Source organism: Bradyrhizobium sp. T-12 (assembly GCF_058314695.1).
The window spans coordinates 615,557-727,592 of record NZ_CM177756.1; the positions used below are offsets into that span (position 1 = coordinate 615,557).

The 112,036-nt window shown below is 62.2% G+C and carries 112 protein-coding genes and 1 tRNA gene (1 of these 113 only partly in view); 53 read left to right on the forward strand and 60 right to left on the reverse strand.

The annotated features are described in order from the left end of the window. Positions 1–333 carry the 3' portion of a hypothetical protein gene (locus tag AC0WRY_RS02910; RefSeq protein ID WP_491122628.1) on the forward strand. The gene continues 972 nt to the left of window position 1, outside the view, so 333 of the gene's 1,305 nt are visible here — the last part of the coding sequence; its start codon lies beyond the left edge, outside the window; its stop codon occupies positions 331–333. Further along, positions 330–1,595 (forward strand): LysM peptidoglycan-binding domain-containing protein, encoded by a 1,266-nt coding sequence (locus tag AC0WRY_RS02915; protein WP_491122629.1) that lies wholly within the window; start codon positions 330–332, stop codon positions 1,593–1,595. Before AC0WRY_RS02910 ends, AC0WRY_RS02915 begins: the two co-directional genes overlap by 4 nt. Before the next feature lie 778 nt (positions 1,596–2,373). Here AC0WRY_RS02915 and AC0WRY_RS02920 read toward each other — a convergent pair. Then, a complete protein-coding gene (locus AC0WRY_RS02920) occupies positions 2,374–2,853 on the reverse strand; it encodes a hypothetical protein (protein ID WP_491122630.1) in 480 nt (159 codons plus the stop codon). A 383-nt stretch (positions 2,854–3,236) separates the two neighbouring features. Between AC0WRY_RS02920 and AC0WRY_RS02925 the strand changes: the two genes are divergently transcribed. The 5 genes from AC0WRY_RS02925 (at position 3,237) to AC0WRY_RS02945 (ending at position 9,613) form a co-directional block, all read left to right on the forward strand. Beyond that, positions 3,237–3,395, forward strand: a complete 159-nt coding sequence (locus AC0WRY_RS02925) for a hypothetical protein (RefSeq protein ID WP_491122631.1) — start codon at positions 3,237–3,239, stop codon at positions 3,393–3,395. Positions 3,396–3,743: 348 nt separating this feature from the next. Then, complete coding sequence (locus AC0WRY_RS02930; RefSeq protein WP_491122632.1) at positions 3,744–4,265, forward strand: hypothetical protein; 522 nt, start codon at positions 3,744–3,746, stop codon at positions 4,263–4,265. 218 nt (positions 4,266–4,483) lie between these two features. Beyond that, positions 4,484–5,149 carry a hypothetical protein gene (locus AC0WRY_RS02935; protein WP_491122633.1) on the forward strand — a complete coding sequence of 222 codons (666 nt, stop codon included), beginning with the start codon at positions 4,484–4,486 and terminating at the stop codon, positions 5,147–5,149. 126 nt (positions 5,150–5,275) lie between these two features. Continuing rightward, the gene (locus tag AC0WRY_RS02940) at positions 5,276–8,185 is read left to right on the forward strand and encodes a hypothetical protein (RefSeq protein ID WP_491122634.1); all 2,910 of its coding nucleotides are present in this window, start codon (positions 5,276–5,278) and stop codon (positions 8,183–8,185) included. A gap of 198 nt (positions 8,186–8,383) precedes the next feature. Continuing rightward, a complete protein-coding gene (locus AC0WRY_RS02945) occupies positions 8,384–9,613 on the forward strand; it encodes an ABC transporter substrate-binding protein (RefSeq protein WP_491122635.1) in 1,230 nt (409 codons plus the stop codon). Positions 9,614–9,642: 29 nt separating this feature from the next. On the opposite strand, the gene AC0WRY_RS02950 is transcribed toward AC0WRY_RS02945, so the two are convergent. The 6 genes from AC0WRY_RS02950 to AC0WRY_RS02975 all read right to left on the reverse strand — a co-directional run bounded on the left by AC0WRY_RS02950 (position 9,643) and on the right by AC0WRY_RS02975 (position 12,282). Next, the gene (locus AC0WRY_RS02950; protein WP_491122636.1) at positions 9,643–10,038 is read right to left on the reverse strand and encodes a hypothetical protein; all 396 of its coding nucleotides are present in this window, start codon (positions 10,036–10,038) and stop codon (positions 9,643–9,645) included. A gap of 253 nt (positions 10,039–10,291) precedes the next feature. Next, positions 10,292–10,468 (reverse strand): DUF3606 domain-containing protein, encoded by a 177-nt coding sequence (locus AC0WRY_RS02955; RefSeq protein WP_491122637.1) that lies wholly within the window; start codon positions 10,466–10,468, stop codon positions 10,292–10,294. After that, positions 10,458–10,619 carry a hypothetical protein gene (locus AC0WRY_RS02960; RefSeq protein WP_491122638.1) on the reverse strand — a complete coding sequence of 54 codons (162 nt, stop codon included), beginning with the start codon at positions 10,617–10,619 and terminating at the stop codon, positions 10,458–10,460. The genes AC0WRY_RS02955 and AC0WRY_RS02960 overlap by 11 nt, the downstream gene beginning before the upstream one ends. Before the next feature lie 33 nt (positions 10,620–10,652). Next, a complete protein-coding gene (gene ligD / locus AC0WRY_RS02965) occupies positions 10,653–11,543 on the reverse strand; it encodes a non-homologous end-joining DNA ligase (protein ID WP_491122639.1) in 891 nt (296 codons plus the stop codon). Between the two features lie 254 nt (positions 11,544–11,797). Further along, complete coding sequence (locus tag AC0WRY_RS02970) at positions 11,798–12,028, reverse strand: hypothetical protein (RefSeq protein WP_491122640.1); 231 nt, start codon at positions 12,026–12,028, stop codon at positions 11,798–11,800. Then, on the reverse strand, positions 12,028–12,282 hold the full coding sequence (locus AC0WRY_RS02975) for a hypothetical protein (protein ID WP_491122641.1): 255 nt from the start codon (positions 12,280–12,282) through the stop codon (positions 12,028–12,030). Before AC0WRY_RS02975 ends, AC0WRY_RS02970 begins: the two co-directional genes overlap by 1 nt. 329 nt (positions 12,283–12,611) lie before the next feature. Between AC0WRY_RS02975 and AC0WRY_RS02980 the strand changes: the two genes are divergently transcribed. Next, a complete protein-coding gene (locus AC0WRY_RS02980) occupies positions 12,612–12,998 on the forward strand; it encodes a cupin domain-containing protein (RefSeq protein ID WP_491122642.1) in 387 nt (128 codons plus the stop codon). A 181-nt stretch (positions 12,999–13,179) separates the two neighbouring features. Next, a complete protein-coding gene (locus tag AC0WRY_RS02985) occupies positions 13,180–13,263 on the forward strand; it encodes a hypothetical protein (protein ID WP_491123540.1) in 84 nt (27 codons plus the stop codon). Positions 13,264–13,398: 135 nt separating this feature from the next. On the opposite strand, the gene AC0WRY_RS02990 is transcribed toward AC0WRY_RS02985, so the two are convergent. From AC0WRY_RS02990 to AC0WRY_RS03000, 3 genes are all read right to left on the reverse strand, one after another. Next, positions 13,399–13,905 (reverse strand): hypothetical protein, encoded by a 507-nt coding sequence (locus tag AC0WRY_RS02990; protein ID WP_491122643.1) that lies wholly within the window; start codon positions 13,903–13,905, stop codon positions 13,399–13,401. An 83-nt stretch (positions 13,906–13,988) separates the two neighbouring features. Next, a complete protein-coding gene (locus tag AC0WRY_RS02995; protein WP_491122644.1) occupies positions 13,989–14,237 on the reverse strand; it encodes a hypothetical protein in 249 nt (82 codons plus the stop codon). Positions 14,238–15,387: 1,150 nt separating this feature from the next. Then, positions 15,388–16,422 carry a hypothetical protein gene (locus AC0WRY_RS03000; RefSeq protein ID WP_491122645.1) on the reverse strand — a complete coding sequence of 345 codons (1,035 nt, stop codon included), beginning with the start codon at positions 16,420–16,422 and terminating at the stop codon, positions 15,388–15,390. A gap of 235 nt (positions 16,423–16,657) precedes the next feature. On the opposite strand from AC0WRY_RS03000, the gene AC0WRY_RS03005 reads away from it, so the two are divergent. From AC0WRY_RS03005 to drt3b, 3 genes are all read left to right on the forward strand, one after another. Further along, a complete protein-coding gene (locus AC0WRY_RS03005) occupies positions 16,658–17,092 on the forward strand; it encodes a DUF6641 family protein (protein WP_491122646.1) in 435 nt (144 codons plus the stop codon). 114 nt (positions 17,093–17,206) lie between these two features. Next, positions 17,207–18,466, forward strand: a complete 1,260-nt coding sequence (drt3a, locus tag AC0WRY_RS03010) for an antiviral reverse transcriptase Drt3a (protein WP_491122647.1) — start codon at positions 17,207–17,209, stop codon at positions 18,464–18,466. Further along, positions 18,459–20,399 carry an antiviral reverse transcriptase Drt3b gene (gene drt3b / locus AC0WRY_RS03015; RefSeq protein WP_491122648.1) on the forward strand — a complete coding sequence of 647 codons (1,941 nt, stop codon included), beginning with the start codon at positions 18,459–18,461 and terminating at the stop codon, positions 20,397–20,399. Before drt3a ends, drt3b begins: the two co-directional genes overlap by 8 nt. Positions 20,400–20,951: 552 nt before the next feature. Here drt3b and AC0WRY_RS03020 read toward each other — a convergent pair. Further along, complete coding sequence (locus AC0WRY_RS03020; RefSeq protein WP_491122631.1) at positions 20,952–21,110, reverse strand: hypothetical protein; 159 nt, start codon at positions 21,108–21,110, stop codon at positions 20,952–20,954. Between the two features lie 383 nt (positions 21,111–21,493). Here AC0WRY_RS03020 and AC0WRY_RS03025 point away from each other — a divergent pair, with 383 nt between their 5' ends. Both AC0WRY_RS03025 and AC0WRY_RS03030 read left to right on the forward strand, forming a co-directional pair. Then, positions 21,494–21,973, forward strand: a complete 480-nt coding sequence (locus AC0WRY_RS03025; protein ID WP_491122630.1) for a hypothetical protein — start codon at positions 21,494–21,496, stop codon at positions 21,971–21,973. Positions 21,974–22,710: 737 nt separating this feature from the next. After that, entirely contained in the window at positions 22,711–24,237 is a 1,527-nt protein-coding gene (locus tag AC0WRY_RS03030; RefSeq protein WP_491122649.1) for a sensor histidine kinase, read from the forward strand. Here the strand turns inward: AC0WRY_RS03030 and AC0WRY_RS03035 are convergent. Together AC0WRY_RS03035 and AC0WRY_RS03040 are read right to left on the reverse strand one after the other, a co-directional pair. After that, the gene (locus tag AC0WRY_RS03035) at positions 24,188–24,595 is read right to left on the reverse strand and encodes a response regulator (protein WP_491122650.1); all 408 of its coding nucleotides are present in this window, start codon (positions 24,593–24,595) and stop codon (positions 24,188–24,190) included. The two genes, AC0WRY_RS03030 and AC0WRY_RS03035, sit on opposite strands and share 50 nt — an antisense overlap. A gap of 161 nt (positions 24,596–24,756) precedes the next feature. After that, positions 24,757–24,888, reverse strand: coding sequence for a hypothetical protein (locus AC0WRY_RS03040; RefSeq protein WP_491122651.1), 132 nt, complete (start codon positions 24,886–24,888; stop codon positions 24,757–24,759). Positions 24,889–24,956: 68 nt separating this feature from the next. Here AC0WRY_RS03040 and AC0WRY_RS03045 point away from each other — a divergent pair, with 68 nt between their 5' ends. Next, positions 24,957–25,361, forward strand: a complete 405-nt coding sequence (locus tag AC0WRY_RS03045; RefSeq protein ID WP_491122652.1) for a DUF6006 family protein — start codon at positions 24,957–24,959, stop codon at positions 25,359–25,361. A 249-nt stretch (positions 25,362–25,610) separates the two neighbouring features. On the opposite strand, the gene AC0WRY_RS03050 is transcribed toward AC0WRY_RS03045, so the two are convergent. From AC0WRY_RS03050 to AC0WRY_RS03065, 4 genes are all read right to left on the reverse strand, one after another. Then, positions 25,611–26,108 (reverse strand): hypothetical protein, encoded by a 498-nt coding sequence (locus AC0WRY_RS03050; RefSeq protein ID WP_491122653.1) that lies wholly within the window; start codon positions 26,106–26,108, stop codon positions 25,611–25,613. Between the two features lie 5 nt (positions 26,109–26,113). Further along, positions 26,114–26,776, reverse strand: coding sequence for a hypothetical protein (locus tag AC0WRY_RS03055; RefSeq protein ID WP_491122654.1), 663 nt, complete (start codon positions 26,774–26,776; stop codon positions 26,114–26,116). A 16-nt stretch (positions 26,777–26,792) separates the two neighbouring features. Beyond that, positions 26,793–27,896 carry a tetratricopeptide repeat protein gene (locus tag AC0WRY_RS03060; RefSeq protein WP_491122655.1) on the reverse strand — a complete coding sequence of 368 codons (1,104 nt, stop codon included), beginning with the start codon at positions 27,894–27,896 and terminating at the stop codon, positions 26,793–26,795. A gap of 185 nt (positions 27,897–28,081) precedes the next feature. Further along, a complete protein-coding gene (locus AC0WRY_RS03065) occupies positions 28,082–28,525 on the reverse strand; it encodes a MarR family winged helix-turn-helix transcriptional regulator (protein ID WP_194405604.1) in 444 nt (147 codons plus the stop codon). 179 nt (positions 28,526–28,704) lie between these two features. Here AC0WRY_RS03065 and AC0WRY_RS03070 point away from each other — a divergent pair, with 179 nt between their 5' ends. The 7 genes from AC0WRY_RS03070 to AC0WRY_RS03100 all read left to right on the forward strand — a co-directional run bounded on the left by AC0WRY_RS03070 (position 28,705) and on the right by AC0WRY_RS03100 (position 36,199). Further along, positions 28,705–29,889 carry a substrate-binding domain-containing protein gene (locus AC0WRY_RS03070; protein WP_483071715.1) on the forward strand — a complete coding sequence of 395 codons (1,185 nt, stop codon included), beginning with the start codon at positions 28,705–28,707 and terminating at the stop codon, positions 29,887–29,889. Between the two features lie 152 nt (positions 29,890–30,041). Next, entirely contained in the window at positions 30,042–31,556 is a 1,515-nt protein-coding gene (locus tag AC0WRY_RS03075; RefSeq protein ID WP_491122656.1) for an amidase, read from the forward strand. A 36-nt stretch (positions 31,557–31,592) separates the two neighbouring features. Then, entirely contained in the window at positions 31,593–32,450 is an 858-nt protein-coding gene (locus AC0WRY_RS03080) for a branched-chain amino acid ABC transporter permease (protein ID WP_128919114.1), read from the forward strand. Between the two features lie 2 nt (positions 32,451–32,452). Continuing rightward, positions 32,453–33,670, forward strand: a complete 1,218-nt coding sequence (locus AC0WRY_RS03085; RefSeq protein WP_194405607.1) for a substrate-binding protein — start codon at positions 32,453–32,455, stop codon at positions 33,668–33,670. 19 nt (positions 33,671–33,689) lie between these two features. Further along, positions 33,690–34,784, forward strand: coding sequence for a branched-chain amino acid ABC transporter permease (locus tag AC0WRY_RS03090; protein ID WP_194405608.1), 1,095 nt, complete (start codon positions 33,690–33,692; stop codon positions 34,782–34,784). Further along, positions 34,774–35,505, forward strand: a complete 732-nt coding sequence (locus AC0WRY_RS03095) for an ABC transporter ATP-binding protein (protein WP_194405609.1) — start codon at positions 34,774–34,776, stop codon at positions 35,503–35,505. Before AC0WRY_RS03090 ends, AC0WRY_RS03095 begins: the two co-directional genes overlap by 11 nt. Beyond that, positions 35,498–36,199 carry a branched-chain amino acid ABC transporter ATP-binding protein gene (locus tag AC0WRY_RS03100; RefSeq protein ID WP_194405610.1) on the forward strand — a complete coding sequence of 234 codons (702 nt, stop codon included), beginning with the start codon at positions 35,498–35,500 and terminating at the stop codon, positions 36,197–36,199. The genes AC0WRY_RS03095 and AC0WRY_RS03100 overlap by 8 nt, the downstream gene beginning before the upstream one ends. 22 nt (positions 36,200–36,221) lie before the next feature. Here the strand turns inward: AC0WRY_RS03100 and AC0WRY_RS03105 are convergent, their stop codons facing one another. From AC0WRY_RS03105 to AC0WRY_RS03160, 12 genes are all read right to left on the reverse strand, one after another. Further along, positions 36,222–36,710 carry a hypothetical protein gene (locus tag AC0WRY_RS03105; RefSeq protein ID WP_194405611.1) on the reverse strand — a complete coding sequence of 163 codons (489 nt, stop codon included), beginning with the start codon at positions 36,708–36,710 and terminating at the stop codon, positions 36,222–36,224. Between the two features lie 53 nt (positions 36,711–36,763). After that, positions 36,764–37,498, reverse strand: coding sequence for a hypothetical protein (locus tag AC0WRY_RS03110; protein ID WP_194405612.1), 735 nt, complete (start codon positions 37,496–37,498; stop codon positions 36,764–36,766). A 13-nt stretch (positions 37,499–37,511) separates the two neighbouring features. Further along, entirely contained in the window at positions 37,512–38,612 is a 1,101-nt protein-coding gene (locus AC0WRY_RS03115) for a tetratricopeptide repeat protein (protein WP_194405613.1), read from the reverse strand. Positions 38,613–38,638: 26 nt separating this feature from the next. Further along, positions 38,639–38,971 (reverse strand): hypothetical protein, encoded by a 333-nt coding sequence (locus AC0WRY_RS03120; RefSeq protein ID WP_194405614.1) that lies wholly within the window; start codon positions 38,969–38,971, stop codon positions 38,639–38,641. Between the two features lie 281 nt (positions 38,972–39,252). After that, entirely contained in the window at positions 39,253–39,597 is a 345-nt protein-coding gene (locus AC0WRY_RS03125; protein WP_194405615.1) for a hypothetical protein, read from the reverse strand. Next, the gene (locus AC0WRY_RS03130) at positions 39,588–40,364 is read right to left on the reverse strand and encodes a hypothetical protein (protein ID WP_491122657.1); all 777 of its coding nucleotides are present in this window, start codon (positions 40,362–40,364) and stop codon (positions 39,588–39,590) included. Before AC0WRY_RS03130 ends, AC0WRY_RS03125 begins: the two co-directional genes overlap by 10 nt. Before the next feature lie 2 nt (positions 40,365–40,366). Continuing rightward, positions 40,367–40,702, reverse strand: a complete 336-nt coding sequence (locus AC0WRY_RS03135) for a hypothetical protein (RefSeq protein ID WP_194405617.1) — start codon at positions 40,700–40,702, stop codon at positions 40,367–40,369. Further along, entirely contained in the window at positions 40,702–40,944 is a 243-nt protein-coding gene (locus AC0WRY_RS03140) for a hypothetical protein (RefSeq protein WP_194405618.1), read from the reverse strand. The genes AC0WRY_RS03135 and AC0WRY_RS03140 overlap by 1 nt, the downstream gene beginning before the upstream one ends. A 212-nt stretch (positions 40,945–41,156) precedes the next feature. After that, the gene (locus AC0WRY_RS03145; protein WP_246776404.1) at positions 41,157–42,734 is read right to left on the reverse strand and encodes a L,D-transpeptidase family protein; all 1,578 of its coding nucleotides are present in this window, start codon (positions 42,732–42,734) and stop codon (positions 41,157–41,159) included. Positions 42,735–43,202: 468 nt separating this feature from the next. After that, complete coding sequence (locus AC0WRY_RS03150) at positions 43,203–44,165, reverse strand: acetyl-CoA carboxylase carboxyltransferase subunit alpha (protein WP_194405619.1); 963 nt, start codon at positions 44,163–44,165, stop codon at positions 43,203–43,205. 182 nt (positions 44,166–44,347) lie between these two features. Then, positions 44,348–45,304: a site-specific tyrosine recombinase XerD gene (gene xerD, locus AC0WRY_RS03155; RefSeq protein ID WP_194405620.1), complete on the reverse strand. Its 957-nt coding sequence runs from the start codon at positions 45,302–45,304 to the stop codon at positions 44,348–44,350. A 17-nt stretch (positions 45,305–45,321) separates the two neighbouring features. After that, the gene (locus tag AC0WRY_RS03160) at positions 45,322–45,468 is read right to left on the reverse strand and encodes a hypothetical protein (RefSeq protein WP_014439243.1); all 147 of its coding nucleotides are present in this window, start codon (positions 45,466–45,468) and stop codon (positions 45,322–45,324) included. A 187-nt stretch (positions 45,469–45,655) separates the two neighbouring features. Between AC0WRY_RS03160 and AC0WRY_RS03165 the strand changes: the two genes are divergently transcribed. The 3 genes from AC0WRY_RS03165 to AC0WRY_RS03175 all read left to right on the forward strand — a co-directional run bounded on the left by AC0WRY_RS03165 (position 45,656) and on the right by AC0WRY_RS03175 (position 48,817). Further along, positions 45,656–46,279: a shikimate kinase gene (locus AC0WRY_RS03165; RefSeq protein WP_194405621.1), complete on the forward strand. Its 624-nt coding sequence runs from the start codon at positions 45,656–45,658 to the stop codon at positions 46,277–46,279. Beyond that, the gene (aroB, locus tag AC0WRY_RS03170; RefSeq protein WP_194405622.1) at positions 46,276–47,424 is read left to right on the forward strand and encodes a 3-dehydroquinate synthase; all 1,149 of its coding nucleotides are present in this window, start codon (positions 46,276–46,278) and stop codon (positions 47,422–47,424) included. The genes AC0WRY_RS03165 and aroB overlap by 4 nt, the downstream gene beginning before the upstream one ends. 88 nt (positions 47,425–47,512) lie before the next feature. Continuing rightward, the gene (locus tag AC0WRY_RS03175) at positions 47,513–48,817 is read left to right on the forward strand and encodes an HlyC/CorC family transporter (RefSeq protein WP_194405623.1); all 1,305 of its coding nucleotides are present in this window, start codon (positions 47,513–47,515) and stop codon (positions 48,815–48,817) included. Between the two features lie 30 nt (positions 48,818–48,847). On the opposite strand, the gene AC0WRY_RS03180 is transcribed toward AC0WRY_RS03175, so the two are convergent. Beyond that, a complete protein-coding gene (locus tag AC0WRY_RS03180) occupies positions 48,848–49,117 on the reverse strand; it encodes a BolA family protein (RefSeq protein WP_194405624.1) in 270 nt (89 codons plus the stop codon). Positions 49,118–49,223: 106 nt separating this feature from the next. Here AC0WRY_RS03180 and AC0WRY_RS03185 point away from each other — a divergent pair, with 106 nt between their 5' ends. After that, a complete protein-coding gene (locus AC0WRY_RS03185) occupies positions 49,224–49,856 on the forward strand; it encodes a J domain-containing protein (RefSeq protein ID WP_194405625.1) in 633 nt (210 codons plus the stop codon). Between the two features lie 184 nt (positions 49,857–50,040). On the opposite strand, the gene AC0WRY_RS03190 is transcribed toward AC0WRY_RS03185, so the two are convergent. Further along, entirely contained in the window at positions 50,041–51,132 is a 1,092-nt protein-coding gene (locus AC0WRY_RS03190; protein WP_194405626.1) for a citrate synthase/methylcitrate synthase, read from the reverse strand. A gap of 82 nt (positions 51,133–51,214) precedes the next feature. On the opposite strand from AC0WRY_RS03190, the gene AC0WRY_RS03195 reads away from it, so the two are divergent. Continuing rightward, positions 51,215–52,444 carry a citrate/2-methylcitrate synthase gene (locus AC0WRY_RS03195; RefSeq protein ID WP_194405627.1) on the forward strand — a complete coding sequence of 410 codons (1,230 nt, stop codon included), beginning with the start codon at positions 51,215–51,217 and terminating at the stop codon, positions 52,442–52,444. Between the two features lie 16 nt (positions 52,445–52,460). Here AC0WRY_RS03195 and AC0WRY_RS03200 read toward each other — a convergent pair whose 3' ends face one another. Further along, positions 52,461–53,333, reverse strand: coding sequence for a LysR family transcriptional regulator (locus AC0WRY_RS03200; RefSeq protein ID WP_371746374.1), 873 nt, complete (start codon positions 53,331–53,333; stop codon positions 52,461–52,463). Positions 53,334–53,354: 21 nt separating this feature from the next. Next, positions 53,355–54,014 (reverse strand): DedA family protein, encoded by a 660-nt coding sequence (locus tag AC0WRY_RS03205; protein WP_194405629.1) that lies wholly within the window; start codon positions 54,012–54,014, stop codon positions 53,355–53,357. 294 nt (positions 54,015–54,308) lie between these two features. Between AC0WRY_RS03205 and cobS the strand changes: the two genes are divergently transcribed. The 5 genes from cobS to AC0WRY_RS03230 all read left to right on the forward strand — a co-directional run bounded on the left by cobS (position 54,309) and on the right by AC0WRY_RS03230 (position 60,241). Next, positions 54,309–55,307 carry a cobaltochelatase subunit CobS gene (cobS, locus tag AC0WRY_RS03210; protein ID WP_028139017.1) on the forward strand — a complete coding sequence of 333 codons (999 nt, stop codon included), beginning with the start codon at positions 54,309–54,311 and terminating at the stop codon, positions 55,305–55,307. A 52-nt stretch (positions 55,308–55,359) separates the two neighbouring features. Then, positions 55,360–57,261 carry a cobaltochelatase subunit CobT gene (cobT, locus tag AC0WRY_RS03215; protein WP_194405630.1) on the forward strand — a complete coding sequence of 634 codons (1,902 nt, stop codon included), beginning with the start codon at positions 55,360–55,362 and terminating at the stop codon, positions 57,259–57,261. Next, the gene (locus AC0WRY_RS03220; RefSeq protein WP_491122658.1) at positions 57,258–58,352 is read left to right on the forward strand and encodes an esterase-like activity of phytase family protein; all 1,095 of its coding nucleotides are present in this window, start codon (positions 57,258–57,260) and stop codon (positions 58,350–58,352) included. Before cobT ends, AC0WRY_RS03220 begins: the two co-directional genes overlap by 4 nt. A gap of 132 nt (positions 58,353–58,484) precedes the next feature. Next, complete coding sequence (locus AC0WRY_RS03225) at positions 58,485–59,597, forward strand: NADH:flavin oxidoreductase/NADH oxidase (protein ID WP_491122659.1); 1,113 nt, start codon at positions 58,485–58,487, stop codon at positions 59,595–59,597. 236 nt (positions 59,598–59,833) lie between these two features. After that, positions 59,834–60,241 (forward strand): hypothetical protein, encoded by a 408-nt coding sequence (locus tag AC0WRY_RS03230; RefSeq protein ID WP_194405633.1) that lies wholly within the window; start codon positions 59,834–59,836, stop codon positions 60,239–60,241. 227 nt (positions 60,242–60,468) lie between these two features. On the opposite strand, the gene AC0WRY_RS03235 is transcribed toward AC0WRY_RS03230, so the two are convergent. The 7 genes from AC0WRY_RS03235 to rpmB form a co-directional block, all read right to left on the reverse strand. Continuing rightward, a complete protein-coding gene (locus AC0WRY_RS03235) occupies positions 60,469–60,720 on the reverse strand; it encodes a PilZ domain-containing protein (protein ID WP_491122660.1) in 252 nt (83 codons plus the stop codon). A gap of 412 nt (positions 60,721–61,132) precedes the next feature. Next, positions 61,133–62,467: a T6SS phospholipase effector Tle1-like catalytic domain-containing protein gene (locus AC0WRY_RS03240; protein WP_491122661.1), complete on the reverse strand. Its 1,335-nt coding sequence runs from the start codon at positions 62,465–62,467 to the stop codon at positions 61,133–61,135. 170 nt (positions 62,468–62,637) lie between these two features. Then, a complete protein-coding gene (locus AC0WRY_RS03245; protein WP_491122662.1) occupies positions 62,638–63,885 on the reverse strand; it encodes a hypothetical protein in 1,248 nt (415 codons plus the stop codon). 69 nt (positions 63,886–63,954) lie between these two features. Continuing rightward, positions 63,955–64,437 (reverse strand): hypothetical protein, encoded by a 483-nt coding sequence (locus AC0WRY_RS03250; protein ID WP_491122663.1) that lies wholly within the window; start codon positions 64,435–64,437, stop codon positions 63,955–63,957. Continuing rightward, a complete protein-coding gene (locus AC0WRY_RS03255) occupies positions 64,427–65,866 on the reverse strand; it encodes a Z1 domain-containing protein (protein WP_491122664.1) in 1,440 nt (479 codons plus the stop codon). The genes AC0WRY_RS03250 and AC0WRY_RS03255 overlap by 11 nt, the downstream gene beginning before the upstream one ends. Next, positions 65,842–66,255 (reverse strand): DEAD/DEAH box helicase family protein, encoded by a 414-nt coding sequence (locus AC0WRY_RS03260; protein WP_491122665.1) that lies wholly within the window; start codon positions 66,253–66,255, stop codon positions 65,842–65,844. The genes AC0WRY_RS03255 and AC0WRY_RS03260 overlap by 25 nt, the downstream gene beginning before the upstream one ends. A gap of 198 nt (positions 66,256–66,453) precedes the next feature. Next, complete coding sequence (gene rpmB, locus AC0WRY_RS03265) at positions 66,454–66,765, reverse strand: 50S ribosomal protein L28 (protein WP_194405642.1); 312 nt, start codon at positions 66,763–66,765, stop codon at positions 66,454–66,456. Between the two features lie 496 nt (positions 66,766–67,261). Here rpmB and AC0WRY_RS03270 point away from each other — a divergent pair, with 496 nt between their 5' ends. The 5 genes from AC0WRY_RS03270 to AC0WRY_RS03290 all read left to right on the forward strand — a co-directional run bounded on the left by AC0WRY_RS03270 (position 67,262) and on the right by AC0WRY_RS03290 (position 74,162). Continuing rightward, positions 67,262–68,125 carry a DUF3108 domain-containing protein gene (locus tag AC0WRY_RS03270; RefSeq protein WP_491122666.1) on the forward strand — a complete coding sequence of 288 codons (864 nt, stop codon included), beginning with the start codon at positions 67,262–67,264 and terminating at the stop codon, positions 68,123–68,125. Positions 68,126–68,811: 686 nt separating this feature from the next. Further along, positions 68,812–72,246, forward strand: coding sequence for a helicase-related protein (locus AC0WRY_RS03275; protein ID WP_491122667.1), 3,435 nt, complete (start codon positions 68,812–68,814; stop codon positions 72,244–72,246). A gap of 51 nt (positions 72,247–72,297) precedes the next feature. Next, positions 72,298–72,522, forward strand: a complete 225-nt coding sequence (locus AC0WRY_RS03280; protein WP_246776407.1) for a S4 domain-containing protein — start codon at positions 72,298–72,300, stop codon at positions 72,520–72,522. A gap of 132 nt (positions 72,523–72,654) precedes the next feature. Next, positions 72,655–72,993 (forward strand): ferredoxin FdxA, encoded by a 339-nt coding sequence (fdxA, locus tag AC0WRY_RS03285; RefSeq protein ID WP_063198086.1) that lies wholly within the window; start codon positions 72,655–72,657, stop codon positions 72,991–72,993. Between the two features lie 344 nt (positions 72,994–73,337). Further along, positions 73,338–74,162, forward strand: coding sequence for a CarD family transcriptional regulator (locus tag AC0WRY_RS03290; RefSeq protein ID WP_194405644.1), 825 nt, complete (start codon positions 73,338–73,340; stop codon positions 74,160–74,162). Between the two features lie 205 nt (positions 74,163–74,367). Here AC0WRY_RS03290 and AC0WRY_RS03295 read toward each other — a convergent pair whose 3' ends face one another. From AC0WRY_RS03295 to cyoA, 7 genes are read right to left on the reverse strand one after another with little or no spacing between them, the layout of a single operon-like run. Then, positions 74,368–74,901, reverse strand: coding sequence for a response regulator transcription factor (locus tag AC0WRY_RS03295; RefSeq protein WP_194405645.1), 534 nt, complete (start codon positions 74,899–74,901; stop codon positions 74,368–74,370). Then, positions 74,898–76,295 (reverse strand): ATP-binding protein, encoded by a 1,398-nt coding sequence (locus AC0WRY_RS03300; protein WP_194405646.1) that lies wholly within the window; start codon positions 76,293–76,295, stop codon positions 74,898–74,900. Before AC0WRY_RS03300 ends, AC0WRY_RS03295 begins: the two co-directional genes overlap by 4 nt. After that, positions 76,267–77,130 carry an SURF1 family protein gene (locus AC0WRY_RS03305; RefSeq protein WP_194405647.1) on the reverse strand — a complete coding sequence of 288 codons (864 nt, stop codon included), beginning with the start codon at positions 77,128–77,130 and terminating at the stop codon, positions 76,267–76,269. The genes AC0WRY_RS03300 and AC0WRY_RS03305 overlap by 29 nt, the downstream gene beginning before the upstream one ends. After that, positions 77,127–77,507, reverse strand: a complete 381-nt coding sequence (gene cyoD, locus AC0WRY_RS03310; protein ID WP_194405648.1) for a cytochrome o ubiquinol oxidase subunit IV — start codon at positions 77,505–77,507, stop codon at positions 77,127–77,129. Before cyoD ends, AC0WRY_RS03305 begins: the two co-directional genes overlap by 4 nt. Further along, positions 77,504–78,133, reverse strand: a complete 630-nt coding sequence (gene cyoC / locus AC0WRY_RS03315; RefSeq protein ID WP_194405649.1) for a cytochrome o ubiquinol oxidase subunit III — start codon at positions 78,131–78,133, stop codon at positions 77,504–77,506. The genes cyoD and cyoC overlap by 4 nt, the downstream gene beginning before the upstream one ends. After that, complete coding sequence (cyoB, locus tag AC0WRY_RS03320) at positions 78,134–80,131, reverse strand: cytochrome o ubiquinol oxidase subunit I (RefSeq protein WP_194405650.1); 1,998 nt, start codon at positions 80,129–80,131, stop codon at positions 78,134–78,136. It abuts the gene before it with no gap. Between the two features lie 25 nt (positions 80,132–80,156). Next, a complete protein-coding gene (gene cyoA / locus AC0WRY_RS03325; protein ID WP_194405651.1) occupies positions 80,157–81,317 on the reverse strand; it encodes a ubiquinol oxidase subunit II in 1,161 nt (386 codons plus the stop codon). Between the two features lie 180 nt (positions 81,318–81,497). On the opposite strand from cyoA, the gene AC0WRY_RS03330 reads away from it, so the two are divergent. After that, entirely contained in the window at positions 81,498–82,826 is a 1,329-nt protein-coding gene (locus AC0WRY_RS03330; RefSeq protein WP_194405652.1) for an MFS transporter, read from the forward strand. A gap of 53 nt (positions 82,827–82,879) precedes the next feature. Here the strand turns inward: AC0WRY_RS03330 and AC0WRY_RS03335 are convergent, their stop codons facing one another. Both AC0WRY_RS03335 and AC0WRY_RS03340 read right to left on the reverse strand, forming a co-directional pair. After that, positions 82,880–84,370, reverse strand: a complete 1,491-nt coding sequence (locus AC0WRY_RS03335; protein WP_194408149.1) for a M48 family metalloprotease — start codon at positions 84,368–84,370, stop codon at positions 82,880–82,882. Between the two features lie 35 nt (positions 84,371–84,405). Beyond that, on the reverse strand, positions 84,406–85,176 hold the full coding sequence (locus AC0WRY_RS03340; RefSeq protein ID WP_194405653.1) for a thermonuclease family protein: 771 nt from the start codon (positions 85,174–85,176) through the stop codon (positions 84,406–84,408). A gap of 361 nt (positions 85,177–85,537) precedes the next feature. On the opposite strand from AC0WRY_RS03340, the gene AC0WRY_RS03345 reads away from it, so the two are divergent. The 4 genes from AC0WRY_RS03345 to AC0WRY_RS03360 all read left to right on the forward strand — a co-directional run bounded on the left by AC0WRY_RS03345 (position 85,538) and on the right by AC0WRY_RS03360 (position 90,690). Continuing rightward, positions 85,538–86,743: an ABC transporter substrate-binding protein gene (locus AC0WRY_RS03345; protein ID WP_194405654.1), complete on the forward strand. Its 1,206-nt coding sequence runs from the start codon at positions 85,538–85,540 to the stop codon at positions 86,741–86,743. Between the two features lie 193 nt (positions 86,744–86,936). After that, the gene (locus AC0WRY_RS03350; protein ID WP_194405655.1) at positions 86,937–87,725 is read left to right on the forward strand and encodes an enoyl-CoA hydratase; all 789 of its coding nucleotides are present in this window, start codon (positions 86,937–86,939) and stop codon (positions 87,723–87,725) included. 2 nt (positions 87,726–87,727) lie between these two features. Continuing rightward, entirely contained in the window at positions 87,728–88,477 is a 750-nt protein-coding gene (locus tag AC0WRY_RS03355; protein ID WP_194405656.1) for a VOC family protein, read from the forward strand. A gap of 98 nt (positions 88,478–88,575) precedes the next feature. Then, complete coding sequence (locus AC0WRY_RS03360; RefSeq protein WP_194405657.1) at positions 88,576–90,690, forward strand: acetate--CoA ligase family protein; 2,115 nt, start codon at positions 88,576–88,578, stop codon at positions 90,688–90,690. 186 nt (positions 90,691–90,876) lie between these two features. Here AC0WRY_RS03360 and AC0WRY_RS03365 read toward each other — a convergent pair whose 3' ends face one another. The 3 genes from AC0WRY_RS03365 to AC0WRY_RS03375 are packed head-to-tail and all read right to left on the reverse strand — an operon-like array spanning position 90,877 to position 93,946. Next, on the reverse strand, positions 90,877–91,689 hold the full coding sequence (locus AC0WRY_RS03365) for an enoyl-CoA hydratase/isomerase family protein (protein WP_194405658.1): 813 nt from the start codon (positions 91,687–91,689) through the stop codon (positions 90,877–90,879). 15 nt (positions 91,690–91,704) lie between these two features. Then, entirely contained in the window at positions 91,705–92,865 is a 1,161-nt protein-coding gene (locus AC0WRY_RS03370) for an acyl-CoA dehydrogenase family protein (protein WP_194405659.1), read from the reverse strand. A 16-nt stretch (positions 92,866–92,881) separates the two neighbouring features. After that, the gene (locus tag AC0WRY_RS03375; RefSeq protein WP_194405660.1) at positions 92,882–93,946 is read right to left on the reverse strand and encodes an acyl-CoA dehydrogenase family protein; all 1,065 of its coding nucleotides are present in this window, start codon (positions 93,944–93,946) and stop codon (positions 92,882–92,884) included. A 239-nt stretch (positions 93,947–94,185) separates the two neighbouring features. Here AC0WRY_RS03375 and AC0WRY_RS03380 point away from each other — a divergent pair, with 239 nt between their 5' ends. Continuing rightward, positions 94,186–94,971, forward strand: coding sequence for an SDR family NAD(P)-dependent oxidoreductase (locus AC0WRY_RS03380; protein WP_194405661.1), 786 nt, complete (start codon positions 94,186–94,188; stop codon positions 94,969–94,971). A gap of 55 nt (positions 94,972–95,026) precedes the next feature. Here the strand turns inward: AC0WRY_RS03380 and AC0WRY_RS03385 are convergent, their stop codons facing one another. Beyond that, the gene (locus AC0WRY_RS03385) at positions 95,027–95,299 is read right to left on the reverse strand and encodes a GlsB/YeaQ/YmgE family stress response membrane protein (RefSeq protein WP_083636342.1); all 273 of its coding nucleotides are present in this window, start codon (positions 95,297–95,299) and stop codon (positions 95,027–95,029) included. A 42-nt stretch (positions 95,300–95,341) separates the two neighbouring features. Further along, a complete protein-coding gene (locus AC0WRY_RS03390) occupies positions 95,342–95,914 on the reverse strand; it encodes a YidB family protein (protein WP_491122668.1) in 573 nt (190 codons plus the stop codon). Between the two features lie 160 nt (positions 95,915–96,074). Between AC0WRY_RS03390 and AC0WRY_RS03395 the strand changes: the two genes are divergently transcribed. Both AC0WRY_RS03395 and AC0WRY_RS03400 read left to right on the forward strand, forming a co-directional pair. Then, positions 96,075–97,076, forward strand: coding sequence for a 2-dehydropantoate 2-reductase (locus tag AC0WRY_RS03395; protein ID WP_194405663.1), 1,002 nt, complete (start codon positions 96,075–96,077; stop codon positions 97,074–97,076). 24 nt (positions 97,077–97,100) lie between these two features. Further along, entirely contained in the window at positions 97,101–97,304 is a 204-nt protein-coding gene (locus AC0WRY_RS03400; protein WP_194405664.1) for a hypothetical protein, read from the forward strand. 93 nt (positions 97,305–97,397) lie between these two features. On the opposite strand, the gene AC0WRY_RS03405 is transcribed toward AC0WRY_RS03400, so the two are convergent. Beyond that, entirely contained in the window at positions 97,398–98,024 is a 627-nt protein-coding gene (locus AC0WRY_RS03405) for a hypothetical protein (RefSeq protein ID WP_194405665.1), read from the reverse strand. A gap of 263 nt (positions 98,025–98,287) precedes the next feature. Here AC0WRY_RS03405 and AC0WRY_RS03410 point away from each other — a divergent pair, with 263 nt between their 5' ends. The 7 genes from AC0WRY_RS03410 to AC0WRY_RS03440 all read left to right on the forward strand — a co-directional run bounded on the left by AC0WRY_RS03410 (position 98,288) and on the right by AC0WRY_RS03440 (position 106,534). Further along, positions 98,288–99,805 (forward strand): AMP-binding protein, encoded by a 1,518-nt coding sequence (locus AC0WRY_RS03410; RefSeq protein WP_194405666.1) that lies wholly within the window; start codon positions 98,288–98,290, stop codon positions 99,803–99,805. A gap of 21 nt (positions 99,806–99,826) precedes the next feature. Further along, a complete protein-coding gene (locus tag AC0WRY_RS03415; protein WP_194405667.1) occupies positions 99,827–100,465 on the forward strand; it encodes an RraA family protein in 639 nt (212 codons plus the stop codon). 27 nt (positions 100,466–100,492) lie between these two features. Next, the gene (locus AC0WRY_RS03420; protein WP_194405668.1) at positions 100,493–100,864 is read left to right on the forward strand and encodes a dimethylsulfonioproprionate lyase family protein; all 372 of its coding nucleotides are present in this window, start codon (positions 100,493–100,495) and stop codon (positions 100,862–100,864) included. 48 nt (positions 100,865–100,912) lie between these two features. After that, positions 100,913–101,869, forward strand: coding sequence for a tripartite tricarboxylate transporter substrate-binding protein (locus AC0WRY_RS03425; RefSeq protein ID WP_194405669.1), 957 nt, complete (start codon positions 100,913–100,915; stop codon positions 101,867–101,869). A 104-nt stretch (positions 101,870–101,973) separates the two neighbouring features. Beyond that, positions 101,974–102,050, forward strand: a tRNA-Arg gene (locus tag AC0WRY_RS03430). A gap of 539 nt (positions 102,051–102,589) precedes the next feature. Further along, a complete protein-coding gene (locus tag AC0WRY_RS03435; protein WP_194405670.1) occupies positions 102,590–105,106 on the forward strand; it encodes an Ig-like domain-containing protein in 2,517 nt (838 codons plus the stop codon). 288 nt (positions 105,107–105,394) lie between these two features. Beyond that, on the forward strand, positions 105,395–106,534 hold the full coding sequence (locus AC0WRY_RS03440) for an amidohydrolase/deacetylase family metallohydrolase (protein ID WP_194405671.1): 1,140 nt from the start codon (positions 105,395–105,397) through the stop codon (positions 106,532–106,534). Between the two features lie 20 nt (positions 106,535–106,554). Here AC0WRY_RS03440 and AC0WRY_RS03445 read toward each other — a convergent pair whose 3' ends face one another. From AC0WRY_RS03445 to AC0WRY_RS03460, 4 genes are all read right to left on the reverse strand, one after another. Next, on the reverse strand, positions 106,555–108,165 hold the full coding sequence (locus tag AC0WRY_RS03445) for an ABC transporter substrate-binding protein (protein ID WP_491122669.1): 1,611 nt from the start codon (positions 108,163–108,165) through the stop codon (positions 106,555–106,557). 165 nt (positions 108,166–108,330) lie between these two features. Further along, positions 108,331–108,882, reverse strand: a complete 552-nt coding sequence (locus AC0WRY_RS03450; protein ID WP_246776408.1) for a TlpA disulfide reductase family protein — start codon at positions 108,880–108,882, stop codon at positions 108,331–108,333. 46 nt (positions 108,883–108,928) lie between these two features. Beyond that, positions 108,929–109,390 (reverse strand): DsrE family protein, encoded by a 462-nt coding sequence (locus tag AC0WRY_RS03455; RefSeq protein ID WP_194405674.1) that lies wholly within the window; start codon positions 109,388–109,390, stop codon positions 108,929–108,931. Between the two features lie 16 nt (positions 109,391–109,406). Beyond that, a complete protein-coding gene (locus tag AC0WRY_RS03460; protein ID WP_491122670.1) occupies positions 109,407–109,835 on the reverse strand; it encodes a DoxX family protein in 429 nt (142 codons plus the stop codon). 103 nt (positions 109,836–109,938) lie between these two features. Here AC0WRY_RS03460 and AC0WRY_RS03465 point away from each other — a divergent pair, with 103 nt between their 5' ends. Further along, positions 109,939–110,823, forward strand: coding sequence for a LysR family transcriptional regulator (locus AC0WRY_RS03465; RefSeq protein ID WP_491122671.1), 885 nt, complete (start codon positions 109,939–109,941; stop codon positions 110,821–110,823). A 37-nt stretch (positions 110,824–110,860) separates the two neighbouring features. Here the strand turns inward: AC0WRY_RS03465 and AC0WRY_RS03470 are convergent, their stop codons facing one another. After that, positions 110,861–112,006, reverse strand: coding sequence for an acyl-CoA dehydrogenase family protein (locus tag AC0WRY_RS03470; protein ID WP_194405677.1), 1,146 nt, complete (start codon positions 112,004–112,006; stop codon positions 110,861–110,863). Between the last annotated feature and the right edge of the window lie 30 nt (positions 112,007–112,036).

The following is a 112,036-nucleotide window of genomic DNA, read 5'->3' on the forward strand; positions in this document are numbered from 1 at the left end:
GAGGGCGACCATCTGCTTAATGTAGGGGCTGGTTGTTTTGTGCGTACGAAGCAGTTGATTTCAAATCCAGACCTTAAGACGCGCCTCACCTTGCGGGCGACGGTAAGAGGTGCCCCGTCAGCCTGGAACAAAGGATTAGCAACGACCGTCGGACAGCCAACGACTCTTTTCTCTGACAGAGAATTCGCACCGTCCATCGATTTCGAAGGCCCGGGTAGTGACTCGCTAAATCGCCATCACGGGGGAGATATCTATTCTATAACCTCTATCTCGGCCAAGACGCTCGTCCTGTCGACCAGCAAGGGGTGCATGAGCGGAGATTTCAAGAAATGATCCGTCATGTTGCGCTCCTATCTTGCTTTATAGCTCTTGGCACAGGCGATGCATTCGCAGATGAAGAACTGCGGGTTCACGATCCGTTCGTAACTTCAACCTCTCACGACAACATGCGGGAGTGCGATCCAGAGCTCACTGCCTCGGATCTCGATAATCTGACTAAAGTCAGAGATTATTACTATGAGATCACTCCTGCGGAGGGAGGAGATGGAAGTGACAGTGGACCCGACGTCAATATTCAAAGGACAATGGTCTTCGACATACCTGAGATTAGTCTGGCGAGTATCGGAGGCATGCTTGCGCAAGGCGAGCGGGACTCATGTGAGTTTCACCTCCGCTTTATGGATCCAGCCATGAGCTTCTTAAGCCCAACCAGGTTTGTCGTGCAGTACCATATGCACGCAAGTTTTTGGGAATGCGGTTCATTCCTCGGCATTTCGTACAAAATCGACAAAGGAACGGCAGATGCGGATAGCAAAATCGTCTACCGCCTTAATCCGGATCTTCAGGTGGTGATCGAAAGCCAAGACACATTCAATGTTCATATCGAGACGAGCCTCTTTGTCGATATTCTTTCGATAGCAATAGGGCCGATGGGAATACCTATGAAGGAGCTCTTCAAAGATGCTATGGAAAGAGGAGTTGTTAATCAACTGAATCGCTTCAACCTAACGGTTGGCGCGCCGTCATCCAATCCAAAATTCATGGCGTTGACGTCCGGCAATATATCGATTCAAGCTTATCTGAAGAGGCTTGACCTAATGCACGCTCCCGCTTGGGAGCTGACGACTAGTCCGACAAACTCAGGCTTTAAACCGATCTCATCCACCCTGACCCAATTCGCCCTAGTTCAATCTGCCGTTTTGCCCTCTTATGACGGTCCATTCGCATACCAAATCAGGCGCGGCGAGATAATGTTTATCCGCGATCTAGCTAAACCGAAGCCGAGAATGCACGTCGTAGCTCGTGGCGAAAGTCTCTGGAAAATCGCGAACCAATACTATCCTGATCCACATGCTTTCTTGGTCCTTGAGCAAACCAACAGATTGAGAAACAAGCGACTAAAGATCGGCCAAACAATCATTGCGCCGTTGCTGTATGAAACCTGCAAGGAAGAGGCCGCTGGAAATCTGGTTTTGCCGGGCGACACGATTTATGCCCTGCGAAAACGATACGGTGCCTCTTTCAACCCGAAGGCTAAAGATTACAAGTCCAGACAGCTGTCTCTAATCTATCCGTACGAGAGAGTACTGCACTGATAGCTCGGCCCTGTGTTCTAATTGGAACAGCAGACGTCGGCCGAACTGCACGGCGGTCTCCTCGACCGTCGTCTTTAATGATCGGGTAACGTATTTCCCGGGTGAAAGTCGCAGGCGGGCGTAGTAGGTGCCATTGCGCCGAAAAATCGTAAGCCGGCCATCCTCAAGATAGCGAGCGCCGTCCATTCATGGTGCCCCTGAAGTTTGGCAAGCACCGCAAAGGGACGAAATGCTTTCAAGTGTTAGACGGTCGAAAATTTACAGCGAGTGATTTGCCCGTCTAACCCATTGTTTTTGCTCGCTAGGCATACCGCCCGTGGCAGTGCTTGTAATGCCACGGTTGTACAATCTTAACGAGCATTGTCGAGCGTTTTCAAAGTGGTATTCAAATCCCGATTTTCCCGGAATTGCCTTGTCAATTTTTTGTCGAGAACTCTGCCTTTTCTCCTGTGCATCGTGGGCGCCCAATGCGTCCCAACTCTCCCAGAGTCTCTGATACGTTTCGGGTTTGCCCCAGTGTCTCGGACCCCGCAGCTAGCTCAAACGCATCGTCGGGGCTCGTCTTGGGCTGCGGGATAGCTGTAGCGTTTTGGGGTGTTGAGAGCGACCGAAGTTTCACCGGGGAAATTGGTGGGTTGCGGGATGCGCGGTGTGAGACGTCGCCGACAAAGGCAAGCTGCTCTACGAGACACCACCGAAGTAGGGTGAAGCAGCAGCGGACTGCGATGAACCGCACCGGTGAGCGGCGAGATCACCGGTGCGGAATCAGAACGGCAATCTACTGCTTTTCGTAGACCCCAACGCTGCTAATCGGCTGACCGTTGGGACCAACGCCTACGGTCGAAACAGTAAAGGTCTTTCCGTCAGCCGATATCTCGTTGGTGCCAGTTTGAACGGGTTTATCAGCTTTAGAGCGGACCCACTTCACGTGGTGATCATCGACGAGCGTGTATGTCGTCGCATCAAACAAGGGATTGCCTGTCGTAGGGTGAGGCTTCCCATCGTAGATGTGCATGAAGACGATTTTGGAAGCCTGCCCCTGTGCATCGACAGTTTCCGCAGTATTTTGGAGATCTTGCCCGGCCCGCTGGAAGTTGAGCGTTTGACTCTTCGGTGGCGGACCAGGAGTAAACGTCGATTTTTCGAGGTTAAGCTTCCAGGTCCCTATCAGAAGATCGCTCTGCGAGAGACCGGCCTGTGATAGCGCCGTAGCGATTACAGCGGAAAGACCGAGAACAAGGATGTTGCGGCGATTCATGCTGTTCCTCCTTAGGTGTTTATCATCTTTCCTCTTTGGCTTGTGCTCTGCGATGAGATGGTCGCCTGCAAAAATGAGTGGCAGGGCAACTCTAGTCTAGACCAAGTTACACGATGGAGCTGCAGCTTTTGCGAATCGATATAGCCTCCTGAAATGATGCGCTGCGGGAGCCATCGAAACCATATGGCAGGTGCCATGAAGCGATCCCGAAACAGAAAGGGCGCAGCCTTCATCGGGTCGAGAGGGGAGCCCGTACCATGTGGACCAACATCAACGCACTCTACGAAGAGTACTGCCAGGCCAGGCTGGATGAGATGCTGCGGGTCGATGGCGTGAAGTAGGGTGTCGACCGCCCTGGCCATCAGGGCAAATGGGAGGGTGACATGATTGCATTGGCTGCCCGCATTTTCCCCAAGGCATCTGTCGAGGCGATTGCCGACTTTGAAGCGTTGCTGTCGATCTCTCTGTTCTGCTTCGGCGGCCTGCTCCTATCAGTGAGCATTATCATTGCCGATAAATACATTCCAGGCGAGTGGTTCTAACGCTGCCGCTGACTCCCGGCTTGGTGCATAGAGCTTCGCCAAGCGGCAAGCCGCTTGAAACCCCATCAGATTTATTGGTTGATTGTTGACGCTGACGTGGACCGCTGACCTGCGCCCTATAAGTGCACGTTTAAGTGCCTTCATAAGCCACCAGGACTTATACCTATTAGTACCGAAGCTTATGGCTGCAGGTACCTTGTAGAGCGCTGGAATCAGGTAAACCGAACCACAGAAGTCCAGGACCGCAGGTCCTGAAGCCCCGAGCCGTAGGCGAAAAGGGGCTTGCGTTTGACATCTTGGCACCTCGAAACGACAATCAAATCTTTATTAGGCGCAAAAGCGAACTGAATGAAAAACGCAGCCAGATCGAAGATAGACCTCGCCCTTGATGCGCATATGAAAGAGCTCGAATGCTTTTTCCTTCGGCCTCGACCAGCTCCTGAGCTTTCGGTCAATGAAACCCAGGAATTACAACTGCCATTCGACATTGACGCTTCCATACCCCGTCGACGGGGCCGCCCTTTTTCTTGGCGGAGCAGAAATGAACGGACGTTTCAGTCGTGCGAAGCCTTCGTCTTCGTCGCTGGTGAAATGCGCATTTTTAAACAGCGGAACGGCTTAAAGCAGGCCCCGAAAAAAGTTCGAGAAAAATTCATCGAGTTTGCCAAGCGTAAGGAGATGTTCCCGAAGGCGGATGTTCAGCTGATAGAGGATCATTTGAAGAAGGATCAGCGCATCTTTGCCACCTACTTTGCAGCCTCTAAAGAGCCCACTTTTTTTCAGCTCGTCCGACATGAATACGATGATGGTAGCGTAGCCAACATCATAGTCGGTACTCCCGCGATCGAAAGGTTGAGACTCTGCACGTAAAGGCAGGTCTGCTTGCCGGTCCTTATCTCAGCATTGCATTCCTAGCAAGTCGTTGATTTTAAGAGATATCTTTTTTGATTTAAGCCACCTGCTTTCGTGCAGGGTCAGCTCTAAAAAAGCTCCAGGTCGAGTGACTTGGGAGCTAAACCGGGCCCTTCCAATCGTCATTCCTCCGCCGACGTTTAATCAATCCGTACTCGGCCTGGTGGAGTATTCTGATGCTGTCTACCGCACTAACTGAGACTACTCGGCCCAAACCGGGACCGAGCAACGCCGCTCCTGACCTGAAAGGTATCGCTGAAACAATCAAGGAGAACTGGCGCAAATCCGTCGAGGGTATTCTCAAGCTGACGAAAGAGTGCGCTAAGGCAAGGAACCAGCTGACCGAGTCTCAGAAGAAGGAACTGTATAAGCTTCTCCCATTCAATGAGAGCATGTTCAGCAAGCTTGCGTCCATTGGGGACGATCTTAGGCTACGAAATTATCAAGATCTCCTCCCTGCGAGCATCTCGACTTTGTACGAATTGAGCCAGCTTCCCGATGAGCGGTTCGAGTCGGTCTTGAAAGAGGGACTGCTCAAACCTGATCTCAAGCGGCAGGAACTTACCAACTGGAAAGCGAACAAAGCGCCTTTAGCTCCCTCGCAGGCGGCCTCGGTGGAAGGGTCCTTGACGCCTTCGCCGGTGAAGTTCGAAGTCCGGCTGCCGCCGGTGCTGATCTGTCTTTATTCGGAGGCGCCCATCCCAGAGGAGCAGCGACCCATGGTCAAAGCCGCTGCAATCGAGCTTGCGGATCAGCTCGGTATGAAGGTCACAACTCTCTACGGCGCAACGGTGGACGACTTGAAATATCAGTGGAGGAAACCGAAGCCGACGCCGACCTAAGACGGCGGCTGGTAAGGCGGGAATCCGCTCGGAATTGCCACCTTAAGATGTATATACTTCCGCTTCTCGTTCCGCCTGCTTTAGTCGCAGTTATAGCAGGCGGGACGCCGATTGGGATCATGCTCAATGCTCACGCCTGCAAATACGACCGCTGACCTTTGGCAACTGCCGCTGAGCAAAGAAGTAAGGCGTCGGCTCGCCTCTATAAACGATTCAAGGCAACGGTATCCCAACCAGAAGATGGCGCTTGCCGAGCGTCTCTTGTCTTGTGCTCTTGATGCCAAGAGGAGCCTTTATGTGCCCCTTGGTTCTCATCCTTATCTGCTTGCAAGGCTCACTGAAGATTTTGGCTCGGTCCCTGATAGCCTTAGGGCCGATGAAGGTACGCCGCTGTGCTTCTTCGGAAACCCCCTGTTGCTGCCGCAGGGTTGGGAGAGCAAGGACTTTGACATCGACAAGGTGGAAAGGCCGATCCTACGGGCGACCAACGCAGGCTTTGCGGTCGTGACCATCGAGCACGACTGTAAGGAACGGCACCACTTCGAGCACATTTGCGATTGGGTCAAACCCGGTGGACCATTCAAGGCTGTCGATAAAGAGCTGCAAAAATATCGGGACTACTCGGGCTATAGCGTCGTCTTTTCTGGGAGCCGATCGCTGCACTTCCATTTCGTGTTCAGCACGACCCATCTTACGGGGGCGCCCCATGACCACTCCAGCTTTGAGCGCTGGGAAAGCCGCCACGTCCACGCTGCAATCATGTCCAATGCCTACCAAATCTATTGGAGCGCAGTCGCCGAACTGACGGACCGTCTACTCACATCGCCTATACCGGCTGACAAGAGTGGACAGACATACATCCAACTAAAGAGGATGCCTTGGGGCATACGCAAGCTCGATGAAGGTTCGAGCATACTGGGCTTGCCCGCTGGCACCCTCGTGCCGCAACTTGTTCTCGACGAAAAGCTCCGCAACAGGCGCTCGTCGAAGGGCAGCGGCGCCTTCCTGGTGTCACCCGATTTTTCCGCATCCGATTATATAAAAGCTCGGAAGCATCGTGTTGCTGGTCGGAGCGGAACGGGCGACGTTTCCGCAGGTCCTGAGATGATCGAGCTGTTCGCTGAGATGTGCCAAGCTGAATGGAAGACGCCGTTCCCTAAACCGACTTCGATGGTCATGAAGCATGGAGAATGGGTCATCCACTTCCGAAACCATGAGGCTGACATCAACCCATCGACGGTCGCAAGGGGCGACCATGCGGCCCTGCTGTTGCAAGGACGAAGTGCCCCGCAAGAGATATTCAGGCTTCCAAACGAACTGACAGCCAATGAGATCGGCGATCACATGGCTAGACGATTCGGACTCGTTCCTAACGTGCCTGTGCCCTCCATCGGAACGGTTGGGAGCGCCGTTCCGTACTTCGAGCGACTAAAACTCCAGTCCGGCAAAACATTCAAGGAAACGTACGAGGACTCGGCAACTCGCACGTTCCCGCATATTTCGTCGTGTCCAATCCCCGAGCTGCAAGGGATCTATCGCCAGAAGCTCTGGCGCTACCTCAACAATGCCATGTTCTTCAAAGGCGACATGATCTGCACTTCTGGGGAAGGTATCGGAAAGACCACTGCGCTATTCAACATCGTGCAACATGCGGCATTAGACACCGCCATAGATAACGACGACCCAAAAGTGCGCTTCTACGTGTTCGCATTCAGGAGCAAAGTACAGGCCGAAGAGAAGGCTAAGGAGTATGCCAACGACAGTCGAAGGGCGTTCGTCCTCAAGACATTTTGGACCTACTATGAACAAGCGTGCGAACGATGCGGCGTCGTTTCGTTACGAGACGATTTCGTTGAGCGAGGAGATGTTCTTTCAGTTCTACGACAGTTGGCTGACCTGCAGCCTCAAGTGTACCGAGAGCTAGAGCGTGTCCGTAAAGAGCTGTGGCTGGCAGGCGATGGCACGTCGCTTTTCACAGGAACGACGGTTCTTTTTACGACCCACGCCACAGTTACCTCGTGGTACCGCACGCACCTGAATCGGATTTGGCATCACCCCAGGTTTGATCCGGGGATGGACACCGATGGGCTAAATGAACTTCGGGCAGAGGTCCTCTTCGAGAAAGTGGTATTCGATGAACCCGAGTGGGACGACTTTGCGCAAATCATTTCTGACGACATGTACCGGCACCTTTCTGATCAAAATTCCTGGAGTTGGCAGAAGCTTTCAGTCCGAGAGCGTAAGGAGCGCTTCCACGAGTTGAAGAAGCTTCCAGCATTCTCAGGGATTAGTTTTGACGACTACAGCGAACTTCGCTTCCTTAAATTGAATACCTTCGAGGGGGTGAAGGTTGATTATGCCGCACAGCCGTTTGGCAAGGAGAACAGCAACAAGGCGATCTATATCAGCCAGAATGATAAGACATACTACTTCGTTCCAAAGCGCTGGCCGAAGGCAGACATGACCAGGTGGGTCTTCTTGACGACGGAGAGCTTTACGACAGAGGCAATAGTGGCGCTGTACAAGTCGAAGCTGAAACGTCCGCTATTGCGTCTGGCACTCGACAACCTGCCGGGCGTGTATCCGGTTGACGTTCCGATCGTGAAAAACAAGCATGCCAACGCCCAAGACATTCAGAAGCTGCGAAATGAAATCCTAGCAAGCAACGCACAGAACATCGTGATTGCAGATAGGCTCGACAATACGAAAGAAGAGAGGGCCAGAACTTTTCAGGGCATGAAGGGATATAACGGCTGGTCCGAGAACAACGTGTTTATCGTGCTGACGCATCTCCACCCAGAGGTTTACGGCCGATTGAATGCAGTTGGGCAATGGCTGCAGATGGATGAAACAATCGCCAAATACTATGCGGCCCAGGTTTCACAAGCGGTTGGGCGGAACACCGGATTTCGAAAGCGACCAGGGACTCAAACCGTCGTGGTGGCAACCGCAAGGCTTCTTCGTCTCATCCAGACCAAGCTGGCTCGATTTGCACCGAGGGTGCGCCCTCAGCTAACGACTGAGAAGCACTGGTAGCCTTACGGTTTCTCTCAGCTGCAGCCGCACAATCGAAATGCTTGTTCCCATTCCAGTAGATGGAATTTGTGCGATGCGCTCCCTCAGGAGCTAAGCAGACAGAGCGCTAGCACCATTGATGAAGCCGTGCATACTCGGGAGGTCCGGCAGATAAGTCATTAGAAGACAAAAGAGCCGGTGCTTTTGGGAGGACAAGGAATGCGAAGTGACTTCGTCAAGTTCGCCTATTCGACCGTCGTAACAGCGGCAACGTTTCTCGCCTTAGCCGCTACCGCAAATGCTCAGAAGAAGTACGATCCCGGTGCGAGCGACACTGAGATCAAGGTGGGCAACATCATGCCGTACTCAGGTCCGGCGTCAGCTTATGCCACCATCGGCAAAACGGAAGCGGCTTACTTCAACAAGATCAACTCTGAAGGCGGCATCAACGGCCGCAAGATCAACTTTATCTCCTATGACGACACCTACAGCCCACCAAAGACGGTGGAGCAGGCTCGCAAGCTGGTGGAGAGCGACGAAGTGCTGCTGATCTTTAACCCGCTTGGCACCCCCGGCAACACTGCGATCCAGAAGTATATGAACTCCAAGAAGGTGCCCCAGCTGTTCGTCTCGACCGGCGCTGCCAAGTGGAACGACCCCAAGAACTTCCCTTGGACAATGGGCTGGCAGCCTAGCTATCAGGTCGAGGCTCGCATCTACGGCAAGTACATCCTTCAGAACTTTCCAGGCAAAACGATCGGGGTCCTTTACCAGAATGATGACTTTGGCAAAGATTACGTCATCGGTCTGAAGGATGGGCTCGGTGATCAAGCCGGTAAGCTCATTGTCGTGGAGGCGCCGTACGAGACGAGTTCGCCGACCGTGGATTCCCAGGTTGTCCAGATCAAAGGTGCAAACCCAGACATTTTCGTAAACATAGCGACGCCAAAATTCGCTGCGCAGGCCATCAAAAAGATTGCTGAAATGAACTGGCATCCAGTCCAGTTCTTGACGAACGTGTCTGGCTCGATAGGAGGCGTCATCAAACCTGCCGGTTACGAGGCGAGCCAGGGCATCTTATCTACTGCGTACCTGAAGGATCCCAAGGATGCTGATTGGAAGAACGACCCTGCCATGAACGAGTGGCGAGCGTTCATGACGAAGTGGTATCCCGAAGGTGATCTGGATGATTCTGCGACCGTGTTTGGCTACGGGGTTGCCAAGGGTTTGGAGCAGGTGCTTCGGCAGTGCGGCGACAACCTCACACGTGAAAACGTAATGAAGCAGGCAGCCAATCTGGACTTTGAGATCGGCATCTATTTGCCAGGCACTCGGATCAAGACGGGCCCGAACGATTTCGCTCCCATCGAACAGCTCCAAATGATGCGCTTCAAAGGGGAGAGCTGGGAGCGTTTCGGGCCGGTAATGAGCGGCGAGAAAGGCTCCTAAGTCGTCGCGACGCGGCTCGCATGGCTCCTCTATGTAAGAGCGATGCGGGCCGCTTTCAGTCTTATCCTCGGCAAGGCGCCTCGCCATCCATTCTCTTTTGCCAGCTCTCGGAGCTTCGTCAGCAGAAGCCGGCGGGCCTGATTACTCACGATATGCAACGAGCCTTGACGTCCAGCGATCGTGAGCTCTTCATCGTTTATTCTCTTGACACGATATTCGGCACAGCTGCAGCGATGATAGAGCGAATATCGGATGTCGATAAGCTCATCGAAGCTAGTTGGGATATTCTTACTGAGCCAAAGGATGATGTCTTGGTCGGGGGTAAAACTTCGCGGCTGACCGCGGCGCTTGAATTTCACATTCCTCGACGCCTCGGAAGCGAGCGCGGGTTCATCTAAGAACGGGCCTGCTGTAATATGTCTCATTAGAGTCTCCATTGCGGCGGGATGCCGCTTACAGAGACTATTTATCGGTACAAGTTTAACGCTGCCCAGATGGGGCCGTTACTCTGACGTCCGCATCACAGTAAACCGGTGTTGCATCGCTCCAAACCTTTGCCGATGGCTTGCAATGTGCCGCGTCTGGCAGCCAGTTCTCTGCAAACCTTGATACAGTGCTAAAGACGAAGAAAAAGCGCGGGCCCTGCTCCGAAGATCGCAGGCATACCGCGCTCCTCGGTTACGCCGCCAATTCTTTGCGAACAGCGGCGGCCGAATTGCCTACCTTGTCGACAGCCTTTTGCAGCTCGTCTTTGGAGACGCCAAGCTGCTTGGTCCAATACTTGACCTCGAAATCTTCATGCATGTTGATCTTGCTACGGTCGCGCTGGTCCCGTTTGGTGAGACTATCGTTCATTTTCCTGCTCCATCGCCTGTACAAGCCGCTCATCGTCGAGAACGGCCAGCAGGTCATTAATTGTGCTTTCGGCGTCCCTCGGCCCAGGCTCGACATAGCGAGCCAGGATGGCCTGGGCTTCTTTTACCGCTCGGGTTACGCGATCCGGCATGCCGGTACTCCACTCACAGGTGGAAAAACGCCGCTAGGAACGCCGCGTTCCTTTGCTAAGCCCCTTGAATGAGCTGGCCCGCAGCAGGCCTTCGGAGGTGATGTCCCGGTATTCGATGTCGGCGTAGAACGTTGGCTCGACCCAGGTGGCCTTCGGTTTCCTGACGGGTTTGGTGAGCTTCTGCTTCGGGCTGACGACGGTATCGAGAGCCTTGCGGATCTCAGCCGACTTTGTCCGGCTCCAACCTGTCCCGACCTTACCCATATAGCGCAGCTCTTTCCCCTCCTGCTTGCCGAGGTAGAGCGCGGCAACGCCGGACGGGTCCTTGACGAAACCAACGACGGGGAATTTTTCGCGCTGCACCGTCTTGATCTTCTGCCAGGCTTCCACCCGATCCGACCGGTACGGCGCATCTACTCGCTTCGAGACAATGCCCTCGTAGTTGAGCTTACTCGCCGCCTCGAACAACGCCCGACCGTCACCTTCATGGTGCTCGCTGTAGAAAATCGGTGCTTCCAGCCCGTTTTCTTCTATCAGCTGCTTCAGCAGCTCCTTACGGGCAAGCTGCGAATGTTTGCGGAGGTCTACGCCGTTCAACCACAGGAGATCGAAGGCGAAGAAGACGAGGCGCTCCTGGTCGCCTCTGCCGAGCTCCGCTTGGAGTTCCGAGAAATTGGTGCGCTCTTCGTGGATGACGACCACCTCACCATCGACAATGGCTTGCCCTTCGATGGCGAATGCGCCGGCAATGACCGAGAACCTGTTGACCCAGTTATGGCCATTCCTGGTGAAAGCCTTCCGGCTGTCGCCGTCGATGTGGAGCTGGACGCGGTAGCCGTCGTATTTAACCTCGTGAATCCACTGAGCACCCGAAGGGGCTTTCATTTTCAGGGTCGCAAGCTGGGGGCTGATAAAGCCCGGCATGGAAGCTAGTGGCTTCTTGGCCGGTGTTTCGGTACGCTTTACCACTAACGCAACTCACAAAAAGTCTGCCGTCAGGTGAGCCCAATGGCGGACAGTTTACCTACCTTCTTCGAACGTCTCCAACCACGGAGCTGGTGTGGCGTTCCCAGGCGTTCTCTCATACAACCGCAATCGCGATTCCAGGTTGTATTTTAAACGTCAACGAGAACGGCTCCCGAACGACTAGGGAACAAGGGTTCTTTAGAGCCAAGCCCTCAATACTGAGGCCTCGTCAACAGCTCTGGCAGCCGCGAGATCGCCTTGGCAATCCGCCTCGCCTCTTCCCGCCGCATATGATTATCCGCGTATTGAAAGTTTCGCGAGTGCAGGTCTTCACGATGCGAGACCGCGCAGATGAAGAAGCCGGATGCATCGAACACGCGGAAGCAATGGTCGTCGCTTTCTTCGACAGTCCACGGCGCGGGAAATCGCCGAAGGTTATCCATTACATCCTTCGGTTTGCCGGAGTGCCCCGGATCGGTTTGCCGGAGGCATAGGTCGGACCTTCTTTTGCCGCCCGCACCTGCCGGTCTCGCTCGGCGCAGAGATCGTCAATCTTGCTCAGCATCCGCTGAAGCAGGGTCTCAGCCGAGGCGGTCGATAGCCCCGCCCGTTGAAGCTGGAGGATTTCCTTGCGCTGACGGCTTACCTGCGAGCGCATGCGCTCGATTTCCGAGCGGAGATGTTCGAGTGTGGGCATGGCCAACCTGGATTTACTCTAATAGAACGAACCGCGAACACAGAGTCAAGTCTTATAGCCAGCCAAGGGAATGAGCAGGTGCTTCCAGGCCCTGTCTGCGGCTCTTAGCTGAGCCTCGAGTTGCCGATTCAGCAACTACAACGTCGATGGTGCCATCGCCTCTACGACCGCCTGGGATCGCACTCAAGCGGTCCGCCCAGTGCGCCGTGCATTCACGCCTAAGTGTGATGCGCCCCCCTACTGCATTGCAAAACCAATAAACATTGAGCTCATAGGTTTCGGGCCTAATCTAGTGCCTGCCAAATTGCTGATCCAACGGGGAGACCACTATGAAGTTCTTAGTCGGAATTCTTTTCGCATCACTTTTCACGTTTGCAGCAAACGCTCAAGACTCGCCGTTTCGCAAGGAACTGAAGCGAGCAGATTTGACCGGCACAAATATGGAGGTCGTCACGAGTATTTCCGAGATTAAGCCTGGCGACACTTCAACGCTCCACATCCACCACGGAGAGGAGTCCTTTTATGTCTTAGAGGGTGGCACCATTGAACTTCCGGACGGCAAACAAGTACCCTTTGCAACCGGCATGGCTGCCGTAAACGTGCGGGGCGTTCCTCACGGAGCATTCAAGGTAATCGGTGATAAGACAGTGAAGCTGCTGACGGTGCACATAGTTGATAAGGGCAAGCCGCTCTACGACAAGCCGCCTTCCAAATAGGAATCTGTAACAGAAGGTTGCCGGCTTTTTGGCGACCGCTACCCTCGCTGATGCCGCGACGTCACGAAAGCGCTCCTAGTCTAATTGAGCCAAATCACCCTTCGGGCTTGCCCGAGTTTTGCAGTGACCCCGGGGGTTAACCCTTGAGCTTGGCGGCATAGTACTCGCAAGAGGTTCCAAGGTGGGTGTATTCGGAGGTGAACGCGACACTCGACCCGTCGTAATGTTTGAGTTTCCGTCCATGGAGGCCACTCATGCATGGTGAGGCTTACCCGAATACGTTCCTGTGAGGAAATTGTGTGAAGGACTCGCAACGACCAATGCCTGGGCGTTCCCGGGCAGCTAGGTCGTGGTCTTGCATTTAACGCATCAAATGCATTCAGACCGAGCCTGGCCGGGGTTATTGGTTCAACCTAAAAAACGTCTGGCCCAATCGCTCCTTTAATGTTTCCAATAGCGACATTCTCGTATCAAGCGCGACACTCTGCACTACTGTCGGAGGTGCGGGCACAATATTCAACGGCTTCGCCGCTCGATGGTTAGACACGTCTTTTGCAGGTGCACGTTTTGCGGTGAGCTTTGGCTTCGGCACCTCGCCGCTTGATTTGGGAGCGGTCGTCTTAGGGTTGACGTCGAGTTCAGCAAAAGCGCTCGGCAGAGGCTGAGCAGATTGCACTGATGTTATGGGTGTAGAAGGGCCGATGTTCGACGGAGGCACAATGGTCGGCAAGCTGGTATCAATTGTTACCCGTTCAGGTGCCCGCTCGGCTGAGCTGATCCTAATCACCGGACGCTCTGCGTCCCTGTTGCCAAGGACCGTCGCCCTCTCTGGGAAGTACCAGCTGATACCGATCAGCAACAGGGCGAGAGCACTGCCCACAAACCCGAAATATTTCATCAAAGGCATAGGCCGCCTCCGTTTGGCGGCGACCTTGCGACCTCGATTGTTAGTAGAAAGCTAAAGATATATTAAAATGGAGGACATGGTTATCACGCATGTTGCGATGCAGAAGTGGCTATCTGACGAGTACCCGTGACTTCGATGCTGCATCGTAGACCTCGATCTTCAGCATCGGAAATTTGGCCGACGGCGGCCGCTTTCATGGCGGCGTTCTCATCGACGTATTCGGACTTGAAACACCCATCAACCACGATCGCATAACCGTCGGCTGGCGCAAGGTCAGCCCGCCGCACTTGGCGTGGTTCCGGACGCTCAACATGGAGCATTGTTTTGTCCATTTACTTATCCGGTTGGAAAATGGCCTTGCTGCGGAGGCTCTCGCAATTCGCCGTATTGAATACCTGCGGTTTCCCAACCGGCGTAAGCACAGAACAAGAGGACAAAGATTCGAAATGCAATCGACATACCGCCCGCCTTTTCTTATTGGGGGCGACGGTACAAGCAAGGCCTTACAGGCCGCTTAGGAGAAAGGGTTTGCGGAAGGTATACGCCAGAGCGAAGAGCCGACGTCGGTTTGCCGGCAGTCATATTTCTGACGGCGATCGCTCCGATTCAGTATTCATGAATGAGTTCGCTATCGTGACCAGATGTACAGCGGCGGTTCCCAATTTCTCCATGTCCTTGTCAGCAACGTAGGCTGTAGACGCTCGTCGATATGCGATTGCAACGGTTGCGTAGGCGTCCGTAATCAGCACAGCTGAATGATCATGCTGATCTTTCGCTTTCCGATTGCGTACTTGGACAACTCTCGTCGCGGCCTGTGCGGTCATCTCGGCGAGTTTCTCGTTGCTGACGCTGGGATCATCAAGACTAGGCTGACATGCTGAAGCTGCCCCGGCGATTACCTGATAGTATTGGTGCTTTTGCGCATCACTGGCCGTGAGGTAACTCTGCAGGAGGCGCCGAGCCCTAGCCTCAAGGTGCTTTCGATCGGATCGGATCTTTTGATGATCTGAGCTAAGCCAGCTGAACATAGTTCGCCTGTCCGATGCACGCTGGTGGAACCAAAGCGCAAGAGACCTATAAAGTTCCAGCCGCACAGGTTGGGTGATGCCTGAGCTAGAGACTACTTGATGAGAGGCAGTTTCCAGCTTTCGCCTCGGTCTCTTTCTCGTTGCCTAATGTAATCAGAAGCAAGTCTACCGCTGATGGCCGAGCCCGATCCCAAGCTTGAGTGCCTTCTGTCGTAAGGATCCTACGGATCTTTTCGTCATCTTAGAAATTTCGGCGACAGGCGTTCTCGCTTTTGAATGTGCTCGCAGCTCCTTGACATCAGCCTCGGTGTATTCCCGCCGGACTATCTTCCTCGGACCCTTGGCCATTGCACTCTCCTATTTGGAGGGCCTTCTATCACAGGGAGTTCGATGTAGAAATATAATGGGATAACGTCGCACTCACATTGTCACTCTCAGCAACAGATGTCCGCTTCTACTTTCTTTCCGGTGGGAAATGAAAATCTCGTCTAAGCACCATAGACATGTACGACGGGTTATGAGCTCGCAGACCTGGCATCGACTTTGCTATTTCCGATGCTTCATTTCGAAATTGGTGCAATCGCTTCTCCACGTCGCCGATTTGAGAAACGTCTAGATTCATTCGAATAGCTGTACCCTGAAGGCTGGTGGAAAAATTCAGCTTCCGCATCTCTCGAGAGAGCATAATACAAGCGTCACCGCTCGCCATAGTAAAGTTACCACCATGCCGAGAGAGCCTGCTAGTCATATACAAACCATAACCGGAATTGGCCCAGTTCTCAGACCGTGGCTTAAGATGCGTCTTGCCCGATACACCCGGCCAAAGCGACATCTCGACTGCCTCTTTATCCGTCTTATAGCGAAAATTTGGATTCGTACCCAAACTCTGTCTGATACCAATACCCCGATCTAACAGGCATACTTCGACTTTTTGCTTCGCCGGCCAATACTGAGCGCAATAGAAGACTCGATCCGCTCCACTGTGCTCAAAGACATTCCGGATCATTTCACGGATGCTGTAAGAGAGCACATTGAAAAAGTCAGACTTCCGAGCTTCGTCTCTTGATATGATCACCGCGAGGTCGTCGGCATGCTTCTGGATGAGGTCTCCCAGCTCAGCACCCCATTGTTGGTCGCCCTGAGTAAGCTCAGCTTGAGTCAGGGATCTAATTGGCAGGTAGCGAGCATTGCCTTTCGCCTCCCCAACATCCTTTCCGTAATCGAACCCTGCGGCTCGAAAGAACCCCATGTGCGCTGCATAAGAGTGCGATTCCTGATGCAGAAGCTCGATCTTCGCCCCAGGGTGGCGAGTTCGAAACTCAGATAGCTTGGCAACTAGAAACAACATCGGGAATGGAGGGAAATGTCGCTCTTTGCCCATATCCAAAATGAAAACGTCGCACGTTCTAACAGCGTCTAGCCGCCTCGCAAACTGAAGCAGGCTGTGAAGTTCGAGAGTATCGGGCAAGGCGAGCGTAGCGACGATCATGACCTAAGTGACAGTTCGGATTGGAATAGGCGATTGATGCGGTATGCCTAAGGGCAATTGGAAACAATACAACTCTCGACTGAGGTTGTCACCGAAGGGGAACGGGCAAGAGGGATGTTTGCGCTTTGTTGCAGCGCAAATTGAAGGCCTATTCACCTCTTTCCTGGCTCGACCATTTGATCGAAGGCGCTAGACCGGGCTGGCGTTAATGCAACCAACCGCTAGGAGCCACGATATGTCGACCTCAATTCTGAAGTCTCTCACTTTCGTCCCGCAGCCCAAGGTCAGCTCTGACCCATTGATCATCAAGCGGGAGCGCATGGTTTCCCGCTTGGAAGACCAAAAGAAGCTCCTGGCCGATCCGACTTACCAGCGACGGATCAAGCGCTGGGAAAAGAAGGAAGATGGCGAGAAGGTTCTCGTCGAAAAGCCACTCCGTACGAGCAAGTGGTGGCAGCAGGACCCGAGCGGAGCCTGCGTGATGACCGTTAAGGTTGGATCTAAGCGCATCGAATTTGAGAAGGGTAAGGCGGCCATTGCAGTGGGATCGATCGAAAAGCTGCCTGCGGTAATCGATTCGCTCATCAAGGCCGTGCGAGCCGGCGAACTCGATACTCAACTGAGTGAAGGCAAGGGGCCGAGGGCAGTACCGGGACGGAAAGCAGCTTAGCGTTTACCGCCAGCGGCGACGCCGCTGGCGGCAACAGCGTACGGCTCTACCGGTTGTGCAACTAGGGTAGTTCGCCTAACCTGTCAGCGTCATTGATTCTGCCGGCATTGTTAGATGCGCTTCCACAATTTCACTCCAAATTCGCTGGCTAGGGTAATTCGGGCCGGAGATTCTCACCGCTTCGAAATAGATCTATTAAACAACCGAGAAGTTATCCTAGCCGATGCGGTAAAAACCGCTAACGATACGTCAATCAACTTTAGCCCATCTCACATGGCGAAAGTGAATAATCGCTCATGTGTGTCGCTCAAAAACTACGGCGCCTGTCTCGCGCTGCGATCCATCTCGATACACTTGTCCCGGAAATTTCATCTTAGGCTGATGAACCGCGATGAAATCGTCCTCGGGGTTATAAGGGCGCTGAATGATGCTGCGCCAATGTATATCGTGCGTCGAGACATCAGGTCGTTCTACGAATCCGTTCCTACGCAGCTGCTCCGGGACAGACTATCACTTGACACCTCCATTTCGAAGGCCGCCCGGCAGTTACTTAAACAGTTTTTCGACTTCTATTGCCCGGGTTTTGTTGGAATTCCGCGTGGTCTGTCATTGAGTGCGACTCTCGCGGAGTTGTCGCTAACGGACTTCGATCGAACGATTCAACGTCTTCCTGGGGTGTATCGGTATTTTCGTTTTAGCGACGACATTCTCCTGTTCTCCTACAAGCAGCCCGACGAGATAATACATCGAATGGATCATGCCTTGCCTAGCGGCATGGGGTTCAATTCGACGAAATCCGACATTATACCCATCACTAATGCGGATAAAAAGCGGGCGAAAGAGGTTGAGTTCGAGTATCTGGGTTACAGATTTTCCGTCAGCGACCTCGCGAAGGGCGACAGGCCGAAGAACGTTAGAGTTTCAATCTCTCAACGCAAGGTGTCCAAGCTAAAGACACGAATTATCCTCTCGTTCAAGCGATACCACAAAGACAAGAACTACTTCCTGCTCAGAGATCGGTTGCGCTTTCTCAGCGGGAATTATCGCGTGCGAAGATTTGGAATAAGCGCAGTCAAAACATCCACGCATATAAAATCTGGGATCTACTACAGCTACCGCCAATGTGGAGCTTACGCCGCTTCCAAAATAAGCCCCTATGACGGACGAGAATTGAAGGAGCTCGACGGCTTCTACTTTTCTTTAATTAACAGCCCCAAAAGTCGGTTTTCTTGGCTTCTAAAAAGTCGGCTAAGTCCGCAACAATACGATGAGCTGAGGTCCATCTCGTTTTTCCAAGGTTTCAGCAAACGAATTGCGATCCGACTCACACCACCTCAAGTTCGAGAAATCAAGGCTGCATGGAAAAATGCCTAACTATCTCGACAACGCCTTTGACTTGAGAGCTTTGCTTACTGACACGCTTCCTTACGAAGTTCCCGTCGTTTTCTCGAATGACCGGCTCTATAAAACGCTTGGGACGGCACGAATTAGCGACGAGCTGGGCAAAGCCATTGATAAGATCAATTCGGAGCCGCGTGATTACACAATACCGTACTCTTATAACATCCGAAAAAATCGGCTGAGCTTTACGACCCTGGGCATTATCCACCCTCTAATGCAGGTTCGGATCGCTCGTTTCTATACGCTTCATTCCCATGCCCTTCTCTCCAGCTGCTCGCGGAGTGATTTCTCGCTACGTAAGCCGTTCGCGGTAGCTCAGCGCTTTACGGACCTGTCGATCAGGGACCAATCTTCTGCATCCAAGTCGGGTGTTGTTCATGAGAACCCCGACCAGCTGGATCATGACATCTCGCATGTCATATCGTTCTTTGTGTACGAACGATACAATCTGCTCGGTAAGTTCATCGAGTCTGCGGAATTTATAGAACTTGAGAAGAAGTTCGCTCGATTGCGGGTTCTCGACGTATCGAAGTGTTTCTTCAACATATACACACATTCAATCACGTGGGCCGTCAAGGATAAGGCTTTCGCAAAGCAGAATCGAAATGCCTACTCCTTCGAGGGAGAGTTCGATACTCTGATGCAGAAGGCCAACTACAACGAAACTAATGGCATTGTGATCGGGCCGGAAGCGTCACGCATCTTCGCGGAGATCATCCTTCAGGACGTGGATTTTCGACTTAAGCAAGCGCTTTTGCAAAAGGATCTGCAATACGGCGTCGACTATGCGTTGCGCCGATACGTTGACGACTATTACGTTTTTGCAAACAGTGACGATCAACTTGATCGAGTAACTGATCAGCTCCGTGTGCAGCTTGAAGCCTACAAGCTTTTCTTGAACGAAAGCAAGTCTACTACGTTTGGTAGGCCGTTTGTATCCAATCTAACTTTGGCCAGAGAGGAGCTTCATGCCTTAATCAGCAGCTTCTCATCTGCGCTAGACGTCGATGCGAATAGTTCTCTCGTGCAGGAAGTCAGAAAGCGACAGAAGATGCTTCTGAGGAGCATCAAGCAAATCCGTTTAGTTGTTTCGAAATTTGATGTTGAATTCGGCAATATAAGCGGCTGGCTGCTGACTGCGATTAGAAATCTAATGCGTAGGATCTCGTTCAGAATGCCGGAAGTGCCGGATACGGTTCAAACAGAAGACGTTGACGCTGTAATTGGGTTGATCGGAAGTCTCCTAGAGATCGCCTTCTATGTTTGCGCTGTTGATTTGCGAGTGAGGTCTACTTACTCAATTTGTCAGATCGCGATGTTCGTTCAAGATCTGAAAGGCAAGCTAGGTGCTAGCCATGAGCAGCTTGAGCACATATTGATTCGCGAGCTTTCTGGCTTAGTCGAAACAATTTCTAGCCGAGCTCTTGCCGGGCACTTCGCTGCTAGGGACTCTGTCGAACTGTGCAACGTCCTTATTTGCGGCGCTCATTTCATCGGCACGGAGTTCGTCCGAACGCCCACCGTTTCCAAAGCCCTGCGAGAGATCGTCGATAGTCCGCCGACATACTTTGGCTACGTCGCTGCTAAGTTTTGCCTGCTCAAGGATAGTACGATGCATGCGGCATTGGAGAAGTTGAATGACGCTGTGGAGGCAAAGATCGCCCTTGAGCCGAGGGCTCATGAACGGGATTGCGAATCCTATCTTCTGATCTGCGATCATCTCGCCGCACCCGATGTGACTAATCGGACCAAACGAAAGATCTTCGATGCTTCCTTTGGAGGACAGCTTTCCGACGTGACATTGGATAAATTGCCAGCCTATGTCGGCTTTGTTGATTGGACGGGGATGCACGTTAGCCATCTACTCAGCAGAAAGGAGTTGCGGCCCGTTTACAGTTGGTCATAATGATCACGAGGCCGTCGTATTGCTGAAGGCATCCTTTGGTTCGCTAAAGGTTTACGGGCGCTTAATTGCGCTTGGGTTTCTGTAATGGAAACACACACAGATCAGTTGCGACGGTCTCACTACTGATCCTGATTGAAGTGGCGCATAGAGCGCAGGCCAATGCGGTCCACTTCAGCGTTACCAACCAGCCCTTACGTCTATTGGCATTTCATGCGGCTGCGCCGCTTGGCAAAGCCAGCGCTGTCGAGGTGAATGCTATGGTGATGGTGGCAGCTAACGATAACGAGATGAACGCCCAGAACAGCGCAGGATACTCTGGCTTAGGTTGCATCCATCAGATTCAACGATGTGCCGTTACGAAACTGCTATAAGCTATATAGAGGTTTCGTGTCCCAGGATCAGTGGTTCTGGATTCAAGTAGACCACAACAGCAGAGGTGTCCTGCACGCCATCATGCAGCGGTACCTATCTATTCAATTTTCTCCCCGACGAGGTTAAGCGGCTTGCCGCTTGGCGAAGCTCTATGCACCAAGCCGGGAGTCAGCGGCAGCGTTAGAACCACTCGCCTGGAATGTATTTATCGGCAATGATAATGCTCACTGATAGGAGCAGGCCGCCGAAGCAGAACAGAGAGATCGACAGCAACGCTTCAAAGTCGGCAATCGCCTCGACAGATGCCTTGGGGAAAATGCGGGCAGCCAATGCAATCATGTCACCCTCCCATTTGCCCTGATGGCCAGGGCGGTCGACACCCTACTTCACGCCATCGACCCGCAGCATCTCATCCAGCCTGGCCTGGCAGTACTCTTCGTAGAGTGCGTTGATGTTGGTCCACATGGTACGGGCTCCCCTCTCGACCCGATGAAGGCTGCGCCCTTTCTGTTTCGGGATCGCTTCATGGCACCTGCCATATGGTTTCGATGGCTCCCGCAGCGCATCATTTCAGGAGGCTATATCGATTCGCAAAAGCTGCAGCTCCATCGTGTAACTTGGTCTAGACTAGAGTTGCCCTGCCACTCATTTTTGCAGGCGACCATCTCATCGCAGAGCACAAGCCAAAGAGGAAAGATGATAAACACCTAAGGAGGAACAGCATGAATCGCCGCAACATCCTTGTTCTCGGTCTTTCCGCTGTAATCGCTACGGCGCTATCACAGGCCGGTCTCTCGCAGAGCGATCTTCTGATAGGGACCTGGAAGCTTAACCTCGAAAAATCGACGTTTACTCCTGGTCCGCCACCGAAGAGTCAAACGCTCAACTTCCAGCGGGCCGGGCAAGATCTCCAAAATACTGCGGAAACTGTCGATGCACAGGGGCAGGCTTCCAAAATCGTCTTCATGCACATCTACGATGGGAAGCCTCACCCTACGACAGGCAATCCCTTGTTTGATGCGACGACATACACGCTCGTCGATGATCACCACGTGAAGTGGGTCCGCTCTAAAGCTGATAAACCCGTTCAAACTGGCACCAACGAGATATCGGCTGACGGAAAGACCTTTACTGTTTCGACCGTAGGCGTTGGTCCCAACGGTCAGCCGATTAGCAGCGTTGGGGTCTACGAAAAGCAGTAGATTGCCGTTCTGATTCCGCACCGGTGATCTCGCCGCTCACCGGTGCGGTTCATCGCAGTCCGCTGCTGCTTCACCCTACTTCGGTGGTGTCTCGTAGAGCAGCTTGCCTTTGTCGGCGACGTCTCACACCGCGCATCCCGCAACCCACCAATTTCCCCGGTGAAACTTCGGTCGCTCTCAACACCCCAAAACGCTACAGCTATCCCGCAGCCCAAGACGAGCCCCGACGATGCGTTTGAGCTAGCTGCGGGGTCCGAGACACTGGGGCAAACCCGAAACGTATCAGAGACTCTGGGAGAGTTGGGACGCATTGGGCGCCCACGATGCACAGGAGAAAAGGCAGAGTTCTCGACAAAAAATTGACAAGGCAATTCCGGGAAAATCGGGATTTGAATACCACTTTGAAAACGCTCGACAATGCTCGTTAAGATTGTACAACCGTGGCATTACAAGCACTGCCACGGGCGGTATGCCTGATCGGAGAACCCGCCGGCCCGCGCCGGCCGGTTCGATCAAGTCCCTGTCCGTGCTCGGCACGGATGGAACCCTCTTTCACAAATGTTGTTATCCCGGCATGACCTTGCGGGCGTGCGCTCGCTTCGCAAGGGGACAACGCTGTCCGCGCGCCTGACCTCGTGACCATAGGAATGCAAGTCGGGACGGCTTAACGTGGAGGCGCCATCATGCCGGGCGGCATCGCTCGATGACGGCGCAGGCACCGGGGTTAAGGCCGTTTGATGAGTTCCACAGACTATTTCCCGCCATCCAGAACCGAAATCCTCGACGCGCTCGAGCTCGAAGGCCTTGCGGATGAAGCGGGCTTCGGCGAGCTGACGCGCTTCACCGCGGCGCTGTGCGAAGCTCCGATATGTCTTGTCAGTGTGGTCGGCGAAACGATGCAGCGCTTCGTGGCCAAGCACGGCCTCGACGTGTCCGAGACGCCGCGCGAATCCTCCTTCTGCGCGCACGCCATGCTGGGGTCGGACCTGATGGTCGTGCCCGATGCCACCCGGGATCCGAGGTTCGCGGGCAATCCCCTGGTCACAGGCGACCCGTTCATCCGGTTTTACGCCGGTGCGCCGCTCCAGACGCAGGACGGTTTTCCGCTCGGCTCGCTCTGCGTCATCGATCGCGTGCCCAGACCTGGCCTGACGCCGCTGCAGGAGCAGGGCCTGCGTGTTATGGCCGCCCAGGTGGTGGGTGCGATGGGGTATCGCAAGACCACGAAAAGGCAGCAGGTCAGCGAAGCGATCGCGAAGCAGGCGCTTTCTGAAACCGAGCAGAAGTTTCGCATTCTGGCCGACACCATGCCCCAGATGGTGTGGTCGACGCTGCCGGACGGTCACCACGACTACTACAATGCCAGATGGTACGAGTTTACGGGCGTGCCGGAAGGCTCGACCGACGGCGAGGGCTGGAACGGCATGTTTCATCCGGACGACCAGGACAAGGCTTGGGAGCGCTGGCGGCATTCGCTGCGGACCGGCGAGCCCTACGAGATCGAATATCGCTTGAGGAACGCCGAGGGCAATTATCGCTGGACTCTCGGACGCGCTTTGCCGATCCGCGATGCCGACGGCAATATCACCCGCTGGTTCGGAACCTGTACCGACATCCACGAGCAGAAGCTCCTGATGGAGCAGCGCGAGATGATCAGCCAGGAGCTGAGCCACCGCATCAAGAACATCTTCTCCGTGATCAATGGGCTGATCGCCCTTTCGACACGCACGCATCCGGAGCTGAAGGGTCTGGCGGACGAGTTGCGTTCGCGCATCATGTCGCTCGGCAAGGCGCATGATTTCGTGCGTCCGCACAGCGCGCGCTCTCAGCCGACCTCGAACCAGGCGACGCTCAAGGGGCTTCTGGAGCAGCTTCTGTCGGCCTATCAGTCGGAGGCGAAGCGGATCCTGATCACCGGCGATGACTTCCGCATCGACGATCGCTCCGCCACCCCCCTGGCGCTGTCGTTCCACGAGCTCGCGACCAACGCGGCAAAGTACGGCGCGCTCTCGACGCTGGACGGACGCGTCGCGGTGGACGTCAGCGAGGTGGGCGATGATGTCGTCGTCGCGTGGACGGAAAGCGGCGGTCCGCAGATCAAGTCGGCGCCTGCAGTGGAAGGCTTCGGCTCGAGGCTGATCACCTTGAGCATGTCCAGTCAGCTCGGCGGGAAGATGTCCTACGACTGGAATCCCAAAGGGCTCCGGGCCATAGCTATGATTCCAAAGACCTCGATGAGCCGTCCGGCGCCGCAAAGAACGTGACGTCCGGAGAACGTGGTTGAGGCGCCTCGCCGGCGGCGTGGTGGACCGCGGTCAGGATCGCATCGTCGCTGAAGGGCTTGCGGATGAAGCCGATCGCCGTCTCCGCACGGGGGGCAATCTGCGCGGGATTGGCGGTGACGTAAACGATCTTTGTGCCGTATTCGCGCGACAGGTCGAGCGCGATCTGCGGCCCAGTCGAGCCGTCGCGCAGATTGATATCGACCAGCGCGATTTGCGCCTGGGGGCCCGCTTCCAGGGCCTCCTTGCGATCCGCCGCGATCGCGGCAACGCGATAGCCCGCATCCTCCAGGATACGAGCGATGTCGCTGGCGACAAAGATTTCGTCTTCGACGATCAACACTGCGGGTGTCATTCGCGACTCATAATTGGCCTCAACAGACGGCGGCTCAGTGGACTGTTCCCCGCATGGACGGAGAACAGGCTTCAACCTGCTGTACTGCCTTTTGTTCCACATGCCCGCCGCACCCGATCGGCCGATCGCCGGCCGCACGGGGAGCGTCAATTCGAGCTGTCGATCTCCAGCAGCCGCTTGAGCTCGTTCGTCGGCGGCGGTCGCGCGGATCCCAGGCGATAGAGCAACGTGTCGGAGACCACCCCATCTTTGCCGCTGCTCTTTGTGAACTGGATCACCGCAACAAAACTCGATCCGTGTTTTGATTGAGGCGCATCACGCGGCCCGACAAAATGGAGCCCAGACAATGTCCAAACGCGCCTTGCGATCGGCCATTTGTGTTCTCGCCCTGAGTTTTTACGCGTGCGGTCCCGCCCCTGCGAGCCAGGTGGGCGGATGGTGGGGTGGAACATGGTCGTGCAACATCGACGGCCGCCCGGCGCGGATGAATTGGGCCGCCGTCGATGACAGTCAGACGACCTGCGACGGCGGCACTTGCACCAGCACGTCGGGAGCACGCTGGTCCGGCAGGTTCTCGGACAATGGCTCGCGATGGGTGAAGCTGACAAATGCACGCAGCGGAGCGCAGGGCGGCGTCTACTTCAACCATGCCGATGGCAATCAATGGTATCTAGCCAAGCCGGTCAGCAACAAAGCCGTAGGCTGGACGACATGGAACGGCCAACGCTACCGCCTCTCGTGCTGGCGATGATGCGCGAATGCTTTGCATTGAACGGCAGATGAGCGTTTGTGCTCGGCAAAGCGCCACGCATCGCTTCACGAAGCTCAATTCGAACTATCGATCAAACTCCCAGCAGTCAGGAAGATCGCCACGAATATCCAGCCCCCCATTTGCGTCTGGGCCGGGTTTCGATGGCTTCATTTGACGTCATTTCAATTGCCCCCCATTCCTTCACGAAGTTGATCTGCTCGCCGAGCGCGGGATCCTGGCCTGCCGACGTTAGCGCCCACATCGCTCGATGCTGCCGCGCCAGCCCGGCGCGTCGATCCTCGGAAGCTGATAGCTCGCGGTCTTGCTCGAAATCGTCAGCGGCGAGGCGCCTTCGATCAAATCGAGCAGTTGTTTCTCCACGCGCTTCCAGCGCTTTCCGAACAGCTCGGGGTCCTGCCGCGAGAAGCCCAGATCCCATTGCACGAAATTGGTCAGATCATCGTCCTCCCCCGAGAGCCCCTCGAACTCGCCGACCAGCTTCATGGTCTTGCGGCGGTCCCCGATCATCAGAACGGCCTTGCCGGCGCGGGCTGCCTGGCCCGGATATTTTGCGTGCAGGCCGAAGGCGCGGCCGCATCCGAGGACGAAGGTCAGCTTTCCGTTTTCCGAGTAGCTCAGGGAGGGAAGCTCCCGGTTGTCGAATTCGAGCTTCCACGACCCTGCCGCAGCAGGAGCGGGGCCGGCAACGAGGCAAAGGACGATCGTCAGGATAGATGGTCTGGACATATGCCTCACCACTCCTCCTCCGTTACAGCTTGCTCGAGCGCCCGCGCGATCGTGAAGCGCCCGCTGTCCCTCGCTTCGATCTTGCCGCGATGGAAGGCCACGATGTCCGCGAAGGGGTACCCGAGGTCCTCGGCGGCCAGTTGCGATGCCAAACCCTCGGCGGCCTCCCAGCGTTGCGCCCGCCGGAGCACGTCGAGCAGCAGCAGACGCGTGTCGATCGACTTGATCGTGCGCCCTTCGAGATGCGCGGCCGCCCGCAGGCGCAACGTGAGTGCTTCGGACGCTTGCTCTTTGTTGTCATCGGCGACCCAGGCCGCGCAGAGCGTGTTCAGGAAGGCGGATCTCTTGTCGCCGTAATAGGCGTCCTGCGCCGCGCGAACCAGAAAGCGGCGCGAGGCCGGGTCGGCCAGGGGATCGAGGCAGGCGGCCCGGAATTCCGGTGTGGCGACGAAGCTGCGTGCCTTGGCGTCGCCCTTGTCGATGTTCGGAGCGACGTAACCGCAAAAGGGGCATTCCTGCAGCCAGTCCTCGACGGTAGCGCGGAACATTCCCGGCGGGCGCTGGTCGAGATCCGGTGAGCCCCAGGAGTTCGAGCTCATGAGCTCGCAATGCTCCGACTTCTTGCCGCAGCAATAGCATTTCCGAACTCGGGTGTCGTAGCTCGTCATGTGAGATCCGGCGCGACTACGCTCCCCATCGCTTGCTCAAATTGCGGCGAAACATCTCCGACGCCTGGACCAGTCTTTCCAGCACGCCTTCGCCATAGAGCACAGACTTGTTGCCTGCATAGTCCATGATCGCGTTGCGAAAGATCGGCTTCCTCGCGCCGAGGAAATTCTGCAGCAGTTCGAAGCCCCGCTCCAGCATGGGCTCGGTGGCCTCCGATCCCGCATCCGCATATCCCACGGCCAACTCGGCGAGAATCCAGAGCAGGGCAGCCGCATCCTCGCCATAGGCCAGCTCGCATATCGAAAGCAGACGTTTCAACAGAGGCTCGGCCGTCCGGAATTGCCGGCAGTCCACATAGGTCCGTATCATCTCTTCGAGGGCGACCTGCACCTCGACACTATCAGGTCCAAATCGCTTCTCCAGCATGCCCAGGCCGAGCTTGAAAGCGGCGACTGCCTCCTCGATGCTTCGTCGGCTGCTTCCAGGCCTTTGCCGCGTGCTGGCATTGGCGTGGACAATCGCGGAGGCGAGCAGGCACCTTGCGACTTCCTCGCTGCGCTTTCCGAAGACTTTCTGTTTGAGGCTGAGGCTGCGTTCGAGATCCGCCTTGGCGTCCGTCCACTTCTTCACGTGCGTGCTCGTCTCGGCCAGCAGTTCGACGGCGGCTGCGACCTCGGCGCTGTGCGCGCCATGAAGCTTTTCCTTGATGGAGATGCTTCGCTCCAGCAGCACCCTGGCCTTCGCATACCCCCCGCTCGATGCGTAGCCCCTGCCGAGCGCTTCGCATTCCTCGGCAACCGCTTCACTGTCTTCGCCGAAGATCTCGGTCTTGATCGCCAGCCGCCGCAGCTGAAACGGCTCGATATGCTCGAAGTCGGCGCCACTTGCGTGACCGATCCATTTATCAAGGTCGGGAAGGGCTGACCTCGGCCCATGCAGGCTTTCGGCAATCGTGATGCAGCGCTCGAGAAAGGGAGCCGCGTCCACGGGATCCTCATAATCGCAGGTCACGCGCACCAGCGATCTCAGGGCGGTTGCCACCTCGTCGCTGACCGGTCCGAAGCGTTTTTCGAGCCCGGCAATGTGCTCGAGATGACGGGGGGCGTAGAAAGACGTCATGGCCGGCCTCAATTTCCATCCCAATGAGGCGCCTTGGCCAACATGCCCAATGCCGCGCTCCCCCGGTTGCTGTTCGCTTCAGCATGGACGGCATGCGCCAAAACGCAAGAGCTGCGGGCGCGTTTGAGCGCAACTATGCGCCGGGCAGGGCGACAGGCAGTGAGGTCGCTCGGCGAAGCCTGCGCCTAATTCGAGCTGTCGATCAGGCTCTCCAGCAGCCGCTTGAGCTCGCTCGTCGGCTTGTCGCCGTAGCTCTCCAGGATGTGCTCCTCCTGGTCCACCGCGAGCGAGTTGAGCTTCTTGCTCAGCACCTTGCCGCGGTCGGAGATGAACATCAGCACCTTGCGGCGGTCGTTCGGATCCTGCACGCGATAGACCAGCGTGTCCGAGACCATGCGGTCGATCATCTTGGTCAGGGTCGGATGGTTGAGCAGCACGGCCTCCGCAAGCTCGCCCATCGAATGGCCGTTGCCATCCGACAGCACTTTCAGGATGCGCCATTGCTCGACGGGAACCCCTTCCTTGCTCAACCGCAGTTCGAGCTGCCGGTTGATCTCCCGGTTGGCTTGCGCGAGCAGGTAGGCGAGGTGTTCGGTGATCGGGATGTTTGCTTTGGTCGGTTTTGCCACGGCTAAGACTTCGTCTTGACCCAAATGAGTGAATGTCTTGCAATCAATGCTGCATCTATATGCACTTCAATTGTTGAAGTTTCAATATTTTCAAAATAGGATGATTGCCCAACAATAGGGCGGGTGCCGCGGCCGCCCGCAGAATGTGCTTTCAGGTCTGGTCCCAGACAGGAGTTGGCGTGCGCGCGACGGTGAACTTCCCGGCTCACGGCGGCCCGGCGTTGCCGCCGTCTTTGCTGTTCAGGAATCTGTCGTCGTCGGCAGCCGGCGGCGCGTTGTCGCCGAGCGACCACGCCTTGTTCAAACGGCGCGGCGCCAACAGGCTGCGCATCGGCGGCTTCATCTGCTGCACCGGCTCGCCCGGCGTCTGGGGGCCGTGCGCCACCAACAGCGCGCAGCTCGCCGTCGCCGAAATCAACAAGCGCGGCGGGATCTTGGGGCGCGAGATCGAGCTGTCGATCTACGACGCCGGCGGGCCGCTGGATGAGGTTCTGGACCGTGCCGAGCAGGCGATCGCGTTCGACGAGGTCGATCTGATCGTCGGCCTGCACACCAGCGCGGTCCGCGTGGCCTTGCGCGACGTCACCACGCGCCATCGCATCCCCTACATCTACACGCCGGTCTACGAGGGCGGCGAGCGCACGCCGGGCGTGATGGCGATCGGCGAGACGCCGCGCTGGCAGAGCCGCCCCGCCATCCACTGGCTTGCCGACGTCAAGAAGGCCCAGCGCTGGTATCTGATCGGCAGCGACTATGTCTGGCCGTGGCAATCGCACCGTGCGGTCAAGAATTACATCAGGGAAACCGGCGGCCACGTCGTCGGCGAAGAGTTCGTTCCCCTCGGCGAGGACAATCACGAGCCGCATCTGGCGCGCATCCGCGCCGCCAAGCCCGATGTCGTGCTGATCTCGCTGATCGGCACCGATAGCATCACCTTCAACCGGGCCTTCGGCGAATGGGGCCTCGGCGCCACGACACTGCGCCTTGCCGGGGCGATGGACGATACCGTGCTGCTCGGCATCGGCGCCGACAACAGCGAGAACATGTTCTGCGCCTCGGGCTATTTCACCGGAACCGGCACGCGCGCCAATGACGACTTCCAGAGCCGTTATCGCGCGATGTTCGGGCCGAATGCGCCGCCGATCGGCTCGGTCGGACAGTCGAGCTACGAGGGCTTGCGCTTCCTCGAGGCCGTCGCGAACAAGGCCGGCTCGTTGTCGATGGGCCCGATGCTGGTGGCCGGCCGCAACATCGTCTACAGCGGCGCCCGCGGTCCGGTCACCGTCCGCGACGGACGCGCGCGAATGCCGATGCATCTTGCCGAGGCCGACGGTCTCGACTTCAAGCTGATCAAGCCGATCTGACCGCGCCGCGGCAATCGGCGGGGCCCGACTTGCAAAATAATACTTGAAAAGGAAAATATTTCCGTTTTGAATGTTTGCGCGAGGCCGCCGGTACGTGCATCGCGCCGGGGCGGCCACGCTCCAGTTCGCCAAAGAAAATTCAGGAGAGCGCCGTGACAGTTGCCCTTCCCACGCCAGCCCAACTTCGCAGTGTCGCCGAGCAATGCGGCCTATCGCTCACCGACGAGGACGTCACCTCGTTCCGCGGCCTGATGCAGGGCTCGATCGAGGCCTACAATCTCGTGGCCGCGATGCCGGACGAGCTGCCGGAGGTGAAGTACCCGCGCACGCCGGGCTATCGGCCCTCGACCGAGGAGAACCCGCGCAACGCCTGGTATCGCAAGTCGATCGTGAAGGGCGCCGCCAGCGGCAAGCTCAAGGGCAAGACCGTCGCGCTGAAGGACAACATCATGCTGGCCGGCGTGCCCATGACCAACGGCTCGTCGACGCTGGAAGGCTATGTGCCTGATTTCGACGCCACCATCGTCACGCGCATGCTGGATGCCGGCGCCGAGATCAAGGGCAAGGTGCATTGCGAGCACTTCTGCCTGTCCGGCGGCAGCCACACCGGCTCCTACGGGCCGGTGCATAATCCGCACAAGATGGGCTACTCGGCCGGCGGCTCGTCGTCGGGCTCCGGCGTCGTGGTCGCGCTCGGCGAGGTCGACATGGCGATCGGCGGCGATCAGGGCGGTTCGATCCGCATGCCGTCCTCGTTCTGCGGCATCTACGGCATGAAGCCGACCTGGGGCCTCGTCCCCTACACCGGCATCATGCCGATCGAGATCTATGTCGACCATACCGGCCCGATGACGGCGACGGTCGCCGACAACGCGCTGCTGCTCGAAGTGCTCGCCGGCGACGATGGCTACGATCCGCGCATCAAGGCGCCCAAGGTCGAGGAGTACACCAAGGCGCTCGGCCAGGGCGTCAAGGGCATGAAGATCGGAATCGTCAAGGAAGGCTTCGAGCAGCCGGTCGCGGAAGCCGCGGTGAACGAAAGCGTGCGCGAGGCCGCCAAGCGCTTCAAGGATTTGGGCGCCACCGTCGAGACCGTCTCGATCCCGATGCATCTCTTGGGCGGCGCGATCTGGACCCCGATCGGCACCGAGGGCCTGACCCAGACCATGATGTTCGGCGACGGCTACGGCCTGTCCCGCGGCGACCTCTATTCGACCTCGCTGATGGATTTCCATCGCGGCTGGCGCCGGCAGGCCGATTCGCTGTCCGAGACCACGAAGCTATTCATGATGCTCGGCACCTACATCAACAACAATTTCGGTCCGCGCTTCTACGGCAAGGCGCTCAACATCTCGCGCCGGCTGACCGCGGCCTACGACAAGGCGTTTGGCGACTACGACCTCCTGCTGATGCCGACCACGCCGATGAAGGCGACCAAGCTGCCGGAGCCTAATGCCAGCCGCGAGGATTACGTCGCCCGCGCGCTGGAGATGATCTCCAACACCGCGCCGTTCGACATCACCCATCATCCCGCGATGTCGCTGCCTTGCGGCATGGTCGACGGCCTGCCGGTCGGCCTGATGCTGGTTGGCCGCATGTTCGAGGAATCCACCATCTACCGCGCCGCCCACGCCTTCGAGCAGATCGGCGACTGGAAGAAGATGTGAGCAAGGCTTCGATGCCGACGGACGGGACAGCAACGCATGGCTAACGCGTTCGTCGCAGCGTTCGAGATCCTGAGCTTCGGCGCGATCATCGTCCTGATCGTGCTGGGGCTCGGGATCATCGCCAGCATGATGGGCATCTTCAACTTCGCGCAGGGCGAGTTCGTTCTGCTCGGGGCCTACGTCACCTATCTCGCCTACGCCAAGGGCCTGCCGATCTGGGCCGGCATGGTCGCCGCACCGTTCCTGGTCGGCGGGCTCGGCTTCGTGCTGGAGGCGCTGATCATCCGCCGCTTCTATGCCGCGCCGATCGTCGCCATGCTCGGCACCTATGCGCTCGGCCTGATCATCCGCGAATCCGTTCGCGGGCTGATCGGCGGCTTCTACCTGACCGTCCCGGAGCCGATCGGCGGCTCGATCGACATCGGCGCCATGCACATCTCGGCCTGGCGCTTCACCATCATCGTCATCACGCTCCTGGTGATGGGGGGCTGCTATTTGCTGCTGTCGCGCACCAGCTTCGGCTTGCGCGTGCGGGCCACGCTGGAGAATCCGTCGCTGGCGCGCGCCTCCGGCATCTCCACGCCGCTGATCTACGGCGCCACCTTTGCCTTTGGTGCGGCGCTGGCCGGACTTGCCGGCGCGCTGATCGTGCCTGTGTTCAGCCTGTTCGCCGATCTCGGCCTGCGCTTCCTGATCCAGGGCTTTGTCGCGGTCATGGTCGGCGGCGTCGGCTCCTTCATCGGCCCTGTCGCGGGCGCCGGCGTCATCGGCACGCTCAGCGCGGCGCTGCCCTGGGTGATGGCGCCCGTCGTCGCCGACGTCCTCGTCTTCGTGCTCGCCATTGTCTTCATCAAATTCCGCCCGCAGGGCCTCATCGCTGGAAAAGGGGTTTAGTCATGTTCGATCGCACGCAGCTCTCTCGGCGCCGCTTTCTCTCCAATTTCGCCTTTGCGTCCGGTGCGGTTGCGACCGGCGTCGGCAGCTGGATGATCCCCGCGCCCTGGGCCAATGCGGCCGAAGCGCCGATCAAGGTCGGCATCGCCACCGACCTCACCGGTCCGATCGCCTATGCCGGCAATGCCGACGCCAATGTCGCCAAGATGGTGATCAAGGAGATCAACGCCGCCGGCGGCCTGCTCGGCCGTCCGCTCGAGCTCTATATCGAGGACACCGCCTCCAACGAATCCGTCGCCGTCGGCAACGTGCGAAAACTGATCCAGCGCGACAAGGTCGACATGGTCTTGGGCGGCATCACCTCCTCGATGCGCAACGCGATCAAGGATCCGATCGTGGCGCGTGGCAAGACGCTCTACATCTATCCGCAGCTCTACGAGGGCAAGGAGTGCACGCCCTATCTGTTCTGCACCGGGCCCACACCGGCGCAGCAATGCGACGAGTTCATCCCCTGGCTGATCAAGAACGGCGGCAAGAAGTTCGCGCTGCCGAGCGCCAATTACGTCTGGCCGCACACGCTCAACGTCTATGCCCGCAAGGTGATCGAAGCGAACGGCGGCGAGGTCGTGTTCGAGGAATACTACCCGCTCGACCAGGTCGACTTTTCCGCGACCGTCAACCGCATCGTCTCCAACAAGGTCGACGTCGTCTTCAACACCGTCATTCCGCCGGGTGTCGGCCCGTTCTTCAAGCAGCTCTATGAAGCCGGCTTCCTCAAGAACGGCGGACGGCTCGCCTGCGTCTACTATGACGAGAACACGCTCAACATCAATCAGGCCGCGGAGATCGAGGGGCTCGCCAGCTGCCTCGACTATTTCAAGGTGCTGACCAAGGAGAACCCGTTCGACGCAAAAATCCAGGCGGCCTATGAAAAGGATTTTCCGGGCAACTTCCTGTTCGCCGCCGGCAGCGCCGCGACCGGCACCTATCGCGGCCTGAAGCTGTGGGAAGCGGCGGTGAAGGAAGCCGGCAAGATCGACCGCGAGTCGGTTGCCGCCGCGCTCGACCACGCCAAGATCGCCGAAGGTCCGGGCGGGCCTGCCGAGATGGTCCCCGGCAAGCGCCACTGCAAGATGAAGATGTACACCGCGGTCGCCAAGGCCGGCAATTACGAGATCGTCGCCCGCAGCGAAGGCCTCGTCGATCCCAAAGAATGCTAAGGCGGAATGCTGAGGTGGAATGCTGAAGCCGATGAGTGTGGTAAGACAGGCCATCGCCGACGACGGAGCGGGCGACGGGATGGCTGAACGCGTGGCGGCGGGACAGGCCGGGGACCGAGTCAAAGTAGGACGAAAAGTCCTGCCGATCGTGGAGGGCGTCGTGCTGGTCGCGGCGCTGCTCGCGCCGCTGGTGCTGCAGGACTATCTCACGGTGTTCGCGACGCGCGTGATCATCCTCGCGCTGTTCGCGCTGTCGTTCGACCTGGTCTGGGGCTATGCCGGCATCATGAGTTTCGGCCAGGCCCTGTTCTTCGGCTCGGCCGGCTATGGCGTCGCACTGCTCGCGCGCGACCTCGACATCACCAACATCCTGCTGGTGCTGCCGGCGGGAACGCTGATCGGCCTCACCTTCGCGCTGCTGCTCGGCGGCTTCCTGCTGCTGGGCCGGCATCCCTCCAGCGTGATCTTCGTTTCGCTGGGCACGCTGACCGGCTCCTACGCCGCCGATCGGCTCGCGCGCGGCTGGTATTATCTCGGCGGCCAGAACGGCATCCCCTCGATCGCGCCAATGACGCTCGGCGGCTACGAGTTCACGGAAGGGCCGGCGTTCTATTATCTCGTGCTCGGCATTCTCGTCGCCGTCTATCTGCTCTGCCGCTTCCTGGTGCGCTCGCAATTCGGCCTCGCGCTCGCGGGGCTCCGGGAGAACGAACAGCGCATCGCCTTCTTCGGCTACAAGGCGCAGCACCTGAAGGCGATCATCTTCACCATCGGCGGCGGCGTCGCGGGGCTCGCCGGCAGCCTCTATGCCTTCCACGAAGGCTTCGTCTGGCCCAACATGGTCGGCGTCGTCGTCTCGACGCAGGTGGTGCTCTACGTGCTGTTCGGCGGCTCCGGCACGCTGATCGGCGCCGTCATCGGTGCCGTGATCGTCGAAGGCGTCAGCTTCTGGCTGTCGGACAATTATCGCGACGTCTGGCCGATCATTCTGGGCTTGTTGCTGCTGCTCGTGATCCTGTTCCGTCCCCTCGGCCTGATCAGCTTTGTCCTCGGCGAGCGCGAGCGCGTCGGCAGCTTCGGCGCCAAAGCAAAAGAGAAGCGCCATGCTCCTTGAAGCCGCCGGCATCAAGAAGATCTTCGGCAAGCTCACCGCGCTCGACGACGCGGCGCTTAGCGTCGGCGAGAACGAATTCCACGGCCTGATCGGCCCGAACGGCTCCGGCAAGAGCACCTTGATGAAGTGCATCGCCGGCGCAGAAGTGCCGACCACAGGCAAGGTCTCCTTCGTCAACACCGACATCACCGCGTTCACGCCGACCGAGCGCGCGCGGGCCGGCATGAGCCTGAAGTTCCAGATCACATCCGTGCTGCCCTCGCTGACGCTGTACGACAACATCCTGCTCGCGTTGCAGGCGCATTGCTCGCTGTTCGACCTGGTGTTCTCGCGCACGCGCGGCGCGCTGCACGACCAAGTCATGTCCATGCTGACGCAGTTCCGCCTGGCCGATCGCGCCTTCGATGCGGCGGCGGCGCTGTCGCACGGCCAGCAGCAATGGCTGGAGATCGCGATGGCGCTCGCGGGCAAGCCAAAACTGCTGCTGCTCGACGAGCCGACCGGCGGCATGAGCCTGGAGGAGCGCCGCGTCACCGGCGAGCTGCTCCAGCCGATCAAGCAGCATTGCTCCCTCGTCATCGTCGAGCACGACCTCGATTTCATTCGCGACATCTGCGATCGCCTCACCGTGCTCGACCAGGGCAGGGTGCTGGCGTCGGGCACCGTGTCCGAGATCCAGGCCAACACATCCGTCCAGGAGATTTATCTGCGCCGTGCCTGAGCAACAATTTCTCAACATCAGCCATCTCGACGCCGGCTACGGCCGGAGCCAGGTGCTGTTCGACGTCAACCTCGGCATTCCCTGGCGCGGCGGCGTCGCCGTGCTCGGGCGCAACGGCGCCGGCAAGACCACGCTGATGAAGACCATCGTCGGCGAGCTGCCGGCGTGGAACGGCGAGGTCGCCTTCGACGGCCGCGACATCAGCCGCCGTGCCACCCAGGAACGCGTGCGCGCCGGCATCGGCTATGTGCCGCAGGAGCATTCGGTGTTCGCGCGCCTGTCGGTGCGCGACAATCTCGCGGTCGGCTCGCTCGCGAACAAGGACGCCTCCGCCGTCGACCGCGTGCTGGCGATCTTCCCAAAACTCGGCCAGCGCCTCGATCAGCCCGCCGGCACGCTGTCGGGCGGCGAGCGCAAGATGCTCGCGATCGGCCGCGCCATGTTGGGGGATCCCAAGCTGCTGCTGTTGGACGAGCCGACCGAAGGCGTCTGGATCGGCGTCATCGAGGAGATCACCGAGCGCCTGATCGAGCTGGCGAAGACGATCGCCGTCATCATCGTCGAGCAGCACCTCGATTTGGCGCTCCGCGTCGCCGATTATGCTTACGTGCTCGACCGCGGCAGGGTCGCGTTGCAAGGCGAGGCCGGCGAGGTGAGGGGCAATCCGGAGCTGATGCGGTATCTGGCGCCGTAGCTCGAACCGCCGGGACCTGGGATCATCTGCTCGTCTTCTGAAGAGCCGCGATGCGTTTTTGCACGTGGGCCGCCAGGTCTGAAAAGGGCAGGCATGAATTCGGGTACGGAGTCATCGCGCCCGACGTCTTGTCCTCATTCTCCCCGATAAGTTCCTTGAGCTGATTGATGTCGGTGGAGTTGAGCCGATCCATGCAGGCCGAGGCCTTTATCGCGCGTGTGACGATCTCGATATCGTTCGTCAGGCGAAGGATCTGGTACTTGACGATCGACCGTTCGAATACCTCGAGAGCCTTCTTGTAGTCTCCGGCCTTGTAGAGCTCGTTGCCTTCTCTCCATATGGCGGCTCCGTCATTGTGGATCTGCTTTTGCTTCGCAGGGTCGGTCACGGGTGCGTAATTCTTCGGCTCCCAGTAATCGCCCGCCCAGGCGGCCGGCAGGATCGAAACCGCGGCGAGAAAAAGGGTGCCGACCGAAACCGAAAGGCGGATGGTGCGAGAGGACCGAATCAAGGGGAGCTCCTTTTGGATACGCGAATCAATTCAACGGAAAGCGGCTTTCATGGTCACGTCTTCCGCGGGCTCGGAATGATCTGGATGTGCCGTGCGATGGCTTTGATCAGCTCGGGGTCCGCGACCGAGGTCGCGACCGGCGGCGCAGGCTTCCCCTCGAGCGCCTGGCCGATCGTGTATCGCGCGTCATCCCTGGCCGCGATCTTGTCGCGATGGAAGGCGACGATTTCGGCGAAGGGATATTCCAGCTCTTCGGCCGTCAAATCGGCGATCAGTGCCTCGGCGGCCTCCCAGCTCGATGCGCGCCGCAGGACGTCGAGCAGGAGCAGCCTGGTGTCGAGCGAGGTGATACGCGGGCCTTCCAGATGACGTGCGGCTTTGAGGCGGAGTGCCGCCGCCTCGGACGGCCTGCTGGCGTCGTCGCAGACCCAGGCCGCGGACAGCGTGCTCAGGAACGCCGATCTCCGTTCGCCGTCATGGGCATGCTGCGCGGCGCGCACCAGGAAGCGGCGCGATGCCGGGTCGGACGATGGGTCGCGTGAGGCGGTGAGGAATTCGGCCGTATCGAGGAAGCTGCGCGCCTTCGCGTCGCCCTTGTCGATGCTCGGGGCCACGTAGCCGCAATAGGGACACTCCTGCAGCCAGCTTCCAATGGTCCAGCGGTACATTTTCGGCGGCCGCTGGTCGAGGTCGGGTGAGCCGCGCGTGTTCGAGCTCATGAGCACGGAATGCTCGGAGGACTTGCCGCAGCAATGGCATTGCAGTTTCTCGGTTCTGTAATCTGTCATCGGAGGTCGGGCCCTACGCTCCCCATCGCTTTCGAAGGTTGCGGCGATGCATCTCCGAGGCCTCGACCAGCGTCTCCAGCACGCCGCCGTGGGGCGCCGCCTTGTTGCCTGCCAGATCTGCCGTTCTGTACCGAGAGGCCGGCTTTGCGGGGTCGAGGAATGCCCGCAGCACCGAGAAGCCCCGCTCCAGGGTCGGCTCGGCGTCTTGCGAGCCTTCGCGCGCATAGCCGGCGGCGAGCTCGGCGAGAATCCAGAGCAGGGCCGCAGCGTCCTTTCCATAGGTCTGCTCGCTCATTGCGAGGAGCCGCTTGAGCAGAGGTTCGGCCTCCCAGAACTCTCCACAATCCACATAGGCCGAAATCATCGCGGCGAGAGCTTTCCGGACCTCGAAGCTGTCTGATCCAAACCGCTCCTCCATGATGCCGAGGCCCTGCGCGAAGGCGGTCACGGCCTTGCGCGCACGCTCGCTCCTGAGCCTGCGGTCCTGCAGATTGCTGGAATTTGCGTGGGTGATGGCGACGGTCAGCAATGTCCGTGCCGCTTCCTCGCTGCGCTCGCCGAATATCTTTTGCTTCAGATGCAAGCTGCGTTGCAGGTTCGCCTCAGTGGCCTCCCATTTCTTCAGCCGCGCCCCGATCTCGGCGAGCGTGTCGACGGCGGCTGCCATCTCGACGCTGACGGCGCCGTGGATCGTCTCGAGGATCGAGATGCTTCGCTCCAGAAGAGCTGCGGCGCGCGCGTAGTCACCAAGAAGGGCCCATCTTCGCGCGATGGCCTCGCATTCCCCGGCGGTCTGCCGGCTGTTCTCACCAAAGAGCGCGGACTTGATCGCCAGCCGCTTCAACTGAAATGGCTCGACGAGCTTGAAGTCGACGCCGCCTGCCTTGCTGATCCAGGAGTTGAGGTCGCCCAGGATGGACTGCGGCCCGTGCAGGCTTTCCTGGATCGAGGTGCAACGGTCGAGAAAGGGTATGGCTTCGACGGGATCCTCACTCCGGCAGATCAGTCCGATCAGCGTTCGCAGGGCCGTGACGACCTCGTCGCTGATTGGGCCGTGGCGCTTTTCCAGCCAGGCGATATGTCGAAGGTGGTTCTCTGCATAGCAAGATGCCATGGACCGTTTCGCTTACCCCCAGCCGCTCAGAGCCGCATCCTGGCCAGTTTCTCGTCGTGAGCCCGGCGCGGTCGCGAGCCGAATGTCTTCTTGCACATTGGCCCGAAGGCTTCGGCAGACGCCAGCGCGCTGGCCCCGACATCTGCGGGTCGTGCCTCGAATCTCTTGACCCGACCGGTCTGCCCAACGACGGCGGTCACGTCGCAGAAGAAATCCTCGTGCCGCCCGGCCTCGTCGGGTCCTTCGAAGGAGGCGGTCGTCTTCAACCGCCAGCGATAGGCCCGGTCCTGATCCCGGCGCCCGGACGCGACGATCTGGTCGGGGTGGCCGTATTTCTGCATCAGCGCGACGATGCTCATTCCCTTGAAATCGTCGCGCGGTCTGCCCTCGGCGGCCTGGACCGGAATTGCGACAGTCGCGAGAAGGAAAAGAAGTATCGCGTGAGGAGGGAAAGTGCGTTGCAGCATGCCTTTGGCTCTATGGGACGGAGCAGAAAGAATTCTGATTACGTCCTCGCAACGCGGCTTGCACGTGCAATTTTCAGCCGCGCATGCGGGCATTGGCTGGCACGTGTGGACTTCGGCAGCCGAGCTTGCGAAGCGGCGTTTCGAGTGCTCTGTGAAGGACCCTGCTCCAGTTGCTAGCCGCCACGCGCCGAGCTATCGCCACCCTCCGTGATCGAAGCCGGCGCCGTCAGCGTGACGCGCCGCCGCAAGCCGAATCCCGCGCATAACAGTGTCATCGGCAGCAGGACGGCCGCCCAGAGATAGAGCTGATTGATCTCTTTCTCCCTCCGTTGAATCTGGACGTTGGTCTGGTAAATCGTGTCCTTGGTGGCCAAGAGCTGCAGCTGATTGATCTCTGCCTTGCGGCTCGACACGATCGTGCCGAACGTCGCCAGCTCGACCAGGAAGATCACGACGAAGACCCAGCCCCATTTGCGCCTGGGCCCGACTTCGATCGTTTCATGCGACGCTAACTGCACAGCTTGTCCCGACAGACGCAAGTGTGGCCCCCATTCGCCGATTGTAGCCTCACGCCGCTGATCGATGGAATGAGGAAGGTCTGCGGAGCCCGCACGACGAACGATTTGGACGGGCAGACCAGTTGGGGCTGCCCCGTGGACGGCGGCGCGCCGCTTGCGGATGCGTCGATGAATTGCACCGATATGTTGTAAGCCCCGGTGCAGGAGGAACTGACCTTGTAGCTCGGCGCTCCCGTCTGATCAAACTGTCCCGTCGGCAGGACGGTGATGCAGCGGCAGGCCGCGGCGTCGGGCGGGGTATCGGACAGCGTGCAAGGCCCGCCGCGCCCGAGATAAGCCTCCACCCAGCCCCGGCACTGGCGCAGCAGCTTCTGGACCGGCGGATTATGAGCTTGTGCGCTCACCGCCGCATCGAAGGGAGATTCACCGAGCTGCTTGTGCGATTCGAAGGTCCCTCTCGCGCCGCGATCGGCGAGGATCCAGTCGACATTGATCTTCGCTTCGGCTTCGAGCTGCGCGCTGCAGGACCCGCCGGCCCCGGAGCAGCGGTTGGTCGCCGTGTTGCAGGCGCAATCGCGGACGGCGGCCTGACGGCAGTCGAGTGCCGCATCGAGACCACGCTTCTGGACGCACAGTCCCGCTGCGCGCGTGATGTCGTCCCCGCAGCTTTGGGCCCGTACCACCTGGCTCCCCAGCATGCAGAAGGCGAGCAGCACGAAGACAAGCCTGATCCGGGCGGAGACGTTGCAACGGACGATGAATCGCATGCCTATCGACCTGAAATGCCGCTCTCGCGAGAGCGCTGAACCGTCCCGCTGCCTTTCGCATAGGGAGCGCAGCGGGCTGCCTCGCCGTAGCCGGGAATCCAGCGGTATTCGCCGGGACCGCATTTGAGGGCCTGCGCCTGATCAGGAGGCTGCTCCGAGCCGGCCGTGTCGGGCTGACATGGCACGGCTTCAGCGGCAGCGCGGCAGGAGACCGCTTTATCCAGATCCCCCGCCATGCACGCGATGACCCGCTTCATGACTTGATCGCCGCAGGAAGCCGCGCTCGCCGGGGCATTGCCAATGAGGATGGCAATGACGGCGAGAAGCGCGGTTCTCATCACCAGCAGCCCGCCGCCACCCCGGCCTTGTAATAGGCGTCCATGCAGTCCTTGAAGGCGCCGGCCTGGCCGGAGCTTCCGCCGCCGATGTTCTGCCAGCTGGTCTTGCACTGGTTGTAGGCCTGCCGGATTTGCTGACATGCCGGAGACGCCTGGGCCACCTGGATGTTCGAGCGCGGGTAGCTCGCCGTCTGCTCCGCGGCAAACGCCTGCGTGGACAGCAGCAGAAGAATGGTCAGCATTCCGGCCTTCATGAATCCCCCCGGGGTTGTTGAGTCTGTGGCTCAGCCGGTGGGAATCCTAGGATGCCCGCCATTCCTCAATCATGACCCAAACGGGTCAGGCCGCGCGAATTCGCGCGCAGCAATCAGCTGGCGTGGAAGAATGGCCTTCTTGCGCACGTGCGGCTTTATCGCGGAGGGAAGGCGAGGGCCGCAGGGGCGGCGGTCGCCGCTTACTTCATCGCCGAAAATCGGCTGTCGAACGAGTTCGACGACACCACCGGTGCTGCGCCGGAGAGTTGGCCGCCGCTGCTCGGCGGAGGCGGCGCGCTGTCGAACGCCGACGACTTTTGCGCCGGACGCGTCTGGGCGAGGCGTGTGTCGGGCTTTGCCGGCTCCGCCGGCTTGGCGGCGGCAACGGCCGGCTTCGGCGCGTCCTTCGCAGTGTCCTTGGACTTGTCGTGTCCCGGCACGAAGCGGGTCACGGCGGCTTTCAGCCTCGACGCTGCGGTCGTGGGTGTCGTGGTCGTGGCGGCGGGCGCCACCGATGCAGTCGCTTGCGGCGGCGGCGTGGTGGCCGTGGTGTCGGATGAGCCCATGCCCATCTTGCGGCCGAGATTCGAGAAGAAGCTGGATTTCTCTTGAGCCTTTTCGGCAGGCTGAGCCGTGGCGACGCGGGTGCCGGTCGCGGGCGCGCTGACGGCGACCACCGGCTCTTCCTGCGGCGCAGGCGCGGACGCAACCGCATCGAGATTCGGCTTGGGCGGATTGACGTGGCCGGGAATCGTGCCCGGTGCCTTGGCCATCGCCAGCATCTGCAGCGTGGTGCCTTCGGCGCCTTCGGACAGGCCGGTCGAGCCTTCCGGAATCTTCGCGGCGAAGATCTTGTTCATGCCGCCGTCGATGCCGGTGTTCATGCGCGCCACCGGCGTGCCCTTGGCGACGAGCCTGGCGTATTCGGCCTCGTCTTTGGCTTGCTTGCCGCGCACGGCGGCGACGACGTCCTCGGGGATCACATAGGCCGGGCACTTTGCGGAGGCGTCGAACACGGGATCGCGCTTCGCATCGGGCGCGCGGGTCGCATCGAACACGTACTTCTTCTCGCAGAAATCGACCTTCGGCTCCTGCCGCGTCACCTCGAAATGATCATAGCCTTCCTTGATCATCTTCCAGAACGGCATGTTCGGATTGTTCCGGTGCTTGGCCATGTTCACCGGCGTCATCTTGAACGGATAGGCCTGCAGCTGGAACGCCTTCTGGCCGCCGAAGAAGGATTCGCGGCCGAGCGAATAGATCTCCGCGATCTGCTCGTCGGTCATGGCGTAACAGCCGCGCGAGGAACAGTCGCCATGCACCATCAGCTGCGAGCCGGTGCGGCCCAGCGCCTTGTCGAACGCGTTCGGATAGCCGGTGTTGAACGAGAGATAATACGCCGACTGCGGATTCATCTGGCTCGGATTGATCGAGTAGAATCCCTCCGGCGCCTGGCGGTCGCCTTCGCGCACCTTCGGGCCGAGGTCACCCGACCAGCGGCAGATCGGATAGGTCTTGAGCAGCAGGAACTGGCCGCTGCGGGTCTGCTTCCAGACCTCGAGCTCGGCCTCCTGCTTGAACAGGCGCACCAGGATCGGCGATTGCAAATCCATGTCCTTCTCGACCATCGCGGCGAGAAGCTTCGGCGGCACCGGCTGGTTGGCCTTGGCGTTGGTCGCGAGCGAGACCTGGTCGGTGTCGCAGCCGGCCAGCAGCACGCTGGCCGTCATCAGCGCAACCGAAGCCAAGAGCGCGCGAGCAAGCGAACGAGAAATCAAGATGGACCCCACACCGTGCCGGACAGAAAGCGCGAACCCCAATTCGTTTGGCGCGTGATCCGACCGGACAACCGGACCCGTCATGACGGGCTTTTTCAGCTCACGCCCCAGCGCTTATGCCCTGAAGCCATTGATTAAAATTCTAACCTCTGGGTCATGTGGTCGCAACCCGAGCGGGGATCACGAGCCCGTTGGCCCGTCGGCATGGTCAACGAAGACTGAATGGACGCGACTTGAGACGGAACTTGGGCCTTTCGGCCCCATCAGGACTCAGATCGCCGATTTGGGCAAAAAAAGGGTCAACGCCGGGTTACCGAGCTGTTCCGGGGTCGGTCTCTCGTGCCCCGGACGCGGCGCAGCGCGTTAGCGGTGCGCTGCTGAGCTGGGGCCCAGCCCGCGCAATGGGTCCGGCTCTGCGGAGCGTCACTTCGTGCCGCACCGCGTCCGGGACACGGAAATCGGCCCGAATCAGCCCAGTTTCCGGCCGATATCGAGGAATTTCTGCCGGCGCTGCTTGCGGATGGCGTCGCCGTCGAGGCCGCGGAGCTCGTCGAAGGCCTTGGCGATGGCCTCGCCGGTGGTGGCGATCATGGCGGCGGGGTCGCGATGGGCGCCGCCGACCGGCTCCTTCAGGATGCTGTCGATCACCCCGAAGCGGAGCATGTCCTGGGCGGTGATCTTCATGTTGTTGGCGGCTTCCTGCGCCTTGGTGCCGTCGCGCCAGAGGATCGAGGATGCCGCTTCCGGCGAGATCACGCTGTAGATCGCGTGCTCCAGCATCAAGACCTTGTTGGCGGTGGTGATGGCGATGGCGCCGCCCGACATGCCCTCGCCGGTGATGATCGCGACGTTCGGCACGGTCAGCGCGAGGCAGGCGTCCGTCGAACGCGCGATGGCTTCGGCCTGGCCGCGCTCCTCGGCGCCGATGCCGGGATAGGCGCCCGCGGAATCGGCGAGCGACAGCACCGGCAGGCCGAACCGCTCGGCCATCTCCATCAGCCGCACGCATTTGCGATAGCCCTCGGGCCGCGCCATGCCGAAATTGTGCCGGATACGGCTCTCGGTGGAATCGCCCTTTTCCTGGCCCATCACGCAGATCGGCTCGCCGCGGAAGCGGCCGAAGCCGGCGACCAGCGCCTCGTCCTCGCCGAACTTGCGGTCGCCGGCGAGCGGGGTGAATTCGGTGATCAGGCCCTTGATGAAGTCGTTGAAATGCGGCCGCTGCGGATGCCGCGCCACCAGCGTCTTCTGCCACGGCGTCAGGTTCTGATAGAGGTCGGCCAGCGCCTGCGCCGCCTTGTCCTCGATCCGCCCGATCTCGTCGGATATGTCCGTGCCGGAGGCAGCCAGCGTCCTGAGCTCGTCGAGCTTGGAGTCGAGCTCGGCGACGGGCTTTTCAAAGTCGAGATAGCTGCGCATCTGGTCTTGCATCAACTCAATATAGGGGGACGGGGCTCGAGAGCGAAGCGAGGTCGGGGCCGCGATAAGAAGTAGAGCGTTTTCAACGGTTTGGCCTGTGCGCTCCTGGCAGGGGCCAAATCATGCGTGAGGCCCCGGCTCTTTCTGCGGAGATGTGGCCGAAGTCAAGGCGGTTTCCTTCACCTCTCCCGCACCTACTTCTCCGCCAGCGGGTGCAGGTCGCGCACCAGGCTTTTCAGCCGCTCCTCGACAACATGGGTGTAGATCTGGGTCGTGGAAATATCGGTGTGGCCGAGCAGGGTCTGCACGATGCGCAGATCGGCACCATTGTGCAGGAGGTGGCTGGCGAAGGCGTGGCGCAGCACATGCGGGGAGACCAGCCGGGCCTGCAGCCCCGCTGCGACCGCGAGCTCCTTGAGGTCGCGGGCGAAATGCTGCCGCGTCAGATGTCCGCTCTCGCCGAACGAGGGGAAGAGCCATTTCGAGGCGGCCACGCTGTTCTTCTTGTCGGCCTTGGCAGCTTCGGTCGCGGCGAGATAATCCGCCATCGCCTGCCGCGAGACCTCGTTGAGCGGCACCAGCCGTTCCTTGTTGCCCTTGCCGCGCACCACGATCATGCGGGCATCGCGCTTGGCCGCCGAGCGCGGCAGCGCCACCAGCTCGGAGACGCGCAGGCCCGTGGCGTAGAGCACCTCGAGCAGGCAATAGAGCCTGAGCGCGCGCAGCCGTTTCGACGGCGAGGCATCTTCCGCCTCGCTCAATTCCTTGGCGCGGCGAAGCATGCGGTCGACATCTGATATCGACAGCACTTTCGGCAGGCTGCGACCGCGCTTGGGTCCGGACAGGATCGCGGCGGGATCCTCAGCTCGGATGCGCTCGTTCAGCAGGAAGCGATAGAGATGCCGCATCGCCGACAGCCGCCGCGCCACGCTGGTGGATTTGAAGCCGCGGCTGTCGAGATCGGCGAGATAGTCGCGCAGCGTTTGCGTCTCGGCATCCACAAAGCTGTGGCCGGCGCGGCCGAGAAACTCCGAGAAATCGGTGAGGTCGCGGCGATAAGCGTCGAGCGTGTTGGGCCCGGCACCCTGTTCCGCCGCGAGCATGTCGAGGAACAGGCCGGTGAGCTTGGCGTCTGAGGGCTGGGTGCGCATGCCCGGGAGCCTAGCTCCTATTTCTTGAGGAACTTATCCGGCGGAATCGTTACCGTCATTTCCCGCGACTTGGGACTGACGAAATTGGCCAGTGCGAAGACCACGCCATAGACGATGCCGGCGATCACGGCGACGACCGTCAGGAAGCGGAACAGGCTGGGCATCGTTGCAGGGTCTCGGTCGAGGGACTTTCGGTCAAGCCCTTGGCGGGCAAATTAACCAATGAAATCATCCAACATGTTCGCCGTTTCGGTGCAAGAGTCCTCTGGCGAGGCCCCCTCCGGGGTCGTATAGGTGGCCAAAGCGTGCCGCCTTTGGCGGCAGATCGAGCGAGATCCACCGAGCGAGACAATGTCCGACGCCGCGTTGCCGATACCAGCTTCGCCCGAGGCCGACATCCTGTCGGCGCTGGGCGCGCGCTCGATCGTGCTCGTCGGTATGATGGGGGTGGGCAAATCCACCATCGGCCGTCGCATGGCACTCAGGCTCAAGCTGCCCTTCGTCGATGCCGACACCGAGATCGAGACGTCGGCCCAGATGACCATCCCGGAGATCTTCGAGCGCCACGGCGAGCCGTATTTCCGTGACGGCGAGGCGCGGGTGATCGCGCGGCTGCTCGACAGCGGGCCGGTGGTGCTGGCGACCGGCGGCGGTGCCTTCATGCGCGAGGAGACGCGTGCGCGCATCGCGGCAAAAGCGGTGTCGATCTGGCTCAGGGCGGACCATGACGTCATCATGCGCCGCGTGCGCCGCCGCGCCGACCGTCCGCTTCTGCAGACCACCGATCCGGAAGGCACCGTCTTGCGTCTCCTCACCGAGCGTGAGCCGGTCTATGGCCATGCCGACCTCACCATCGCCTCGCGCGACGTGCCGCACGACAGGATCGTCGAGGAATGCATCGCGGCGCTGCATGCGCATCTTTGCGGCGAACAGGCCGCCCCACCACCTGCTGACGTCGCGAGTGCCGCACGATGACCGCCCCCTTGAAACATTCCGACCCCGTCAAAGTCGAGGTCGCGCTGGCGGATCGCGCCTATGACATCGTCATCGGCCGCGGCGTCCTGGCCTCGCTCGGTGAGCGCGTGGCGCGTCTGCGGCCGGGCGTGCGCACCGCCATCGTGACCGATCGCACCGTGGCAAAGCACTGGCTCGAGCCCGCCGAGGCTTCGCTCTCGGCCGCCGGCATTCCGACCTCGCGCATCGTCGTCGAGGAAGGCGAGATCTCCAAGACCTATGCCGGCTTGGAGAGGGTCAGCGAGGCCCTGATCGCCGCGAAGATCGAGCGCAACGATCTCGTCATCGCGCTCGGCGGCGGCGTGGTCGGCGATCTCGCCGGCTTTGCCGCGGCGATCCTGCGCCGCGGCGTCGACTTCGTGCAGGTGCCGACCTCGCTGCTGGCGCAGGTCGATTCCTCCGTCGGCGGCAAGACCGGCATCAACTCGCCACAGGGCAAGAACCTGCTCGGGGCCTTCCACCAGCCGGTGCTTGTGATCGCCGACACCGCCGTGCTCGACACGCTGTCGCCGCGCCAGTTCCGCGCCGGCTATGCCGAGGTCGCCAAATATGGCGTGCTCGGAGATGAGGCCTTCTTCTCCTGGCTGGAAAAGAACCATTCCGACATCGTCAAGGGCGGCTCGGCGCGCGAGCACGCGATCGCGACCTCCTGCCGGGCCAAGGCCGGCGTCGTCTCCCGCGACGAGCGCGAGACCGGCGAGCGCGCGCTGCTCAATCTCGGCCACACTTTCGGTCACGCGCTGGAGGCGGCGACCGGCTTCTCCGACCGCCTGTTCCACGGCGAGGGCGTCGCGATCGGCATGACGCTTGCGGCGCAGTTTTCGGCGAAGCTCGGCATGATCGGCGAGCAGGACGCGGCGCGCGTCGAACGGCACCTCATCGAGGTCGGCCTGCCGACCCGCTTGCAGGATATCGCCGGCTTCGCGCAGGAAGGGCTTGCCGACGCCGACGCGCTGATGGCGCTGATGGCGCAGGACAAGAAGGTCACGCGCGGCAAGCTCACCTTCATCCTGCTCGAAGCGGTCGGGCGCGCGGTGATCGCCAGGGATGTTGACCCGGCCCCGGTGCGCGACTTCCTCAAGGAGAAGCTCGCGCAGAAGGTCTGATGCGCGGCTGATTATCGCCAAGCGTCTTCGCGCGAATTGGATACCGGTTCGCGTTGAGTAAACGCGTCAAGAGAAACTAGAGTGGTGCATGGATTGGCTCGGATTCACCATCGTCGTCCTCTGCCTCCTGGTCTCCGCGTTCTTCGCGGCCAGCGAGACCGCGCTGACTGGCGCCTCGCGCGCCAGCATGCTCCGCCTCTCCAAGCAGGGTAATCGCGACGCCGATGTCGTCTCCGATCTGCTCGACATGCGCGAGCGCCTGATCGGGGCGCTGCTGCTCGGCAACAACATCGCCAATATCGGCTCCTCGGCGATCGCCACCGCCATCTTCACGGCCTGGTTCGGCGATGTCGGCGTGCTCTATGCAACCGGCGTGATGACAGCGCTGGTCGTGATCTTCGCCGAGGTGCTGCCCAAGACCATCGCGATCAACGCGCCCGATCGGGTCGCACTCGCGGTCGCGCGCCCGATGCGGCTCACCATGTACGTGCTGGGGCCGCTGCTGCGCATCGTCGAGGTCATCGTGCGCCTGTTGCTGCGCCTGTTCGGCCTCGCCGGCGAGCACCAGGCGATCCTGTCGCCGACCGAGCGCCTGCGCGGTGCGGTCGACCTCCTGCATCACGAGGGCAAGTTCGAGAAGCAGGACCGCGACATGCTCGGCGGCCTGCTCGACCTGCGCGAGCTCCAGGTCTCCGACGTCATGATTCATCGCACCGAGATGATGATGATCAACGCCGATTTGCCGCCGGAGGAGCTGGTGCGCGAGGTGCTGGCGACCGAGTACACCCGCATTCCGCTGTGGCGCGAGAAGCCGGAGAACATCATCGGCGTGCTCCACGCCAAGGATCTCCTGCGCGCGATCCGCGCCGCAGATGGCGACACCTCGCGCATCGACGTCTCGACCATCGCGCTGCCGCCCTGGTTCGTGCCTGAGATGCGGCCCGTGTCCGAGCAGCTCAAGGCCTTCCGCCGGCGCAAGACCCATTTCGCGCTCGTCGTCGACGAGTATGGCGAAGTCGAGGGTCTCGTGACGCTGGAAGACATTCTGGAGGAGATCGTCGGTGACATCTCCGACGAGCACGACGTCGTGGTCGCCGGCGTGCGCGCCCAGCCGGACGGCTCGGTCGTGGTCGACGGCTCGGTGCCGATCCGCGACCTCAACCGCGCCATGGACTGGCATCTGCCCGATGAAGAGGCAACGACGGTCGCCGGCCTCGTCATTCACGAGGCGCGCTCGATCCCCGACCGCGGCCAGAGTTTCACCTTCCACGGCTTCCGCTTCCGCGTTCTGCGCCGCGAGCGCAACCGCATCACCGCGCTCCGTATTTCACCGGTGCCGCGCGAGGCGGAGCTGGAAGAGGCCAAGCCGAGACGCGCCGGGACGTCCTTTTGATTCTCTTACCCTCCAGGGGAGGGTAAGCAATCAAGCTTCCCCCGGTGCCTTGGCCTGGATCGCCAATGCGTGCACGCTGGCAGCGAGTTCCGCGGCCAGCGCCGAATTTATCATGCGATGGCGATCAACCCGGCTCTTCCCTTTGAAGGCATCAGATACAATATAGACCCGAAAGTGCGTCTCACCGCCCGGCCGATGCCCGGCGTGGCCCTCATGCAAATGTGACTCATCGACGACTTGCAGGCTTTCCGGCGTGAAAGCTTCCTGCAACTTGTTGCTGATAGTGTCGACCATAGCCATGTTGTGCCATTCGGGTGCAGAGATCACGCCCCGTTAATTGCCGGGTTTGCGGCGAATTGCAATGTCAAGACTTGAAGGTTTTTGCATTGCGTAGTCAAAGTCAGCCATGCCGATCGATTCATCAAAATTCTTCGACTCCATCCGCGTCAAGCCGCGGGGCAAGCAGCCGGAAGTGAAGCCGCGCGACACCGCGGTCGGCTGCGAGTGGGCAGGATGCCAGAACAAGGGCGCGCACCGCGCCCCGAAGGGCCGCGAGAACCAGCGCGAGTACTGGCACTTCTGCCTGAACCATGTGCGCGAGTACAACCAGAACTACAATTTCTTCTCGGGCATGAACGCCGATGCCGTTGCGCGCTACCAGAAGGACGCGCTGACCGGCCACCGCCCGACCTGGAAGATGGGCGCCAATGGCGGCAAGAAGGGTGCGGAAGCCGAGATCGATATGGCCTCCGATCCGTTCAGCATGTTCTCGGAGATCAACGGCCGCGCGAGCTGGCGCAAGGGCCCCGAGGCCGCGCCTCAGGCCGAGACGCGCAAGGTGATGAATGCCGAGCGCAAGGCGCTGCAGGTGATGGGCCTCGGCCCCAATTCCACGCTCGCCGACGTCAAGACCAAGTACAAGGCGCTGGTGAAGCAGCACCATCCCGACGCCAATGGCGGCGACCGCTCCACCGAAGACCGCCTGATCGAGATCATCAAGGCGTATAATTATCTGAAGACGGTGGTGCGCGAGGCGTAAGGCCTCGCTCCTTTCTTTCTTCTCCCCTTGCGGCAGAAGGTGGCGCGAAGCGCCGGATGAGGGGTATCTCTCCGCGGTTTCACCGCAAGAGATTCACCCGCGGAGACAACCCTCACCCATCTCGCCGCCACGCCGCGATCCACCCTCTCCCGCAATGGGGAGAGGGAAAGCACGTCGGACGACCTCACTCCGGCATCGCCCCGACATAGGACGAGCTCGGCCTGATCAACCGCCCCGTGCGCTGCTGCTCGCGCGCATGCGCGGTCCAGCCTGCGGCGCGCGCCACCGCGAAGATCGGCGTGAACGCCTGCCGTGGAATCGCCAGTGCATCGAGCAGGATCGCGGTGAAGAACTCCACGTTCGTCTCCAGCGGCCGCTCCGGATTCTTCTTGCGCAGCGCGCCGCGGATATAAGCCTCGACCTCGCCGGCGAACGGCAGATCGGTTCCGTTCGACGCCAGCGCCTCGACCGCGGTCTTGAGCACGTCGGCGCGTGGATCGCGCACGCGATAGACGCGGTGGCCGAAACCCATCATGCGCTCGCCGCGCGCCAGCGCAGCGTCGACCCATGGCTGGATGCGCTCGCGCGAGCCGATCGCGTCCAGCATTTCCAGCACCGGCTCCGGCGCGCCGCCATGCAGTGGACCGGTCAGCGCGCAATAGCCTGCGGTCACCGCGGCGAACAGATCGGCCTGTGTCGAGGCCACCACCCGCGCGGTGAAGGTCGAGGCATTCATGCCGTGATCGCTGGCGGTGACGAGATAGGCGTCGAGCGCGGTGACTTCGCGTGCGGCGGGCGCGCGTCCGTGCAGCATGCGCAGCGTGTCTGCGGCATGGCTCAGCGTCGGATCGGGTGCGACCGGCTCGAGCCCTTTGGCGCGCCGGACCAACGCGCCTGCGATCACCGGAAACGCGCCGACGATCGTCGCCTCGTGCTCCAGTCCAGGCTCGGCGCGAAGGCCGGCGACGGCCGCACGAAATCCGTCGATGACCCCCATGCCGCGCGTCGCCGGCAAGAGGTCCGGCAGGCGCGCGAAGGCGCGCTCGCGCCCCGCACCCAGGCTCGCCCGCACATTGGCTTCGCTCAAGGTCGTCTTGCTGGCGCCGTTCCAGAGCCGGGCGGTGACGCCCTCGTAGCTCGACTGGCTCGCCAGCCGGCCGACATGCTCCCCGGCAATGATCAGCTCGCCGCGCTCGCCATCGACATGGCTCAGCACGGTCTCGGCCGCGGGAATGCCGTCCAGCCCGATCTGGCTTTTGGTGAGGTGGATATTCATGGCCCAATCTCCCTTTTGCACTGCACGGGCGGAAAGGTCGGGCCTCTCGACAGATTGATCAATCTTGATTACATAAATCAATATGAATAATTCCGACGGCCTCTATCTCTCCGCCCGGGAAGCCGCGGCCGAACTCGCGATCTCGCCGGCCACGCTCTACGCCTATGTCAGCCGCGGCCTGATCCGCTCCGAGCCGACGCCGGACTCGCGGAAGAACCGCTACCGCGCCGAGGACGTCCGGGCGCTGAAGGAGCGCCGGGTGCCGTCGCCGGAGCCGCGGGGCCTGCGCAGCTTCGATGCCGACCTGCCGGTGATGGACACGGAGATCTCGACCATCACGGAGGAGGGCGCGATCTATCGCGGCGTCAATTGCGTCGATCTTTCCGAGAACGACACGCTGGAGCACACCGCGACGCTGCTCTGGGACGTCTCCGACGTCGATCCGTTCGCGCCCGACAATCAGCCTGCGCTTTCCGAGGAGATGCGAACCATCGCGCAGGCCGCGCGCCGGGCGGCACCGATCGATCGCGCCATCGCCGTGCTCGCGCTGGCCGCGAGCGTCGATCCTCGCGCGTTTACCCGTGCGCCCGACGGCCGCGCGATGGTCGGCGGCCGCATCGTCCGGCTGCTGGTCGCGACCATGCTCAATGCCGAAGCCTCGGCCGAGCCGTTGCACCAGCAGATCGCAACAGCCTGGGCGGCGGACAACAAGCACGCGCCCGATTTGATTCGCCGCGCGCTGGTGCTGCTCGCCGATCACGAGCTGAACGCCTCGACCTTCACCGCGCGCTGCGCGGCCTCGACCGGCCTCAACCTGTACGATGCCGTCATCGCCGGCCTCGCCGCGCTGAAGGGCCCGAAGCATGGCGGCGCCGGCGTGCTGGCTTCGCAACTCGTCAAGACGCTGATCGACCGCGACGTCGCCCCTGTTGTGCGCGAGCGCGTCGCGCTCGGCGAGCGTTTTGCCGGCTTCGGCCACGGCGTATACAAGCGCGGCGATCCCCGCGCGCAGTCGCTGCTCAACGCGCTGTCCCGCGCCGGCGCGCCGCGAAAGTTCACCCGCGAGGTGCCGGAGCGGATCGCGGAAGCCACCGGCGAATTCGTCAACATCGACTATGCCCTCGCCGTGCTCGTGCACGCGCTGCGCCTGCCCGCCGGCAGCGAGCTCGCTCTGTTCGCGATGGCCCGCAGCGTCGGCTGGATCGCGCATGCGAGCGAGCAGTTGCAGTTCGGGAAGTTGATCAGGCCAAGGGCAAGGTATGTGGGGCCGGCGCCGGGGCGGAGGGTGGGGAGCGCGGAGCCCAGAGCCTAGAATTCTTTCCGAATCCTCAGCTCAGGCTTCCGGCGAAGCGTTCGGCGAGCCTGTTCTTCTTGAATTCCTCGGCGACCCAGTCCACGAAGACTCTCGTCTTCGCCGGCACAAGCTTGCGCGATGCGTGGTAAATCGAGATCGCGCCGGCGTCACAGTACCAGCGTGGCACCAGGCGTAGCAGCGACCCATCGTCGAGCGCTGGAAGAATGTCGGCGGTGGCGAGCATTGCAACTCCCAGGCCCAGCCGTGCGGCCTCGCGCATTGCGGCCGGGTCGTTGACCACGATCGACTCAGACAGCGGCGCCTGAACTTCGCGCCCTGAAACATCGCGCATCGACCAGTGCCGGATCCGCCCGGTCTGGAGCGAGCGCATGACAATGCCATCCAGCGCGGCCAGTTGGTCCGGCTGGGTCGGTAATGTCCGCCCTGACATGTAGACTGGAGAGGCCACAGCGACGATGTGTGCGGGCGCTAGGGTTCGGCTGACGAGGCCCGGCAACAATTCAAACCCACCTCCGATTGCGGCGTCATAGCCTTCACCGACCAGGTCGACTTGGCGGTTCTCGAAGTGCCACTCAGGGCGGACCTGCGGGTACCGGGCCAAGAAGGCGGGAAGCAGCGGCAGGATATGGGCGGCGCCGAATGTCGGAGGCAGGCTTATCTTGAGAATGCCCGCCGGCTCCTCGCGTCCGGTCGAGACTCCGGCGATTGCGGCCTGGAGCCCCTCAAGGTGGCCGGCAATCGCCGTGCGGAACGTCTCGCCAGCCTCGGTGAGCGTCAGCCGCCTTGTTGAACGATGAAACAATCGGACGCCGAGATTGCGCTCGAGCATGGCGACGTTGCAATGAGAGAAGCACGCTGCCGAACTCAAGCCCGGAAAAGTGCGCAGCCGTCTTCAAAAAATCATACTTCAGGCCCGAGGCTTCGCCGCCACGACACCGCCGCCATTCCGCCTCCGATAGATCCACACCGCCACGCCGCCCACGATCGCAACGCCCACCACGGTCAGCATCCAGATGTGCTTGCCGACATGGCCGTGATGATGCAGCCCGGCATATTCATGCAAGGCCGACACCGCGAGCACGCCCGGCAGCACATGCGCCGGGGCCCACACCAGGATCGCCGGGATGTTGATCGTATAGAACTTCGCGGGCGCCATGCCCAGCGCGCCCGCCGTCACCGGCACGAAGGCGCGGATCGGCGGCACGAAACGGGCAAAGAACACGGCCCAGGTGCCGAAGCGGTTGAAGAAGCTTTCGCTCTGCTCGACCACGCGCGGATAGTTGGCCAGCGGCCAAGTGGTGAGGATTTTGCGCTGCTGCCGGTGCCCGATCCAGTAGGCCGAGCCGTCGCCCAGCACGGCCCCCGCGGCCGCGGCGAGCAGCACCCAAGGCAGCGCCAGCTCGCCGCCCGACACCAGGGCGCTGAGCGCCAGGATGATGGTCGAGCCGGGGATCACCGATCCCACCACCGGCACGGCTTCGAGCAGCGCCGCCAGGAACAGGGTCAGATAGGCCAGCCACGGATGGGCCGAAACGAAGGATATCAGGGGATCGAGAAAGGACGTCACGTCGTCTCTTGCAGGGCTGGAGCATGGGGGCTTCGGACCCTACATAAGTAACCGCATACGGCCAAAGTGCCATTCGCAGGAAACGGCGCGGCCCCGCCCGAATTTGGGCGTGATTCGCAAGGCAGCCCTCCAAAAACTGCGTTCCTTGCCTATCTAAATGAAAAGACAACGGAACTTTGATTGAGGGGCGGGCTTCTGCCGGCACGTTGTCTCTGATAGGTTGAGTTTCAGCACCCAGCCGCAGCCAACGTGCGAATAACCGGTTTCGGGACCGCCCGGGACCTCGGAGGATTGATGACGACCGCCGCCATGTCCAAAGTTGAGGAAGTTTCCGGTCTGCCCGACATGAAGGTGTCGGTGCGCCAGGTGTTCGGGATCGACAGCGATCTCGAAGTCCCCGCCTATTCCGAAGTCGATCCTCATGTACCCGAAGTCGATTCCGACTACCGCTTCGACCGCGCCACCACGCTCGCCATTCTCGCGGGCTTTGCCCGCAACCGCCGCGTGATGGTGACCGGCTATCACGGCACCGGAAAATCCACCCATATCGAGCAGGTCGCGGCACGCCTGAACTGGCCCTGCGTGCGCGTCAACCTCGACAGCCATATCAGCCGTATCGATCTCGTCGGCAAGGACTCCATCGTGGTCCGCGACGGCAAGCAGGTCACCGAATTCCGCGACGGCATCCTGCCCTGGGCGCTGCAGCACAACGTCGCGCTGGTGTTCGACGAATACGACGCCGGTCGCCCGGACGTGATGTTCGTGATCCAGCGCGTGCTCGAAGTCTCGGGCCGCCTGACGCTGCTCGACCAGAACAAGGTGATCAAGCCGCACCCGGCGTTCCGGCTGTTTGCGACCGCCAACACCGTCGGCCTCGGCGACACCTCGGGCCTCTATCACGGCACCCAGCAGATCAACCAGGGCCAGATGGACCGCTGGTCGATCGTCACCACGCTGAACTATCTCAGCCATGACGAGGAAGTGGAGATCGTGCTGGCCAAGGCCAAGCACTATCGCACCAGCGAAGGCCGCGACATCGTCAACAAGATGGTGCGCCTCGCCGATCTCACCCGCAACGCCTTCGCCAACGGCGATCTGTCGACGGTGATGAGCCCGCGCACGGTGATCACCTGGGCGGAGAACGCCGACATCTTCGGCGATATCGGCTTTGCGTTCCGCGTCACCTTCCTCAACAAGTGCGACGAGCTCGAGCGTCCCCTGGTCGCCGAGTTCTACCAGCGCTGCTTCAACGCCGAGCTGCCGGAATCGGCAGTCAACGTGGCGCTGAGCTGATTTCTCCCGGGGTGTCGTCCCGGCTCTCACCGGGACGACGGATCAAGGTGACATGACCACCTCCAACTCCAAATTCCGCAGCACCAAGGAAGCGCCGACCGAGCCGTTCAAGCGCTCGGTCGCCTCCTGCCTGAAGGCGATTGCCAAGACGCCGGAGCTCGACGTTTCCTTCGCCGCCGAACGTCCGGGCCTCGCGCCCGGCAAGGCGCGGCTGCCCGAGCCCGCGCGAAAGATGACCAAGCGCGATGCGGCGATCGTGCGCGGCCACGCCGATTCCATCGCGCTCAAGATCGCCTGCCACGACGCCAAGCTGCATCGCAAGCTGATGCCGGGCAATCCGCAGGCGCGCGGCGTGTTCGAGGCGGTGGAGCAGGCGCGGGTCGAGGCGATCGGCGCGCGCCGCATGGCGGGCGTTGCGAAAAACCTCACCGCGATGCTCGACGACCATTTCCATCGCGGCAAGTTCGACGAGATCACCGACCGCGCCGACGCGCCGCTGGCGGATGCGCTGGCGATGCTGGTGCGCGAGCGTCTCACCGGCATGGCGCCGCCGACCGCCGCGAAGAAGATGGTCGATCTCTGGCGCCCCATCCTCGAAGACAAGATCGGCAAGCGGCTCGACCGGCTCGACACCCTGGTCGAGGACCAGACCCGGTTCGGCGATGCCGTGCACGACCTCCTGACCGCGCTCGAGCTCGGCGACGAGCGTAACGCCGACAGCGAGGACGACGACAACGACGACGAGAACCAGGACGGCGACAACGATCAGTCCGGTGCCGAAGGCTCGCCCGATTCCGACGCCGCGCAGGAGATGAGCGCCGACCAGGCGCAGGCCTCATCCGAGGAGATGAGCGAGAGCGCGATGGAAAGCGCGCAGGCCTCGACCTCCGACACTTTCGACGACGGCGAGCTCGGCGACGACGAGACGCCGGGCGAGGCGACCCGTCCGAATTCGCACGGCAAGAACGAGCCGCGCGGGCCGGAATACCACGCCTTCGCGCCGAAATTCGACGAGGTCATCGCCGCCGAAGACCTCTGCGACCATGACGAGCTGGAACGCCTGCGCGCCTATCTCGACAAGCAGCTCGCGCATCTGCAGGGCATCGTCGCGCGCCTTGCCAACCGCCTGCAGCGCAAGCTGATGGCGCAGCAGAACCGCGCCTGGGAGTTCGATCTCGAAGAGGGCATTCTCGACCCCGCGCGGCTGTCGCGCGTCGTCACCGATCCCTATCATCCGCTGTCCTTCATGCACGAGAAGGAGGCGACCTTCCGCGACACCGTGGTGACGCTGCTGCTCGACAATTCCGGCTCGATGCGCGGACGGCCCATCACGGTCGCCGCGACCTGCGCCGACATCCTCGCCCGCACGCTGGAGCGTTGCGGCGTCAAGGTCGAGATTCTCGGCTTCACCACGCGCGCCTGGAAGGGCGGGCAATCGCGAGAGGCGTGGCTGGCCGCCGGCAAGCCGGCCAATCCCGGCCGCCTCAACGATCTCCGCCACATCATCTACAAGTCGGCCGACGCCCCGTGGCGCCGAGCGCGAAAGAATCTCGGGCTGATGATGCGCGAGGGGCTGCTCAAGGAGAACATCGACGGCGAGGCGCTGGACTGGGCGCACAAGCGCCTGCTCGGCCGGCCCGAGCAGCGCAAGATCCTGATGATGATCTCGGACGGTGCGCCGGTCGACGATTCCACGCTGTCGGTCAATCCCGGCAATTATCTCGAGCGGCACCTGCGCCACATCATCGAGGAGATCGAGACCCGCTCGCCGGTCGAGCTGATCGCGATCGGTATCGGCCATGACGTGACGCGCTACTATCGCCGCGCGGTGACGATCGTGGACGCCGAGGAGCTCGGCGGCGCCATCACCGAGAAGCTCGCCGAGCTGTTCAGCGAGACCAACACCGCGCCAACCCAGCCGGCCGGTCGCCCGCGACGCAAATTGCATTCGTGAGCACGCATTCATCCCGCCGCAGCTTTCTCAAATACGCTGCGGCGGGATTTTCCACCATCGCAGCCTCTCGCATCGCGCTGGCGCAAGCCACGGTCGAGCCTTCGCCGCACGCGCTTGCGAACGAGCGCGCCGTCACCGACCCCGTCAATGTCGAGGTCAACGCGCGCGCCATTCCCAATTTCGAGCCGCGTGACCGCACGCGTACCCGGTTCGGCTCGCTGAACTATCGCAGCGGCCTGGTGCTGACCTCGCCCTATCGCGGCTTCGGCGGATTGTCCGGCATCCGGCTGGATGCCAAGGGCGAGCGCTTCCTCGCCGTCTCCGACCAGGGCGGCTGGTTCACCGGCACCATCCGCTACGCCAATGGCAAGATGACCGGGCTCGACGACGTCGAGGCGGCGCCGCTGCTCGGCGCCGAGGGTCGGCCGATCACGGAGAAGCGGGGGTGGTGGGATTCGGAATCGATCGCGCGCGACGGCAACCTCGTCTATGTCGGGCTCGAGCGCGTCAACCAGATCCTGCGCTATGATTTTGCCAAGGGCGGCACGCGCGCGCGCGGCGAGGTGGTGCCGGTGCCGGCGGGCGTGCGCAAGCTGCCCTCCAACAAGGGGCTGGAGGCACTTGTCGTCGTGCCCAAGGAAAAGGACAAGGGCAAAGACCAGAACATGCCGCTCGCGGGCACGCTGATCGCCTTCTCCGAGCGCGGCCTCGACGCCGACGGCAATCTCACGGCCTTCCTGATCGGCGGTCCCACGCCCGGCCAGTTCAGCGTGCGCCGCATCGAGAAATACGACATCAGCGATGCCGTGCTGCTGCCCTCGGGCGAACTCCTGATTCTCGAACGCAAATTTTCCTGGTTCACGGGCGTCAACATCCGCATCCGCGCGATCCCGCTGAAGTCGATCGCGCCGGGTGCGCTGGTCGACGGCCCCGCGCTGTTCGTCGCCGATCTCGGCCAGGAGATCGACAACATGGAAGGCATCGACGCCCACGTCACGCCCGATGGCGAGACCGTGCTGACGCTGATCTCCGACGACAATTTCTCGATGCTGCAGCGGACGCTGCTACTGCAATTCACGCTGGCGGAGTAGCGGCGCCGTCACGTCAAGCCGCGGTCGCAATGCGTGCCGCCACCACCCGCCATTCGTTCGCGCCGCTGGCAATCCGCCGCCCGCCTACTAAACTCTCTCCACAATCCCGCCCCCATCCCGGAACTCCCCCGCATGTCCGTCCTGTTTTCCCCGATCAAGCTGCGCGGCCTGACCTTGAAGAACCGCGTCGTGGTGTCGCCGATGTGCCAATATTCGGCCGACGACGGCGTCGCCAATGACTGGCACTTCACCCACATCAACAATCTCAGCCTGTCGGGCGCTTCGATGTTCTGCATCGAGGCGACGCATGTCGAGGCGATCGGCCGCATCACGCCGGGCTGTCTCGGGCTCTACAGCGATGCCGGCGAAGCCGCGCTGCATCAGATCCTCAGCTCGGTGCGCAAGCATTCCTCGACGGCGATCGCGATGCAGCTCGCCCATGCGGGCCGCAAGGCGTCGAGCGCGCGGCCCTGGGACGGCGGCCAGTTGATTCCGGTCGAACAGGGCGGCTGGCAGACGGTGGCGCCGTCGGCCGTGCCGCACAAGGAGGGCGAGGCCGCCCCGCTGGCGCTCGATGCCGCGGGCCTGACGCGCATCCGCGAGGCCTTCGTCGATAGCGCAAAGCGCGCCGACCGGCTCGGCATCGACGCCATCGAGCTGCACGGCGCGCACGGCTATCTCCTGCATCAGTTCCTGTCGCCGATCTCCAACCGGCGCACCGACGAATATGGCGGCAGCCTCGAAAACCGCATGCGCTTTCCGCTCGAGATCTACGACGCCGTGCGCGCCGTCTTTCCCGCCGACAAGCCCGTGGGCATGCGGGTGTCGTCCACCGACTGGGTCGAGGGCGGCTGGGATCTGGCGCAGACGATTGAATTCGCCAGGGCGTTGAAGGCGCGCGGCGTCGACTGGATCGATGCCTCCTCCGGCGGCGTCTCGCCGCTGCAGAAGATCCCGCTCGGCCCCGGCTATCAGGTGCAGTTTGCAGATGCCATCAAGCGTGAAACGGGATTGCCCACCATCGCCGTCGGCCTGATCACGGAGCCGAAGCAGGCGGAAGAGATCGTCGCATCCGGCAAGGCCGACATGGTCGCGCTCGCCCGCGGCATGCTCTACGACCCGCGCTGGGCCTGGCACGCCGCCGCCGAGCTCGGCGGCGAGGTCGAAGCCCCGCCGCAATATTGGCGCTCGCAGCCGTCCACGCAAAAGGCGTTGTTCGGCAAGACGACCTTCGGGGCGAGGTAGGGGAGATACCGCGTGATCTCACGATGATCCGCGGTCTGCGTTGACAACTTAACTGACAGCCGTCGCCAAACTACTCCCTGTGGTTATGGGTCCTCGCGTTCGCAGGGACGACGGCGGGATGTGAGGTGAGCGCTTTCGCCTCACCATCCCTTACGCCTCCGTAACTCTCCTCACCTTCCACCCCCCGCAAAACTGGCCTAACCTCCGGCTCCTTAACACCGCAACGGAGGCCCGCCATGCGGTTTCGTGTTCGCAAAACGGCTCACATCTTCGAGCGCGTCGGACTTGCGATGGCGGGGGCGGCGTGCGGGCTGTTCGTCGGCGCTTATGTGGGATCGGCGATATCGGCGCTGACCACGCAAGGCTTCCTGCTGTTGATGATGCTGCTCGGCTTCGTCGGCTTTTATCTGGGCATCGACACGCCGCAATTGCCGTTCGACGACGCGCATAGCGAGATCGATGCCGCCGAATTCCTCAGCGCCGCCGGCACGCTCTGCGCCACGCTTACCGCGCTCGCCTCCGTCGCCGTCATCGTGCTCCGCCTCGATCCGCATTTGGCCTGGACCTGGCTCGCTCTGTTCGGCTGGATCGCCGGCGTCGCCATGCAGATCGTCGGCGGCGCGAAAGCGCGGATGCGGAAGTAGGTGTTTTTTCCTTCTCCCCTTGTGGGAGAAGGTGGCATAGGCGGCCTTTGGCCGCCGTCCCTAAAAAACGCCGAGGCGAAGCCTCGGCTATGGCGCCGGATGAGGGGTTTGCCTCAGCGAATTCAGCCGTGAGAGATGAGATTGCGGAGACAGACCCCTCACCCGTCTCGCCGCTGCGCGGCGAGCCACCCTCTCCCACAAGGGGAGAGGGGAAGAAACATGCATCCCTAGAACACCACGCCCACGCGCGTGCCGCGCTTCCACGCGATGCGGCAGCGCTTCTTGGTGTTGACGTGCAGGAGCTCGAAGCGATCTGGGATGCTCACCTGGCCGCCGAGATCGACGCAGGCGCCGCCAGGCGAATAGTCGATCAGCGTGCAGGGGATCACCGGCGCGCGCGCGTCGGTGATGATCTTGGCCTGGCGCGACACCAGCCCTGCGGGCTTCACGCGGGCGTATTTGCGAGGGAATTGCGGCACGTCTCCTCCACTCCGCAAGGTTTCGCAGCGGGTTCGAGGCCATGATGGAACGGGAGATGATGCGATCCGGCTAAGGCGCGCGGGAGAATTTTAATGAAAAGTGTCGGCGACGGAAGAAAGCGAAGGTAGCGGGGTGGGGTGGGATCCTCCAAACGCCGCCGTCGTCCCTGCCTAGTGCGGAATTGCGCACTAGGCAGGGACGACAGCAATGGTGTAGCGCGAGCCTACCTCCACCACCGTCATTGCGAGGAGCGCAGCGACGAAGCAATCCAGAAATGCATTCGCGGAGACAGTCTGGATTGCTTCCGACTTCGCCGAAGGCTTCGGCGGACAAGTCACTGCGCTCGCAATGACGGCTGCGAGACGCCCGCGCTCGCCATGACGAGCGGCGAGAGCCAAGCCCGCCGCCCCATCACCCTGTCACGTCCTCTGTCCCCGCCACCAGCTCCACCCCCGGCGGCACCGGCATCGGCACCGTCACATAATCCTTCGGCATGTTCACCGGCCGGTACTCCGGCTCCACGGCCATGCGCTTCAACACGCTCTCATGCACATGCGCGCCTTCGGGGATCGGGCGCGGCTCGCAATCGGGGATGTAGAAGCCGAGAAACACCTTGCGCTCCGGCCATTCCTTGTACGTCGCGCTTTTCGGAATGAACTCCAGCAGCCGCCAGCCCGCCGTCATGGAATCGTGCAGCACGCCCGTCTTGCCGGTATAGGCCGGCGCGACATATTGAAACGGCGAGTTCTTGCGCTGGATGCCCCAGGCGAGCTGCTTGATGGTCGCCGGGTTGAAGTTCAGCCCCGCCTTCTCGGCTTCCGCGATCATCCAGATCAGCGGATATTTGGAATCCCCGCTCTCTGCCTCCGGATAGCCGCCGCCGACGTCGCTGTGCACGCCGGCGAACCACACCTGCAAAATGTCCTGCGGCACCTTCTTCTCGTCGGGGACGTAGCGGTTGCTCCAGAAATCCTGCGGCTCCCAGTACTTCTTGAGGCGGAACATGCAGCGCCGCTCGTCGATCGCGATCGCCTGCCGGAAGATCCTGACGCTGGGGTTGCGCAGCGTGAAGGCGAGCTCCTCCAGGCTCGGCCAGAACAGCCGGTCGGCGCGCGGCACGATCACGCTCGCCACGGTGTCCCACACGCCGATGAAGTGGATGGTCGGCCAGCGCGTCGAGGTGATGCGCGCGAACTGCGCGGCGAGGTCGAAGGCGTCCTTCGGCAGCGGCCCGCTCTCGTCGGTCGCGATATTCTCGAGGTCCTCGACGTCGTTGCCGCGCCCGGTGCCGGAATATTGCTTGTAGGCGACAAGGCCCGAGCCTGCGAGGTTCGCCTGCTCCGGCCTGATCAGCCCGATCTTGTGGATCAGCCCCGCCAGCACGCGCACCGTGTAGGCTCCGCGCGAAAAGCCGAACAGATAGATGCGATCGCCCGGCGCGTAATGCTGAACCAGGAAGCAATAGGCCGAGAGCACGTTGTCATCGAGCCCGTAGCCGGTGGCGAGCCCCAGCACCAGGTTGACGTTGGCCTTCAAGCGATGCCACGTCGTCGGCTCCGTCACCGTGCCGACTCCGGGATCGTAAAACACCATCTGCCGCGGCTGCGTCCTGTCAGTCTTGCGCAGGCAGCGATACAGCTTCAGGACGTTGGAGATGTTCTCGGAGATCTCGTTGCCGGTGCCGTCGCAGCAGATGACGAGGTTTTTGGGGGAGGGGTGGGGGTCGGGGTCGCGCGCGGAGTCCATGGGATGCGCCTCGGGGGGATGCTACCGGGGCGAGTATAGCGGAAAGTTGCGACGGTCGCCGGCACCTTTAGGATAAGGGGACCGAACTTTTGCAATTTCTTCTTTTTCTCCCGAGGCGCGTTCGCTGCTAAGCGCGCCACTGCGCGGCGTTGGCGGACGCCTTAGCCACCCTAGGGGCTGGCTGAAGATTTCGAAAAAGACAGAATAACCTCCCGGCGCATTCGCCCTCCCATGGCTTCTGGCGCGTTTAGAACTGTTGGCGGGGGAAGGTAGCGCCGGTTAGCTGGTAGAGTTCGAGCTTTTCTGTTGCCGATGGTGAGACCAGCATGTTCGGCAACCGCTGTCACGATCTTGGCGTTCGGTATGAACGTCCCCCGAACTGTGTTTTCTCCCACCACATAAATTGCCCTGCCTCCCGGCGCTAGAACCCGAGCGACCTCATCTATGGAGCGCATCATGTCATCGACATAGTGTGCAAGGACGGCTTCATGCCGCGGGTTGAGTCTTGGGCTTAGGCGCAGATCAAAAATGATTTCTTTAATGACTGAATTTTCGCGAGCGTCGTGGTCTCCGCATTCAGTGCCTACGCTGTCAGTCCGAATGCTACTAAGCTCGCCGACTGTATGCCCCATCCAGACCAGCGAAAATTTGCTGCATCGCATGTAGTCAATTGCATTCAGGTAAGGGGGGGAAGTCAAAACAAGATCAATTGTACCATTCGCAAGAGGAAGCTTTCGTGCATCCCCGAGCGATGTCCGCGTCGCTGGGCCGCGATCAGGTTGGTTCTTTGAAATGCAGTTTTTTAGAACGTGATCAACGGCCGAAAGAAATTTGTTGAAGGGCTTAATAGGAGCGCTCTCAAAAGCCTTGTGTGGCCTGCTATGGGAGAGGTCCATCGCCAATGAAGCACCAGCCTGCTTAGTGATGATCAGGCGGGAGAAAGCGCACCAGAGTACGTCTCTGATGTGATCATCTCTAACGCCGTGAATGGAGGTAGCGAGCGAAGCTAGTTGCTTGCGAGCGTATATATCGAACCAATACCGAACAAAGCTGCGGGTCTCTGAATCCGCGTTCCGTGGATATGCACTGCTTACGCTTAGTGAGGGCATATTGTCCTTTGCGCGCTCCAATACCTCAGCAGCCTTGGCTTTTGCTCTGGTTTCATCCACCGCTGTTGTCCACACGCGGGCTAGGAGCACTGCAAGCGGGTCTATATCAATTCCGATTGCTGAATGACCGCTGGCGCGAGCCATGGCAAGCACGGTCCCTGACCCCATCATTGGGTCCAAAACTCGAATTTGGTCTTGCTCGCTGGACAGGATATCGAGAGCGATGCCAGGAGCCATTCGGGCGGGAAAGGGATGAACAGGATCTCGCCCAAGCGCTTCCTGTATGGTCTTTGTATATGTTTTGCTCATGCTACGAATGTGCGCGGAGGCGAGGTTTAAGAGTTTCCTGGGAGTTGTTCAATTGAACCGGGGGAATAGTTAGCCCGTGGCATAGCGTTCGCGCACGCGCGTCTTCATAGTCTCAGGAATTGTACCTATACCCCTTGAAACCTTATAGCCCAGCTCGCCTCTATTGCCGGCGATCTCATATTGAGTGCGGGGTGGCCTCGATATGCTAACCCAAGCGTTCTCGCTTTCTTGGAAGCTAACAATTCTATGCAGGTCGGCCAATGAGAGGGTAACAAGACCATCGGTGCCGCACACGAAGACCATGAAAGAGTCCGGAAACTTGTGCTCCATGTCTAAAAGGTCTGCAGCTTGCTCGATTGTGAATGTGAATCGCCAAGGCGACATTCGCTTCGAGGAATGCTTCATGTAGACGCCGACACGCCCGTTCATGACGAAGGCATTGATTCGACCCTCTCGAACGAATGGACGGAAGGAAACGGACAGAGAGTAATCGTTCTCTACGGCAAGTTGTCGGAGAACAACGCCTTGATAGAATTCGTAATCATCCAGCATTTTTGACATTCTTTAGAAAAGTAATGTTGCCATTGAATTTATAGATCAGTCGCGCTTTGCCCGTTGCGTTGTAGAAAATCTTGAAGTGATGCACAGCATCGGGAAATTCGCGTTTAACTTGACCGAAGAGTCCTTTGGTGCGCTCGATTTTGTTCTTGTTGGCATCTTTCATGTTCTCGATTGTGCTGGACTGATGCAGCGCAATCGATGAGGGGCCGTTTGGTAGTATTCGTTGCACGTATCTAATCAAATAGTCGGGTAGGGCGTCGTTGCCGATTTTCTCTTGTAGCTGCTTCAAGCCGGTAATCGGATCATTTGAGCCGTATAGCAGTTTCTCAATCTTGGGTGAGTAGTCAAATATCGGAAAAGACATCTCTCCCTTGTCAAGCAGTACATTCGCCTTGTCGATGCTGCTCGATGCCACCGCTGCGATTCGTTGGTCAGCCAGCCAAACTGGAGAGCCCTTCTTCGTCTTGATAGCCTCAAGCGCGAGCTTGTGGAACGCGAAGCAGCGTTGCCAGTCGAGATACAGTTGCTCGGGTATGGTCAATTCAAAGTAAGGAAGATGTTTCTTGCGTGAACCAAACATCCGGGCGCGTTGGATATAGGTGTCCTGTTGTATTTTGTGCTTTGAATCTCGGGTAAAGAACATCGAGAGTAAGTTGTCGAATGTGACGCCTCTCGAAACGATGTTGCCACCAATGACGAACGTAAACATGGCAGCTGGCGAGGTGGCGGACTTGAAGTCGACGTTCTTGTCGCGCTCGCTGTTCATTATGATCGTGCTAGTTTGATCGCAGTTCCTCACGATATATGCGAGGATGCTGCTTGCCTGGTCCTGACCATAAAGTTTGGTCGCTATCTTGCCGATCTCGTGCGTGTAAGATTCAAACTTCTTAGAATGAGTATCCGAGAGGGCATTCATCACCTCGTCGATCGGCTTCTTATCTGACTTGTGGTCGAGCTTCTTGCCGCTCGTGTGGATGAGCATCGAGAAATTTTCGTCGGACTTCGCCGTCAAGTTAAGTGCAGCGACTCGTACCAGAAAACGAAAGATGGCCTCACGCAGGTACTTCGGGCTGTCGTCCGTGTCGGGAAGCGTGTGCAGAGAAAACTGCACATCGCTTTCCAGGGGGAAGAAGACGTCCTGGCCAGTGTAGGCCTCATGCGGCGGGAAGTTGACCCATTTCTCGTTATCGTTGTCGAACGTATTGTTCAGGTCTAGCCGCGCAGGAGTCGCAGTCACGCCGATATAGATTCCGTCGTGGCTGATAAGCTTATTGATAAGCGCGTTGATGCTAGTGACGTCGCCTTTGTTGATCAGCGCGTTGGGCGTGGCGAAGTCGGCTTCATCGTCGATGATGACCTTGTCGCCTATTCGCTCCAACTTCTGGTTCAGCTTCGTCAGATCGCTCGCTTCTTCTTGCAAAAGATGACATGAAAGCCGGCGGACAAGGAATAGTCAGGATCGATCACATCCGAGAAATTACGAGCTGCTGGCGACAGTTTCGATCGCTGGAAGCGCTCTAAGTTTTGTTGGAGTAGCTGAACACTGTCATTCAACAAGTGGATAACGACGCGATGGCCGTCATCCAACATTTTGGCTGTAAGACAGATCATCATCTCTGTCTTGCCGCTTTGAGGTTCTCCATAAATGACAAATGAGGTCGTACCACTCTTAAGCGTGTCGCACGCACTTGAAACTGCAGCCTCGATACAGGATGTCTGTTTGCCGGCCGCTTTAAGGCGAGACAGTTGCGTTTGATATCTATCGCGCTGCTGCGCAATAGCCCGCAGCTGGCTGACGCTGAGCCCCAACAGATTACCCCCTAGTTGAATTATCGTTTTTCACGATCATAGCGGGCAATCGAGTCAGGGCAAGATAGGTAGAGGTATGATGAGACTGGTCCAGTAACAAAAACGGCCGGATCTTCCGATCCGGCCGCAACGCAAACTCTACTCGGCTAAGCCTGCGCCACGCGACGCAACCTAGCCCCCGCCCAATCTCTAAAAACCTTAGCTCGCCTTCTTCGCCGGCGCGGTGGTCGGGCCGACCTTCTTCTGGATGGCGCGCTTCAGCTCGAGGGCGCGCGGCGACAGGACGTCGGCCTTGGCCTTGAGCAGGAAGGCGTCCAAGCCGCCATTGTGGTCGACGCTCTTCACCGCGTTGGTGGAGACGCGCAGGCGCACGTTGCGCTCCAGGGCTTCCGAGATGAACGTCACGTTGACAAGGTTCGGCAGGAAGCGGCGCTTGGTCTTGATGTTGGAGTGGCTGACCTTGTGGCCGACGAGGGGGCCCTTGGCCGTCAGTTCGCAGCGGCGAGACATGGCATAAATCCTTGAGTTCGAACCCCCAACGAGTGCGGCCGCCATTTTTGGGCGCCACGGGGGCAAATTCTTTTGTCCTTGCAGGGAGCGGCGGACGTATAGGGGGGAAGGGGCGGACAGTCAAGGTTTTGGGCGGGGATTCATGCCCCACAACAGGTGTCATCGCCCGCCCTAGTGCGCAATTGCGCACGGGGGGCGGGCGATCCAGTACGCCGAGGCGGCGCGGCTGGCCAGAGGGGCTGCGGCGTACTGGATGCCCCGGTCGAGCCGGGGCATGACAGCGGAGGGTGGGGAGAGGTTCTCGCCCGCCAGCGGGCACCCGCCCGATCACCAAAACGGCAATGTTTGTCGCGCCTTACCATCACATAAAGGGCGTAATCGCCGCCGAAGAGTCCAGTGGAGTTCCCGGCCCGACACACCCGGACACATTGTTTGCCGCGGTTTTTGGCTTAAGTAACAGCCGTCGCGTGCTCCCATGGATTGTATTGTGCTGATCATGCCCTTTTCTGCGCCCAAATCGCGCTTCGCCCGGCCGCGCCTGACCGGCTGGCTGGCGGCGGTTTGCGGGCTCGCGGTGCTGTGGGGCGCGATGCCCGCGGCGGCGCAGGGTAAGCTCGAGGCGCAATATGAGGCTTCGCTCGCGGGCATCCCGGTCGGCAAGGGCGGCTGGAACATCGATATCCAGGACGACGTGTTTGCGGCGGCCGCCGCCGGCGGCACCTCGGGCCTGCTGAAATCCTTCACCGGCGGCTCCGGCACCGGCGCCAGCCAGGGCCGCGTCGTCAATGGCGCGCTGGTTGCGACCGGCTACCAGGCCTCCACCACCACCTCGAAGAAGACCGAAGAAATCCGCATCACGCTCGACAAGGGCAATGTGAAGGATTTTGCCATCCTCCCGGAGCCGCCGGTCGATCCCGACCGCATCGTCGTCACCGACGCCCATCGCCGCGGCGTCTGGGACCCCATGACGGCCTCGCTGCTGCGCGTGCCCGGCAATGGCGACCCCGTCTCGCCGGAGGCCTGCCACAACTCGGCGCCCGTGTTCGACGGCCGCATGCGCTACGACCTCAAGCTCGATTTCAAGCGCATGGAGACCGTGAAGGCGGAAAAGGGCTATCACGGCCCGGTCGTGGTCTGCTCGCTGTATTTCGTGCCGGTCGCGGGCTACATCCCCGACCGCCCCGTGATCAAATACCTCGCCGCCCAGCGCAACATCGAGATCGCCTTCGCCCCTGTGGCGGGCACCCGCATCCTGGTCCCGTTCTGGCTGAAAGTGCCGACGCCGCTCGGGCCCGCCATGCTGGAAGCGACCAGCTTCATCACCACAGCCCAGCCGCCGCGGGTGGCGAAGACGCAGTAGGACTACCGTTAACCCTCCCCTGGGGGGAGGGTCGGCTCGCAGCGCGTCCTCCCTCCGCCGTCATTCCGGGGTGCGCCCCTTGGCGCGAACCCGGAATCCATCGGGCCGCGGAGACTGTCTCACGACGGATTCCGGGTTCGCGACTGCGTCGCGCCCCGGAATGACGAGCGGAATTTTTGGCTCACAAAAGTTCCAGCAATTTCAATGGCCCTTCTACTGTGCATGGGGTTGTTTTCGCGAAAATGAGTTGGGAGGGGTGCGGTCCGGGAATCCATTTGACTCCTCCCCGATTCTGATTCGACTCCGCGCCGTCCCCAACTTAAGGCTTTCTGCCCTCCAAACGCCGCTTGTGCGGCGGCCTAAAACTCCATCTAGTTGCGGCCGATAAGACTCCCGCGACATGTTGCGTGAACGGAACGGGACTCAATCTGGAGTCAGCGATTCGGCCGCGATTCGTTCTAGAGTCGTTCCGAAGCTTAAGACGGGCAGGAAAAGCGTCGCAAAGTGAGACAGTTGCGGGAGGTTTGGGGAGCAGCTCCCACACACACGGTGTCGTCGCCCGGCCAGTGCGCAATGGCGCACCAGGACCGGGGGCATGACAGCGACGGGTGCGGATAGCGCCATGCACCCGACCGCCCCAATCCAGCACTGACATTCGCCCAAATCGCCACTACCTAATCCCTCAGATGCCCTTTTCCTCCTCCCCCTTCGCGTCCCATAGCGCCGCGTCCGATCGTGTGCCTGGCGCCGGCGTCACCGCGGTGCTCGGGCCGACCAACACCGGCAAGACCCATCTCGCGATCGAGCGGATGCTCGCGCATCCGTCCGGGATGATCGGCCTGCCGCTGCGCCTGCTCGCGCGCGAGGTCTACAACAAGATCGCCGCAAGGGTCGGCAGCGAGGCCGTCGCGCTCGTCACGGGCGAAGAGAAGATCAAGCCGAAGAGCCCGCGCTATTGGGTCTCGACCGTCGAGGCGATGCCGCGCGACCTCGATGTCTCCTTCCTCGCCGTCGACGAGGTGCAGATCGCGAGCGATCTCGAACGCGGCCACGTCTTCACCGATCGCATCCTCAACCGCCGCGGCCGCGACGAGACGCTGCTGCTGGGTGCGGCGACGATGCGCCCGATCATCGAGCGCCTGTTGCCGGGCGTCTCCATGATCACGCGGCCGCGCCTGTCGCAGCTGGAATTTGCCGGTGATCGCAAGATCACGCGCCAGCCGCGCCGCACCGCCATCGTCGCGTTCTCGGCCGATGAAGTCTATGCCATCGCCGAGCTGATCCGCCGCCAGCACGGCGGCGCTGCTGTCGTATTGGGCTCGCTGAGCCCGCGCACGCGCAATGCGCAGGTCGAGATGTTCCAGAACGGCGACGTCGATTATCTCGTCGCCACCGACGCCGTCGGCATGGGCCTCAATCTCGACGTCGATCACGTCGCCTTTGCCTCCGACCGCAAGTTCGACGGCTATCAGTTCCGCCGCCTGACGCCGTCCGAATTCGCGCAGATCGCCGGCCGCGCCGGCCGCGCCACCCGCAACGGCACCTTCGGCACCACCGGCCGCTGCGCGCCGTTCGAGCCCGAACTCGTCAACGCGCTGCAGAACCACACTTTCGATCCCGTGAAGATGCTGCAATGGCGTAACTCCAAGCTGGATTTTGCCTCGCTCGGTGCGCTGCAGGTCTCGCTGAACCTCGCCCCCGGCCACGAGGCGCTGACGCGCGCGCCCATCGCCGAGGACATGCGCGTGCTCGACCATGCCGCCCGCGACGCCGAGGTGCGCGATATCGCGCATGGCAAGGCGGCGGTGGAACGGCTGTGGGAGGCCTGCCAGGTCCCTGATTACCGGAAACTGTCGCCAGCGGCCCATGCCGAACTGGTGACGACGCTCTACGGCTTCCTGATGCAGAAGGGATGCATCCCCGATTCCTGGTACGAAGCCCAGGTCACCCAGGCCGACCGCATCGATGGCGACATCGACACGCTGTCGGCCCGGATCGCGCAGATCCGCACCTGGACCTTCGTGGCCAACCGCCCGGACTGGCTGAGAGACCCCGATCGGTGGCAGGGAATTACGCGGGACGTCGAAAATAAATTATCGGATGCGCTCCATGAACGCTTGACTGAGCGTTTCGTTGATCGCCGGACCAGTGTATTGATGCGCCGCCTGCGGGAGAACACGAGCTTGAATACTGAAATCGGCAAGACCGGCGAAGTCATCGTCGAAGGCCATGTCATCGGCCGCCTCGACGGCTTCACCTTTGCACCGGATGCGGCGGAAGCGGGCTCCGATGCGAAAGCCTTGCAGGCTGCAGCGCAAGCGGTGCTCGCCGGCGAGATCAACACGCGCGCCGAACGATTGGGCAATGCGCCGGACGATCAGTTCGTGCTGACCTCGGAAGGCATCATCCGCTGGACCGGCGATGCCGTGGCGCGGCTGTCTGCCGCAGAGGACGCGCTGCATCCGCGCATCCGCATCATCTCCGACGAGCGCCTCACCGGCGGCCCCCGGGAGAAGGTGCAGGCGCGGCTCGAGCTCTGGCTCAAGACCCATATCGAGAAGCTACTCGGGCCGATGTTCGAGCTCTCCAAGGCCGAGGACGTCACCGGCATTGCCCGCGGCATCGCCTATCAGCTCGTCGAGGCGCTCGGCGTGCTCGAGCGCCCGAAGATCGCCAACGAGCTGAAGGATCTCGACCAGCCCTCGCGTGCCGTGCTGCGGAAGTACGGCGTCCGCTTCGGCGCCTATCACATCTATTTCCCCGGCCTGCTCAAGCCCGCCGCGCGCGCGCTCGCCGCGCTGCTCTGGGCGCTGAAGCAGGACAATGTCGATCTGTCCTCGCTGTCGGGCGCGCAGCATCTGGCCTCCTCGGGCCGCACCTCGTTCCCGGTCGACAAGGCGTTGCCGCGCGATGCCTATCGCGTGCTCGGCTACAAGCAGGCGGGCGAGCGCGCCGTGCGCGTCGACATCCTGGAGCGCCTTGCCGATCTGATCCGCCCGGCGCTGGCCTGGCGCGAGAACGCCTCCGGCGAGAAGCCGGCCGGCGCCTTCGACGGCCGCAGCTTCGTGGTCACGCAGGCGATGACCTCGCTCACGGGATCCGCAGGCGAGGATTTCGCCTCGGTGCTGCGTGCCCTCGGCTATCGCATGGAGAAGCGTCCGCCGCTGCCGCAAAAGCCCGTCGCGACTGAGCAGGCCCCGACTGAAACGGTCGCAGCGGAGACCCCGCCGGTTGAAGGCAGCGCCGAGACCTCGAGCGAGACCGCGGCTGAGGCCGTTGCCGGCCTGCCGGAGACGCCGGCCGCAGAGGCAGCCGCTGAGCCGGTCACCGTCGAAGATGCACCCGGCATGGAGCCGCAGGACGAGCAGGCTCACGATGCCGAGCCTGCGCTGGAAGCCTCGGCGCCCGTCACGCCCGAAGACGCCCCCGGCATCGCGCCGCCGGCCGAAGAGCCTGCTGCGCAAGCCGAATTCAACGCTCTCGAGGCTGCTCCCGCCGAAGCCGCCGCGACGGAAGCCGCGGCAATGCCCGACGCTGCCGCGCCTGAAGCCGTGGCTACGCCGGCCGAGCCCGAGCTGGTCGAGGTCTGGCGTCCCGGTGGCCGTCACGAGGACCGCAAGCCGCGCCACGAGCGCCACCGCCACCAGCGTCATCACCATCAGCGCCCGCAGGCGGGCGCCGAAGCAGGCGCCGCGCCCGCGGAGGGCGGGGCCGCGCAAGCCGCCGACGGCGAGAAGCGCAACGAACGCCATCGCGGCCCTCGCAGGGATGGCGGGAGAGACTTCCGCAAGCCGCGCGAAGGTGGCGGCGAAGGCGCGCCGCGTCCCGAGGGGCGCGACGACAAGGGCCGCCGTTTCGAGGGCAAGGATCGCGACAACAAGGGTCGCGACAACAAGGATCGCAACCGCGACAACAAGGGCAAGTTCGGCGGCGATCGCGACAAGGGCCGTGACAACCGTGGCCGCGACCGCGACAAGGGCCGCGACCGCCAGGGCGGTCCGTCGCTGCGTCCCTACGCTTCCAGCGCGAACCCGCGCGAGCGCGATCGGCCCGCTGATCCGAACTCGCCGTTCGCAAAACTCGCTGCGCTGAAAGAGCAGCTGTCGGGCCGCAAGGAGTAACCCACGACGACCGAGCGGCAGCGCCTCGACAAATGGCTGTGGCACGCGCGGGTGGTCAAGGCGCGCACCTCGGCCGCTGAGCTCGTCGAGACCGGCCACGTTCGGGTCAACGGTGAGCGGGAAAAGTCGCCCGGTCACGCGATCAAGCTCGGCGACGTCATCACCGTCGCGCTCGATCGCACCGTACGGGTGTTGAAGGTCACCGGCTTCAGCGAACGCCGCGGCGATGCCGCCTCGGCGCGCGTGCTCTACGAGGAGCTCGGGACACGCAATTAATTGCGCTTCGTATTCATTTCTTGGTCGATCAAACACACAAAGCCGTCATGATCGGGCCTTCCCGACCTTGCGGCGCCGGGCCATCCGCGCTACGCAAGCCGCGACTTTTAAAAGAGCTTTTCGGAGCGTTGGATGACTTACGTCGTCACTGAAAACTGCATCAAGTGCAAGTACACCGACTGCGTCGAGGTCTGCCCGGTCGACTGCTTCTACGAGGGTGACAACATGCTGGTCATCCACCCCGACGAGTGCATCGATTGCGGCGTGTGCGAGCCGGAATGCCCCGCCGACGCCATCAAGCCGGACACGGAACCGGGCCTCGAGAAGTGGCTGGAAGTGAACACCCAGTACGCCAAGAGCTGGCCGAACATCACCCAGAAGAAAGAATCACCTGCCGACGCCAAGGAATTCGACGGCATGGAAGGCAAGTTCGAGAAATATTTTTCTCCGAACCCCGGCTCCGGCGACTAATTCAGGCCCAAACTTAACCCTAATAGCGGCGCTGCGGCCGAAATCCAGCCCTGAAGACCCCTAAATCATTGATTTTTGCGGGAAATGTGCTATATTGGGCATATTAAGCCGAACCCCGTCAGCCCCGTTGGCCCCTCTGGGTTCCCGTGAAACCAAATGTCGAACAGGGGCGTGGCAGTTTCCGCGCGCAGGCTGTGTCACAGAAAACGCGTAAAAAGAGTACTTCAGCGAGGGCTTCCCATAAGGAGGCCAAAAAAGTCGCCGCGGCCAGCCGTAGCGCATCCAAGGGTCGGACCGCGACGAAGGCGCCGGCTGCAAAGTCCTCGAAGAACAAAAGAAGCGCAATGCCTAACAAGACTGCCAAACCGGCCGCGAAAGCGACCGCTGCTAAGCCTGCTGCCAAGCCTGTGACTGCCAAGGCCCCCGCCGCTAAGGCTCCCGCTGCCAAGCCCGCCGCGCCGAAGGCTCCTGTTGCTGCTGCTCCTGCCAAGGCTCCGGTCGTTGCCGCCAAGCCGGTCGCGAAGCCCGCTGCTGCCCCGAAGGTCGAGGAAAAGAAGGTCGTGACCCAGCGTCAGGGCTTCAAGGCCAACGAATTCGTGGTCTATCCCGCTCACGGCGTCGGCCAGATCCTGGCCATCGAGGAGCAGGAGATCGCCGGGGCGAAGCTCGAACTGTTCGTCATCAACTTCATCAAGGACAAGATGACGCTGCGCGTGCCGACCGCCAAGGTCGCCAATGTCGGCATGCGCAAGCTGTCCGATCCGACGCTGGTGAAGAAGGCGCTCGAGACGCTCAAGGGCCGCGCCCGCGTCAAGCGCACCATGTGGTCGCGCCGCGCCCAGGAATACGAAGCAAAGATCAATTCGGGCGACATCGTCGCGATCGCGGAAGTCGTGCGCGACCTCTATCGCTCGGAGTCGCAGCCGGAGCAGTCCTACTCAGAACGCCAGCTCTACGAAGCGGCGCTCGATCGCCTCTCCCGCGAGATCGCGGTGGTGCAGCACTCGACCGAGACCGAAGCGGTCAAGGAGATCGAAGCCCAGCTTGCCAAGAGCCCGCGCCGCAACGCCAAGGCGGAAGCCGCCGAAGGTGAAGCCGATGCGGATACCGAGGGCGATACCGACGATACCGATGGCGACGACACCACCGTCGCCGACGAGGCCGCGTAAGCGTCCCCTCGCTCGCAACAGATCAAAGCCCGGCCGTTCGGCCGGGCTTTTTGTTTGGGGTCGGAGGAGACAGCCGTGTGACACAGCCGTCATTCCGGGGCGTGCTAAGCGAGAGCCCGGCATCCATTCGTCACCGTCTCTGTCGCCCGATGGATTCCGGGCTTGTGCTTCGCACGCCCCGGAATGACGGCTGTGAGAAGTTGCGCTACTTCACCGGCCGCTTCTCGAGCTTCCGCGCCAGCGTACGCCTATGCATGCCCAATCGGCGGGCCGCTTCCGAGATGTTGAAGTCGGTCTCGATCAGGGTCTGGTGGATGCGCTCCCATTCCAGCGTCTTGATCGAGGTCGGCCGCGCGTCGAGCGCGACCTCGGTATTGCCAACGGCCTTGGTGAAGGCGGCTTCGATGTCGTCAGTGTTCGAGGGCTTTGCGAGATAGTGGCAGGCGCCCAGCTTGATCGCCTCCACGGCTGTGGAGATGCTGGCGAAGCCGGTCAGCACCACGATCAGCATGTCGGGGTCGTGCGTGTGCAGCAGCTCGACGCAGGCAAGGCCGGAGGCGCCGCCGAGCTTGAGGTCGACCACGGCATGCCCGAAGGAGCGCTCCTCCAGCACCTGGCGCACGTCTTCGATGGAGGCCGCCAGCACGACGTCATAGCCGCGGCGCTCGAACGAGCGCTTCAGCGTGCGGGCGAAGCCGGCATCGTCCTCGACGACGATGAGCGAACGGTCAGGCGTCAAAATTCCCCTCCGATCGCCAGCGTTGCCAGCGGCAGCGTCAGGCGCACCGTGGCGCCGCGCTTCCTGTGGTTCTCGGCCGTGACGCTGCCGCCCAGCTTGCGCACCACGTTCACCACCAGGAACAGGCCGAGCCCGCCGCCGGCGCGGCCCTTGCTCGAGTGGTAGGGCTTGCCGAGCTGGGCCAGCATCTCCGGTGCGAAGCCGGGGCCGCGGTCGCTGATCGCCAGCACGAGATTGTCGCCCTCGCGCTCGGCCACGAGCTCGACCCAATCGCGCGACACCTCATAGGCATTGTCGAGCACGTTGAAGATCACCTGCTTCAACGCGATGTCGGAGACGATCGCAACATCCGCGCCGAAGGTGTTGACGAAATAGAGCGTCCGCGCCGAGCGCGCGTCGCGCCACTCGTCGACCAGGGCGGTCACGAAGGCCGTCACCGTCGTCGGCGAGGAGCCTTCGCCGCGCGCTTCGCCGGCCGAGACCAGGATGCCCGTCACGATCGACTTGCAGCGTTGCAGCGAGGTTTCCATCTCCGCGAGGTCCTCGGCGAGCTCCTGGTCGGTGGCAAGATCCGGCATGCGGCGCCAGTCGCTGAGGATGACGGAGAGCGAAGCCAGCGGCGTGCCGAGCTCGTGGGCCGCACCGGAGGCAAGCAGGCCCATGCGCACGATGTGATCCTGCTCGGCGGCATGCTGGCGCAGCGCCGCCAGATGGGCGTCGCGTTCGCGCAGGTTTCGGTTGATGCGGGTGACGAACACGACGAGCAGCACGGCGTTGAGCACGAAGCCCAGCAGCATGCCGAGCACGGTGAGAGAATAAGTCTCGCTCAACGGGTTCGGCGGCAGGTCAAGCGGCCGGTACGCCAAGGTCAGCCACACGAAACTCGCGCAGGTCAGCGCGACCAGCGACCAGGTCGAGCGCGCATCGAGCAGCACCGCGCCGAGCGTCACCTGGAGCAGGAACAGCGAGGTGAAGGGGTTTGTGGCGCCGCCGGAGAGGTAAAGCTGCGCGGTCAGCGCGGCGACATCGAGCATCAAGGCGACCAGGAGCTCGTTGTTGGTGATCGCGGCGCGATGGCGCACCCAGATCAGGCTGGAGACGTTGAGCAGCACGAGGGCGCCGATCACCGCGCCCATCCGCTCCAGCGGCAGGGGGATGCCGAGGCCGAAATGCACGGCGCCGATGGTCACGATCTGGCCGACCACCGCGGTCCAGCGCAGCTGGATCAGCAGCGCCATGTTCTTGCGGTTGGTCTCGTCGTCGGTCGGCGCGGCACCGATCAGCTCGCTGCGCGCATCCGCCTGCGATTGCAGCGTGACGGCCAGCCCGCCATCAGCAAGCGCGTGGGGAAGCGTCTTCCCGTCGTCAGGCCTGTTCGACGATCGTTCCAGCATCTGATCCCGTCCTGCGCGCGGCGACATCTGGGCCGCCGGCCGGTTCGTGGACGAAGCCATCCAAGGCTGTCTTGCGGCGGAACAGCCCGCCGCCGAATGTGACGAAGAGCTTAGCCGCCAGCATGAAGGCCAGGGCAAACCACGTCAGCGCGTAGATCAGGTGGTTATTGGGAAAGCGCACCACGGTCAATCCGCCGATGGGACCGCCAGCGGATTGTGATCCGGCGTCGGCATCGACGAAGAAAGGTGCGACATCGTGCAGGCCGCGGGCCGCCGCGATCGCGGCGACATCCCGCGAGTACCAGCGGTTGTGCTGGGGCACGTTGTTGCGGAGGAACCCGCCTTTGGGCTCGGTGATGCGGAGCAGGCCGGTGATCTCGACCTGGCCGTCCGGATTGCCGTCCCGGCGCGTCGATGCGGCACGTCGCTCCGACGGCACGAAGCCGCGGTTGATCAGGACCTGCGTGCCGTCGCTGCGCTGGAGCGGCGTCAGCACCCAATAGCCCGGGCCTTCCTCGGTGACGGCCTGGACCAGTGTTTCGCGGTCATGCAGGAAGCGGCCGTTGACGCTGACATGCCTGTATTCGTCGTTGGTGGCGCTGACCGCGGGCCAAGAGGCGGACGAGGGGATCGGCTGGGCTGTCGCATGGACGCGCTGCTCGACACGGTCGATCAGCGCCAGCTTCCAGGCCCGGCGCTCGATCTGCCAGATGCCGAGTGCGATCAGAACGACGAAGACGATCAGCGCGAGGACCGTGAGCCACAGGGACGGGGCGCGCGCAGCCTTGCCGCGCGGCGCACCGTCCCTGTCTGTCACGGTCCCGATTTCGTTCACTTCATCCCGCTCATCTGGTGCATCGGCATCATGTTGCTGTTGAGGTGGCTCATCACCCACAGCGAACCCGACAGCGCAATCACCACCATGACGATGGTGAAGATCAGGGCCATCATGCTCCAGCCGTTCTCGGACGTCGTGTTCATGTGCAGGAAGTAGATCATGTGCACGACGATCTGCACGACCGCGAAAGCCATGATGACGAGGGCGGTGATCTGCTTGCTCGGCAGGACGCCGCTCATCACCAGCCAGAACGGAATGGCGGTGAGCACCACCGAGAGCACGAAGCCGAGCATGTAGCCCGAGAATGTGCTGTGGGCGTGGCCGCCCTCGTGGTGATGATCGTCCGCATGGGCGGCGTGGGTATCGGTGCTCATCGCAGAACTCCCAGGAGATAGACGAAGGTGAAGACGCCGATCCAGACCACGTCGAGGAAGTGCCAGAACATCGACAGGCACATCAGGCGGCGGCGGTTGGCCTCGATCAGGCCGAACTTGCCGACCTGGACCATCAAGGTCACCAGCCAGATCAGGCCGCAGGACACATGCAGGCCGTGGGTGCCGACCAAGGTGAAGAACGCCGACAGGAAGGCGCTGCGCTGGGGCGTGGCACCTTCATGGATCATGTGGGCGAACTCGGTGAGCTCGATGCCGATGAAGGCGAGGCCGAACAGACCGGTGATCGCCAGCCAGATTTGCGTCTGCGCCAGCTTGTTCTGCTGCATCGTCAGCATCGCGAAGCCGTAGGTGATCGACGACAGCAGCAGCATCGAAGTGTTCACCGCGACCAGGTTGAGGTCGAACAGGTCCTTCGGCGCCGGGCCGGCGGCGTAATTGCCGCCGAGCACGCCGAAGGTGGCAAACAGGATCGCGAAGATGAGGCAGTCGCTCATCAGGTAGATCCAGAAGCCGAGCGAGGTGCTCCAGCCTTCCGGATGCGGATGCTCCTCGGCGACGTAGAAGACCGGCTCGCCGGTTTGTGAAGGATTGACAGCGACGGTCATTTACTTGGCTCCGGCGAGCAGTTTGGTGCGCGCGTCCTCGCTCCGGATGACGTCTTCAGCCGGAATGTCGAAGTCGCGGTGATAGTTGAAGGTGTGGCCGATGCCGACGGCGAGCATCGCAATGAAGCTCAACGCCGCCAGCCACCAGATGTACCAGATCAGGCCGAAACCCATCGCGGTGGCGAGGCCGGCGAGGATGATGCCGGTGCCGGTGCTGCTGGGCATGTGGATCGGCCTGAAGCCGGTGAGCGGGCGCTGGTAGCCGCGGCGCTTCATGTCCCACCACGCGTCATTGTCGTGAACGACGGGGGTGAAGGCGAAGTTGTAGTCCGGCGGCGGCGAGGAGGTCGCCCATTCCAGCGTACGGGCATCCCAGGGATCGCCGGTGACGTCCTTGAGCTGCTCGCGCCTGAGGAAGCTCACCGCGAACTGCATCAGCATGCACATGATGCCGAGCAGGACGAGGCCGGCGCCGATCGCGGCGATGACGAACCAGATCTGCAAGCTGGGATCGTCGAACACGCGCAGGCGGCGGGTCACGCCCATCAGGCCGAGCACATAGAGCGGCATGAAGGCGAGGTAGAAGCCGGTGACCCAGAACCAGAACGACAGCTTGCCCCAGAACGGATCGAGCTTGAAGCCGAACGCCTTCGGGAACCAGTAGGAGATGCCGGCGAACGCGCCGAACACAACGCCGCCGATGATCACGTTGTGGAAATGCGCGATCAGGAACAGGCTGTTGTGCAGGACGAAGTCGGCCGGCGGCACCGCCAGCAGCACGCCGGTCATGCCGCCGATCACGAAGGTCAGCATGAAGGCGATCGTCCACATCATCGGCAGCTCGTAGCGGATGCGGCCGCGATACATCGTGAACAGCCAGTTGAACATCTTCGCGCCCGTCGGGATCGAGATGATCATCGTGGTGATGCCGAAGAACGAGTTGACGCTGGCGCCCGAGCCCATCGTGAAGAAGTGGTGCAGCCAGACCAGGTACGACAGGATGGTGATGACGACAGTGGCGTAGACCATCGAGGTGTAGCCGAACAGCCGCTTGCCGGAGAAGGTCGAGGTCACCTCCGAGAAGATGCCGAACGCCGGGAGAACCAGGATGTAGACTTCGGGGTGGCCCCAGATCCAGATCAGGTTCACGTACATCATCGGGCTGCCGCCGAAATCGTTCGTGAAGAAATTGGTGCCGACATAGCGGTCGAGCGAGAGCAGCGCGAGCACGACGGTCAGAACCGGGAAGGAAGCGACGATCAGGACGTTGGTGCAGAGCGAGGTCCAGGTGAACACCGGCATCTTCATCATGGTCATGCCGGGGCAGCGCAGCTTGACGATGGTGCAGATCAGGTTGATGCCTGACAGCGTCGTGCCGACGCCGGCGACCTGCAGCGCCCAGATGTAATAATCGACGCCGACATCGGGGCTGTAGCCGATGTTCGACAGCGGCGGATAAGCCAGCCAGCCGGTGCGGGCGAACTCGCCGATGAACAGCGAAGCCATCACCAGCACCGCGCCGCCGACCGTCATCCAGAAGCTGAAATTGTTCAGGAACGGGAACGACACGTCGCGCGCGCCGATCTGCAGCGGTACGACATAGTTCATCAGGCCGGTGACCAGCGGCATCGCCACGAAGAAGATCATGATCACGCCGTGGGCGGTGAAGACCTGGTCGTAGTGATGGGCGTTGAGATAGCCCTCGGAGCCGCCAAAGGCCAGCATCTGCTGGCCGCGCATCATCAGCGCGTCGGCAAAGCCGCGCAGCAGCATCACGATGCCGAGGATCATGTACATGATGCCGATGCGCTTGTGGTCCACGGTGGTGAACCATTCGCGCCAGAGATAGCCCCAGAGGCGGAAATAGGTGAGGCCGCCGAGCAACGCGGCGCCGCCGAGCGCGACCACCACGAAAGTGCCGACCACGATCGGCTCGTGCAGCGGCAGCGATTCGAAGCCGAGCCGGCCGAAGATGAGCTTGAGAAGATCAGGAGACATGCGAACTCTCTTTAGGAATCTGACTTCAAGAGTCGGACTTGGGACGTTGTCCGAGGAAGAACGACGAGGACTTCAGCGGCGTGAAGGTCGGCCGCTTCAGGCCGGCGCCGGTGAGCGGCGCGATGTCGAGGGGAGCCGTGATGGACGCCGTGGTTCTGCCCTGCGGCGTATCAGGCGTGCAGGTGCCGGCGACGAAGGCCGGCTCGGGCCCGAGCGGGGCGCCGCGGCGGGCATACTTGTCGTAGGCCAGCGGCAGGGTGTTGTTCAGGCCCTGATGGCCGGCGCCGCCCTTGGCGTCGATTGCCATCATTTCGCTCTGGCACATCTTGCCGGTCTCGACGCACATGTTGAGGATCAGGCGATAGAGATCGGCATCGACGGTGCCGTAGCGACGCACCGGCTCGTTCTGGCTCGGCTTCTCGAGCTGGAGATATTCGGCGCGGCCGAGCGCGCCGCCGGCGGATTTGGCCCTGGCGACCCAGTCGTCAAAGCCCTTGTCGTCGAGACCCCAAAAACTGAAGTGCATGCCGGAGAAGCCGGCGCCGCTGTAGTTCGCCGAGAAGCCCTTATAGGTGCCGGCGTGGTTCACCACCGCATGGAGCTTCGTCTCCATGCCCGGCATCGCGTAGATCTGGCCGGCGAGCGCGGGGATGTAGAACGAGTTCATCACCGAGGACGCGGTGATGCGGAAGTTGATCGGACGATCGACGGGAGCTGCGAGCTCGTTGACGGTGGCGATGCCGTAGTCCGGGTAAATGAAGAGCCACTTCCAGTCGAGCGCGACGACGTCGACCTCGAGCGGGGCCTTGGACTGGTCCACGGCACGGTCGGCATGGATGCGGCCGAGCGTTCGATAGGGGTCGAGCAGGTGCGTGCCCATCCAGGTCAGCGCGCCCAGGCAGACGATGATCAGGAGCGGAGCGGACCAGATGACGAGCTCGAGGGCGGTCGAATGATCCCAGTCCGGCTCGTAGCGGGCCTCGGTGTTGGACTGGCGATAGCGCCAGGCGAACAGCACCGTCAGCGCCATCACGGGGACGACGATCAGGAGCATCAGGACGGTAGAGATGATGACGAGGTCGCGCTGTTGGGCTGCGATATCGCCGGCTGGCGCCAGCACGACGTAGTCGCAGCCGGTGAGCGCAGCAGCCAGAGGTAGTAGCGCCAGGATCTTGAGACGAGACACGGGCCGAGCCTTTGAGAATGAGTTTCCTTTGCGGGGCCAAGGGGTAGCTGCGGCGCAGCAATCCGGACATTGGACAATTTGTCCAATGTTGCAGTGCGGAATGTTGGGTCAGACAGGCTCAGTCTGCCTGGCGCCCCGCCGGGCGGTCGGCTTTGTTTTCAGGACGCTAAGGGCGCACGCATGGCGACGGCACAGACCCCTGCAATGGCAGATCTCCACTCGGGCGAGCATGGCCACGACCAGGCCAGTCCCGGCGAGATCGCCATCGGCGTCATCATCGGCCGCACTTCGGAATTCTTCGATTTCTTCGTGTTCGCGATCGCCTCGGTGATCGTGTTCCCGCGCCTGGTGTTCCCGTTCGCGAGCGAGCTCACCGGCACGCTCTATTCCTTCATGGTCTTCGCGCTGGCCTTCATGGCCCGCCCGATCGGCACCGTCATTTTCATGACGGTCGACCGTGCCTACGGCAAGACGGCCAAGCTGATCTCGGCGCTGTTCCTGCTCGGCACCGCCACCGTGGCACTCGCGTTCCTGCCCGGCTATCACGAGATCGGCGTTGCCGCGATCTGGCTATTGGCGCTGGCGCGTATCGCGCAGGGTCTGGCCTGGGGCGGCGCCTGGGACGGCATGGCCTCGCTGCTGGCGCTGAATGCGCCGCCCTCCAAGCGCGGCTGGTACGCGATGGTGCCGCAGCTCGGGGCTCCGCTCGGGCTGATCGTGGCAAGCGCGCTGTTCGCCTATTTCGCCGGCAATCTTTCGGCCGACGATTTCTTCGACTGGGGCTGGCGCTATCCGTTCTTCGTCGCGTTCGCCATCAACGTCGTGGCGCTGTTCGCGCGCCTGCGCATGGTGACGACCGAGGAGTACGCCTCGTTGTTCGAGACTCGCGAATTGCAGCCGGCGCGCATCTCCGAGACCGTCGCGCGCGAAGGCCAGAACATCATGCTGGGCGCGTTCGCGCCGCTGGCGAGCTTTGCGCTGTTTCACATGGTCACGGTGTTTCCGCTGTCCTGGGTGTTCCTGTTCACCCGCGAGAGCCCGGTGCGCTTCCTGATCATCGAGATCGTCGCCGCCGTGTTCGGCGTCGGTGCGATCGTTGTCTCCGGCATCATTGCCGACCGGGTGGGGCGCAAATCGCTGCTGATGGGATCGGCGATCGCGATTGCGATCTATAGCGGCTTTGCCCCGCAGCTGCTCGACGCCGGCGCGTTCGGCGAAACCATCTATATGGTGATCGGCTTCATCCTGCTCGGCCTGTCCTTCGGCCAGTCCTCCGGTGCGATCGCCTCGAACTTCAAGCAGGCCTATCGCTACACCGCCTCGGCGCTGACCTCGGACATGGCCTGGCTGTTCGGCGCCGGCTTCGCGCCGCTGGTCGCGCTACTGCTCGCCACCAATCTCGGCGTCATCGCATCGGGCGCGTATCTGCTGTCGGGCGCATTCTGGACGTTGCTGGCGCTCTGGCTCAGCGGCCAGCGCGAGGCCGGCGACATGGACGCGGGGCGCTGAGGCGCGAGCAGTAGCCGCATTGCAGGTCCCGCAGGGCTACGCTCTCTCCGGCCTCAATCCGCCACGATCTTCACGCGATCGCGCACCTTGACCTGCGCGGTGCGGTCGAGGCCGTTGAGCACGCGGAAGCGCTCGGCGGGATGATCGACGCCGGCCATGCGGTGGGACAGCGACTCCACGGTGTCGCCGGGCTGCACGGTGATGACCTTGATGCGCAAGGGGCGGGCGGCCTGGATCTCGTCGAGCGTCAGGCGGCGGAACGAATTGACGGTCTCGCGCGCGTTGCGCTCGCTCTCGGTCGATTTCTGCCTGGTCGCGAAGATGAAGCGATAGACGTCGCTGCCGAAGCGCAGCGCATAGACCTTGAACTGCCACTGGTCGCCCTTGGCGGTGGCGGACGCGGCCGGGAAGCCGTTGATGGTGATGTCTTCGGTGGACGCCTTCTCGACGCCCTCCATCCAGCCGGAATTCAGGTAGTCGCCGAGCGACTGCTCGGCCGGCACGCGCACCACGTCGAAACGCATCGCCTGCGCGCCGCCCTCGCGCACGCCGATCACGGCCTGGGCGGTGTTGTCGAGCGTGAAATTATCCGGCGCCTGGAAGGTGAAGCCAAGCTTCGGATGCAGGAAACGGCGGCCGCGCACGAAACCTTCGCTGGGGTCTTCGCCGTAGACGAGGTTGTCGATCGCGGCGAGATAGGTCTCGCGGTCGCGCTCGGCGCCTTCGGGGGCCGTGTATTGCCGCGCGATGTTCTGGGCGTTCTGCACACGCTCCGGGGTTGCCGGATGCGATGAGGTGAAATCCTGCGCGCGCGGATCGAGCGAGGACTTGCCGGCCTTCAGCTCGGCATTGCGCTCCATCGCCGAAAGGAAGCGTGCCGCACCATAGGGGTCGAAATGCGCCTTGGCGGAAATGCCGACGCCGATGCCGTCGGCCTCGAACTCCTGCTTGCGCGAGAAGCTCGCCATGGTGAGCTTGGTCTTGGCGAGCGCGAGCGCGGTGAGGTCAGGATCGTTGCTCATGTCGGTGACGACGCGGGTGACGATCGCGGCCTGGCGCGCCTGGTCCTCGCGCATCGCGGCGTGCTTGGACAGCACATGCGCCATCTCGTGGCTCAGCACGGAGGACAGTTCCGAGGTGTCGCTCGCGAGCGCCAGCAGGCCGCGCGTGACATAGAGCTGGCCGTTCGGCAGCGCGAAGGCGTTCACCGCGCCGGAATTGAGGATGGTGACCTTGTAGCCTTGGTCGGGACGGTCCGAGGCCGCGACCAGCCGGTCGACGGTCTTGCTGACGAGCGATTCGAGCCTGGGGTCGTCATAGGCCCCGCCATAGCTCGCCAGGATGCGTTCGTGCTCCTTCTCGGTCGCGGGGGTCTGCGCGACGGCCGGCTTCGGTTTCGGCATCGCGACGGCCGGAGGGGTCGCGGCAGCCTGGAACCGGCCCATGTCGCCGCAGCCCGCCAGCGCCGTGCTGAGGGCAAGGCACAGCGCAGCCGGCGCAGCCCGCAGGCGGCGGCATTCATGCCGTACGTGCCGTTCTAGCACCCCATTCACGTCGTTTAACCCGTGCCCGGCCTGCTCTAAGGCCATACCCCTGTCGGCTCGTTTGCGCCCAGCAACTCGACCTGTCCTACGAGGCGTATATCGATACGCGGCCCCGTAGTTCCCTCAACCCAGCCCCGAACTCGAATACGTTTATTCTCCAAGGACTTAAGGGCAATTCCGGCGTTTTCAAACGCCGGCAGCGCGCGTTTTGAAATAGTCGCGGCAAAGCCCCGTGTCCAGTTTCGTCCGAAGTTGAGGTAGGTCATTGCCCCAGCTTGCCGGACGGACAGGACTTTACCCTCGACCACCACAAAGCGCCCGATCCCCGCCAAAATATCGTCCGGACTTTCCGCGTTTTTTATGGCCGACGGGTCAGCCCAGCTGCCCATTTTTTGGCGCCGCGCCGCTGCTTCCGACGCCATCAGGGCGGCCGCGCAGTCCTTGTCCGTGATTTCGGCGGAGACCATGGCGTCGCCCTCGGCGAGCAGCATGGCCTGCAGCGAGGTGTCGTTTTCGCCGAGGAAGACCAGCGCGCCCTGGCGGCCATAACGATCCGGCGTGTCGTCGCTGCCGCGGAGCGCGACGTCGCGGCCGGCGAGCAGCGAGGCCAGCGCGTGTTTCGTGGTCGCCGTGGGCTCGATCCCGATCAGGCGGATTTCGCGGCCGTCGTCGAGACGGACGCTGCGCGCATCGATAATGGCGGCGACGCGGCCTTCGCCCTGGGACTCGAATTGGCACGGCGCGGCGAACGCGGCGTCAGCCGCGACGAGAAGGAATGCGACGATGAGGAAACGTCGTTGCGCCACGTGGCCCGGAGAGGTTGCGTTGCGGACCGATCATAGCCCATGCGTAGTGGGTCGCGAAGATGTTTCCTCACGCTCCGTCATTGCGAGCGCAGCGACTTGTCCGCTGAAGCCTTCGGCGAAGGCGGAAGCAATCCAGATTTCCGCGGGAAGAATCTGGATTGCTTCGTCGCAAGAGCTCCTCGCAATGACGATGCGGAGACACCTTGCGTCTTCTCATCATTCCGCTTAGCGGAAAGCGTGCAATTCATCATTCATCTGCATGGCGCCTCGCGCTTGCTGCGCTGTTGCGCATGCGGCATGATTGCGGCAACACCAATAACCAAGCCGCCATCAGAGACAGGCGATAAGGGAGGTCTTTTCCATGAAGCATATTATGTCGGGCATTTTTGCCGCCGCGTTGGCCCTCAGCGCGAATGCCGCACAGGCCCAGGACAAGCCGCCTCTCAAGATCGGCGGCATCCTGGACATGTCGAGCCTCTATGCCGACATCACCGGCCCCGGCAGCGAGACCGCGGCCAAGATGGCCGTGGAGGATTTCGGCGGCGAAGTGCTGGGGCGCAAGATCCAGGTGCTCGCGGCCGACCATCAGAACAAGGCCGATCTCTCCGGCAACATCGCCCGCGACATGCTCGACAATCAGGGCGTCGAGATGATCTACGACGTCGCGGCGTCCGCGACGGCGCTTGCGGCCGGCGAGATCGCCAAAGCGCGCAACAAGATCATCATGTTCAACGGCCCAGGCTCGATCCGTCTCAGCAACGAGGCCTGCGGCCCCTACACCATCCACTATGTGTTCGACACCTACGGCCAGGCCAACGTGACCGGCCTTGCCGCGGTGAAGTCGGGCCTCGACAGCTGGTACTTCCTCACGGCCGATTACGCCTTCGGCCAGGATCTGGAAAAGGACACCAGTGCCGTCGTCACCAAGACCGGCGGCAAGGTCCTCGGCAGCGTGCGCCATCCGCTCAACACCTCGGACTTTTCGTCGTTCCTGCTGCAGGCCCAGGCTTCCAAGGCCAAGGTGATCGGCCTCGCCAATGCCGGCGGTGACACCGTCAACGCCATCAAGCAGGCGGCGGAGTTCGGGATCATGAAAGGCGGCCAGAAGGTCTCGCCGCTGCTCGTCTTCGTCACCGACATCGACTCGATCGGCCTCGAGACCGCGCAGGGGCTGCTGCTGGCGGAAGCGTTCTACTGGGACATGAACGACGAAACGCGCGCGTTCTCGAAGCGCTTCATGGAGCGGGTGAAGCGGCCGCCGACCTCGGCGCAGGCCGGCGTCTACTCCTCCGTCACGCATTACCTGAAGGCGGTGAAGGCGGCCGGCACGACCGACGCGGCCGCTGTCATGAAGGTGATGAAGGAAACGCCGATCAACGACTTCTTCGCCAAGAACGGCAAGATCCGGGAGGACGGCCGCATGATCCACGACATGTACCTGTTCGAGGTGAAGAAGCCGTCGGAGTCGAAGGGCCGCTGGGACGATTACAAGCTGCTCGCCACCGTGCCCGGCAACGAGGCGTTCCAGTCGCTGGAGCAGTCGCGCTGTCCGCTGGTGAAGAAGTGACGGCGTGAATCGTTGTGACGACGAGCGCGTCCCAACATAGGTCGTCATCCCGGGGCTCGCGAAGCGAGAGCCCGGGATCCATCGGGCGGCAGTGACGGTCGAGAAATGGATTCTCAGGTGCGCAATTGCGCACCATAGTTCGCGCCACGGCGCGCCCCGGAATGACTGAGCAAAACAACGAGGAAGGCGTCCCATGAACGACATGGTCCTGCAGAAGCTCGAAGGCGGGCTGCTCACCATCACGATGAACCGCCCGGAGCGGAAGAACGCGCTCAACCCGGAGATGGTGGCCGGGCTGGTCGAGGCGGCGCGGCGCGCGGCTGACGATCCCGAGGTGCGCGCTGTGCTGTTCAAGGGCGCCGGCGGCTCGTTCTGCGTCGGCGGCGACGTCAAGTCGATGGCGGCCGGCCGCGCGCCGCTGCCGTTCGAGCAGAAGCTTGCAAATCTGCGCCGCGGCATGGAGGTCTCGCGCATCCTGCATCAGATGCCCAAGCCTGTGGTCGCGCAGCTCGATGGTGCCGCGGCCGGCGCGGGCCTGTCGATGGCGCTGTCCTGCGACCTCCGCATCGCATCCGAATCTTGCAAGATCACCACCGCCTTCGCCAAGGTCGGCTTCTCCGGCGATTACGGCGGCACCTATTTCCTCACCCAACTGCTCGGCAGCGCGCGGGCGCGCGAGCTCTATCTGATGTCGCCGGTGCTGACCGCGAGGGAAGCCCACGCGATCGGCATGGTGACCAAGGTCGTGCCGGACGCCGAGATCGACGCCGCAGCCCACGAGCTCGCGCTGTCGCTGGCGCAGGGGCCCTCGATCGCGCTCGGCTTCATCAAGCGCAACATCAACAATGCCGAACATCTGGCGCTGGAGGATTGCTTCGACGGCGAGGCGATCCATCACACCCGCTGCGGCGACACCGAGGACCACAAGGAGGCCGCAAAAGCCTTCGTGGAGAAGCGCAAGCCGACCTTCAGGGGCGCCTGACCGTGGCGCCCTATATGCGTCTGCGGCAGATCTGCCTCGTCGCGCCGCAGCTCGTGCCAGTGATCTCCGACATCGCGGAGATCATGGGCCTTGCCGTCTGCTACCGGGACGGCAATGTCGCGAAATACGGCCTGGAGAACGCGCTGCTCCCGGTCGACACGATCCTGCTGGAGGTTGTCGCGCCTTTCAAGGACGGCACCACGGCCGGCCGCTTCATTGAGAAGACCGGCGGTCGCGGCGGCTATATGGCGATCTTCTGCTGCAACGATCCCGACGAGCGCGGCCGCAACGCCAATGCGCTTGGCGTGCGCACCGCCAACGTCATCGACCACGCGCCCTATCACGGCGTGCAGCTCCATCCCCGCGACTGCCGCGCCGCCTTCATCGAGTTCAATCACACCGAAGGCAGCGACGACATTCTGGGCCCGTATCCGCCCGCGGGGCCGGATTGGCAGAAGTTCATCCGCAAGGACGTGACGCAGGCGCTTGTCGCGGTGGAGATGCAAAGCCCGGATCCGCAGGGGCTGGCCGAGCATTGGGGCAAGATCATCGGAATTGCGGCTGATGGCTCCGAGCTGAAGCTGCCCAACGCGACCTTCCGTTTCGCGAAAGGCGTCAGCGAGATCATGAGCGCGCTGGAGTTTCGGGTGACCGACGTGGCTCAGGTGCTGCATGCCGCCAAGGCCAGGGGGGTCGCGGTGGCCGGCAACGAGTTTCTGCTGGGTGGGGTGACGTTCCGGCTTGCCGGTTGAGGTCTTGCCTTCCCAGCTCTCAATCCGTCATCCTTCGAGGCCTCCGCTGCGCTCCGGCGCCTCAGGATGACGGATAGCCACAAGAGCAGGACCTCAACATGCCGCATCCGCTCGACAGCTTCTTCGTTCCCGCCAGCATCGCGCTGATCGGCGCCTCGCGCGATCACGAGAAGATCCCGGGCCGGCTGCTGTCGATGCTGCGCAAGAACGAGTATCCCGGCAAGATCTACCCGGTGAATCCGAACTATGCCGACATCGACGGGCTCGCCTGCTACAAATCGATCGGCGAGATCGGCGCGCCCATCGATCTTGCCGTCATCATCATCCCCGCCCGTGCGGTGCTCCCTGCGCTGGAGCAATGCGCCGCCGCCGGCGTCAGGAACGCCGTGATCATTTCCTCGGGCTTTGCCGAGGAGGGCGGTGACAGCGCGGCGATGCAGGATGCGATCGGGGCGCTGGCGAGGCGCACCGGCATGCGGATCTCAGGTCCGAACGCCGAGGGTTTCTTCAGCCAGGTGCAGCGCGTGGCGGCGACGTTCAGTCCGGCCGTGGATGTGAAGCCCGACGTTGTGCCGCTCGTTGCCACCACGAAGCGGATCGGCATCGTCGCGCAGAGCGGCGGCATCGGCTTTGCCTATTATCACCGCGCACGGGCGCTCGGCGTCGCCGTCAGCTATGTCGTCAGCTCCGGCAACGAATCCGATCTCGGCGCCGGCGAGTTCCTGGATTACATGGTGCGGGATGCTTCGACCGACGTGATCCTGCTGTTCATCGAAGGCATCCGCGACGTCGACAAATTTCTTGCCGCGGCCCGGCGCGCCGCAGAGGTGAAGAAACCGATCATCGTCACGAAAGTCGGCCGCTCCGGTGCGGGCCAGCGCGCGGCGGCCTCGCATACCGCGAGCATGGCCGGCTGGTCGGCGGCCTATGACGCGGTGTTTGCGAAATACGGCTTGATCGTCTCCAACGATCTCGACGAGGCGCTGACCATCGCGGCAATGCTTGCCAGCAATCCCCTGCCGAGGGGCGACCGCGTCGCAGTGGTGACGGTGTCGGGCGGAGCCGGCATCTGGGGCGCGGATGCCGTGGCACTGCAAGGCTTGCGGGTGCCGGAGCTCTCCGAGCCCATCCAGGCGGGGATCAAGGCGTTGATGCCGTCCTATGGCACGGCGCGCAACCCGATCGACGTCACCGCGCAGGGTGTCACCTCGGGCGGCCTGCAGAAGAGCGTCGACTTGCTCACAGTGTCCGACGAGGTCGATGCGATCATGGTCGTGCTGTCGCTGTCGAGCGAAGTGCGCAAGCCGTTCAAGGACGGGGAATTGAGGCCTGTGCTGTCCGCGCAGCACAAGCCGGTGGTGTTCTACTCCTACACGGTGCCATCCGACTTCGCGCGGCGCGAGCTCGCGAAATCCGGCGTGGTGGTGCTCTCCGGCCTCACCCATGTCGGCACCGCGATGCGGCAGCTGGTCGATTACGCGAGGTTCAACCTTCCGAAGACTGCGGACGCGACGCGGCTGCCGCCGCGCGATCTCTCCGCACATCTGAAGGCGCCGGTTCTGTCCGAATCCGACAGCAAGTCATTGCTCCGCGCCGCCGGCATCGTGCTGCCGGATGAGGTGCTGGTGCGGGACAAGAGCGAGATCGACCAGGCGGTCGGCCGCGTCGGCTTGCCCTTGGCGATGAAGATCCAGTCGCCCGATATCGCTCACAAGAGCGAGATCGGCGGCGTGCGCCTCAACATTGCCACCAAGGGTGAGGCGTTTCTCGCGTTCGAGGCCTTGCTCGACGCTGCGCGCAAGCATCGGCCGGAGGCGGATATCCAGGGCGTGCTGGTCGGCCCGATGGCGAAGCGCGGCGTCGAGATCATCGTCGGCACGATGCTGGATGAGACGTTCGGTCCCCTGGTGATGGTGGGTCTCGGCGGCATCACCACAGAATTGTTCCGCGATGTCGTCTATCGGCCCGCGCCGGTGAGTGCGGAGGAGGCGGGCGCGATGCTGGCGAGCCTGAAGGCAGCGCCGTTGCTGAATGGATTTCGGGGAGCGGCAAAGGCGGATGTGGCGGCTCTGTCGCAACTGATCGCCGATATTTCCGTGCTCGCCGCGCAGCACGCAAAAGAAATCGCGGAGATCGAGCTCAACCCGGTGCTGGTGCACGCCGAAGGGCAGGGCGTGACGATCGTCGATGCGTTGGTGGTGGGAAGGAAGTAGCGTGCCACAAGCACCGCTGTCGTCCCGGACAAGCGAAGCGCAGATCCGGGACCCATAACCACAGGAAGTAGTTTGGCGAAGATTCGGAGTTATCAACTCGCGTGACAACGGCTCCCTGGGATTATGGGTCCCTGCTTTCGCAGGGACGACAGCGGAAGAGTTTGCAGCGTCGGCGCTCTACAACGACTAGCGCCCCTTGAAATTCGCCGCGCGCCGTTCCTCCGTGGCCTTGACGCCTTCCTTGAAATCCTCCGTCGCACGCAACCTGGTCTGTTCGGCGAGCTCGTGATTGGTGGCGGCCATGACGCGGTCGGCGAGCCCGTTGCGCATGGTGGCGCGGGTGGAGAGCAGGCCGAGCGGGGAGCATTCGGCGATCTCGCCGGCGAGCTTCATGGCGGCCGCCTTGACCTGGTCCTGCGGCACCAGCTCGTTGGCGAGGCCCCATTTGTACGCCTCTTCGCCGGTAACGCGGCGGCTGGTGTAGAACATCAGTTCGGCGTTGTTCTTGCCGATCAGTTCCGGCAGCGTGGTCGTCAGGCCGAAGCCGGGATGAAAGCCGAGCTTGGTGAAGTTCGCGGAGAAGCGCGCCTCGGGGCAGGTGACGCGGAAATCGGCCGACACCGCGAGGCCCAATCCGCCGCCGATGGCGGCGCCCTGCACGGCGGCCACGATCGGCTTCTTGGCGCGGAAGATGCGTACGGCCTGGATGTAGAGATGGTTGATCGAGCCGAGGTTGTCGGCGGGATCGCCCTTCTTCTCGGCCTCGCGCGCCTCCTGAGCCTGCCGCGCCGGATCCTGGAAGTTGGCGCCGGCGCAGAACGCCTTGCCTTGCGCCGAGAGAACGGAGGCGCGGATCTCGATGTCGCGATCGAACTCGTCGAGCGCGTCCGCGATCTGGTTGATCAGCGAGATGTCGAAGAAGTTCAGCGGCGGGCGGCGGATCTCGATGGTGCCGACATGTCCGACCTTCTCGACGCCGATGTCTTTATAGGTGCTCATGATGTCCTCGAAGGTTTAGCGCAAGCCCAAGCCGCGCGCGATGATGCCGCGCAGCACCTCGGTGGTGCCGCCCTGGATGGTGAGTTTCGGCGCGGTCTTGATCGCGAAATCGAGCTGCCGCTCCAGGGTCTCGCGGTTGGTCGCGGTCTCCTCGACGAAGGCGGCGAGATCGCGGACGCGGTGCGGAAGCTGCTGCTCCCAGACCGTGCCGATGTCCTTGACGATGGACGCCTCGACCACCGGCTCCTTGCCGGCTTCCAACATGCCGGCCACCGAGACCGACATCCGCCGCATGGTGTGGAGCTGCGCGACGAGCCGGCCGATGCCTTCGGCGCTGCGCGTGTCCGGGTTGGGGCCGACCGCGCGGACCAGCTCGGTCAGCACGTAATAAGTTTCGAGGAAGCGCTCGGGGCCCGAGCGCTCATAGGCAAGCTCGCTCGTCGCCTGCTTCCAGGCGCCGTCGACCTCGCCGAGCACGTGATCATCGGGCACGAAGAAATCGGTGAAGACGACCTCGTTGAACTCGTACTGGCCGGTGATCTGGCCGATCGGATTCACCTTGATGCCCGGCTGCTTCATCTTGACCAGGAACTGGGTCAGGCCGTGGCGGCGGTTCTCCTTGGTCGGCGGCGATGTCCGGAAGATCGCGATCATGTAGTCGGCGATGTGTGCCGACGAAGTCCAGATCTTGGTGCCGTTGATGAGATAGCCGCCGTCGGTCTTGGTCGCGCGCGTCTTCGCGGCGAACAGGTCGGAGCCGGAGTTCGGCTCGCTCATGCCGATGGCAAAGCAGATCTCGCCGCGGCAGATCCGCGGCAGGATTTCCATCTTGATATGTTCAGGGGCGTACTTCAACAGCACCGGCCCGCTCTGGCGGTCGGCGACGAAGAAGCGCCGCGTCGGCGCATTGGCGACGCGCATCTCCTCGGTCACCACGTAACGTTCGAGGAAGGAGCGCTCCTGGCCGCCATATTTCTTCGGCCAGGTCATTCCCAGCCAGCCCTTGGCGCCGACCCGGCGGGAGAATTCCGGCGCGTCGGTGTCCTCGCGGTTGGGCTTGTGCGGGTCGAAGGTGCCGGCGGCGATCTCCTCGGCGAGGAAGGCCCGCACCTCCTTGCGCAATTGCTCGCACTTCTCGGGCAGGCGGATCGGATCGAAACGAAGGGCAGCGGTCATGTGTTTCTCTCCCTGATCAGCGCGATGCCACGAGCGGCCACAATTCGTCGGCCCCTCTGGTGGCGACCAGCTTGCCGAGCTCGACGGCCCAGTGGCTCTCCGAACCGAAATCGTCGCGCCAGGCCAGCGCCCGCAGCGAATAGCGGTGCAGGATGTGCTCCAGGGTGAAGCCGATCGCGCCGTGCACCTGATGGGCGATGGCGCCGCCCTTTTCCGCAGCTTCCGCGCAGCGGATCTTTGCGGCGGCGGCTTCGAGATAGACCTCGTCGTCAAAGCTTCTGGCATTCGCGATGGCGTCGGCCGCCGAGGTCGCCGCCGCAAGCGCTGCGGCGGATTCGCCGGCGAGGCGGGCGAGATTGTGCTGCACCGCCTGGAATTTCGAGATCTTCTTCTCGAAGGCGACACGCTCGTTGGAATAGCGCACGGAGATGTCGAGCATCGATTCCAGCGCGCCCGCGATCTGCAGGCTGCGCGCAACGCCGCCCATCAGCATCATCGTGGTCTGGTCAAAGCCCTTCGGCGCAGGCTTGAGCGCGACGGGCTGCACCTTGTCGAGCGTCACGGTGTCGCTGTGGTCGTAGCCGACATTGAGGCCGGATTCGATCCGGCCTTGGCCGGCATCGACCAGCGCGATCGAAATGCCGTCCTTGCCATGCGCCAGCACCGCAAAATGCTTGGCCGCTTTCGCAAAAGGCACGCCGCGCGCGCGGCCGGAGAGCGAGCCGTCGGCATCGAGGGTGATGCGATCCCGAGGGGAAGCCGGCAGCACCGTCATCTCACCCTCTGGTGACGCGATCTTCGCCTGCGCCAGCAGCCAGCCCGCCAGCATGGTCTCGGCGAGGGGAACTGCGACCGCGAAGCGCCCGGCGGCGTTCAGCAGCGCAAAACCGTCGGCCAGGCTTGCGCCGGAGCCGCCGAGATCATCGGGCACCCAGGACAAGGGCAGGCCGGCTTCACTCAGCGCCTGCCACAGCGGCGCCTGCCACGAATTCTTCTTGTCGTTGTTGATGGTTTGCGGATCGGCGAGATCGGCGAAGATCTTCTCCGCGGTCTCGACGACGATGTTGTCACTCTCCGCCACAGCGTTCCCCGTGTTTTGCCGTTGGCGCGTCCCGCCTGATCGGGCGACCCGCGCAGGTCTTCTTGCGCCCGATGATCCGAAAAAGCCATGGCCCTGACAAGCGTTGATCGCAGGTCAACCTGCGGCGCGGGCATGGGCACCAAGCTAATTCCGCTTAGCGGAGTTTGCTCGATTTGCAGGGCGCCGCAAACTCGCTAAACAGGACGCGAAAGATCAGAGCCACGGGGAAGGACATCAAGATGGCCAAGGACAATCTGTGCGCAATCGTGACGGGGTCGGCCTCCGGCCTTGGCGCGGCGACCGCCGAAATTCTCGCGCGCAGCGGCGCGCGGCTCGTCATTAATTATTCGTCGAGCAAGACCGAGGCCGAGGCCACGGCTGAGCTCTGCCGCAAGGCCGGCGCGGCGGAGGTGCTGGTCGCCCAGGGCGACGTCTCGAAGGACGAGGATTGCCGCAGGATCGTCGCGGCCGCCAGCGGATGGGGCCGCCTCGATATCCTCGTCAACAATGCCGGCACCACCAAACACGTGGCGCATGCCGACCTCGACGGATTGTCGGCCGAAGATTTCCAGCGGGTTTATGGCGTCAATACCATCGGCCCGTTCCAGATGGTACGCGCGGCGCGCAGCCTGCTCGAGGCCGGCGCGAAGGCCTCGGAGCGGCCCTCGGCCGTGGTCAACGTGTCCTCGGTTGCCGGCATCAGCGGCGTCGGCTCGTCGATCGCCTATGCCGCGAGCAAGGGCGCGCTCAACACCATGACGTTGTCGCTGTCACGCGCGCTGGCGCCGCTGATCCGCGTCAACACGGTGTGTCCCGGCTATATCGATACGCCCTGGTTCACCAAGGGCCGCGGCGAGGCCGGCGCCAAGCAGGTGCGCGACAGCGTCGTGGCGAAGGTGCCGCTCAAGGTCGCCTCGTCAGCGGAGGATATCGCGCAGCTCGTCTGCTTCCTGGCTATGCCGGCGTCCAGCAACATGACCGGCGAGGTCGTGCGCATGGATGCGGGGATGCATTTGATCACGTGAGGTGAAGCAACGTCATTCCGGGCTCGCGCTTCGCGCGCCCCGGAATGACGACAAGCTACCCCTTGATCACGCCGCTTGCCACCAGCCGGTGCCAGATGAACAGCACCACCACCGCGCCGATGGTGGCCATGATGAAGCCGGCGCCCTGGTCGGGGCTGTAATGGCCGATGGCCTGGCCGACGAAGGTCGCCAGGAACGCGCCGGCGATGCCGAGGATGGTGGTGAGGATGAAGCCGCTCGGATTGTTCGGCCCGGGCGCCAGCCAGCGCGCGATGAGGCCGGCAATGAAGCCGACGACGATGATCCACAACAGGCCGCCCATGCTCATGAGTGTGCTCCCCTTCCCGAGAACGCGTCGATCGAGGTTGGATTAAAGTCTGCCCGAGAGCTCGTTCTCGGTCGGCAGCCGCCCGTCCGGCGTCAGATGGTCGATCACTTGCGGCAGATACTGGCTGAGGCCGTTGAGCAGCTCCTCGCGCGAGAGGCCGCTCTGGGCGGACAGGCTCTCGATCTGGTCGGCGCCGAGTGCGCTGGCGAGATCGCCCGGCGCGATCGGCTTGTTCTGACCCTTGCCGACCCAGGAATTCGCGGCGTCGCCGTGGCCGCCCTGCTGCAACTGGTTGAGGAGGTCGCCGAGGCCGCCGCTGAGCACCGTGCCGGCCGCGCCGCCCGCGAGCAGGCCGCCGAGCCCGCCCTTGAGCAGGCCTCCGAGACCGCCAAGACCGCCGTTATCGGCGGCGACCGGCGGAGGGGCCGGCGTCGGTGACGGTTGCGGCGCCGTACCGGACTGGTTTGCGGTCATGTGCTTGAACGCCTTCCAGGCGAGCAGGCCGAGCAGCGCCATGGTCATCGGCGACATGCCGCCGGAGGACTTTTCGGAGCTCGGCGTGGAGGGGCCCCGCGGGCCGTTCTGCATGCCGTTGAGGACGTCGAGTAGACCCATGGTGCTCTCCTTTGGCGTCTCGTTCGGCGATTGCGCCGCTGACTGCCCCCGGGGCGAAAACATATGGGGCCGTCATGACCGTTACAAGTCGGATGCGACGCGATTGGTTGCCGGCCTCGCCTCTGCTATCGAAGGCCGTCTCGTTCAGGGAGCAAGCTCAGTGGTTGCGGATCGACCGATCGTTGTGGCCGGCGCCGGCGCCATCGGCTGTTTCGTCGGCGGCATGCTGGCGGCCGGCGGCCGCCGTGTCGCGCTGCTGGCGCGGCCGCGGGTGAAGACCGAGATCGAGCGGTTCGGCCTGGTTCTGACCGATTTCGACGGCTCCGAGAAGAAGCTCGGCGCAGGCCAGCTCGCGCTATCGGAGGATCCCGCGATCCTGCACAGTGCCGGCATCGTGCTGGTCACCGTCAAGAGCGCCGACAGCGCCGATGTCGCGGATCAGATCGCGCGGCATGCGCCCGAGGATGCCGTCATCGTCTCGCTTCAGAACGGTGTCGGCAATGTCGCGGTGCTGCGCGAGCGCCTCGGTGGCCGTCGTGTGCTCGCCGGGATGGTGCCGTTCAACGTGATCGCAATGGGCGAGGGCCGTTTCCATCGCTCGACCTCCGGCGACATCCATATCGGCGAGGACGCCGCGAACACGGCAGCTGCGCTTTCGGTGCCGGGCCTCAGTGTGCGTGCGAGCCGTGACATCACCGGCGTGCAATGGGGCAAGCTGATCATCAATTTGAACAACGCGCTCAGCGCGCTGTCGGATATGCCGCTTGCCGCTCAACTGGCGAGCCGCGACTGGCGAAGATTGTTCGCCGACCAGATGGCGGAGGGGCTTGCCGCGCTGAAGGCCGCGGGCATCGCGCCGGTCTCGGCGACGCCGATCCCGATGAACTGGTCTCCGGCCTTGCTGCGGCTGCCCGATGCGATCTTCAAAGCGATCCTGGGGCGGACCATGAAGATCGATCCCGAGGCGCGTTCCTCGATGTGGCAGGACCTGAAACACGGCCGCAAGACCGAGATCGACTATCTCCAGGGCGCCGTGATCGCGCTCGCCGAGCAGAACCATGTCGAGGTGCCGCTGATGCGCCGCATTGTTGCGCTGATCAGGGAAGCCGAGACGGCCGGCAACGGACCGCCGCGTCTGACGCCGCAGCAGATCCGCGGGTAGAGCTTGACGGTGATGGAGCATGCCATGAGGCATTGTCTGAAGATCGGGTTCGCGCTCGTCGCGCTCTGCGGCATCTCGACGCTTGCTCACGCAAGACCCCCGACGGTCGTGACCTCGCCCGGCTATGACAGGCGCCTGCAGGAGAGCAGGTCGCAATTGGGTGGTCCGCCGACAGCGACGGCGCCGGTGGTCAAGCCGAAGCGCAGCAAGAAGAAGCACACGAATTGAGGCCACAGACTCCATTGTGGTCCCGGACTTGCGCTGACGCTTCTCCGGGACGACAGCCGAGTTTGCGGCGGCAGCGGAATGAAGCCGAGGAGCTCAGCTCTTCTTCGCCGGCTTGCTCGGCGCCGGGTTGAACAGCTTCTTCAGGTCGTTCAAGCTTTCCGACAGCCGCGGCCATTCGCAGGAGAAGGAGCCCTTGGTGCAGGGCGCGCCCTTTCGCTGGCCGACGGTTTGCTGCACCTTCGGCCGCTCGACCGGGACCGGCACGCGGACGCGTTCGGTTTCGGTCTGCAGCGCCACCTGCTGGAGTTGCCGCGCCTGTTGCTCCTGCTGCTCGCGCTGTTGGCGCGCAGTCGCCTGGGCGGCTTCGTTGTTGCGACGCTCCCTGGCGAGATAGGCGGTGTAGGCTTCGTCGATCTTCTTCTGTTCCTCCGGCGTCGGGTTGGGCCCGGCGATGTCGAAGGTGCGATCCTGCAGGAAGTCGTAATAGGAATAGCCGCCGCCCGGCTTGCGGCGGCCGGCGAACTTGGCGTTGCAATTGGCGAGCGCGGAGGTCTTCTCGGCCTTGGTCGCGGCCTTCTCTGCGGCGTCGGCGCATTCCTCGAAGTCGACCGGCGCGCGCTTCCACCATTGCGCCTGGGCATGCGGCAGCGTCAGCAGAAGAACTCCTGCTGCGGCAGTGAGAAACAGCGCCGCACGACGCAATGCAATCACGGACGACATTCTACGAGAGCATTCCCTGGCAAACTCAACCCGAACTGAGTCGAGCCAGATTTTTGCCTCTTTATCGCCGGCTTGTCACCCGTGGAACCCGGGAATTTCATGTCTGGGATGCTGACATTTTGGGCTTGACGTGGCGCGGGAGTCACAGCGCCGTGGCGTCGGGCTGCTACACTTCGCCTCGCAAGCGCCGTACCTGAGGCGATGCCAGAACACGAAACACACAGAATAAGAACAAGACCCAAGAAACGAAATGGAAACGCCCGATGCTGCTGCCCTTGTCCGACGTGCCGCGCTGGTACGCTGAACGCAAGCCACATGGCACGATCGCCGTCCGTCATGGGCAGGACACGCTGACATGGGACGAGCTCGAGCGCGGCGCCAACCGGCGCGCGCGGGCGTTCGCGGCCAAGGGTGTCAAGCCCGGCGATTTCGTCGCGATCGGATTGCCGAACGGCAACGCGTTCTTCGAGACCTCGTTCGCGGTGTGGAAGTGCGGGGCGACGCCGACCTCGCTGTCATGGCGGTTGCCGCGCGGCGAAGCCGCCGCCGTGCTCGACATTCTCAAGCCCGCGCTGGTGGTCGGCGGCGAAGCCGACTGGAACGCGCCAAACCGTCTGCCGGCGGATTTCGTGCCGGACGGATTTTCGGATGAGCCGCTCAATCCCCCGGTGGCACGCTATTGGAAAGCCATGACCTCAGGCGGCTCGACCGGCCGCCCCAAGGTGATCCTCGATCATCATCCGGCGGTGACCGACACCGTCGCCGTGCCGCCGCTCAACATCCCCTTCGGAGTCTCGCTGCTCAATCCCGGGCCGCTCTATCACAATGCGCCGTTCATCGTGTCGCATTACGCGCTGTTCACCGGCGGCCAGCTCACCGGCCTCGTCAAGTTCGACGCCGAGGAGACGCTGCGGCAGATCGAGCGCGAGCGCGTGCAATGGGTCAACTTCGTGCCGACCATGATGCACCGGATCTGGGCGTTGCCGGAACACGTGCGGAGCGCCTACGATTTGTCGAGCCTCCAGACCGTCTTCCACATGGCCGCTCCGATGCCGCCCTGGCTGAAGGAGAACTGGATCGCCTGGCTCGGCCCGGAGCGGATCTGGGAGCTCTATGGCGGCACCGAGCGGCAGGGCGCCTGCATCATCTCGGGCACGGAATGGCTGACGCACAAGGGCTCAGTCGGCAAGATCGGCGACATGGCGCGCTTGCGCATCATCGGCGAGGACGGCAACGACGTCGCGCCGGGCGAAACCGGCGAGATCTATTTCCTCAACAATGATGGTGCGGACGCGACCTACCACTATCTCGGCGCCGAGCCGAAGCGGCGCAGCGACGGCTGGGAATCGCTCGGCGATATCGGCAGGCTGGATGCGGACGGCTATCTCTATCTCGGCGATCGCCTCGCCGACATGGTGCTGCGCGGCGGTGCCAACATCTATCCGGCCGAGGTCGAGGCCGCCGTCTCCGAGGCGCCCGGCGTGCGCTCCTGCGTGGTGGTGGGATTGCCCGATCCGGAATTGGGTCAGCGCGTGCATGCCATCATCGAGGCGGACGACGGCGCCGACGGTCAGGCCATCGCCGACGGCATGGCGGACTTCCTCAAAGAGCGGCTCAGCCGCTACAAGCACCCCGAGAGCTTCGAGATCGTCAGCGCACCGCCGCGCGATGATTCCGGCAAAGTCCGCCGCACCCTGTTGCGCGATGAGCGCGCGGCGTGGTTGAAGGAGGGGCGCGCCTTCCGGATCTGGCCGGCGAAGGCGCGGGCGCACGCCGAATAAGACAAACGCGGAAGGACCGACATGACGATCACCATCGCAGCGAACAGCGTGCCGAAGCCGCCGGCCGAGATCATCGAGGGTTTTCGCGGTGCGCCGACCTCGGTCATTTCGGACAATCTCGCCCGGCTGCCCGGCGCGGTGGGTCTCAAGCCCTATCATCGCGGCGGCGCACTGGTGGGCACGGCCTTCACCGTGCGCACCCGTCCCGGTGACAATCTCGCCATCCACCGCGCACTGGAACTGGTCGGTCCCGGTGACGTCATCGTGGTCGATGGCGGCGGCGACGAGACGCGGGCGCTGGTCGGCGAGATCATGAAGAACATCGCGCAATGGCGCAAAGCGGAAGGCTACGTCATCGACGGCGCGATCCGCGACGTCGCCGCGTTCGCGGCCGACGACTTCCCCTGCTACGCCCGCGCGGTGATCCATCGCGGTCCCTACAAGAACGGCCCCGGCGAGATCAACGTGCCTGTCACGATCGGCGGCAGCGTGATCTCGCCCGGCGACATCGTGGTCGGCGACGAGGACGGCGTGGTGTCGTTTCCCGCCGCAGGTGCCGCAGCACTATTGGAGACCGTGCGGGCACAGGTGGCGCGAGAGGAGGAGACATTGAAGGCGATCCGCGAGGGCCGCTATCAGGGTTCGTATGGGAAATCCTGATCAAGGAAAAAGAAAGGGGAGGGCAGCGTGAGCCAGAAGGACGAATTCCACAACATCGACAGTCCCGATGACGGCCTGTTCCGCGAACTCGCCGCGGGAGTGACCACGCGCATCTTCTCCGGCGAGCAGGCGATGCTGTCGGTGGTGACGCTGGCGCCCCATGCGCAGGGCACGCTGCACCATCATCCCGAGGAGCAATGGGGCGTGCTGCTCGACGGCTCCGCCATCCGCGTCCAGGGCGATGAGGAGATTGCCGTCAAGAAGGGCGATTTCTGGCGCACGCCGGGCAACGTGCCGCACACCATGCGGGCCGGCCCGGATGGTGCCCGCGTGCTGGACATTTTCAGTCCGCCTCGGCCAGAATACAGAAAAGCCGGGTCGGGCTTCGGCACGACCTAAGCGCCAAAGAGCAAAAAGCCGGGCGCGAACCAAAAACGGGAGGGGACCATGACGATCACACGACGCGCGCTGCTCGCTGCGCCGGCCATTCTCGCAATCACGCCGGCCATGGCGCAGGCCGGCAAGATCACGCTGGTCGTGCCGTTTCCACCGGGCGGCTCGACCGACGCGATGGCGCGGCTGCTGCAGGCCAGCCTGCAAACCAAGCTCAATCGCATCGTCGTGGTCGAGAACAAATCGGGCGCCGCCGGCGCGCTCGGCGCGGCGCAGGTCGCCAAGAGCCCGGCGGACGGCACCTCGTTTTTGGTCACGTTCGATTCCCACGCGGTGATTCCGTCCATCCTCGACAAGCCGCCGGTGGACGTCGAGCGCGAGCTGATGCCGGTACTGCTCATCGGCACCGCACCTTATGTGATCGCGGCGGGTGCCGACCGCCCCTACAAGAGCTTTGCCGACGTGGTGGCGGCCTGCAAGGCGAGCCCGGGCGCGGTGAAATATGCATCCGTCGGCATCGGCACGCTCGGCCATCTCGCCATGACCGTGCTCGGCAGCAAGGCCGGCGTCGAGATCATGCATGTGCCTTATCGCGGCGGCGGTCCGGCGATGAACGACGTGCTCGGCGGCCATGTCGATCTCATCGCGGGATCGGCGGCGCTGGTCGCCGCCCAGCTCGGCACCAACATGCTGCGTCCGATCCTGCAGCTCGGCCGCGAGCGGCTGCCGGCCCTGCCTGATACGCAGACCGCGATCGAAGCCGGCTTTCCCGATTTCGAGACACTGGCCTGGTGGGGCATCTTCGCGCCCGCGGGCACGCCGCCTGACATCGTCGCAGCCTTCGCGGCAGCGTCCAAGGAGATCCTGAGCGAGCCTGCGACCGCCGCCCAGCTGAAGGAGACGCAGCACATGACGCTGCTGCTGCAGGACGGGGCGGCCTTCAAGACCTTCTTCGACAAGCAGGTCGCCACTTGGGGCAAGGTGGTGAAGGATAATAATATCAGGGCGTAGGTGGCCGGCGGCGGTCCTTGCGCATTGGGCGCGGCGAGGGCTTCCGATCCTGTCGCCGCTTTGATATGTACACCCCCGGGCAACCCGACTGATGCGGGTTCCGCGGTCCCGTAGCTCAGCCGGATAGAGCGACGGTTTCCTAAACCGTAGGTCGGAAGTTCGAGTCTTCCCGGGATCGCCATTCTTTCTAGTCCTTTGCCGGCCATTAGCTATCAGAATGAAGCGGAGTCGCTCTGCCGGCACCGGATGGGCGACGCAATTGCAGGCATGCGGTCGCGGCTGCAATTGAGTCGGGCCCGCGACGTCATGGCCGTGTGGCTAACGACCCCAGGGCGGTGGCCCCGACTGGTGCGCGCAGTACGCCGCTGGTGATTGGCGAAGCGAGGGCCGGCGACGTGAGGTCGCAACAAATATTAGTATGGACAGGGATCACAACAGGTCGCCGCTCATTTAAATAACGCGCTCGACCGAGAATTTAATCCTGATCATTAGTTTCAGTTCGGCGATAATATTAATTTGGGCGGCGGCAGGAATTGCGGCTGCGAGATTAAAAACTCCATGCTCGGGTCAATGAATCGTCGCAAAAAAGGCGCGTGCGAATTCGAACACGCGGCTGATGGGGCGGCAAAGGACCAGCTCAAGTTGGACTGAGCCGCGACGTATCGATCAGTATGCGCATGAAACTCAGTCTGCGCTGCATTGCTCAGGGGATGAACAAACATGGCAATTGCTGGATTTCCAGACGCGAATAGCACCGGTCTTCCTGATGGCGTTATCCTGACTCCATCGGGCGACGTAACTATCACTCAACCAGGCACCGTAATCGACGCTCTCGATGTCAAAGGCACCATTACGGTCCTGGCCGATAACGTCACGATTCAGAATACTCGCATCACGTCCAGCGATTGGACAGGAATCTGGATCAAGGATGGCATTACAGGAACTGTCGTCAAGGACAGCGAGATTTTAAACGTTGGAAGTAGCCCAGATGGCGCGAACGGCATTGTCGGGTCCGGCACATTCCTGCGCAACGACATCCATGACGTGGAGAACGGCATTATCGTCACCGGTTCGAGCCTCGTCCAAGACAATTATATCCATGATATGAATGCGCCGGATGTGCGTCTCGGCACGTCCTTGGGCGGTCCGCACTACGATGGCATTGAGATCGACGGCGGCGTTTCAGACGTCGTCATTCGGCACAACACGGTCATCAACGAGAACAGCTACGTCTCGGCCGTGATGATCAATAATGACTTCGGTCCGGTTTCCAACATTCAGGTGGACGGCAACTATCTTGCGGGGGGCGGCTATACCCTTTACTCCGATGGCAGCTTCAGCAGCACCGACAAGATTTCCGGCGTCTCGTTCACCAACAACGAGCTCGGGCAGGGCAAGTGGGGATACTATTACTTCAGGGACAACACGCCCGTCCTGACGAACAACGACGAACTCGGCACGGGATGGCAGACGTCGTCTCCGACGACGCCCCCCGCAACGCCCGAAGTCCCGGCAGCACCGACCATCGCATCCTGGTCACCCGATACGGGCAAGACTGGCGACGGCATCACGGACGCCAATCAGATCACTCTGCACGGCACCGCCGCGGCTGGCAGCACCGTGAAAGTCTATGACGGTTCGACGCAGATCGGTACGGCGACCGCGACTTCGGCCGGAAGCTGGGACTATATCACCAAGGTCTTGACCGATGCTAAGCACACGCTGACGGCGACCGCGACCAACTCGTCGGGTCAAACCAGCGCGGCATCGGCTGCGGTGGCGGTCACCGTCGACACCAAGGCGCCAGCTGCACCGACGATCGCGAGCGACACCGTCAACTCTGCCAACCAAGTCGTTCTGTCGGGGGCTGCCGAAGCGAACAGCGCGATCAAGGTGTTTGACGGAACGACCCAGGTCGGGACGGCGACAACCAACTCGAGCGGTGCGTGGAGCGTCACGACGTCTGCATTGTCGGCCGGTTCGCACGCCCTGACGGCGAAGGCGACCGACGTTGCCGGCAACGTCAGTGCTGCGTCGACGGCCGTGGATGCGGTCATTGGTTCTGGGACGACGGGCTCCACCGGCTCGGGCACGTCGGGCACGGGCACCACAGCGCCCGCCGCGCCGAAAATCGCCTCGTTCTCAAACGATACCGGCACTGCCGGTGATCACATCACGAGCGACAAGACGCTGACCCTGGCCGGGACTGCGGTTGCCAACAGCACGGTCAAGGTGCTCGACGGCGCCACCCAGCTCGGCACGGCCACGGCGGATGCGAATGGAGCGTGGCACTACACCACCGCCGCGCTGCCGGACGGCAAGCACAGCTTCACTGCGACCGACACGGTCTCTGGCGTCACCAGCAAGGCATCGACTGCGCTGGACGTGACGGTGGATACCGCTGCCCCCGATGCCCCGGTGCTGTTGAGCGATCCGACCACGCATAACCGCGCCACGGTCTCCGGGACGGCGGAAGCGGGCAGCTTGATCAAGCTCTACGAGGGCGCGACCCTGCTTGGCACGACGACCGTTGCAAGTGACGGTGACTGGAGCGTGACGACCCCGAATCTCAAGCACGGGTCACACACCTTCACCGCGACAGCGACCGACGCAGCCGGCAACACCAGCGCCTTGTCGCAGCCGATCGATCCGCCGATCGGCTCGCACAGCGGTGGCGGCACCTCGACGGTGGAAGTCACCAATGTACGCCAGCACTCGGATCACACCGCGACGATCAAGGGCACGGCCGATCCCAACAGCGAGATCAAGCTGTATGACGGCACGACCTCGGTCGGTTCGTCCACGACGGACGCCGACGGCAAGTGGAGCTTCCAGACCTCCGACCTGTCGGGTAAGTCCCACGCCTTTACCGCGGAGCAGGTCGACACCACAGACCACGTGGTCGGAACCAGCTCGGGCGCGGCGATGATCGGCTCGGGCCGCAGCGACACGCTGACTGGCACCACCGGCAACGATGTCATGGTTGGCAAAGCGGGAGCGGATACGTTCCAGTTTGCGTCGAACTTCGGCCAGGACGTTATCAAGGACTTCGCTGCCCGCGGACCTGCTCACGACACGATCGAGTTCAGCAAAAGCGTATTCGACAGTTTTGCGAGCGTTCTCTCCCACGCGGCCCAGTCGGGCCACGACGTCGTCATCGCGACGGGGAGCGACACCCTCACGCTGAAGAACACGCAGCTCGACAAGCTGAACAGCCACGACTTCCACTTCGCGTAGGGGACGGGTCGGCCACACAAGCTGGTACTCAACAGCTGTCTCGGGGGATCTCTTGGGGGATCCCCCGACATAGGCATGACTAAAGTTGGACGGCGGGATAATCCCTCCGCCAACGGCTTTCTAGAACGCATGTCGGAAGTTCGAGCCTTCCGGATTCCCATTTTTCATAGGCAAGAGTTATGGTTTGCCGCGCCATTCGGCGCGAAAATTGCTAGAAACGAATGGCTTCCTTCCTCGCTGGCGGGGCTGCCATGCCGCAGCACCGCGCTGCCTCATCCGGAGACGACGATGCCCTTTGACCTGATCCTGCGCGGGGGCCGCGTGATCGACCCTTCGCAGAAACTCGATGCCGTGACCGATGTCGCCTTCGCCGGCGGCAAGGTGGCGGCGGTCGGCAGCGCGCTGAAGGCCGATCCGGGCACCGAGGTACGCGACGTCTCGCAGTTCATCGTCACGCCGGGGCTGATCGATCTGCACACCCATGTCTATTGGGGCGGCACCTCGCTCGGCATCGACGCTGAGGAGTTCTGCCGGCTCTCCGGCGTCACCACGGCGGTCGATACCGGCAGCGCCGGGCCGGGCAATTTCGCCGGCTTCCGCAAGCATGTGATCGAGCCGAGCCAGGTCCGCATCCTCGCCTATTTGCATGTCTCGCATGCCGGCATCTTCGGCTTCTCGCACCGGATCATGGTCGGCGAGAGCGAGGAGCTGCGATTGATGAATCCGATCGAGGCCGCGAAGGTCGCCGATGCCAATCGCGACCTCATCGTCGGCATCAAGGTGCGCGTCGGACTGCATTCTTCGGGCACGTCAGGGGCGGTGCCGCTCGACATTGCGCTGCAGGTTGCCGACGAGGTCGGCATGCCCCTGATGGCGCATATCGATCATCCGCCGCCGAGCTATGAAGAGGTCCTGGCACGTCTGCGTCCCGGCGACGTGCTGACCCACGCGTTCCGCCCGTTCCCGAACACGCCCGCAACCGCGCAGGGCACGGTGAAGAAGGCGGTGCTGGATGCGCGCGAGCGCGGCGTGCTGTTCGACATCGGCCACGGCAAGGGTTCGTTCGCCTTCAAGACCGCGCGCGCGATGCTCGCCAACGGCTTCTATCCCGACACCATCTCATCCGACATCCATCAACTCTGCATCGACGGCCCGGCCTTCGACCAGGTCACGACCCTGTCGAAATTCCTGTGCATGGGCATGGAGCTGTCCGACGTGATCGCGGCCTCGACGGTGAATGCGGCGATGGCGCTGCGGCGTCCCGAGCTCGGCAGCCTCAAGCCGGGCAGCGTCGGCGACGCCACGCTGATCTCGGTGCGCCAAGGCCAGTTTGACTACGAGGACGTCGTCGGCGAGCACCTGATCGGTGATCGCAAGATCGTGTCCGAAGGCGTCGTCATCGGCGGCCGCTGGTGGCATCCGAACTAGAGCTTTGTGAGGCCGCGAGCCTACTCGTTCTTTTCCACATTCCAGAACATCGGCGTCGCCGGGCCGTCGATCACGCCGGTCAGTGATTTGCGCCATGCGCTCGGCGCCTGGAACTGGCCGAGCGGGATGTAGATCACTTGATCGTAGGCTTCCTTCTGCACGTCGAGGGCGATCTTCTTCTGCTCTTCAGGTGAAGTGGCGCGAGCGAAGGCGTCGCGCATCTCCTCGAGCTTGGGGTCCTCGGACCAGCCGTACCAGCCGCCACTCGTGCCCTTGCCGCCCATCGGGACGTTGACCAGCGGGTTCAATGAGTCGGCGGCGCCCTGGTAGGTGAAGAACATGTTCCAGCCGCCTTCCTTCGGCGACTTCTGGCTGGCGCGGCGGGTCACCAAGGTCTGCCAGTCCATGGCCTGAAGGTCGACCTTGAATCCGGCCTCGCGGAGCAGCTGCGCGACCACGATCGGCTGCGCCTTCAGCAGGATCTGGTCGCCTGGCGCCAAGATCACCACGGGCGTGCCGTCATAGCCGGACTCTGCCAACGCCTTCTTCGCGTCCGCCATTCCGTTTCCCTTCATCAGGGTCTCGCCGCCGGCATCGCTGGCCAGCGGCGTATCGCAGATGAAGAATGCGCCGCAGAACTTGTAGTATTTGGGATTGCCGATCTGGGCGTCGAGCACGTCCTTTTGGTTGATCGCGAGCAGCGCGGCGCGGCGGATCTTCACATTGTCGAACGGCGGGTGCAGGAAGTTCATCCGGCCGAACGACTGGAAGCCGAACTTGTTCAAGATGGAAACAGTGATGTCCGGGTTGGACTCGAGCGCGGGCAGCATGTCGAACGGCGGAGTTTCAACGAAATCGACATCGCCGGATTGCAGCGCGTTGAGCGCGGTCTGCGCATCCGGCATCGTGATCCACTCGACACGGTCGACCTTGACCACCTTGCCGCCCGATGTCCATTCGGCCGGCTCCTTGCGCGGCACATAGTCGGTGTTCTTTTCGTAGATGGCTTTCACGCCAGGCTGGAATTCGCTCGCGACGAACTTGAATGGGCCGGAGCCGATCTGCTCCGGAATCTGCTTGGTGATCGGGGTCTCCGCCAACCGCTTCGGCATCATGAAGGCGACAACGGCCGACGGCTTGGCGATCGTCTCCAGCACCAGGCCATAGGGCTCCTTCAGCTTGAGCACGATGGTCTTGGCGTCTGTTGCCTCGATACCCGAAGTGAAGTCCATCAGCTTGCGCGCCATGCCGTCGACGCTCGTGAACCAGCGCTTCAGCGAGGCGACGCAGTCCTCCGCCGTCACCGGCGCGCCGTCATGCCACTTCAGGCCGTCGCGCAGGGTGAAGGTGTAGGTCAGCTTGTCCGCGGACACCGTCCAGTCGGCCATCTGCGGCCGCACCTTGAAGCTGGAATCGATGCCCAGCAGCGTATCGTAGACCATGTAGCCATGGTCGCGGGTGATGATGGCCGTCGTGAAGCCGGGATCGGTGACGCGAAGGTCCGACTGCATCACCGCAGTCAGGATTTTCTTTCCGGTCGCGGCGGATGCAACCGACGTCCAAGCGGCAGTAAGCGCCGATGGTGCAACAACCGCAAGCTGAAGCAGTTTCCGTCGCGAGACGTGAACCATTCGCAATTCTCCCGATGCAAACGAGACCGACGGCGGCTGCCGATGACGGGCAGCGTATGGTCTGTCGGCGCACCTTGCAATGACGGGTTGTGTCGTAGAATCTCATTCCTTTGCGATCGGGCAAGGGCCGTCGGAACCGGCGGCGTGACGGCAGACCGCTTCGTCCTAGGCCTGCTCGCGATAGAATTGCAGCAGCCGGGCGCCGGCGGGCGAGAGCCAGTCGGGTGCGCCCGCGATATAGCCCTCGACGTGATTGCTTGTTCCGACCAGATAGGTGACGGGCATGCCGACAAGCCTGAAATTCCCGACCGAAGATTCCGCAATTGCGTCGTACGCGTCGACGTAGCAGGCAAGGTTTGGCACGGCCAGGCCGCCAAGGAATGCGCGAATCTTTCGCAAGTCCTTCGTATCGGTGCAGATCGCGAGGACGTCGAGCCGGTCCGGCCGCGATCCCACCAGGCTTGCGAGCGCGGGCAGATCGAGCCGGCAGGCCGCGCACCACGTCGCCCAGAAATTGACCAGCGTGATGCGTCCCGGCTTTGCCGTCGCAACGATGTCCCTGCCATTGAGGTCCTGAAGCCGGAGCGGAGCCATCGGCGCACGAGGCCGCACGACCGTGAACTGGTTGCGGCCGGTCTCGAACACCGGCGGCCAGGACGGGTCGCCGCCTCGCGCACGGCCTGCGCGCAGCGAGGCAATGAGCGCGGGCGCGGCCATCAGGAGCGATCGTCTGGACGGCGCCGTGCCGGGCACGCGAGGCCTCTCACGCATGGATATAGGCCCAGCCCTTGAGTTGCAGATCGACCACGCGTCCGATTCCGAACGGGACGAGGCTCGCGCCCGATATCAGCGGAATGGAGATCTGCTCCTTGGTTTCCGCGATCGCTTTTGACGACGCGCACATGCTGTAGGCGAGGTTGGGCAGCGACTGCCGCAGCGTCGCGAGCGGCTCGACGAGCGGAGTCTTGTCCGCCCGGAACACGTCAATGCCCTTGCCGTTGGCGACCACCTCGATCAGCAATCTCGCACCCCTGTCGGCAAAATGCCTGGAGAGGTTGGCAGAGTAGCTGATCGCATGACCCATGACATAGGGCTCGTTGCTGTCGATCAGGATCACGACGCCCTCGGTGAGACGATCCTCCTTGGCCGCGGCGGTGCCGCCGGCCGTGAGGATCGACGCGCCTGCGAGCAGGCCCCTGCGGGACCATCCGTTGGCTGGGATCATGGCTGCGGCGTCCAGCTCAAAATTGCGGAGCGGCAATCGGCGCCCTGCGGCCGCGTCCCCACAGCACGAACAGGCTGAGCGCGAGCAGGACGACATTGAGCGGCGTCACAGGCGCTTCGCCGCGCGAGATGTGGAAGACGAGCGCGAACACCTGCAACACGGAACAGCCGAGTGCGGCCAGCACCGTCAGCCGCGGCAGGATCCGCGTCAGTGCCGGCAGCAGAATGCCGATCCCGCCGGCGAGATCGACCAGTCCGATGAAGCGGACGAACGTTGCGGAATACTGGCCGGCCCAGGGCATCATCGCGGCAAGGCCGGGGATCGGCGTCAGCAGCTTGACCAGCCCGGCCGCGGTGAAAGCGAAGAAGATCAGGCCCTGTGCGGCCCAAAGGCCGATACGCAGGGCGCGGCCGGGTGTGGTGGTCTCATAGGTGGTAGTGGACACGATGGTTCTCCAAAACGTGAGGGTCGCCACCATTTGATAGTTTCCTGATATTTGATCATTACGTGTAATGGGATTAGTTCATTTCTCAGGTGTTGATGATCTTATGGATTCTCTGACCAGCATGAGGGTGTTTTGCCTGGTCGCCGAGCTGAAGAGCTTCGCGACCGCGGCGCAGCGCCTGCGCATCTCGCCCGCGATGGTGAGCAAGCACGTGATGCAACTCGAGAAGCGGCTGGGCACGCGGCTGCTTAACCGCACCAGCCGGCGCGTCAGCCTGAGCGAAAGCGGCGCGCTCTATTTCGAGCAGGCGCGGCAGATGCTGGACTCGCTCGACGAGGTCGAAGCCGCCGTCAGCAACGCGACGGTCGTTCCGCGCGGCACGCTGCGGCCGACCGCGCCGGTGTGGATGGCGAACACGATCTTCGCGGGCGTGCTGGCGGATTACCAGGCGCGCTATCCGGAGGTCCGCCTCGACGTCGATCTCAGCGGACGGATGGTCAATCTGGTCGAGGAGGGATTCGATCTCGCCCTGCGCGCGACCGGCGCGCCCGACGAGGCGCTGATCGCGCGCCCCATCACCAAGGTCGCGTTCCATATGGTCGGCGCGCCCGCTTATCTCGATCGTGCGGGGCGCCCGACCAAATTGGCCGATCTCGCCGGCCAGGCGTTGCTGCACTACGCGCTGTACCCGGGTGAAAGCTTCTCCTTTGCGGGCGAGCACGGCACCGAGACCGTCAAGCTCAACCCGGTGCTGCGCAGCGGCAACGAAACGCTGCTGCACATGGCCGCGCTGGAAGGCATGGGTCTCGCTTTCCTGCCGAAATGGTTGGTCGCCGAGGACATCGCCGGTGGCCGCCTCGAGCACGTCATGCCCGGGCAGGTCATCTTCGAAGGAAAGCTGTTCGCGGTTTATCCGAGCCGCAAATATCTCTCCGCGAAGGTGCGGACCTTCATCGACTTCGTCGTGGCCGACCAGCGGATGAAGTAGCCGCTCACAGCGACCTGATTACAGCGACCTGACCCGATCACAGCGACCTGGCGATCAGCAGCTTCATGATCTCGTTGGTGCCGCCATAGATCTTCTGGATGCGGGAATCGATGAAGATGCGCGAGATCGGGTATTCCTGCATGTAACCGTAGCCGCCGAACAGCTGCAGGCATTCGTCGGCGGTCTCGACCTGCTTTTCCGAGCACCAGTATTTCGCCATCGACGCCGTGACCGTGTCGAGATCTCCGGCGACCAGGCGCTCGATGCACCAGTCGACGAAGACGCGCGCGATCATCGCCTCGGTCTTGCGCTCGGCGAGCTTGAAGGCGGTGTTCTGGAAATCCATCAGCGGCTTGCCGAAGGCTTTGCGCTCCTTGGTGTAATCGACGGTGAGCTTGACCGCGCGCTCCATCGCGGCGACGGCGCCGACCGCGAGCGCAAGGCGCTCCTGCGGCAATTGCTGCATCAGCTGAACGAAGCCCTGGCCCTCCTCCTTGCCGAGCAGGTTATCCGGGGGCACCGTCACATTGTCGAAGAAAAGCTCCGACGTGTCGGAGGCGTGCAGGCCGATCTTGTCGAGGTTGCGCCCGCGCTTGTAGCCGTCGGCGCCCGCGGTCTCGACCACGATCAGCGAGATGCCTTTGGCGCCCGCTTCGCCCGTGCGCGCGACGACGATGACGAGATCTGCGGCCTGGCCGTTGGTTATGAAAGTCTTCTGGCCGTTGATGACGTAGGAATTGCCCTGCTTCTTCGCCGTGGTCTTGACGGCTTGCAGATCCGAGCCGGTGCCGGGCTCGGTCATGGCGATGGCGCCGACCATCTCGCCGGAGGCCATCTTCGGCAGCCAGCGCTTCTTCTGCTCCTCCGAGCCGTAATTGAGGATGTAATGCGCGACGATGGCGCTGTGAACGGAGACGCCAGTCGTCAGCTCCGGCACCGTGCTTTCGAGGTCGTCCAGCACCGCGGCGTCATAGGCGAAGGTGGCGCCCAAGCCGCCATATTCCTCCGGCACGCTCGCCAATAGCGCGCCCATCTCGCCGAGCCCGCGCCAGGCGAAGCGGTCGACCATCTTCTGCTCGCGCCATTTCTCGGCGTGCGGCGCCAGATCCTTGGCGAGATATTTCCGGAACTGGTCGCGGAAGACGTCGAGCTCTTCGGTCATCCAGGAGGAGCGATAGGCCATGATACCCTCGGTTGGTGCGGCTTGCCTGCT

Excerpts from the sequence above, each read along its gene's own strand:
- AC0WRY_RS02915 (WP_491122629.1), top strand. The coding sequence starts at position 330 with ATGATCCGTCATGTTGCGCTCCTATCTTGCTTTATAGCTCTTGGCACA.
- AC0WRY_RS02920 (WP_491122630.1), bottom strand. The coding sequence starts at position 2,853 with ATGAATCGCCGCAACATCCTTGTTCTCGGTCTTTCCGCTGTAATCGCT.
- AC0WRY_RS02925 (WP_491122631.1), top strand. The coding sequence starts at position 3,237 with ATGATTGCATTGGCTGCCCGCATTTTCCCCAAGGCATCTGTCGAGGCG.
- AC0WRY_RS02930 (WP_491122632.1), top strand. The coding sequence starts at position 3,744 with ATGAAAAACGCAGCCAGATCGAAGATAGACCTCGCCCTTGATGCGCAT.
- AC0WRY_RS02935 (WP_491122633.1), top strand. The coding sequence starts at position 4,484 with ATGCTGTCTACCGCACTAACTGAGACTACTCGGCCCAAACCGGGACCG.
- AC0WRY_RS02940 (WP_491122634.1), top strand. The coding sequence starts at position 5,276 with ATGCTCACGCCTGCAAATACGACCGCTGACCTTTGGCAACTGCCGCTG.
- AC0WRY_RS02945 (WP_491122635.1), top strand. The coding sequence starts at position 8,384 with ATGCGAAGTGACTTCGTCAAGTTCGCCTATTCGACCGTCGTAACAGCG.
- AC0WRY_RS02950 (WP_491122636.1), bottom strand. The coding sequence starts at position 10,038 with ATGAGACATATTACAGCAGGCCCGTTCTTAGATGAACCCGCGCTCGCT.
- AC0WRY_RS02955 (WP_491122637.1), bottom strand. The coding sequence starts at position 10,468 with ATGAACGATAGTCTCACCAAACGGGACCAGCGCGACCGTAGCAAGATC.
- AC0WRY_RS02960 (WP_491122638.1), bottom strand. The coding sequence starts at position 10,619 with ATGCCGGATCGCGTAACCCGAGCGGTAAAAGAAGCCCAGGCCATCCTG.
- ligD (WP_491122639.1), bottom strand. The coding sequence starts at position 11,543 with ATGCCGGGCTTTATCAGCCCCCAGCTTGCGACCCTGAAAATGAAAGCC.
- AC0WRY_RS02970 (WP_491122640.1), bottom strand. The coding sequence starts at position 12,028 with ATGGATAACCTTCGGCGATTTCCCGCGCCGTGGACTGTCGAAGAAAGC.
- AC0WRY_RS02975 (WP_491122641.1), bottom strand. The coding sequence starts at position 12,282 with ATGCCCACACTCGAACATCTCCGCTCGGAAATCGAGCGCATGCGCTCG.
- AC0WRY_RS02980 (WP_491122642.1), top strand. The coding sequence starts at position 12,612 with ATGAAGTTCTTAGTCGGAATTCTTTTCGCATCACTTTTCACGTTTGCA.
- AC0WRY_RS02990 (WP_491122643.1), bottom strand. The coding sequence starts at position 13,905 with ATGCCTTTGATGAAATATTTCGGGTTTGTGGGCAGTGCTCTCGCCCTG.
- AC0WRY_RS02995 (WP_491122644.1), bottom strand. The coding sequence starts at position 14,237 with ATGGACAAAACAATGCTCCATGTTGAGCGTCCGGAACCACGCCAAGTG.
- AC0WRY_RS03000 (WP_491122645.1), bottom strand. The coding sequence starts at position 16,422 with ATGATCGTCGCTACGCTCGCCTTGCCCGATACTCTCGAACTTCACAGC.
- AC0WRY_RS03005 (WP_491122646.1), top strand. The coding sequence starts at position 16,658 with ATGTCGACCTCAATTCTGAAGTCTCTCACTTTCGTCCCGCAGCCCAAG.
- drt3a (WP_491122647.1), top strand. The coding sequence starts at position 17,207 with ATGCGCTTCCACAATTTCACTCCAAATTCGCTGGCTAGGGTAATTCGG.
- drt3b (WP_491122648.1), top strand. The coding sequence starts at position 18,459 with ATGCCTAACTATCTCGACAACGCCTTTGACTTGAGAGCTTTGCTTACT.
- AC0WRY_RS03020 (WP_491122631.1), bottom strand. The coding sequence starts at position 21,110 with ATGATTGCATTGGCTGCCCGCATTTTCCCCAAGGCATCTGTCGAGGCG.
- AC0WRY_RS03025 (WP_491122630.1), top strand. The coding sequence starts at position 21,494 with ATGAATCGCCGCAACATCCTTGTTCTCGGTCTTTCCGCTGTAATCGCT.
- AC0WRY_RS03030 (WP_491122649.1), top strand. The coding sequence starts at position 22,711 with ATGAGTTCCACAGACTATTTCCCGCCATCCAGAACCGAAATCCTCGAC.
- AC0WRY_RS03045 (WP_491122652.1), top strand. The coding sequence starts at position 24,957 with ATGTCCAAACGCGCCTTGCGATCGGCCATTTGTGTTCTCGCCCTGAGT.
- AC0WRY_RS03050 (WP_491122653.1), bottom strand. The coding sequence starts at position 26,108 with ATGTCCAGACCATCTATCCTGACGATCGTCCTTTGCCTCGTTGCCGGC.
- AC0WRY_RS03055 (WP_491122654.1), bottom strand. The coding sequence starts at position 26,776 with ATGACGAGCTACGACACCCGAGTTCGGAAATGCTATTGCTGCGGCAAG.
- AC0WRY_RS03060 (WP_491122655.1), bottom strand. The coding sequence starts at position 27,896 with ATGACGTCTTTCTACGCCCCCCGTCATCTCGAGCACATTGCCGGGCTC.
- AC0WRY_RS03080 (WP_128919114.1), top strand. The coding sequence starts at position 31,593 with ATGGCTAACGCGTTCGTCGCAGCGTTCGAGATCCTGAGCTTCGGCGCG.
- AC0WRY_RS03085 (WP_194405607.1), top strand. The coding sequence starts at position 32,453 with ATGTTCGATCGCACGCAGCTCTCTCGGCGCCGCTTTCTCTCCAATTTC.
- AC0WRY_RS03090 (WP_194405608.1), top strand. The coding sequence starts at position 33,690 with ATGCTGAAGCCGATGAGTGTGGTAAGACAGGCCATCGCCGACGACGGA.
- AC0WRY_RS03095 (WP_194405609.1), top strand. The coding sequence starts at position 34,774 with ATGCTCCTTGAAGCCGCCGGCATCAAGAAGATCTTCGGCAAGCTCACC.
- AC0WRY_RS03110 (WP_194405612.1), bottom strand. The coding sequence starts at position 37,498 with ATGACAGATTACAGAACCGAGAAACTGCAATGCCATTGCTGCGGCAAG.
- AC0WRY_RS03115 (WP_194405613.1), bottom strand. The coding sequence starts at position 38,612 with ATGGCATCTTGCTATGCAGAGAACCACCTTCGACATATCGCCTGGCTG.
- AC0WRY_RS03120 (WP_194405614.1), bottom strand. The coding sequence starts at position 38,971 with ATGAGCATCGTCGCGCTGATGCAGAAATACGGCCACCCCGACCAGATC.
- AC0WRY_RS03130 (WP_491122657.1), bottom strand. The coding sequence starts at position 40,364 with ATGCGATTCATCGTCCGTTGCAACGTCTCCGCCCGGATCAGGCTTGTC.
- AC0WRY_RS03135 (WP_194405617.1), bottom strand. The coding sequence starts at position 40,702 with ATGAGAACCGCGCTTCTCGCCGTCATTGCCATCCTCATTGGCAATGCC.
- AC0WRY_RS03140 (WP_194405618.1), bottom strand. The coding sequence starts at position 40,944 with ATGCTGACCATTCTTCTGCTGCTGTCCACGCAGGCGTTTGCCGCGGAG.
- AC0WRY_RS03150 (WP_194405619.1), bottom strand. The coding sequence starts at position 44,165 with ATGCAAGACCAGATGCGCAGCTATCTCGACTTTGAAAAGCCCGTCGCC.
- xerD (WP_194405620.1), bottom strand. The coding sequence starts at position 45,304 with ATGCGCACCCAGCCCTCAGACGCCAAGCTCACCGGCCTGTTCCTCGAC.
- AC0WRY_RS03160 (WP_014439243.1), bottom strand. The coding sequence starts at position 45,468 with ATGCCCAGCCTGTTCCGCTTCCTGACGGTCGTCGCCGTGATCGCCGGC.
- AC0WRY_RS03165 (WP_194405621.1), top strand. The coding sequence starts at position 45,656 with ATGTCCGACGCCGCGTTGCCGATACCAGCTTCGCCCGAGGCCGACATC.
- aroB (WP_194405622.1), top strand. The coding sequence starts at position 46,276 with ATGACCGCCCCCTTGAAACATTCCGACCCCGTCAAAGTCGAGGTCGCG.
- AC0WRY_RS03175 (WP_194405623.1), top strand. The coding sequence starts at position 47,513 with ATGGATTGGCTCGGATTCACCATCGTCGTCCTCTGCCTCCTGGTCTCC.
- AC0WRY_RS03180 (WP_194405624.1), bottom strand. The coding sequence starts at position 49,117 with ATGGCTATGGTCGACACTATCAGCAACAAGTTGCAGGAAGCTTTCACG.
- AC0WRY_RS03185 (WP_194405625.1), top strand. The coding sequence starts at position 49,224 with ATGCCGATCGATTCATCAAAATTCTTCGACTCCATCCGCGTCAAGCCG.
- AC0WRY_RS03190 (WP_194405626.1), bottom strand. The coding sequence starts at position 51,132 with ATGAATATCCACCTCACCAAAAGCCAGATCGGGCTGGACGGCATTCCC.
- AC0WRY_RS03195 (WP_194405627.1), top strand. The coding sequence starts at position 51,215 with ATGAATAATTCCGACGGCCTCTATCTCTCCGCCCGGGAAGCCGCGGCC.
- cobS (WP_028139017.1), top strand. The coding sequence starts at position 54,309 with ATGACGACCGCCGCCATGTCCAAAGTTGAGGAAGTTTCCGGTCTGCCC.
- cobT (WP_194405630.1), top strand. The coding sequence starts at position 55,360 with ATGACCACCTCCAACTCCAAATTCCGCAGCACCAAGGAAGCGCCGACC.
- AC0WRY_RS03225 (WP_491122659.1), top strand. The coding sequence starts at position 58,485 with ATGTCCGTCCTGTTTTCCCCGATCAAGCTGCGCGGCCTGACCTTGAAG.
- AC0WRY_RS03230 (WP_194405633.1), top strand. The coding sequence starts at position 59,834 with ATGCGGTTTCGTGTTCGCAAAACGGCTCACATCTTCGAGCGCGTCGGA.
- AC0WRY_RS03240 (WP_491122661.1), bottom strand. The coding sequence starts at position 62,467 with ATGGACTCCGCGCGCGACCCCGACCCCCACCCCTCCCCCAAAAACCTC.
- AC0WRY_RS03245 (WP_491122662.1), bottom strand. The coding sequence starts at position 63,885 with ATGAGCAAAACATATACAAAGACCATACAGGAAGCGCTTGGGCGAGAT.
- AC0WRY_RS03250 (WP_491122663.1), bottom strand. The coding sequence starts at position 64,437 with ATGCTGGATGATTACGAATTCTATCAAGGCGTTGTTCTCCGACAACTT.
- rpmB (WP_194405642.1), bottom strand. The coding sequence starts at position 66,765 with ATGTCTCGCCGCTGCGAACTGACGGCCAAGGGCCCCCTCGTCGGCCAC.
- AC0WRY_RS03270 (WP_491122666.1), top strand. The coding sequence starts at position 67,262 with ATGCCCTTTTCTGCGCCCAAATCGCGCTTCGCCCGGCCGCGCCTGACC.
- AC0WRY_RS03275 (WP_491122667.1), top strand. The coding sequence starts at position 68,812 with ATGCCCTTTTCCTCCTCCCCCTTCGCGTCCCATAGCGCCGCGTCCGAT.
- fdxA (WP_063198086.1), top strand. The coding sequence starts at position 72,655 with ATGACTTACGTCGTCACTGAAAACTGCATCAAGTGCAAGTACACCGAC.
- AC0WRY_RS03290 (WP_194405644.1), top strand. The coding sequence starts at position 73,338 with ATGCCTAACAAGACTGCCAAACCGGCCGCGAAAGCGACCGCTGCTAAG.
- AC0WRY_RS03300 (WP_194405646.1), bottom strand. The coding sequence starts at position 76,295 with ATGCTGGAACGATCGTCGAACAGGCCTGACGACGGGAAGACGCTTCCC.
- cyoD (WP_194405648.1), bottom strand. The coding sequence starts at position 77,507 with ATGAGCACCGATACCCACGCCGCCCATGCGGACGATCATCACCACGAG.
- cyoC (WP_194405649.1), bottom strand. The coding sequence starts at position 78,133 with ATGACCGTCGCTGTCAATCCTTCACAAACCGGCGAGCCGGTCTTCTAC.
- cyoB (WP_194405650.1), bottom strand. The coding sequence starts at position 80,131 with ATGTCTCCTGATCTTCTCAAGCTCATCTTCGGCCGGCTCGGCTTCGAA.
- AC0WRY_RS03330 (WP_194405652.1), top strand. The coding sequence starts at position 81,498 with ATGGCGACGGCACAGACCCCTGCAATGGCAGATCTCCACTCGGGCGAG.
- AC0WRY_RS03345 (WP_194405654.1), top strand. The coding sequence starts at position 85,538 with ATGAAGCATATTATGTCGGGCATTTTTGCCGCCGCGTTGGCCCTCAGC.
- AC0WRY_RS03350 (WP_194405655.1), top strand. The coding sequence starts at position 86,937 with ATGAACGACATGGTCCTGCAGAAGCTCGAAGGCGGGCTGCTCACCATC.
- AC0WRY_RS03360 (WP_194405657.1), top strand. The coding sequence starts at position 88,576 with ATGCCGCATCCGCTCGACAGCTTCTTCGTTCCCGCCAGCATCGCGCTG.
- AC0WRY_RS03365 (WP_194405658.1), bottom strand. The coding sequence starts at position 91,689 with ATGAGCACCTATAAAGACATCGGCGTCGAGAAGGTCGGACATGTCGGC.
- AC0WRY_RS03370 (WP_194405659.1), bottom strand. The coding sequence starts at position 92,865 with ATGACCGCTGCCCTTCGTTTCGATCCGATCCGCCTGCCCGAGAAGTGC.
- AC0WRY_RS03380 (WP_194405661.1), top strand. The coding sequence starts at position 94,186 with ATGGCCAAGGACAATCTGTGCGCAATCGTGACGGGGTCGGCCTCCGGC.
- AC0WRY_RS03385 (WP_083636342.1), bottom strand. The coding sequence starts at position 95,299 with ATGAGCATGGGCGGCCTGTTGTGGATCATCGTCGTCGGCTTCATTGCC.
- AC0WRY_RS03390 (WP_491122668.1), bottom strand. The coding sequence starts at position 95,914 with ATGGGTCTACTCGACGTCCTCAACGGCATGCAGAACGGCCCGCGGGGC.
- AC0WRY_RS03400 (WP_194405664.1), top strand. The coding sequence starts at position 97,101 with ATGAGGCATTGTCTGAAGATCGGGTTCGCGCTCGTCGCGCTCTGCGGC.
- AC0WRY_RS03405 (WP_194405665.1), bottom strand. The coding sequence starts at position 98,024 with ATGTCGTCCGTGATTGCATTGCGTCGTGCGGCGCTGTTTCTCACTGCC.
- AC0WRY_RS03410 (WP_194405666.1), top strand. The coding sequence starts at position 98,288 with ATGCTGCTGCCCTTGTCCGACGTGCCGCGCTGGTACGCTGAACGCAAG.
- AC0WRY_RS03415 (WP_194405667.1), top strand. The coding sequence starts at position 99,827 with ATGACGATCACCATCGCAGCGAACAGCGTGCCGAAGCCGCCGGCCGAG.
- AC0WRY_RS03425 (WP_194405669.1), top strand. The coding sequence starts at position 100,913 with ATGACGATCACACGACGCGCGCTGCTCGCTGCGCCGGCCATTCTCGCA.
- AC0WRY_RS03435 (WP_194405670.1), top strand. The coding sequence starts at position 102,590 with ATGGCAATTGCTGGATTTCCAGACGCGAATAGCACCGGTCTTCCTGAT.
- AC0WRY_RS03440 (WP_194405671.1), top strand. The coding sequence starts at position 105,395 with ATGCCCTTTGACCTGATCCTGCGCGGGGGCCGCGTGATCGACCCTTCG.
- AC0WRY_RS03445 (WP_491122669.1), bottom strand. The coding sequence starts at position 108,165 with ATGGTTCACGTCTCGCGACGGAAACTGCTTCAGCTTGCGGTTGTTGCA.
- AC0WRY_RS03450 (WP_246776408.1), bottom strand. The coding sequence starts at position 108,882 with ATGGCCGCGCCCGCGCTCATTGCCTCGCTGCGCGCAGGCCGTGCGCGA.
- AC0WRY_RS03455 (WP_194405674.1), bottom strand. The coding sequence starts at position 109,390 with ATGATCCCAGCCAACGGATGGTCCCGCAGGGGCCTGCTCGCAGGCGCG.
- AC0WRY_RS03465 (WP_491122671.1), top strand. The coding sequence starts at position 109,939 with ATGGATTCTCTGACCAGCATGAGGGTGTTTTGCCTGGTCGCCGAGCTG.
- AC0WRY_RS03470 (WP_194405677.1), bottom strand. The coding sequence starts at position 112,006 with ATGGCCTATCGCTCCTCCTGGATGACCGAAGAGCTCGACGTCTTCCGC.